Here is a 115,343-nt window from a genome sequence, read left to right as displayed (position 1 = left end):
ATTCGTCAAAATTCGATATTTTACACGGAAATGTGAAGAAAAACTAACATTTTTAAGAAAAAAACGAATATTTTTTATAAATTAACAAGGATATTGCAGTTTTTCGCAGAAATAGTTAAAGTATAAAAAATTCTGTCATCTAAGTGAGGTGAGCATATTGAGTGTAATAAATTGTGAAGAAGTGAAACGAGATGAGTTTCATACAGAAAAGTACTATGAAAGTTATAACATCTTTGGCGCACATGTTGTGACGGAAGATGAGATTCAAGGGGTACGATTTACAGTGTGGGCTCCTCATGCGAAAGCAATGAGTGTTGTTGGAGATTTTAATGAGTGGGATTATGAGCAACATAAGATGCTACAAGTGACAGAAGAAGGCATTTGGTCCTTATTTATACCGCATATTGAAGAAGGAGAAATATATAAATATGCGATTGAAACGTTGGCTGGTGACGTCATTTTAAAGGCAGATCCGTATGCTATATATGCAGAAGTAAGGCCGAATACGGCATCTGTAGTTTTTGATATAAAAGGATATGAATGGAATGATAAAAACTGGACTCGTAAGAAAAAGAAAAAACCGATTTATAAAGAAGCGATGACAGTTTATGAATTACATTTTGGTTCTTGGAAAAAGAAAGAAGATGGAACGCTGTATTCTTACAGGGAAATGGTAGAAGAGCTCATCCCGTATGTGGTGGAACATCAATTTACACATATTGAAATTATGCCGCTTGTTGAGCATCCATATGATCGTTCTTGGGGATATCAAGGAACGGGATATTATGCAGCGACGAGTAGATTTGGTACGCCGCATGATTTAATGTATTTTGTCGACGAATGTCATAAATATGGAATCGGTGTCATTTTAGATTGGGTGCCGGGGCACTTTTGTAAAGATGCTCACGGTTTATATTTGTTTGATGGCACACCGACCTATGAATATAAAGATAAAGATGTACAAGAAAATCCAGTATGGGGAACTGTCAATTTTGATTTAGGGAAGAGAGAGGTACGTAATTTCTTAATTTCAAATGCGTTATTTTGGATGAGATATTTCCATATTGATGGTTTCAGAGTAGATGCAGTTGCGAACATGTTGTACTGGAATAAAGAAGGACAAGAGCAAAGTAATGAGCATGCTGTTTCATTTTTAAGAGAGTTAAATGAAGCAGTGTTTGCAGAGGATGAAGATTTTCTTATGACGGCAGAAGATTCAACAGCTTGGCCACTTGTAACAACTCCAACGTATGAAGGTGGGCTTGGATTCAATTACAAATGGAACATGGGCTGGATGAATGATGTACTGAAATATATGGAGTGTGCGCCTGAATATAGGAAACACATTCATGAGAAAATGACGTTTTCTTTACTATATGCGTACTCTGAAAACTTCATATTACCACTTTCTCATGATGAAGTCGTTCATGGGAAAAAGTCGTTATTAAATAAAATGCCAGGTGATTACTGGGATAAGTTTGCTCAGCTTCGTTTATTATATGGATATTTCTTTACTCACCCAGGAAAGAAGTTACTTTTCATGGGAGGAGAATTCGGACAGTTTGATGAGTGGAAAGACCTTGAAGATTTAGATTGGAATTTACATGATTTTGAAATGCATCGTTATATGCATGATTACTTTAAAGAGCTCATAGCATTGTATAAGCGCTCAAAACCACTTTGGCAGCTTGACCATTCACCTGAAGGCTTTCAGTGGATTGATGCTAATAATAATGAGCAAAGTATTTTCTCGTTTATCCGCCAAGGGGATAAACAAGAAGATGCGTTAGTTGTCGTATGTAATTTTACGAAAGCTACATATGAAAACTATAAAGTAGGTGTACCAGATTTCGAGTATTATAACGAGATTTTAAACAGTGATGCTGAGCAATATGGCGGTTCGGGGCAAGTGAATAAGAAACGTCTTAAGACGATTCTAGAACCGTACCATAATCAAGCAGCACATGTAGAGATTACAATTCCACCATTTGGCGTATCCATATTACGACCAGTGAAGACGAGAAAGGGGAGCAAAAAACAAGATGGCTCAAAAACAAAAGTGCGTAGCAATGTTACTAGCAGGGGGAAAAGGTAGTCGTTTAAGTGCATTAACAAAAAATTTAGCCAAGCCAGCTGTTCCATTTGGTGGTAAATATCGCATTATTGATTTTACGCTAAGTAACTGTGCGAATTCTGGTATTGAAACGGTTGGGATTTTAACACAATATCAACCACTTGAACTTCATAATTATATCGGAATTGGAAATGCGTGGGATTTAGACCGAGTAAACGGTGGAGTCACAGTATTACCTCCTTATGCGGAGTCTTCAGGGGTGAAGTGGTATACAGGTACGGCAAGTGCCATTTATCAAAATTTAAACTATTTAAGTCAGTATGAACCGGAGTATGTTCTTATTTTATCAGGCGACCATATTTATAAAATGGATTACAGTAAGATGCTAGATTACCATATTGAGAAAGAATCGGACGTATCCATTTCTGTTATTGAAGTACCTTGGGATGAAGCGAGTCGCTTTGGCATTATGAATACAAATGAAGAGATGGAGATTGTTGAGTTTGAAGAGAAACCACAATTTCCAAGAAGTAATCTTGCATCAATGGGAATTTATATTTTTAACTGGGCAATTTTGAAAGAGTATTTAGAGATGGATGCAAGAAATCCTGAATCTAGTAATGATTTCGGAAAAGATGTACTTCCACTTTTATTAGATGAAGGGAAGAAGCTAATGGCGTATCCATTTGAAGGATATTGGAAAGATGTTGGAACGGTGAAAAGCTTATGGGAAGCGAATATGGATTTACTTCGCGATGAAACATCACTGAATTTAAACGATCGTAATTGGCGTATTTATTCTGTGAATCCAAATGAGCCACCTCAATATATTGCAGAAAAGGCAAAAGTAGAAGAATCGCTTATTAACGAAGGATGCGTCATTGAAGGGGACGTGAAGCATTCTGTGTTATTCCAAGGGGTGACGGTGGAAGAAGGTAGTATGGTTATTGATTCTGTCGTTATGCCAGGAGCAAAGATTGGTAAAAATGTTGTGATTGAAAGAGCGATCGTTGGTTCGGAAATGGTTATTGAAGATGGAACAATTATTCGTCCAGAAAAAAATGTCGACGATGTAGTACTCATTGCTGAAGGGAAATAGAAAAGGGGGATGAAATGAATGGGAGAAAAAATGTTAGGAATTATTAATGCAACGGGAAGTTTTCCTTCCTTAAAGAAAGTAACAGGGCATCGTTCATTAGCGGCGTTACCGTTTGGGGGCCGTTACCGACTCATTGATTTCATGCTTTCAAATATGGTGAATTCTAATATTCATAGTGTAGCGGTTTTTACAAGTCATAAAAATCGCTCACTAATGGACCATGTTGGTTCAGGAAAACAGTGGGATTTAGATAGAAAACGAGACGGACTATTTTTATTCCCGCCAAATTGCCAATGTGACCAAGATGAGTTTGGGTCTTTTGCACACTTTAGAAGACATATTGATTATTTTCTAAGAAGCAGAGAAGAGTACGTTGTTATTACGAATAGCCATCTCGTAACAGCATTAAATTTCCAGGCGGTGTTAGAGCGACATATACATACGGCAGCTGATATTACGGAAGTTTGCCATGAAGGGGTTTCGCTTCAAACATACGTGTTAAAGAAACAATTATTGTTAGATTTATTTGAGACATATAAAGATGTGGAGCAATACAGTTTATTTGATGTAGTGAGAGAAAAGCGCGGAAAATCACTGCATATTGCTACGTATGAGCATACAGGATATGTAGCTATTATTGATTCGATTGAAAGTTACTATAAACATAGCTTAGAAATTTTGCAGCCTGCTATTTGGAAGCAATTATTTAAGAAAGAAGCGCCGATCTTTACGAAAGTAAAAGATGAGCCGCCAACTCGTTATCTAAAGGGTGCAGTCGTGAAAAATACAATGATTGCAAATGGCAGTATTATTGAAGGGGAAGTCGAAAACAGTGTTGTTTCCCGTTCGGTTAAAATTGGAAAAGGTTCAATTATTCGTAACAGTATTATTATGCAAAAGAGCCAAATTGGAGATAACTGTATAATAGACGGTGTTATTATTGATAAAGACGTGAAAATTGGCGACGGTGTCGTATTAAAAGGAAACATCGATGAGCCATATGTTGTAGAAAAAGGAAGCGTACAAAACAGTACGATTAATAGTTATTCCTAAAGAATCAGTGGGGGCTTTTTCTCCCACTGATTAAAGTTTTAATTTAAATGAAAACTCGAAGGGAGGAAGCTGCAAGAGGAGTATAAAAACTTTTCGCGCAGTGGGACAACAAGTGAATATTTTATTTGCAGTATCAGAATGTGTACCGTTTGTGAAATCGGGAGGATTAGCTGATGTAGCGGGTGCGCTCCCAAAAGAGCTGAAAAAATTAGGAGTGGACGTTCGTATTATACTTCCGAATTATAGTCTCATTCCGCAAAAGTTAAGAGATGGATGTACGTTACATAAAGTAATTAACGTCCCGCTTGGGTGGAGAAATCAATATTGCGGAATTTTAAAAGGTGAGCAAGACGGAATTACGTATTACTTAATAGATAATGAATATTATTTTAAGAGAGATTCTCTGTATGGTCATTATGATGACGGGGAGCGTTTTTCTTATTTCTCAAAAGCAGTGTTAGAGTGTATTCCGCATCTTGATTTTGAAGTGGATGTTCTTCATAGCCACGATTGGCATACGGCTATGGTTAATTTCTTACTTCGTGAAAAGTATCAAGATAACCCGTTATATGAGCGTATTAAAACGGTATATACGATTCACAACTTGCAGTTCCAAGGAGTATTTCCTTCTGAAGTGATGTACGACTTGTTAGAGCTTGGTGATGAATATTTTCATAGTGAGCAGCTAGAGTTTTATGGAAACATAAACTTTATGAAAGGCGGTATTATCGCTTCGGATCAAATTACAGCGGTGAGCCCGACGTATAAAGAAGAAATTCAATATGAATTTTTCGGTGAGAAGTTAGATGGATTACTGAGAAAATATAATGATAAGCTTAGTGGCATTGTAAATGGTATTGATACGAGCGTATATAATCCAGAAACGGATTCATATATTAAGGCTCAGTATGATGCAGAGTCATTATATGAAAAGAGTGAAAATAAACGCGCTTTGCAGCGTTATTTTGGTTTGCCAGAAAAAGAGGATACACCAATTATTTCAATGGTAACGAGATTAACGAAGCAAAAAGGTCTTGATTTAGTACGCACTGTATTCCGCGAAATAATGGAAGAAGATGTACAATGTATTATTTTAGGTTCAGGTGATTCGGAATATGAGCAATTCTTTGAGTGGATGGCATATGAGTATCCGGAGAAGGTAAAAGTTTATATCGGATTTAATGAAGAATTAGCGCACCAAGTGTATGCGGGAAGCGATTTATTTTTAATGCCATCGCTGTTTGAACCGTGTGGACTTGGACAACTTATCGCATTGGCGTACGGTACGATTCCAATTGTAAGAGAAACAGGTGGATTAAACGATACGGTACATTCTTATGATGAAGAAACGGGCGAAGGAAATGGTTTCAGTTTCACGAACTTTAATGCACATGACATGCTGCATACGGTTCACCGTGCAATTGAATTTTATCACGATAAACCAGTGTGGGAGCAGCTTGTAAAACAAGCGATGACTGAAGATTATAGCTGGAGGCAATCGGCTCTTGCTTATAAGGAATTGTATAAAAGTCTCATGGAATAACATGTAGGTGGTGAAAAAATGTTTACTCATGTTGAAAGTTTTAAATCAACTTTTCTAGAAAAGTTAGAGACGATGTATGGGAAAAGTTTCAAAGATTCTACAAATCGTGATCAATATAATACGCTCGGCCATATGGTACGTGAGTATATGAATAGTCAATGGATTGCAACGAACGAGAGTTATCGATCAGGAGAGCAAAAGCAAATGTATTACTTGTCTATTGAGTTTTTGCTTGGACGTTTGCTTGGAAGTAACATCTTGAATTTAGGTATTAGAGATGTATGCGAGCAGGGGTTATCTGAACTAGGGATTTCGTTACAAGAGTTAGAAGAAGTGGAAGCAGATGCAGGCCTTGGTAACGGTGGACTTGGACGCTTAGCAGCCTGTTTTCTTGATTCACTTGCATCTTTAAACTTACCAGGACACGGCTGTGGAATTCGTTATAAACATGGTTTGTTTGATCAGAAAGTTGTTGATGGTTATCAAGTTGAATTTCCAGAACAGTGGCTTCTTCATGAAAACGTATGGGAAGTAAGAAGACATGATCAAGCTGTAGAAGTAAGTTATTTTGGCAGTGTTGAACCGCTAGAAATTGACGGGCGTTTAGAGTTTAGGCATACAAATGCAGAAGTCATTATGGCGGTGCCATATGATGTGCCGGTAGTAGGCTATGAGACGAGTACTGTAAATACACTTAGACTTTGGAATGCTGAACCAGTTCCTTTCCCGCAAAACTGCAAAGATATTTTGAAATATAAGCGCGAAACAGAGGCTGTATCGGAGTTTTTATATCCAGATGATACGCATGATGAGGGAAAAATACTTCGTTTAAAACAACAGTATTTCCTCGTATCAGCAAGTTTGCAAAATATCGTTCGAATGCATAGAGAAAGATATGGTGACCTTCGTCAACTACATGAAAAAATTGCGATTCACATTAACGATACACATCCGGTTTTAGCAATTCCAGAACTGATGCGTATTTTACTAGACGAAGAAAAGTTAACATGGGAAGAAGCTTGGCACATAACGACGCAGACGATTTCTTATACGAATCATACGACGTTATCAGAAGCGCTCGAAAAGTGGCCAATTCACATTTTTAAACCATTATTACCGAGAATTTATATGATTATTGAAGAGATTAATGAACGTTTCTGTCATGAACTTTGGGAACGTTATCCTTATGAATGGCATCGCATTGAAGACATGGCAATTATTGCGCATGATCTTGTGAAAATGGCTCATTTAGCAATTGTCGGTAGCCATAGCGTAAACGGTGTAGCAAAAATTCATACGGAAATATTAAAGCAGCGGGAAATGCGATTGTTTTATGAATTTTATCCAGATAAGTTTAATAATAAGACGAATGGAATTGCTCATAGGCGCTGGCTTATGAAAGCAAATCCACAGTTAACAAATCTCATTTCAGAGGCGATTGGACCAGAGTGGAAGAAAGAACCGATTAAGCTTCAATCGTTGCAAACAGTTCAATATGATGCTAGTTTCCAAGAGAAGTTTGCAGAGGTAAAACAAGAGCGTAAAGAGATTTTAGCGGAGCGCATTCATAATACAATGGGGATTACGATTGATCCAAATTCTATTTTTGATGTGCAAGTGAAAAGATTACATGCTTACAAACGACAATTATTAAATGTTCTTCATATTTTATATTTGTATAACCGTTTGAAAGAGGATGCTAGTTTTACATTTTATCCGCGTACTTTTATTTTTGGAGCGAAAGCATCACCTGGTTATTATTACGCGAAAAAAATTATTAAATTAATAAATGAACTCGCAAGAAAAGTAAATAATGATCCGTATGTTAGTCAATATATGAAAGTTATCTTTCTAGAAAACTATCGAGTTTCTTTAGCTGAAGATATATTCCCGGCGGCGGATGTAAGTGAGCAAATTTCAACGGCGAGTAAAGAAGCATCGGGAACAGGCAATATGAAATTTATGATGAATGGTGCGATTACACTTGGAACGCTAGACGGAGCTAACGTTGAAATAAAAGACCGGGTCGGTGATGATAACTGTTTCATTTTCGGTTTAACAGCAGAAGAGGTTCTTCATTACCATCAAAATGGTGGATATCGTGCAAGTGACTATTATCACCACAATAGGCACATTAAAAAAATAGTAGATCAATTAACAAATGGTTTCTTTGCACAATCGGGTGCTGAATTTGAAGCGATCTATGATTCTCTCGTTATTCAAAATGATGAATATTTCGTTCTGCGAGATTTTGGTCCATATGCTGAAAGACAAGAAGCTGTTGGTAGAGCTTATGAGAACCGAACAAAGTGGCTAGAAATGTCGATTTTAAATATTGCACAGTCTGGTCATTTTGCGAGTGATCGAACGATTTTGCAGTACAGCAATGAAATTTGGGGTATTGGTAATGCAGTTAAACAGTTTTAAAGAGGTTGCTACGTTGGGGGATATATTATCTATTTACTAATAAAAATTGATATTAATAAATAAAACGAGCTTACTTTTTTTAAGCTCGTTTTATTTATTTTGCTTAAGAAAGAAATGGAATAGTGGTATATATTATACCTGCCCCATCATACTCTCCTGTCGCAAAGTATGAAAATGTAAAGAAACCTGTGACCGTAAAAATTACAATAAGAAAAAGTGTGAAGATAAATTTTAACATGTAAGGTCCCCTCATCCAAAAATAACTTCATAGAGTATTATAGTATATGAATATTTTATTTCCAATTGTTTACTGGTTAAAAATGAGAAGTCAGACATGTTTTGTATGTTGTAATGGAATGATTATTTGTAATGGATTTTGTGTTTTTTGTAAATGTCATATTGTGATGGACGTGTGCATACTCCCAATCATGATCATTAAAATTTATGTTTCGGGGAGGGAGAAGTGGAACGACATCGAACAAGTTGACGAAACGAAAGCTACTAGCTACTTGTAGTTTATAATAATTTCGAAAAGCGATATCTCCTACTTTTGGGGAAGCGAATGAATAAAGTCCATACTGTGCGAAGGCAGTATTTATACGTGCATCTAATATGTGTAATGTGGCAAGCGCGCCACCTAGACTATGCCCAGTAGCTAGCAGTTTTTTATGTGCTGGCAATGATACGAGCATATCCATAATAGAATCACGGCAAGACTCATAAATAGAGAGAAAGCCGTTATGGACATTTCCACCATTTAAAGCATAAGGATAAGGTTTTTGATTGACGAGAGAGTCAATAATCCAATCTGGGTCTGTTTGAGTGCCCCTAAAGGCAACGATAATTGTATCCTCAGATTCTAATATAAATCCGAACCATTCTGTTGTTTGAATGGCCTTTCCTTGAAACCCTTGTACATATTGAAAACCATCTGGTATTTCGAAAATACCATTTTGTTTATATTGTTCATACGTTAACTCACAACAAGAAGCTAACAGTATGGCAGTGTCTTTATCAAAGGATAAAGGAGTACGCATTAAGGAAGCCCTCCTTAAGAAAAGGTATAGTTTAATATATGCAGTGAGGAACTTGATTCATTCTTTTGGAAAAAAGCTTGAACCTACAGTTACGTGAGGGAGTATGATTTTTGTAAACATATTGTTAGGAGGAGTGTAAGATGAGCAAAAAGGAAGGCTGTTCAATTGGTGAGTTTTCAAAGAGAACAGGCACATCAATACGGACACTACAATATTACGATGAAATTGGACTACTTAAACCTGAAAAGAACGTTAGCTCTGGTCACCGTGTGTACAAAGGAAAAGATATATTAGAGCTACAGAAAATAGTCAGTCTTAAAGTATTAGGATATAGTTTAGAAGAAATACGCGTCATGCTTACAATTCCAAGTTTGAATGTAAGTTTAAAAGAAACGTTGGAACAACAAAGAAAAGCCTTTGAAGAAAAGAAAAAACACATTGAAGTTTCGATAAAGGCGCTTGAACGAACAAGGGTATGTCTTGAGGAAGAAGAAGAGTTGGATAGTGACATATTAATGAGTCTAATTAACAGCATTCAAAAAGAAAACGAACAAAGTTTATGGCTTGAAGGATATGTATCAAAAGAATTGGCTAATGGATTATATAATAAGCCGGAAGAAGAAGGCATAGCACTTGATAAAGAGTTTGTGCGTTTAGCAAAAGAAGTGAAAAGGTTATTTGGAAGAGAAATTGAGGATTCAGAAGTGCAAAAATTGGTTGATGAACATATGAAGGCGACTCTTAAGTATGTTGGTGAAGAGACAATGTATTCTTTAGGTAAATTAGAGAATGTAGAAGAACAATATAATAATATGATGCCATCTCCTTACACGGAAGAAGAAGAGGCATGGCTTAATGACGCGATGGAGTATTATATGATTCGAAATGGTATGTATAGCCCTCCGCAGTAAAAATAAAATGCCATATTCATAAACTTTAGAGAAATGCCTCCAATGTTTTTTGCATTGGAGGCATTTTTTACTCTTTTCCATCTAAAAGGCGAACAAGGCCACCTAATATACTACTTTCACCAGTACTTTATAATGCTGGGCTTGTAAGAGGTTTGAAAAAATAGCCTGTATATATTTGAAAGATGAATAAATCACCTATTTTCTTGTGTTTGTTCGTACTATATACAGAAAATTTCGGGAAACAAAACATATTATTTATCTGTTTATTTTTGCTTCTTTTTCAAATACTCCGCACGCAATTGTTCAAGTTGCTGCTTTTTATCAAATTTGGCAGGCTTCTGTTTTTCATGAAACTTTGCCACAGCTACCTGACTTTTGGAATCTAATTGATATTTTCCCACTTTGTTCACCTACTTTTCTTGTCTTGAAAGAGAATCTATTCAACAAATATAATATACCTTATTTTACTGAAGTAAACCTTATTACTTTATTTCATCTGCTTTTTCTCGTTTGTAGACGTAAATTAAAACACCCTTTCACTGCATTACTGCAAGCAAGGGTGTTTTAATTGTAGTATTATATTAGTCGATGGCCATGCCAACATAAGGGCCCTTTTTACTCTTTCCCATCCAATAAACGACCAAGTCCACCTAATACACTACCTTCACCAGTACTTTGCGCTGCTGGGCTTGTAAGGCGTGCTGCTAATCGGCTAAGTGTTAAGGACTGAATCCAAACTGTTCCAGGACCTTCTAATGTTGCGAAGAATAAACCCTCACCGCCAAATAGAGCTGTTTTTACTTTTCCAACGAATTCGATATCATAGTTAATATCCTTTGTCATGGCAACGAGACAACCTGTATCAATGCGAAGTTTCTCACCAGGTTTTAATTCACGTTTATATACAGTTCCGCCTGCGTGCATGAAAGCGAGGCCGTCACCTTCAAGTTTCTGCATGATGAAACCTTCACCACCGAAGAAACCAGTTCCTATTTTTTTTGTAAATTCAATTCCAATAGAAACACCTTTTGCGGCACAAAGAAAGGCATCTTTTTGACAAACGATTTTCCCTTGGTATTCTGTTAAATCTACAGGAATAATTTTACCAGGATAAGGAGCAGCAAATGAGACGTGGCGTTTGCCGTGCCCTGTATTTGTAAATACAGTCATAAACATGCTTTCACCTGTAACGAGACGTTTACCTGCTCCCATTAATTTTCCGAATAGACCGTTAGATGGGCCAGAACCATCACCGAAGATTGTCTCCATTTCGATGTAGTCTTCCATCATCATCATTGCGCCCGCTTCTGCGACAACGCTTTCCTTTGGGTCTAATTCAATTTCAACAAATTGCATATCATCGCCATATAACTTATATTCGATTTCATGTGCTTGCATTTTTTCACCTCATAAATATGTAGTAATTATATTGTACAGAAGTTAAAAGAATTAGAACACTATAGTTTTGTTAATTTTCGAATAAAAGTAGAATGAAAATTTAAGGTTATACTAGGATTATAAAAAATGATGGAATGAAAGTGTTCTCATTTGACGTTTTCGACATAGCATGATATAGTGAAAACACTATTGAGCTACATAATGTGGTACGGAAATAAAGCACGTTGTATTAAAGGCTGTAAGCTTGTTATACATTCATGTCCTTTATATCCACCTTTTCATGTGGATTCATAGTTTCATTTTTATTTAGGAGGTACATGACATGCAAACAGGTAAAGTTAAATGGTTTAACGGCGAAAAAGGTTTTGGCTTCATCGAAGTTGAAGGCGGAGAAGACGTATTCGTACATTTCTCAGCTATCCAAGGCGACGGCTTCAAAACTTTAGAAGAAGGTCAAGAAGTTTCTTTCGAAATCGTTGAAGGAAACCGCGGACCACAAGCAGCTAACGTTACAAAAAACTAATTAGCTAGCGATAAAAAGCATTCCGATTTTCGGAATGCTTTTTTTTATTCTTTGGAACTAGATTCATTTGAAGATAATTCGCCCTTAAAGGTACGCTCTTCAAAGTCATCAAGCATTTGTTCATATTCTTCATGTTCCTCTGTAGCGAAAACTTGTGGGTTTTTCCCATATATATCCGTACCGATGAAGTTTTCGAAATCCTCCACGTAGCCTACGTTTTCTTCACTATTTACGTACATGCCATTATAGTTTTTTGAATCTTGTCTTTCTAAATCGGACGGCGTTTCAGACGTTCCGTAATTTGCGACATCTTGCCATGCATCCTCCGCATCGTACTCAACAGAGTCGTCTTCATCGTGCTTGTGGAAAGAAGGGGATAATACTTCCTCTTCAACTGGACGCGTCTCCATATTTAATTTATTTGTCGCGTGTTGAACACATGTTGTCGCGGTTGGCATTGCTTCTAATCTTTCAAACGGGATTTCCTCACCAGATACTTCACAAATGCCGTACGTACCCGCTTCAATTTTTTGCAGAGCATGTTTTGTATCATCTAGTTGTTTATGCCAAAATTCGATGAGTCCGAAATCTTTTTCTCGTTCGTATAATTCTGTAGCCATATCACCTGGATGGTTGTCATAGCTAGACAGTTCTCCTACTGAATCGCGTTCAGAAGCACGATCTGTATTTTCATGAGTTTGTATCGTTTGCTCTAGTTCTTGTTTTTGTTTTTCTAAAATGGATTTAAATTGACCTATTTGTTGTGGAGTTAACATAGTCGTCCACCTTCCTACAATTCAGTTTCTTTACATAGTATGAGCGTTGAGAGTAGGAATTATGAGGTGAATTTCAGATATGAAAAAGGAGCCGCATAAGCAGCTCCTTCTTACCCCGCTATTTGCCGGGCAGTAAAACTCCCACCTACAAATTCGGCTGGAGCAAAGAAGCTAGGTGAGAGATCAACTGCCCGTAAACGCCCGATTGGTGAGGGCTGATAATCAGTGGAAATGAACAAACCCTCCATTGATTAAAGTTTCACTTTATAGGAAATATCCAAGTAATAATCCGATTCCCATTAGGAAACCGAAGATTGTATTTGTTTTTGCTGTTGCAATCATCGCAGGTACCATTTCCATTGGAATGCTTTTGCCGATAAAGCCTTTCGTCGCTTTAAATGCTTTCGGTGCACTTAAAAATACGATAAGCATCCATGGTGATACGATGCCCACGATAATTAAAGCAATTGTCCAAATGTAGGAAACGATGAACATTGAAGCAAGTACACCGACAGCTCTTTCACGTCCAACGAGAATTGCTAACGTTTTACGACCGTTTTCTTTATCGCCATCCAAGTCACGAATATTATTAGCTAGTAAAATGGCACCAATTAAAATGGAGCTTGGAATAGATAGTAAAATGACTTCTGATGTTACAGTGCCAGTTTGAATAAAGAATGAAATCCCAATAATAATGACACCCATAAATAATCCGGCTGTCAACTCTCCAAATGGTGTATATGCAATTGGAAGTGGGCCACCTGTATAAAGGTAAGCAACGGCCATACAAACAAGACCGATTGCAGCAAGCCACCAGCTAGAATTCATACAAATATAAACACCTAATAGTATTGCGATGCCGAAAAATCCAAATGCTAAGTTAAGCACTGTTTTTGGCTGAATGCCATCGCGAACGATAGCGCCGCCGATACCAACTGAACCTTCGTGATCAAGTCCTCTTTTATAATCAAAGTATTCATTAAACATGTTTGTTGCTGCTTGAATGAGAAGACAAGCAAGAAGCATCATAAGGAAAAGAGGAAGATGTATTTGATTTATACCTCCGACCTGCATCGAATATGCTGTTCCGATGAAAACAGGTACGAAAGCGGCTGTTAATGTATGGGGACGTAGTAAACTCCACCAGATGCGCCAGCCTGTTTGCTTACTTGGCTTTGGCGCCGTAGGAGAGGAATTCGTTTTGACGTTCATTTCCATGTTGAATCCTCCTTTGGTCACATATTGTACACAACTAAGTGTAGAAAAAGCATCATTTAGTGTCAACGTTTATTTTCTAGGAAGAGAAGGTGAATTTCTCAGAAATGCTAAACGTTGACAGGCCTTTCGTTTGAGGTGTATCTTAAAATCAAGCGTAATTATGACTATTTTTCGCCCATAGGGGGGAGACAATTGTGATTCAAACGAAACAAATAGGCTTGCAAGAAGCTCTTAGTGCAGCCATTAAGCGTGCAACTGATGAAAAAATATTGGTTAGCTTCGTAAAACAAATAGACTGGATGGATCCGCTTCTGTTTTATGCAGCAGGAAAAAGGATTGCATTCGAAAATAGATGTTATTTTGCAGACCCGGCTCAGCATGTAATATTTGCTGGAATCGGCTCTGTTTTCACTATAGCAACTGCTTCTCACAAACGCTTTCAAACTGCTCGTGACGAGTGGGATAAAGTAAAAGAGAAAGCATTTGTACAAAGAGAAAAATACGAATTTGGAACAGGTCCTCTTTTATTTGGTGGATTTTCATTTGACCAAGAAAAAGAGAAAACGGACTTATGGAAAGAATTTGATGATACGACATTTTCACTACCAGCATTTTTATTAACTGTAAAAAATGAAAAAGCATGGTTAACGATGAATACATTTGTCTCAGCAACAGATTGTGCAGAGACTCTTTCTAACGAAATGATTTCTTTAGAAGAGAAAATTTTTGGGGAGAGTAAATGTGCATTAGAAGGATCGAAATTAACAGTTACTTCTAAAGTAGAAGTGGATCCGAAAGGCTGGATGGAGGCCATTGAGAAAGTACAAGATGAAATGAAGCTGGGGAACGTGCAGAAGGTTGTATTAGCGAGGGAGTTAAAAGTAGAGATGGATCATCATATTGATTCTGCTCTTGTCTTAGAAGCACTTCGCATTGGGCAACCGGATTGTTACGTATTTTCTTTTGATTATAAAGGAGCATGCTTCTTAGGAGCGACGCCAGAGAGGTTAATTCGCAAAGAAGATGAGAAGTTTACTTCGATGTGTCTTGCTGGTTCAACTGGTCATGGTCAATCTATAGAAGAAAGTAAGCGAAATAGTAATGCGCTTCTTCATGATGAAAAGAATTTAGCTGAACACGGTTATGTTGTGAATATGATTAGGTCGGTATTAAATGAGCACTGCGAATCCGTTAATATTCCGGAAAGTCCGGGCTTATTAACAACGAAAAACTTAATTCATTTATATACGCCTGTAGAGGCAAAAGGCGATGCGAGTCTTTTAACAATGGTAGAAGAATTACATCCAACACCAGCTCTTGGCGGGACACCTCGTTTGGAAGCGATGAAACTGATTCGTGATGTTGAATTGTTAGACAGAGGATTATATGGCGCACCGATTGGCTGGATAGATGATGAAGGAAATGGTGAGTTTGCGGTTGCACTCCGCTGCGGGTTATTAAATGGCGAGAAAGCATCCTTATTTGCCGGTTGCGGGATTGTAATTGATTCTGTACCGCAACTTGAATATGAAGAAACAAGTTTGAAGTTTAGACCGATGCTTGGTGCTTTGGAGGAATTAATGAAATGAACAATCATATAGAAGCATTATCATATTATTTAGGCGCGTTCGTGGATGAACTGACGCGTCTAAATGTATGTGATGTTGTCATTAGTCCAGGCTCACGGTCAACGCCGATAGCTCTACTAATGGAACAACACGAAGGAATGAACACATATTTACATGTAGATGAAAGATCTGCAGGATTTTTTGCGCTCGGTATCGCAAAAGCGAAAAAACGTCCTGTTGCATTATTGTGTACATCAGGAACGGCAGCAGCTAATTACTATCCAGCTGTATGTGAAGCTTTTCATTCACGAGTGCCGCTTATCGTCTTAACGGCAGATAGACCGCATGAATTAAGAGATGTCGGTGCACCACAAGCGATGAATCAATTCAATTTATACGGTACATTTGTGAAGCAATTTACAGAGATGGCTCTTCCAGAAGCGAGTGAAGCGATGTATCATTACGCTCGCATGACAACGCAGCGTATGATAGCGAATGCTTGTTTAGCGCCGCAAGGACCTGTTCATCTTAATTTTCCAGTACGCGAACCGCTTATCCCGGATTTCTCATTAGAAGGTTTATGGGATAAAGGACGCGGGGAATATACAGGAGTAGTTCAGCAAGGGAACGTGACGATGCCGAGTGAATATGTAGATTCGCTTGTAGGGCGCCTTTCACATATGGAGAAGGGGCTTATTATTTGTGGAGACGATAGTCATTCAGAACTCGCAGCATTTGCGGCAGAATTAGCTAAAAAAACTGGATATCCAATATTGGCAGATCCGCTTTCTAATATTCGTAGCGGACATCACGATAAAACGATGGTAATCGACTGTTATGATACATTTTTACGAAATGAACTGTTAAAAGAAACGTGGAAGCCAGAAGTTATGATTCGCTTTGGTGGTATGCCTGTTTCCAAATCATTAACGCAGTTCATAAAAAAACAAACGAAAGCAGTTCATATCGTTGTTGATGAATCTGGACAATGGAGAGATCCAGCTCTCGTTGCGACAGAAGTTGTCCAAGCAAATGATATTGTATTTTGCAGTGCATTAATAGAAAAAATGCCAGTTATGAAAAAGAATGATTGGTTCGGAATGTGGCAACATATAAACGAAAAAACGAAGGAAACGCTTCGTGAAATGGAAACATATGATACTGCATTTGAAGGGAAAGTTATTACGGATATTGTCCGCGTACTACCAGACGGGGCAACATTCTTTGCGAGTAATAGTATGCCAATTCGTGATACGGATTCATTCTTCTTCACATTGGATAAAAATATTCAAGTTATGGCAAACCGCGGTGTGAATGGGATTGATGGCATCATTTCGACAGCTTTAGGAGCGAGCATTATTTGCGATCCGCTCGTATTAGTGATCGGTGATTTATCCTTTTATCACGACTTAAATGGACTGTTAGCCGCGAAATTACATGAATTAAATATAACAATTGTCGTTGTAAATAATGACGGTGGCGGTATTTTCTCATTCTTACCACAGTATGAGAAAAAGGAACATTTCGAATCATTATTTGGAACACCAATTGGTCTTGATTATGAACACGTTGTTAAAATGTACGGTGGTTCATTTAGCCGTGTAAATGGTTGGGAAAGCTTCCGAGAAGAGGTACAAAAAGGAACGACTACAGAAGGTTTACACGTTGTGGAAATTTGTACGAACCGTGATGAAAACTTAATATTGCACCGGACATTATGGGCAAAAACGATGGACGTGATTACTACATCTTTACAAGGTGAATCGAAATGAACGTAACGCTGCAAGGTGTATCGTATGAATATGAAGTAGTCGGAAGTGGGGAACCACTTCTACTTCTTCATGGTTTTACGGGAAGCATGGAAACGTGGCGTTCTTTTATCCCTTCATGGAGCGAGCAGTTTCAAGTTATTGTAGTAGATCTTGTTGGGCATGGAAAAACAGAAAGTCCCGAAGATGTGAATCATTATGATATTCGAAATGCGGCATTGCAAATGAAAGAACTACTAGATTACCTTCATATTGAAAAAGCGCACGTACTTGGCTATTCAATGGGTGGTAGACTGGCGATCACGATGGCGTGTCTATATCCAGAATATGTACATTCCCTTTTGTTAGAAAATTGTACAGCTGGGCTCAAAAGTGAAGATGAGAGAGAAGAACGTTGTGAAAAAGATGAGCGACTTGCCGATAAAATTGAGCGAGAAGGCATCGGAAATTTTGTATCGATGTGGGAAAATATTCCGCTATTTGAAACGCAAAAAAGTTTAGCACAAAACGTACAAGAAGCAGTGCGAAAAGAACGACTTGCTAACAATATAAAAGGACTTGCAAATAGCTTGCGTGGCATGGGAACAGGGGCTCAGCCTTCATGGTGGGACGAGCTGCAAAACTTAAAAATGCCTGTTCTTTTAATGAACGGGGAGCATGATGAAAAGTTCTTTCGCATATTAAAAAAAATCGAAAAATGCGTCTCTGACGCGAAATTTGTCAAAATTGATGGTGCTGGCCATGCAATTCATGTGGAACAACCGGAAAAGTTTGATACAATAGTAAAGGGATTTCTAAAAACTATGCAGTGATGCTTTTTTATCTAAGAAGGAAGCTACACTTATAGAGGAGATCAGAAATATACAAGGAGGTAGTTGTAATGGCTATTGAATGGGTAAAAGAAGGCAATTACGAAGATATTATTTATTCAACATACAATGGTATCGCAAAGATTTCGATTAACCGCCCTGAAGTACATAACGCATTCCGTCCTAAAACGGTAATGGAGTTAATCGATGCATTTGCACACGCTCGTGATGATGCAAATGTTGGCGTTATCATTTTAACAGGTGAAGGTGGACGTGCATTCTGTTCTGGCGGCGACCAAAAAGTTCGCGGTCATGGTGGATATGTAGGTGACGACCAAATCCCTCGTTTAAATGTACTAGACTTACAACGTCTAATTCGCGCAATTCCTAAACCAGTTATCGCAATGGTAGCAGGTTATGCAATCGGTGGTGGACACGTACTTCATATCGTATGTGACTTAACAATCGCTGCAGACAACGCTGTATTCGGACAAACAGGTCCTAAAGTAGGAAGCTTTGACGGTGGATACGGAGCTGGTTACCTAGCTCGTATGGTAGGCCACAAGAAAGCTCGCGAAATTTGGTACCTATGCCGTCAATATAGTGCACAAGAAGCGCTTGATATGGGCTTAGTAAACACAGTAGTACCATTAGAAGAACTTGAAGCAGAAACAGTACAATGGGCACAAGAAATCTTAGCAAACAGCCCAATGGCACTTCGTTTCCTAAAAGCTGCATTCAACGCAGACACAGACGGTCTAGCTGGTATTCAACAACTAGCTGGAGATGCAACATTATTGTATTACACAACTGACGAAGCAAAAGAAGGTCGCGACGCGTTCAAAGAAAAACGCAGTCCGGACTTCGGTCAATTCCCTCGTTTCCCGTGATCAAAAGCGAAAGCGGCTCGCTTAGAATGTGAGGGGGATGGAGCTTCTGACGTAGAGGCGCTTTTTGCCTCGTAGGAAGAAGTGAAGCCACCGAACATTCTAGCTACTATAGCTGGATGTTTTAAAAGCGGAGCCGACTGTTTAGCCTCGTAGGCTAAGGTTCTTTCGCACAGAAAGTGTACTTTACTTTCTCGTGCGGAAGGTTCTTAGACGGAAGGGGCTAGGAGGCGCAGCTAGATGAGATCAAACCGGAAACAAAACAACTAAGAGACTTGATGTCATATCAAGTCTCTTTCTTTCATGAAAGGAGAATGTATGATGGAGACGATGCCAAATTGGTTAAAGCAACGTGCATTTTTAACACCAGATCGCACTGCAATTGAAATAGAGGAAGAGAAAGTTACTTTCGTGCAGCTGCATGAAAAAGTAGTATCTGTTTGTGAACACCTCACGTATGTAGGAGTGAAGCGTGGGCAAAAGGTGGCTGTTCTGATGAAAAATGGTATGGAGATGATTACAGTTATTCACGCCCTATCTTATGTAGGGGCAGTAGCTGTACTTTTAAATACGCGTCTTTCAAGAGAAGAGCTACTTTGGCAAATGGAGGATGCTGAGGTTGTATGTTTAGTAACGGATCAAGATTTTGAAGCTAAAGATGTTCCTGTATATCCATTCGCCGAAGTGATGAATGGACCGAAGGCGGAAGCCTCTATACAAGAAGAATTCACTTTAGAAGAAGCGATGACAATTATTTATACGTCTGGGACGACTGGGAAACCGAAAGGCGTTATTTTAACGTACGGTAATCACTGGGCAAGCGCGGTAGGCTCTTCGCTTAATTTAGGGCTTCGTGATGATGATTGTTGGTTAGCCTGTATGCCGATGTTCCACGTTGGCGGGTTATCTCTTTTAATGAAAAATATTATGTACGGAATGCGCATTTTACTCGTTCCGAAATATGATGCTGACTTTATTCATAAAGCACTTCAAACGAGAGGCGTAACAATTATTTCTGTCGTTTCTAAAATGTTAACTGACTTATTAGAGAGACTTGGAGAAGAGACATATCCATCTTCTTTACGATGTATGTTACTTGGCGGAGGACCAGCGCCGAAACCGTTACTCGAAACATGTGTAGATAAAGGAATTCCTGTATATCAAACGTACGGTATGACAGAAACGTCGTCGCAAATTTGTACGTTATCCGCGGATTACATGTTAACGAAAGTAGGGTCTGCCGGGAAACCACTATTTCAGTGCCAACTTCGTATTGAAAAAGATGGTGTAGTAGTGCCGCCGTTAGTGGAAGGCGAGATCGTAGTAAAAGGACCGAACGTAACAGGCGGTTATTTTAACCGTGAAGATGCGACGCGCGAAACCATTCAAAATGGATGGCTTCATACTGGTGACCTCGGTTATTTAGACGAAGAAGGATTTTTATACGTATTAGATCGACGCAGTGATTTAATCATTTCTGGCGGAGAGAATATATATCCGGCCCAAATTGAAGAAGTGTTGCTTTCTCATCCGATGGTAGCAGAAGCAGGTGTCGTCGGTATGACTGACGATAAATGGGGACAAGTACCAGCTGCTTTTGTTGTAAAAAATGGGGAGGTAACAGAAGAAGAAATTATTCATTTTTGCGAGGAGAAATTAGCGAAATATAAAGTGCCGAAAAAAGCGTGTTTCTTAGAGGAATTACCACGAAATGCTTCGAAAAAATTGTTAAGACGAGAGCTAAGACAATTAGTGGAGGAGATGTAGTGGAAATAAAAAAAGCGACACTGTATATAACGGAAATGCCACTCGTAATCCCGTTTGCTGCGAGCTACGGGACTTACGAAAAGCGTGAGAGTATTGTTATTGAATTAGAGGATACAGACGGGTACATCGGATTTGGGGAAGTCGTTGCATTTTCTGAACCGTGGTATACGGAAGAAACGGTGAAGACAGCACTACATGTACTGCAAGACTTTTTGTTACCTGATTTATTAAAGGCTGAAATTTCTCATCCGAATGAGGTACCGGGTCTATTTCAACATATAAAAAGAAACCGAATGGCAAAAGCCGGAATAGAGGGGGCTATTTGGGATTTATATGCGAAGCGTCAAAAGAAATCGCTAGCGACAGTTCTTGGAGGAGCTAGCCCTGAAATTGAAGTCGGCGTTGTAATTGGGATCAATACGATTCCGGTTATGTTAAAACAAATCGAGAAGTACGCAGAAGAAGGGTACGAGCGTTTTAAAGTGAAAATAAAGCCAGAGCATGATTACGAATTATTGAAAGAGATTCGTAAAGAGTTCCCGCACATCCCGTTAATGGCTGATGCAAATTCAGCGTATACATTAGCGGATACAGAGAAACTGAAACGACTAGATGAATTTCAATTGATGATGATTGAGCAACCGCTAGCAGATTACGATTTTCTCGATCATGCACAGCTGCAGAAGAAGATTGAAACGCCAATTTGTCTAGACGAAAGTATCCATAGTTTAGAAGACGCACGCGTTGCGATTACACTTGGTAGTTGCCGCATCGTTAACATTAAACCAGGGCGAGTGGGCGGATTAACAGAATCGGTTCAAATTCATAATTATTGCATGGAGCATAACATACCAGTTTGGTGCGGTGGTATGGTGGAGATGGGGATTTCACGAGCGCAAAATGTTGCTCTTGCTTCATTACCTAACTTTACGATTCCAGGCGACATATCTGCTTCTAGTAGACATTGGCAGAGGGATATTATTTCACCGGAAGTGACGCTTGAGGGCGGGAAAGTGATGGTGCCGCAAAGCGTTGATGCTGAGTATGAAGTAGATCGCGGAAGGCTGGCGGAAATCACGAAGCAGCGGATTGTGTTTGAACGGTAAATGGAAGTTTCATTAGGATGCCCGCAAGTAGCGAGAGGATTTTGTCGTTCATTGTCGGTAAGTCGATATATTTCAATAATCGCTGATATAATTTTATTTACCAAGGTTACTGTAACGAGTAGCCTTTTCGTATTGTACAAATTGGATAGACTAGTTTACAATCGAGCGTATAAAAATGGAATGAAAAAGGGGGAGTAAAATGAAGCGCATTTCAATTTTAATAGCTGATGATGAGGCGGAAATTGCTGACTTAATTGAGATACATTTAGAAAAAGAAGGGTACCATGTTGTGAAAGCAGCGGATGGGGAAGAGGCGGTTCATATTATTGAAGCGCAGCCAATCGACTTGGTAGTTTTAGATATTATGATGCCGAAAATGGATGGTTATGAGGTGACGCGTCAAATTCGCGCGAAACATCATATGCCAATTATTTTTTTAAGCGCGAAAACTTCGGACTTTGATAAGGTGACAGGTCTTGTACTAGGTGCGGATGATTATATGACGAAGCCTTTCACACCGATAGAATTAGTTGCACGTGTAAATGCACAACTGCGTAGGTTTTTTACGTTAAATCAACCGAAAGTAGCGGAGAGTAAATCTGCTTTAGAAATAGGCGGAGTCGTAATTAATCCTGAGCGCAGGACGGTTGATGTGTATGGTGAGCAAATTGAATTAACGCCGAAAGAGTTCGATATTTTATATTTATTAGCGAGTCATCCGAAGAAAGTATACAATGTGGAAAATATTTTTCAGCACGTATGGGCGGATGATTATTATGAAGGTGGAAATACAGTAATGGTACATATTCGTACTTTGCGGAAGAAACTTGGAGAAGATAAAAGAAAGGATAAATTAATAAAAACAGTGTGGGGAGTAGGTTATACTTTCAATGGCTAATATGATGAAAAGTTTTCGATTTAAAATGATTGCCTTATTTGCGTTAAGTATGGTGCTTGCAGCAACTGTAACTTATATAATTTATAAAGGATTGCAGCTGTATTATAAAACAATGGTTCGCTACGAAGAGCCTTTAGCACAATTTAGGTCAATGGTAAGGGAATTTGGAGACATTAACTTCTTTTTAATTTTCTTTATTCCGTTGTCTATTATCTTTTTCTTCTTTTTGACAAAACCGTATTTAAAATACTTTGATGAAATTTCTAATGGGATTCATCATCTTGCGAACGGTAACTTTACGAATAAAGTTCAAGTTTCATCAAATGATGAGTTTGGAAATATCGCGCGTGAAATAAATGTTGCAAGTGAAAAGTTAAAAGAAGCTGTTGAAAGAGGAGATTTTGCTGAAAGTAGTAAAGATCAGCTTGTTGTAAATTTAGCTCATGATTTAAGAACGCCATTAACATCCGTGTTAGGATATTTAGATTTAATTCTTAAAGATGAAAATTTAACAAAAGAACAAATTAAACATTTCTCCACAATTGCATATACAAAATCGCAAAGACTGGAAAGTTTAATTGATGAGCTATTTGAAATTACACGTATGAATTATGGCATGCTAAAGCTGGATAAAAAGCCGATTGATATAAGTGAGTTACTTATACAGTTAGAGGAGGAATTGTATCCGTTATTAGAAAAACATCATTTAGAAGCTAGATTGAATGTGGACCCTCATTTACCGATGCACGGTGATGGAAAATTGTTAGCTAGAGTATTTGAAAACTTGTTAACAAATGCCGTTCGTTACGGATATGATGGGCAATTTATTGATATGAATGGGTATGTTGATAATAGAGAAGTTGTCGTACAAATTATGAATTATGGAGATAGCATTCCAGAAGAAGATTTACCGTATCTTTTTGATATGTTTTACACAGGTGATAAAGCGAGAACTGAGAACCGTGGCGGGACAGGCCTTGGACTATTCATTGCGAAAAATATTGTCGAGCAGCATAATGGTACGATTTCTGCTGAAAGCAATGTAGTTAGAACGATATTTGAAGTACGATTGCCAAAAGACGAGAATGTAACAATTTAATAAAAATTTAAACTTTACCCCACTTTTTATTTTAATAGTTTTTTCTATTCTATACGTAAGTTACGTTAAGGAGGAACTAGAAATGAAAAAGTGGGTATTTATTTCTTTTTTTATAGCATGCACAGTATGTGTAGGCGTTTATATATCACCTTTATTTCAAAAGGAAATCGATGTTAAAATTGTCGGGAAAGATGAGCTAGTAAAGGCGGCAAACACTGAGAGGAAAGAGATTACGAAGGAACAAATTTATAAGGGTGATTTATTATTAGTTAACAGGGATTATCCAGTAAAAAAAGATAGTATTAGGTCTGATATTATAAATATAAATCATAATAGTGAATTAGTAAGAGGCTATGTAATATTTGATAGAAATCTTCGTTTATCAAAGGATGTTGTGAAAAAGTTTTTGAACGTTGTCGATGCGGCTGGAAAAGAAAGTGTTAACCATTTTTTGATTAGTAGTGGTTATAGAGATTTCCAAGAGCAAAAACAGCTATATGAAAAAATGGGATCTGATTATGCACTTCCAGCAGGATACAGTGAACATAATTTAGGATTATCACTGGACATTGGGTCTACTCAAAAAAAAATGGAGAAAGCGCCTGAAGGAAAATGGATTGAAGAGAACGTATGGAAGCATGGCTTTGTATTACGTTATCCGAAAAATAAAAGTAACATTACTGGAATTCAATATGAGCCATGGCATATCCGTTATGTCGGCCTACCTCATAGCGCAATTATGCAAAAAAAGAATTTTACACTAGAGGAATATTTAGAGTTTTTAAAAGAGGAAAAAGAGGTTTCAACTGAAGTAGAAGGTAAGAAATATACTGTTTCTTATTATAAAGTTTCTGAGAATACGAAAGTGAACGTTCCAGCAAACAAGCAGTATGAAATTTCCGGTAACAATATGGATGGGGTTATTGTGACGGTTCAGGAATAGAGAAAAAGGCTGTGCCATTTGGGACAGCCTTTTCTTATATAAGAAAGGAATTGACGTTTTTTGTCGGTAAATCGATATTCCTTGTCGAATCGTTGATATATTTTGAGTTACGATAGATATAATTAAAAAATCGTTGATATATTGTAAGTTATGATAGATATATTCGAAAAATCGTTGATATAATTTCCTGTACTATCAACATTTTGGAGGAGCATCTTTTTATTTACTTTTAAACATTATAACGTTATATTTACTTCTCCCTTTTTTTGTGTTACGCTAAGCGTGTGAAAGAGATATAAAAAATGAAACTTAAATGTAAGCGTATTCTTATGGCTTCTTATAGAAAAGGGTGGAAATACAATGACAGAACGATTCGTACTACGTAATGTGAAACGTGTGAACGGGGAAGAGATTGACATTGTAATTGAAAATAACAAAATCGCACAGGTGACGAAAGCTGGTGCTGGCGAGGGTGGAAAGGTTCTTGATTACTCTGGTACTTACGTATCGAGTGGTTGGATTGATTTGCACGTTCATGCTTTTCCAGAGTTTGATCCGTATGGCGATGAGGTGGATGAAATTGGCGTTAAGCAAGGGGTAACGACAATTGTTGATGCGGGTAGTTGCGGTGCTGATCGCATTGTAGATTTAGTAAAAAGTAGAGAGCAGGCAAAGACAAATTTATTTGCCTTTTTAAATATTTCTCGCATCGGTTTGAAACGAATTGATGAATTATCCAATATGGAATGGATAGATAAAGAGAAAGCGATAGAAGCAGTAGAAAAGTATAAAGATGTAATCGTTGGGTTAAAGGCGAGAATGAGTAAAAGTGTCGTTTGTGATAGTGGAATTGAACCGCTGCATGTAGCGCGCGCTTTATCTCGAGAAACATCATTACCGATTATGGTACATATCGGTTCAGCGCCTCCTCGCATTGAGGAAGTTGTACCTCTTTTAGAAAAAGATGATGTCATTACACATTATTTAAACGGGAAAGAAAATAATTTATTTGATGAAGAAGGTAAACCACTACCTGTGTTACTAGATGCAGTGAATCGCGGTGTGCATTTAGATGTTGGTCACGGTAACGCTAGTTTTTCTTTTAAAGTAGCAGAAGCAGCGAAGCGTTACGGTATTGCCTTTCGTACAATTAGTACAGATATTTACCGGAAGAACCGTATACACGGTCCAGTTTACAGTATGGCTCACGTTCTTTCGAAATTCCTTTACTTAGGTTATCCGCTAGAAGAAGTGATTGATGCGGTTACGAAAAATGCAGCAGAATGGCTTAAGAAACCAGAGCTTGGCCGCATTCAAGAAGGAGATATTGCAAACTTAACTTTATTTACGGTGAAAGATGAGAAGGTTACGTTAATTGATTCAGAAGGGGATCAGCGCATTGCTGAAAGAAGAATTGATACGAAAGGGGTTGTAATCAATGGGTCATTCATTGAATGCTAAGTACGGATTAAAAAGAGTAATTAATGCGAGCGGTAGAATGAGTATTTTAGGTGTATCCGCTCCTACAGATACAGTTATGGATGCGATGAAGCATGGTGGACAAAATTATGTAGAAATTGCTGATTTAGTAGATAAAGCAGGAGACCATATTGCGAGAATTCTAGATTCAGAGGCAGCAGTTGTTGTAAATTCAGCATCAAGCGGAATTGCGCTTTCTATCGCTGGTATCGTTACGGAAGGAAATCGCCGTAAAAGTGAAAGACTTCATCAAGAAGTAATCGCGAAAAACGAAGTGATTATGTTAAAAGGTCATAACGTTCAATACGGTGCACCTGTCGAAACGATGATTTACTTAGGCGGCGGTAAACTCGTTGAAGTTGGCTATGCAAATGAAGGGAAAGCAGAGCATATTGAAGATGCAATTGGTGAAAATACAGCAGCGATTCTGTATGTGAAATCACATCATGCAGTGCAAAAAAATATGATTTCTGTTGAAGAAGCATGGGAAGTTGCGCAGCGAAATAACGTACCGCTTATCGTGGATGCAGCAGCTGAAGGAGATATTCAAAAATATGTGAAGTATTCAGATCTTGCCATTTATAGCGGTTCAAAGGCGATTGAAGGGCCTACTTCTGGTATTGTTGGCGGGAAACGAAAATACATCGAGTGGCTGAAAGTACAATTACATTGCATCGGAAGAAGTATGAAAGTTGGGAAAGAGACGACTTTCGGTTTACTTCAAGCGCTTGATGAGTACGGAGTAAAAGAAGATAAGAGCGAGCAAGAAAAAGAGCTATTACAAGTACTTATGCCGCTAAAAGAATTAAATGGTGTAAATGTAACGATCGTTCAAGATGAAGCAGGAAGAGCAATCTTTAGAGCTCGTATTCATATTAACGAGAAAGAGTTAAACAAATCAGCAAAAGAAGTTGTGACTGCATTACGCGAAGGGGAAATCGCCATTTATACACGTGATTACGGAGTAAGACAAGGATTCTTTGATATTGATCCACGTCCACTTCAAGGTGATGACATACATGTGATTGAAGAAAAATTGAGAGAAATCGTAGGGGGAAACTAAAATGACAAACATTCAAAAACGTTTTTATAAAGGCCACGTAGCATTAAATGTATTAGCAAACAATATAGAAAATGCAAAAGATATTTTTGAAGCAGCAGAAGGTTATGTAGTAGTGGGAGTGTTATCAAAAGACTACCCAACAGTAGAAGAAGCTGTTACAGCTATGAAAGCATACGGAAAAGAAATTGATGACGCTGTATCAATCGGACTAGGCGCAGGAGATAATCGCCAAGCAGCAGTTGTAGCTGAAATTGCGAAGCATTATCCTGGTAGCCATATTAACCAAGTGTTCCCTTCAGTTGGAGCAACGCGAGCAAATCTCGGCGAAAAGGATAGCTGGATTAATAGTTTAGTATCACCAACAGGAAAAGTAGGTTACGTAAATATTTCTACTGGCCCAATTAGTGCGGCTGGAGAAGAAAAAGCAATCGTTCCAATTAAAACAGCGATCGCACTTGTACGTGATATGGGCGGAAATTCATTGAAATACTTCCCGATGAAAGGGCTAGCTCACGAAGAAGAATATCGCGCAGTTGCGAAAGCTTGTGCAGAAGAAGGATTCGCATTAGAGCCAACAGGTGGAATTGATAAAGAAAACTTTGAAACAATTGTACGTATTGCGCTTGAGGCAAATGTAGAGCAAGTTATCCCGCACGTATACTCTTCTATTATTGATAAAGAAACTGGTAATACGAAAGTAGAAGATGTTCGTGAATTATTAGCAGTCGTGAAAAAGCTAGTTGATCAATATGCGTAAGAAAATTGCAGCGTTCGGCGAAGTAATGATGCGCCTGCAAGTACCTGGATATGAATTGTTGTCGCAAGCTAACACGTTAAATTACTCATTTTCAGGTACAGGTGTGAACGTTGTAGCGGCACTTTCTCACTTAGGGCATGAAGGGCTTCTTATTTCAACTTTACCGGAAAATTCGGTTGGAGATGCAGCTGTATCTTACATTCAAAAGTTAGGGATTCAAACTTCTCTTGTTTCAAGAGGTGGTAAATATGTAGGTATGTATTTTTTAGAAAATGGATTCGGTGCACGTGCAAGCCGCGTTACATATTCGAATCGATTAGAAAGTAGCTTCAATACGGCATGTGAAGAAATGTATCAATTTGAAGAAATCGCAAAGGAAATTGATATCGTTCATTTTTGCGGTATTACACTTGCGATGAATGATACTGTGCGTCATCATATGAAATCTTTAGCGAGAGCAGTTAAAGAAAACGGAGGAACCGTCGTTTTTGATTGTAATTATCGTCCCTCACTTTGGGGAGAAGACGGATATGAACAGGCAAAACCGCATTATGAAGAAATGCTAGGGCTTGCTAATATCGTTATGATGAATGAAAAAGATGCGATGTTCGTTCTTGGGATGAAAACAGAAGAGACGGAGCGTGAGGCGCAGCTGCTGGATCTCATTCCAAAGGTAGCTGAAACGTATCATATTGCTACAATCGCTGGTACTCATCGCTCTATTAACAGTGATAATACACATTCGCTTCGCGGGTTTATATGTAAAGATGGATCGTTCACTTTTGCAAAAACACTTACGTTTTCTGTATATGATAGAATAGGTGCTGGAGATGCTTATACGAGCGGAATTATTCATGGCGAGATAAAAGAGTTCGCACCAGAGAAAGCTGTTTCATTTGCGTCAGCAGCTGGAATGCTAGCACATACAATCGTCGGTGATACGCCAATGTCATCAGAGAAAGATATACTTCGGGCAATGACGGCATCAGTAGGTGATGTAGAAAGGTAGTGGGTGTAACAGTGAACGTAACGAGGAAAAAAGGACCATTATATTTACAAATAAAAAATATTATTCGTGATCGCATATTACATGGTGTATATGCGATTCATACGAATATTCCTTCAGAACCGCAATTAGAGGAAGAGTTCAAAGTTAGCAAGATTACAGTACGAAATGCCATTAAAGAACTCGCTCAAGAAGGATACTTGGAAAAAAAAAGCGGTAAAGGAACGAAAGTAATTCGTAATACTTCGGCGACAAAGTTGTCAAAGGGTAAGAAATTTACAGAAGTGTTAGTGGAAGAAGGATATAAAGTACAGAAGAAATTGCTAAAAGCAGAAGTCGTACATAATGAGGAAGGAACAGTGCCATTTAGATTATTCGGGAAAGAGAGTTTCCGTATCGAACGTTTATATACGTTAAATGATGCACCGTACATTCATTATACGCACTATTTCTCAGCAGGAATGGCAAGTACAGATTTATCGGACTTTGATTTACAATCGCTTTATGATTTAGTTGAAGACCGAGGCATACATTTAGAAAACTTCAGAGATGAATTCGCGGTTGGACTTGCGCCTAATTTCGTTGCAGAAGCGCTAGGTGAAAAAGAGGGAACAGCGTTATTAAAACGTATGCGCTATTCTTATGATGAAGTTGGCGAAGTAATTGAATATAGCGAAGGCTACTACAATACAGAAATGCAGCATTATGTAGTGAATTATGACGTATAAAAAGAGGGGATGTTCCCTCTTTTTTTATAAAGTAAAACTTTAATTAGTGGAGGAGGGCATCACCCACTAATTATTAGCCCACACCAATCGGGATAAAAGTAAGGAGAATGAGAGATGGATATATACTTATTAATCGTCACGTTACTTGCGATCACAATTGTTATTTTAGGGGTATCATGGTGGAAATGGCATGCATTTATTAGTTTAACAGTTGCGAGTTTGTTTTTAGCTATTATGTCTGGACTGAACTTAACGAAAATAGTGGCTGCCTATGAAACTGGTGTTGGTAGTGTACTAGGACATTTAGTTGGTATTTTGGCACTTGGAACTATATTAGGGAAAATGATGTCTGATTCAGGGGCAGGCATGCAAGTTGCAGATTTCTTTATTCGATTTTTCGGCGTAAAAAAATTACCTTGGGCTATGTTATTTGCAGGGTTTGTTATAGGGATTCCTGTCTTTTTTGAAGTAGGGATCGTCATTTTATTACCACTTGTTATTTCCATTCGAAAAACGACGAAGCAAAATATATTATTAATTGCGTTACCTGTTATTGCGGGATTATCTATCGTACATGGGCTAGTACCACCACATCCAGGTGCCATGACAGCAATCGGTATTTATAACGCGAACTTAGGAAAGGTACTTTTATATTCATTACTTATCGCGTTACCAACGGCTATTATAGCAGGGCCAATATTTGCAAAGTGGGTACATAAGAGGGTTATACCGGAAAATGAACCGGAGCTTGTTCGAGTTACGACAGTATCAACTGATTTGCCAAGTCGTAAAGTATCATTCTTTATTATTTTATTACCAGTTGTATTGATGATTTTATCAGTAGTTGCACCATATATTTCATTACCGGAAAAGTTAACTGAATTTTTTGTTTTTATAGGGAGTCCAGTAATCGCTTTACTTATTTCATGTTTCGCAGCATTTTATTTACTTGGAATAAGACAAGGAATTAATAAAAAGATAATTAAAAAATTAACGGATGAAAGTTTATTACCGGTCGGCTCCATTATCTTAATTATTGGTGCAGGCGGTGGATTTAAACAAATATTAATTGAAAGCGGCGTTGGAACGGCTATTGCACAAATGGCAGAACATATTTCGTTATCACCAATTGTATTAGCTTTCATGGTAGCTGGATTAATTCGAATTGCAACAGGTTCAGCGACAGTCGCACTAACGACAGCAGCAGGAATTGTTTCACCGGTTATTCAGCACATGTCTGGTGTGAATTTAGAGCTTCTCGTTATTGCAACCGGTGCAGGTTCATTAATGTTTTCTCACGTAAATGATGCAGGCTTCTGGCTTGTAAAAGAGTATTTAAGATTAACGGTGAAGGAAACATTTAAAACGTGGACGGTGCTGGAAACATTGTTGTCATTTATTGCATTCGGTTTTGCCCTTTTGTTGAATATGTTTCTTTAAAAGATACCTGAATAGGTATCTTTTTTTTGATTAAGCCCAATTGCTAAAACAAGCCCGTTTTTAGGTAAGCCAAGCTTCCTATTCGCCCTGAAAACATAATATAAATGGAATCCCCTCATTTAGAACAAGAGGAACTTGTTATGAATGATACTAAAGGAGGAATAGGGTAATGAGCGAAAAGTGTGAACACAGACATGATGATTGTAACCGCAGAAATGGTTGCGGAGGCGGTTTTGCGCTTCTAATCGTATTGTTTATTTTATTAATTATCATCGGTGCTAGCTGCTTCGGCGGAGGCGGCTCTTGTGGATACGGTGGTTACGGCGGTTATGCTGGCGGCTATGGTGGATATTGCTGCTAATTAAAAACTATTGAAAATGGCCTTGTGCAATACGCACAAGGCCATTTTATTCATATTTTTATATGCTGTGATAATTTATTAATGTACAGAGAACGGATTAAGAAGAAGAAAATGATCTCGATAATCCCGAAAAAGGTGAGTACGATACATGTCTCTTTTAGTAAGGAGAAAGAAAACATGCTTTGTAAAAACTTAACCGCAAATAACGTGTGAACACCAGCAACGATGTAAGGAACAAAAAATAAAATTCCTAATTGAATGGTTGCAGAGCGAAACATTTCTAATTCAGTTAAGCCAAGTTTTGTAATCGTAATATACTTTTGTCTTTCAGTTGTTAAGTCATTATACATACGGAAATATAAGACACTAGCCGCACCGATAAAGAAGATAAAACCAAGAAATGCCCAAATAAAGAATTGAGCAACTGCATTTCCTTTACCGTAAATGAGTTCATCCGTAGCCGTATGTATGAAGAAAGGAACTTGAGCGTTCTCTTCTGTATGCTTTTTGTAGAACTCACGTGCATCACCACTAATAACACGTAACATATTTTTGGTTGGAACTATTGCATTTTCCCAGTTTTCTACGAAGTAGTTATAGATTACGGTTGTCTCAATATGAGGAATCATATTATCAAATACATAATCTTGTACGACAGCTAAATGTGGGAATGCAAAGGATGGTTCGATTCCCTTATTAATAAACCCTTTAATATGAAATTCTTTTTTATTAGACCCGAGTGTAATCGTATTTTGCTTTGCAAATGGATTAGATACGAGATCGAGAAGTTCTGGTGAGTGCCGAGAAATAATATAAACTTCTGTAGAATCGATTGTTATTTCCGGTCTTTTCAATTGTTTAGCAATTGCGTTATAATCACTCATCTTCATAAGCATAATATCTTCTTTGGAAGCTGTATCTTTTAATACTGTAAACTTATATTTTTTGTACTGAAAATTACTAGTTGTAAGCTCCGTTTCAATTGTAGAAATATGCTTTTGTTCAAGGGAATTGTCACCTTCTGATGTATAAGTGAAGGGGACGGGATATCGCTCTAGTACTGATGCCTTCGTATTGTTATTAGCGGCGAATAACCCAATAATAATTGTAAATGCAAGTGCAGATAGCATAGAAACGATAAAGAGTACGTTAATATTACTACGGGTACGAGCAACTAAGTCCGAAATCCATAACATATTTATTTGTTTCAAATAAAACTTTCTACGCTTCTTTAAAATATAGATAAAAAGAAGAAATGTTTGTGAAAAGAATAAATATGTCCCGACTACTACGAGCGGTAAAATAGATAACATAATAAAAAAGACAGATCCATTTTGCACATTTTTTTCCGTTACGTAGCCTCGCGGATAACCAGCGATATAATAGCATAGCCCTAAACAAATTAAAGCAAATAAAGAGATGAGTATAGATGGTCTTTTTTCAGCTGGTATTTTCTTGTTCCCTTTAATAAGGTGGGCTGTTTTTCGAGTACGAATAAACATTGGTGTAAACGTAGAAACGATTAAAAATAAAATGATAAACGTTACGGTTGTCACGATAATCGCTTCTGTTGGCCAATATAAATAGAGACCTTTAGCACTTGTTAATTTCGAAGTGACTAATAAGAAAAAGTTAGAAAATACAAGGCCACCTTGAATGCCGATAAAGATAGACAATATCCCGATTATCATATTTTCAGTAAATAACAGTCTTTTTAATTGTCGCTGTGAGATACCGAGAATTGTGAGTATCCCGAATTGCTGCTTCCGTACATTTAAAAATGTTCCAATTGAATATAAGAGAAAGAAGAACGAGAACATAACAATCACAAGCTGTGCTGTACTAGCTAAGTTCATTAGAGGATCACGTTCTTGAAAGTTTTGTACACTCTGTAACCGCGGGTGATACGCGTATACAGTAAATGAAAAGAAAACCATGATAGAAAAGGCACTACTGACAAAGTAGGCGAAATATGCTTTCGAATTACGCGAGACATTTTTAAATGCGAATTGCCAAAATGTCATCCACGTCTTCCTCCTAATAACGCTAGAACATCTAATATTTCTTGATAAAATTTCTCGCGATATAATCCGCGGTGTAGTTCGTTGTAAAGCTCGCCATCTTTAATGAAAATGACGCGGTTACAATAACTTGCTGCAAACGGATCGTGCGTAACCATTAAAATCGTTGCATCTTCTTCTTTATTTAATTTCGTAAATAGCTCCATTACGTCAATTGCTGCTTTTGAATCTAAGTTCCCTGTTGGTTCATCAGCAAGTAGAAGTGAGGGATGATGGATAACAGCACGTGCTACTGCGGTACGCTGTGCTTGTCCTCCAGAAACTTCAAAAATACGTTTGTCCAAAATATGATCAATTCCAAGCTTTTTTGAAATGTTATCAAGCTTTTCATCCATTTCTTTTAATGGAACATTATCTAATGTTAAAGGTAGTACGATATTTTCACCGATTGTTAGTGTATCTAGTAGATTAAAATTTTGGAAAACAAATCCTAACTCTTGGCGGCGGAAAATGGCTAACTTCTCTCTACGAAATGTGTGCGGTTTTTTTCCATTAATAACGACATCACCAGAAGTAGGGGAATCAATTGTAGAAATAACGTTTAAAAACGTAGATTTACCGCTACCAGATGGCCCCATGATAGCAACAAATTCACCTTTATCTACGTGTAAATTTATATTTTTTAAAGCGGTATGAGGTACTTTTCCCTCATACACTTTTGAGACGTTTTTTATGTGTAATACTTCTTCCATAATAATCACCTTTCTATTCTCTAAAACTTAATGTGTTGTGATAATTTTTGCATATAGAAGGAACGAATTAAAAGGAAAAATAGAATTTCAACCGTTCCAAAAATCATAAGTACGACTGTAATCTCAGCGAAAAACGAGAGATGTAATATTTCTTGTAGCATCTTTGTCGCAAACATCGTATGGATCGATGACATAATGTAAGGCACGAAGAAAAGAATCGCAAGCTGAATTGTCGCTGAACGTTTCATTTCAGTCTCAGTTAAGCCAATTTTCGTAATCGTTATATATTTTTCTTGCTCATTTGTTAAATCTGTATACATTCGGAAGTAAAGAACACTGCCAGCACCGATAAAGAAAATAACCCCTAGGAAAGTACCAATTAAGAAGAACGAAGCGACATTTAGTTTTGTTTTATATAGAGAATCGCTCGCTTCACTTGCATGGAACGGTGGATGCTCTGCTTGAATCGCTGCATTGTCGTTATCGATTTTTGTTATAAACGCTGAACCGATATTATGTGCTTTCTCCCAATCTGTAACCTTGAAGTTATATACACTCATTTGTTTGGAAACGGTGGATAAGGCTTCTACATTTTCATCAGATAGTATGAGTACTTGGTATATTAAGCTGTTTGGGAATGGGTTATAACTTTTATATTCTTTCACTTGTAGTTGTAAATTGTTTTGAGTAAGTGTAAGAGTATTTTTCTTGTCTTTATTGTGAAGTGTTCCAATAACTTGATCATCTAAGTCTTTCATAAGGATATAAGATTCATTCTTATTCACCGTGAGTTTTTCCCAATTTAACGCCTTAGCAAGTACATTATAGTCACTTTGTTTAATTGCGTAATAGAGCTGTGTGTTATCTTCAGCTGAAGATACTTCATATATATCTGTTTTAAATTTTGTATAAGTAAAGTGCTCTTCATTAAATTTCTGCTCTAACCAGTTTAAATGTTCATCAGCTAATGTATTTTCAGTATGTGATAAATAAGTAAACGGGAAAGGGTTTTGTCTAATCGCATCAAACTTTGTAAATTTCCCGAATCCATATAAGAATGTAATCATTGTAAAAGCGAGCGTCGATAGCATCGCCACAATAAAGAGCATATTAATATTCGTACGAATGCGTGATGCTAAATCAGAAATCCAAAGCATATTAATTCGTTTCATATAAAACGTTCTTCGCATTTTTAAAATACGAATAAGTAAAAAACTAATTTGTGAAAAGAAAAAGTATGTTCCAGCTGCAATAAGCGATGGGATGACAAATATACTAGAGATGGCATATAAAAGCCCAATGATGTCACCTAGCGACATAAAATACAGCGGATTTGCGGCTAACGCATATCCACATATTAAACACATCGCACCAAATAGAGAGATGAGAACGGATGCTTTTCTTTCTTTTTGTTTTGTTCCTTCTTTTAAAAGACGTACGGCTTTTCTCGTACGAATGAGCATGGGTGTAAAAGATGATACGAGAATGAAGAGCCCAAGAAAGATGATGATAGTTAAAACGATAGCACTTGTAGGCGGATATAAATATAAACCAGGTACGTGTGTAATTTTGGCGGTAACTAATAAAAAGAACTGTGAAAAGACGACTCCAAGTTGAATGCCAAAAAATATAGAAAGAGCACCAATTAACATATTTTCTATAAATATGAGTCGTTTTAATTGTTTTTGAGATATGCCAAGTACTGTTAAAATCCCGAACTGTTTTTTTCGTACTTTTAAAAACGTACCGATTGAATACAGTAAAAAGAAAAATGAAAAGAACACAATGACAACTTCTGAAATTGTCATTAATATGTTCAGAGAATAATTCACGTCTGTCATATGCAATTTAGGATGAAATAAATAAACTGCAAATGAGAAAAAGATTGCGATGGAGAACGCACTGCTTACAAAATAGGCGAAATAAGCTCTGGCGTTCCGCGTCACGTTTTTAAATGCAAACTGCCAAAATGTCATTCACCTAGCCTCCTAATGGGGTGAAGATGAGAAGAGCATAAGAAATACTCTTTTCATCAAGTTTGTTTTAAATATTTTGTCCACTCGTGTACTGTGATAATTTTTGCATATAAAGTGAACGAATAAATAAGAAAAATACGATTTCAACGAATCCAAAAATAATAAGAACGGCTGAAACTTCTTTGAACAGAGATAAACCAATTACATCTTGTAGCATTTTTGTTGCGAACATTGTATGAATGGATGCCATAATGTACGGAATGAAAAATAAAATACTAAGTTGAATGGTTGCAGATCGTTTCATCTCTGTATCTGTTACACCGATTTTAGAAATCGTTATATATTTCTCTTGTTCGTTCGTCAAATCCGTATACATTCTAAAGTAAAGAACGCTACCAGCTCCAATGAAGAAGATAACTCCTAAAAATGTCCCGATTAAGAAGAATGCGGCACTACCAGATGTTATTTTGTATAACGATCCTGCTGATTCAAAGGATCGAATAAGAGGTCCTTCATACTGGGATTTATTTCGATCTTTTTGCACCTTTTCTATAAAATTATCAGCAATTTCATATGTCTGTTCCCAGTTTTGAATTTTGTAATTGTATGCTGATATATGTTTTACGGTGTTAGGTAAGTTATTTACGATAATATCAGGCAACACTATCGTTTGATATGAAAAGTCAGATGGGATTGCGTTTACATGCTCATAGCCTTTCACTCGTAATTTCGTATTTGTACTAGAGAGTGTAATGTAATCTCTTTTGTAGCTTTGCTCAAATTCGTTGAATATGGTGATATAAGATGTCCCTGTTAGCACATATGCTTCGTTATCATCCATAAATAGTTGTTTCATTCGTAAAGAATCTGCAAGTTTGTTATAGTCACTTTGCTTAATTGCGTATACGTCATTATAAATGGCTATATCTTTATCTTCTTTTAGTGGTGTTTCATATATATCAGCTTCTATTTTTTGATAAGGGAAATGCTCTTTTTGTAATTGTTGCTCAAGCCAATTTAAATGCTCTGTAACAAAAGGGTTCGCATCATAAGAAAAATAAGAAATTGGAAAAGGAGAAGTTCTATTAACTTCTAGCTTAATAAATTTCCCGAATCCATATAGAAACGTAATCATTGTGAAAGCGATCGTAGATAGCATCGCTACAATAAAAAGCATATTAATATTCGTTCGAATACGGCTCGCTAAATCCGAAATCCAAAGCATATTAATCCGTTTCATATAAAACTTCCTTCTTTTCTTTAAAATATAAATCAGTAAGAAACTAATTTGTGAAAAGAAGAAATATGTTCCGATTGTAACAAGCATTGGGATAACGAAAATACTTGAAACCATATATATAACACCGATTTGCGGGCTTACTGATACGAAATATTTAGGATTTCCAGCTAACGCATAACCACCAAATAAACAAATCGCACCAAATAATGAAACAAGTATGGAGGGTTTTCTTTCTTTTTGTTTTCCACCATTTGTTTTTAAAAGGTGTACCGCTTTTTTTGTACGAATAAGCATTGGTGTGAATGCAGATACAATGATAAAAAGACTAAGGAAAACAATGGTTGTTAAAATAAACGCGTTAGTAGGACCGTATAAATATATTCCTGGAACATGCGTAAGTTTGGATGTTACTAATAAGAAAAATTGAGAAAAAACAACTCCAAACTGCATGCCGAAAAAGATAGATAAAATCCCGATTAACATATTCTCCATAAAAACAAGACGATGTAATTGTTTTCTCGATATCCCTAAAATGGTCAAAACACCAAATTGTTTTTTTCTAACTTTTAAAAAAGTACCAATGGAATATAGTAAAAAGAAGAAAGAGAAAAATACAATTACTACTTCTGAAAATATCATTAATCCTGAAATTTCAGAGGTCATGCTAAAATTTTGTAATTTCGGATGAAACAAATAAACAGCAAATGAAAAGAACACAGCAATGGAAAAGGAACTACTTACAAAGTAAGCAAAATAAGCTCTTGAATTACGCGTTACATTTTTAAATGCAAATTGCCAAAATGTCATAGATTATACCTCCGGCTAGAAGATATAGAAGTAGTTGTATTGCAAAAAATGTATGAGATTGAGTTCTCATACATTTTGCTTGCATATGTTACGATCATGCTTCGGTCACCTTCTCCGTATGTTCTGCTTGATTATTTGCAGCGTTGTGGAAGATGATTTTAATCGTCGTTCCTTTACCAACTTCAGAATCTAGTTTGACAGAGTGACCTAAATAATCACAAATTTTACTTACAATATAAAGTCCCATACCAGTAGATTCTCCGAATGCGCGACCGTTTTTCCCAGTGTAAAACGGTTCAAATACTCTTCGAATATCTTCTTGCGGAATACCAACACCTTCATCACGAACTTCTAAAATAATATCTTTTCCGTTTCGATAAGCAGATAAGAAAACTTTCTTTCCGCGTTCACCAGAGTAACGAACAGCATTTGTCATTAATTGATAGATGATAAATTTTAGCCATTTTGCATCAGAAGCAACTTTTAAATCAGAATGGACTTCTAAAACAGGGAAGACACCATTACGAATGAATAGTTCTTTTAATCCGTTAATATTTTTTGTTACCGTATCTTTTAATGAAATCGTCTCGACATGGAAATCTTCATGGAAGTTATTTAACCTAGCCATGTATAAAGCCATATCAAGCCCTTGGTTTAGACGCTCTAATTCTTTTTTAAACTTTGGAATTAAATGCTCGTCTTCCATTTCTAGCACCATAAGCTGCATAACAGAAACAGGTGTCTTCATTTGATGTACCCAATGGTTAATAAATAATTGATGTTCTTGTTGTTTTACTTCATACGATTGTAGTTCTTTTTGGAAGAGGCGGTACTGCGTACGCACGAGTTCATTGACACCGTGAGGCATCGGAGCAGTCGCTCTTTCAATAAACGCATCTTCCATTTTTTCTGGTTGCTCACTTAATCTATGGTACATTCTACGATTGCGAACGTAACGATAAGCGAGGAAACAAATAAATAAGTATAAACTTAAAACAACGAAGTAAAATTTATTGTTTTGAAATCCATCTACTGCATCATAAAGAACGAAGATGATACCGAAGTTTAATACGTACAGTAGGAAAAATGCAAAATGATCACGTAAAAATAGCTTCATGCTTATTCACTCCAAGTTGCGTTAAAGCGATATCCAAGTCCACGTACTGTTTCAATAGAGTTCTCAATACCAAGCTCATTAAACTTTTTACGAAGACGCGTAATGTTTACGTTCAATGTATTTTCCTCAACGAAACTTTCATCATCCCAAAGCGCAGCTAATAAATCTTCACGGCTCGCTGTACGAGGGAATTTTGATAATAACATTTCTGCTAAAATAGCTTCTTTCTTCGTTAAAAGAACTTGTTCAGATCCAAAATGAATTTCTGGACGTTCTGGAAATAGTTTTAACCCTTCTACTTCAACGATACGTTCAGAAATATTTGGTGCATAATCACCGTAAATACGGCGTAATTGTCCTTTGATTTTCGCCATTACAACGTCGTAGTGGAACGGCTTTGTAATGTAATCATCCGCACCGCTTTCAATCGCCATAATTTGTTCCATCTCACCAGCACGCGCTGAAATGAAAATAATTGGACAAGTAGATTCATGACGAATTTGACGGCACCAGTAGAAACCATCGAATTTCGGTAAGTTTACATCAAGTAAAACAAGATGTGGTTTCACAGCGTTAAACGATTCCATAATATCATCGAAATTCTCCGCTACAACAGCCTCATAACCGTACTTCTGAATGTGAGATTGCAGTAATGATGAAATATTTGGATCGTCTTCAACGATTAAAATTTTATACATATGTATATTCCTCCTCAAAAAAAACAATTGTAGCTATAGTGTATCATGTGTTTCAAGTCTTTTCATTATGTTGAAAGATAAGCTAGTAAACAGTATAGGTTAAAAGTTAGAAAAGTAAAAAGTATTATAGGAATAATTCAATATATTTTCCTTTTAAATATATGAATGAATAAAAAGTATTATATTTTTTATGAAATTTGGAACTTTATTTTGCTTACCGTCCAATATATAGTGAGAACATCGTTAAGGAGGGGGCACTACTTGGCAAGTAATGAAGATATACATATTTGGATAGAGCGTTTACTAAAAGGTGACGAGGAGGCTTTTGAATTTATATTTAACTTAACGAGTCAGAGAGTCTATGAAACCGTCTTTGCTATAGTTAAAAATCGGCATGATACAAATGAAATCGTAAATGAAATCTACTTTCAACTTTGGAAATCTATTTCAACATATGATCAATCTAGACCGTTTCTATTTTGGTTGAATGGAATTGTTTACAAACAGATTAGTCAATGGAGAAAACACATATGGAAGAGGCTGCACTTATTTGAAAAACAACAACTAAGTGATGAGACAGTTGTAGAAGTTCCAGAAAAAGTATTATTAAGAAAAGAAACAGAAGAGCTGCTTTCCTTTTTAACCTGCGTAATCTTTAGATTTTATTCAATATAGAGTAATTGGCGTAGGGTACAAAATAAAAAGGGGCGTATAGATGATTGACAATTAACTAAAATCATTTTAACATTTAGATAAATATCTAAATGTCTAATTAATGAGGGGAAGAAAGACATTGAATCAAGCATTCAAAGCATTAGCAGATCCAACAAGGCGAAAAATTTTAGATTTATTAAAAGAAGGCGATCTAACCGCTGGTGAGATCGCTGAACATTTCAATATGACAAAACCAAGTATTTCACACCACTTAAACGCACTTAAAAATGCTGAACTTATTCAAGATGAAAAGAAAGGGCAATTCGTTGTGTACTCTTTAAACACAACGGTCTTTCAAGATTTGTTGACTTGGGTGTTTACATTTACGAATAAGGGGGAAGAGGGGAAATGAAAAAACATCTTTTTGCAATCTTATTAATCGTTATAACTTGTTTAGCTTGGGCGTTTGCTTGGCCGCATTTGCCGGATACAATTGCGACACATTGGAGCGGCGGTAAGGTAGATGGCTATTCGTCTAAATTTTATGGAATGGTTTCTATGGTCGGAATTATGATTGCATTATATATATTTCTAAATGTGATACCAAAGATTGATCCAAGGAAAGCAAATTACGAGAAATTTTCTAAAGCCTTTATGATGATGAATAATGGGGTACTATTGCTACTATTTGTAGGAAATATAGATATTATTACAAGTGGATTAGGATATAACTTATTCATTAATCGGGTGCCTGAATTATTAGTTGGTGTTTTATTTTTAGTAATGGGTAATTATTTACCACAGTGTAAGCCAAACTTTTTTGTCGGGATGCGTAATCCATGGACGTTAAGTAATGAAGAAGTATGGCGGAAAACACATCGGTTTAGCGGAAAAGTATTTGTGGCGTTAGGAGTTATTATGATTATAAGTGTTTTCGCTCCGGCTGATTGGAGAACTTATATAATGCTTGGGATTATAGTAGTTGCTGTCATTATAACGAATTTATATTCTTACGTTTTGTATAAAAAAGAAATACAAATGTGAGTTATATTAGTCAAATTTTATATTTATAGTTTCTATGTGTTAAGGGATTTTAATACTCAGTGGGAATAATGAAAAGCTCACTGAGTAAATTTTTCGTTTTAAGGTCTGAAAATTCAATCGAAAAGGTGATTTGGGGGGATTTACATGTTAGAAATTATAAATTTTAGCAAGACATATAAAGACGGTAAGAAAGCAGTTGATCATTTGAATATTGCTGTTAAAGCAGGGGATATCTTTGGATTTATTGGACATAACGGTGCGGGGAAAAGTACAACAATTAAGTCGTTAGTAGGAGTTATAGATTTTGAAGAGGGTGAAATTTTTATTGATGGACATTCAGTAAAAAAGGATCCGATTGCATGTAAGAGAGTAATGGCGTATATTCCTGATAATCCAGATTTATATGAGCAATTAACAGGAATTCAATATTTGAACTTTGTTGCGGATGTGTTTAAAGTGCCTGCGAGGGATCGGGAAGAACAGATACAGAAGTATGGGGATGCTTTTGAGATTACACCGTACTTAGGGGACTTAATATCTTCTTATTCACACGGTATGAAACAAAAAGTAGCGATTATATCGGCGGTTTTACATAAACCAAAATTATTAGTTTTAGATGAACCTTTCGTTGGTCTTGATCCAAAGGCAGCCGTAGTATTGAAAGGTATTATGAAAGAGCTTTGTGAAAAAGGAAGTGCGATTTTCTTTTCTACGCACGTTTTAGATGTAGCTGAGAAGTTATGTAATAAAGTAGCGATGATTAATAGAGGGAAATTAGCACTTTCAGGAGAAGTAAATTCTTTAATTAAGGAAGGCTCATTGGAAGAGCTCTTTATGAAGGAGCTTGCTAATGAATACTAATAGTTTAGGTCTTTTGAAAATTCGGTTGATAACGCAGCTCGGTTTAAACACCTTTAAATACGAAAAAGATAAGAAAAAGAAGCAGAATAAGATTTTGCTGACAGCATCTATTGCTCTAGTTGGTGTCATGTTAATGTTATATTGCGGAGCTTCGGCATATGGGTTGGTAAAACTAGGAATGAGTGAAATTATTCCCGTCTATGCACTAGTTATTAGCAGTGTATTAACGTTGTTTTTCACTATATTTAAGGCAAATGGAGAAATTTTTGCTTTTAAGGATTACGACTTTTTAATGTCATTGCCGATTCGCGTAAGTACTGTTATTGCAAGTAGATTTTTGTATTTATACCTGCTGAATACAATCTTTTCAATCATAATCATGCTACCAATGGGAGTTGTGTATTGTATACATGAAAATCCATCAGTTTCTTTTTACTTTATGTGGTTCATCAGTATGTTTATCGCATCTTTAATCCCAACAACAATCGCAGCAATCTTTGGAGCTTCGATTACGGCAATCGCTTCTAAATTTAAAAATACGAATAAAATAACTACGATTTTAAGTTTTATAGTAATTATTACATTCGGTTCCTTTATGCTAAAAAACGGAAATGCTCAATATAGCCTTAATGATATGAACGGAATTGGTGCAATTGTTTCGGAGCAATTAACTAAAGTGTATCCATTAGCTAACATGTTTCAAAAAGCAATTGTTAATGCTGATATGGTAGCTTTCATCTTATTTGTGGGGATATCAGTGATTTGGTATTATCTTTTTATAAAAATACTTTCGTTAAAATATAAGCAAATAAACACAGGGATCACCACTTATCATATGCTTTCAAATTATGAGATTAATAGCATGAAAAAAGAGAGTGTATTGGTCGCATTGTATAAAAAAGAGCTGACACGTTTCTTCTCTTCTACAGTGTATGTTATAAATAGTGGAATGGGAGTCGTGATGGCGCTAGCTTTCTCGCTAGCTATAGTTGTAGTAGGACCAAGCCAATTAATAGCGTATCCTGGAATTGAGCCCCTGTTGCAAAAAATTGCCCCATTTGCTATTGCAGCAGCGATTTCGATGACATGTACAACATGTGTGTCATTGTCTTTAGAAGGAAAAAATGTATGGATTATTAAATCATTGCCTATAGCGCCAAAGGTGATTTATGATAGTAAAATTCTTATGAATCTTTCATTGAGTATACCTGCATCACTTATTAGTGCTGTATTACTAATAATCGGGTTAAAGCTAGATGTTTGGAGTTCTCTTTTCATCGTCATAACACCGATAATATATTCATTATTTTCAGCAGTATGGGGGATTTTCATTAATAATCGATTTGGTTATTATGATTGGATATCAGAAACTCAAGTAGTAAAACAAAGTATAGGATCGTTTGTTGGTATGTTTGGCGGCTTAATTGTGGCGGTTATACCTGCCTTGTTAATTGGTACTGCTACTATCTCGAACTACAGAGTATTTACTTTTGCAGTTATTATAGTGCTTACGATTATTACTATTTTCTTGTATAAGAACGAGTCGAGAAGAAGTATAAAATAAAGGAGCTGCTTTTCCTTTAAAAAGGAAGAGTAGCTTCTTTATTTTGGAAAGGTTAGATTCTTATATTACTTTTTTAAAACAGGTACCCATATTTCACTTCTGAAATTCGGAGAGGATACGTCTTTACTTTCATTCCACAATATCTCTGGTCCTTCTGCTAGTTCATAGTTCGAAGAAGGGAACCATTCAGAATAAATACGTCCCCACACATTTTGTAATGCATCAGGAAATGGACCGACAGCTTCAAATATAGCCCATGTTGAAGCTGCGACTTCAAGTTGCGCGAATTGCTCTGGACAATCTTTCGTTGTGGCTACTCCAATATAGTGATCAAGTTCTCCTTTTTCCTCCATTCTCCCTTCAGAAAAATTAGTAGAGGCACTAATAATTCCAGTAGGTTCAATGTTTGAAAGGGACTTTAATGTTTGAATGGAGTCTGGGTTTAAACTTTTCCACATAGAAGCGATTTCTTCATTTACACCATTGAAAACGATTGATACTCGTTTTGTAATACCTATAATTCGAAATGGCTCTTTTTCTTCAATTCGATAATTCATTTCATTTCCTCCTTGAATGGATAACTGGAAGGTCATTGGTGAATAAGCCTTCAAAGAATGGCTACTATTTCGGGCCTCTGAAGGTGTTATACCGTGCAAGTTTTGAAATGCACGAGCGAATGAATCTGGTGAGTTGTAGCCATATTTTATAGCGACATCAATGACTTTTACATTGCTGTTTTTTAGTTCAAAGGCAGCGAGAGTAAGACGTCTACAGCGAATATAATCAGATAGTGATATGCCTGCTAAAAACGAAAACATTCTTTTAAAGTGATACTCAGAACAGAGAGCTAGCCTCGCAACTTCTTTAAAATCAATTTCATTCGTAAGGTTACCTTCAATATAGTGCATTGCATTATTCATATTTTTAAGTGAATCCATATTATGACCTCCTCTGTACATAGAATAACAGGAACGAAATAACCCCATCCGACATTTCGTGCACAACTTTGTAGGTGCATTTTTTACCTTACAAAATTGTAATGTTCCTGTAAGGAGAATGAATGGATGGTATGATATCCCAATGTTATAGTAGCAAAGTACTTTAATTCATTATGTTAACTTTTTGATGTCTTTACTTATGTGCCTTACATAACTGTCATGTTTGTGTAAGAAACATCGATAGTGGCAAGAGTAGAGAGTGTATATAGTTGAAAATAGAGAATAGAAGAAATGAGGGATGTCGAGATGAAAACAGTGTTAGAAGCAAAAAATATCGAAAAAGTGTATGACACGGGTGGTAATAAATTTGCAGCGTTAAAAGGTATTAACTTACAAGTAAAAGAAGGTGAATTCGTTGGAATTATGGGACCTTCTGGTTCTGGTAAGACGACTTTACTAAATGTTCTTTCTACAATTGATAATGCGACGAACGGTGAAATTTTAATTGATGGAAAAGATATTGTGAAGATGAATGATGATAAGTTAGCGTTATTCCGCCGCGATCATTTAGGTTTCATTTTCCAAGATTATAATTTATTAGATACGTTAACAGTGAAAGAGAATATCGCTTTACCACTTGCGTTATCAAAGGTGAAAGCGAGTGAGATTGATCGCCGCGTTCTTGAAATCTCAAAGAAATTCGGTATTGATCATATTTTAAGTCAGTTCCCATATCAAGTGTCGGGTGGACAGAAGCAGCGCTGCGCAGCATCACGTGCAATTGTTACGAATCCAAGTATGATTTTCGGAGACGAGCCAACTGGAGCGCTTGATTCTAAATCTGCAACAGATTTACTTGAAAGTATGAAGTCATTAAATGAATATGATAACTCAACAATTTTAATGGTAACGCATGATGCATTTGCAGCAAGTTATTGTAAACGAGTTATTTTCATTAAAGATGGTGAACTATATAAAGAATTGCACCGCGGTGAATCAACGCGTAAACAGTTCTTCCAAAAAGTCGTGGACGTAATGTCTTCTATTTCTGGAGGTATGGCTGATGACCTTATCTAGCATTGCCCTCCGCAACATACAGCGGAACTTTAAAGACTACTTTGTATATTTCGCATCTATGATTTTTAGTATTGTTATTTATTTTACATTTAAAGCACTGCAATATAATTCACAAATGGAAAAAGCAGCAGAAGCTTCTAAAAAGATTAGTGGTGCATTTCAAGTTTCCAGTGTGATGCTTATCATTTTCGTAGCAGTGTTTATTATATATTCGAACGGATTCTTTACACGTAAACGTAAAAAAGAAGTTGGCTTATATTCGTTATTAGGTATTCGAAAAAGACAAATTGGTAAAATGCTCTTTTATGAAAATATGTTAATGGGATTAATGTCATTAGTAATTGGGATTGCGATCGGTAGTGTCCTTTCGAAATTATTCCTTGAGTTATTAGTAAATATGATGGGATTAAATTTAAACGTTCATTTTGAAGTACCAATGGCAGCAATTATTGATACAGCAATTATTTTCTTTGTGATTATTTTATATACATCACTCCAAGGATATCGTTTAATTTATCGCTTTAAGTTAATTGAACTTTTCCGCGCAGAACGTGAAGGAGAAGCAATGCCAAAAGGATCTGTCATTATGGCGTTAATTTCAGTTTTCTTAATCGGCTCAGGTTATTTCTTAGCGTTAATGTTTATGAAAGCAGTTATGTATGCAAACTTTATGGCAGTCGCACTTTATATATTACTTGCGACAGTATTAGGTACGTATTTACTATTTATGTTCTTTACAGTATTCGTATTGAAACGTGCAAGAAATAATAAATCATCGTTTTATAACGGTATGAATATGGTAACGACGTCACAGTTACTATATCGTATTAAAGGAAATGCAAAGTCACTTGCGACGATTTCTATTTTAAGTGCGGTAACATTAACAGCGGTTGGTACGTCAGTTACGATGTATTACAACACATTTACACAATCAAAAGCAGCTATGCCATACAGTTATTCTTACGAGAAAAAAGATGCAGAGCTTGATAAGAAAGTAAATGCGATTTTTGCAGAAGAGAAGAAAGATCATCCGATCAAAGATCAAGTTGAAATTGAGACAGTTCCTGTAAAAGGGAAGTTTGAAGGAGATAAAGTTGATTTCATTCTTAATATGAATTACACGATTTCAGAGAAATATCAATTTATGTCTCAATCTGAATTTAACAAGCTTGCTAAAAAAATTGATGCGGAAACAGTGAATGTAGCTACTGGCGAAGCATTTATATATGATAGTTCTTATATGGAAGGGTATGAGTTTAGCCCCGAATATAAAGGAAATAAAGCGGTATTCCAAATTGAAAATGAAACGAAGACGTTGAAGATCCAAGGTGCAAATAATAATGCAATTACAAACTTAGGTGAACTAGTTGTTGTCGTTTCAGATGAAATGTATGAACAAGCGAAACAAGCATTTGGAACACGTATTGTAAAAAATATTGATGTAAAAGATGAAAGAAACAGTAAAGTGTTAACGGAAAAATTAGCAAAAGTGATGCCAACTGGTGTATCAGAAATGGCACCACCATTTAGAGACTTCTATACTGGTTTCCATATGGGACTGGAAGCAACTGGACTAATGATGTTCATCGGACTATTCTTAGGTTTAGTCTTCCTATTAGCGACAGGCTCAATCATTTACTTTAAGCAGCTTACAGAAGCAAGTGCTGACCGTGATCGTTACATTGTCCTTCATAAAGTCGGGGTAACGAAACAAGAAATGAAAAAAGCTATTGCAAAACAAGTGAGCTTTATCTTTGCAATTCCACTAGTAATCGGAATTCTGCACAGCTTGTTTGCATTAAAAGGTTTAGGGAACATACTGCCATTTGAAATTATGATTCCGCTTTTAATTAGTATTGGAGTATATAGTGTTATTTATATTGGATATTACTTCATCACAGTTCGTTCTTATTATAAAATCGTGAGTGCGAAGTAATAAAGGGACAGCTATCGTAATAGGGATAGCTGTTTTTTTATTCTTCATAAAATCTTAAGAAACTTCCTCAATTTTTATTAAGAAACGATAGTTATACTTAGAAACAAGTTAAAAACTATTGAACGAATGGGGAGAAGGTTACATGCAACTCATAACATTCTTACATGAATTTATTAAACATCCGAAACATACTGGTGCAATTGCGCCAAGTTCAAAAATATTAGCAAAGAAGATGGTAGATGTAATTGATTTTAATAGAGCGAAATGCATTGTAGAGCTAGGGCCGGGTACAGGAGCTTTTACGAAAGAAATTATGAAGAGAAAGAAGAAGGAGACATTATTTCTTCTTATTGAAATTAATGAAGTATTTTTCAAAGAGTTAAAGAGAAAATTTAAAGATGAGCAGAATGTGATTGTTATACATGGCTCAGCGGAAAATATAAAGAAGTATAGGGAACAATTGAATATAGAATGTATTGATTACATCTTATCAGGATTGCCTTTCACTTCTTTACCAGAAGAGGTTTCAAAGCGCATTTTAAACAGCGTAATGGAAACGATACATGAGAATGGAGAATTTATTACATTTCAATATTCACTTGTGAAAAAAGGATTTATACAGCATTTCTTCCCTGAAATTACACTAGAAAAAGTGTGGTTCAATTTCCCGCCAGCTTACGTCTTTAGCTGTAAAAAAGAGCTAAGGAGAGCATATGCATAATGGAGCTAAATGAATTAATGTCATACATTGAGCAGTATGGTTATTGGGCTTTATTTTTCTGTTTATGGTTAGGTATTATCGGTATGCCGATTCCAGATGAAATGATTGTAATGAGCGGTGGATTAGTATCATCGATGGGTATATTGGATTTGATTCCCGCCTTTTTACTAACGTATTTAGGCGTTGTATCCGGCCTTTCTTTAGGGTATATACTCGGGAAAATTTTTGGCATAAAAATACTTAATAAATTGATGAAAAAGAAAAAGACGAAGTATCTTTTAAAATCGCAAGAGATGATAGCAAAATATGGTCATTATACATTAGTTATAAGTTATTTTATACCTGTTGTGAGGCATATCGTACCGTATTTAGTAGGAATGAATAACATGTCTTTTAAAACGTATGCGATTTATTCATATGTAACAGGATTTGTATGGACGTTAGTTTATTTCTTACTAGGTTCTATATTTGGAAAGCATATAGAAGTAATAGTAACACTTGCGACCGAGTACGGTATATATTTTGGTGGCATTGTTATTGTAGTTTGTAGTATTTCTTATATGTATATGCATAAGAAGAATGCCGTAGTGAGTGAAATAAAGCAACATTCATAGTTTGGTAAATGATGCTGGAGGAGATTTTGTGAGTAAAGGAACGATACTTATCGTGGACGATGAGAAGGAAATTAGAAAACTTATCACTATCTATTTAAAGAATGAAGGTTATGAAGTATTACAAGCTGGAGATGGTGAAGAAGGTTTAGAAATAGTAAAGAAAAGAGACGTGCATCTAATCGTCCTTGATATTATGATGCCGAAAATAGATGGTATTCATATGTGTATGAAAGTGAGAGAAATAGCGGAAATGCCTATTATTATGCTGTCGGCAAAAACGCAAGATATGGATAAGATTTTAGGATTAACAACTGGGGCAGATGATTACGTAGCTAAACCATTTAATCCACTGGAACTCATTGCTCGTATTAAATCACAACTTCGGAGATATATGAAAATGAGTGGGACAAGTGTACAAGATGAAAATGAAATAGAGATTGGAGATATGAAAGTTAATATAGTAACACGGCAGGTCATTATTGCAAATGAAGAGGTGAAATTGACACCGAGAGAGTTTGAGGTATTAGAATTGCTTGTACGAAATCAAGGAATGGTATTAAATGCAGCACAAATTTATGAAAGAGTATGGAAAGAGCAAGCTTTCCAATCTGATAATACTGTGATGGTACATATTCGGAAAATACGTGAAAAGATAGAGGCGATTCCAAGGAAGCCTCGGTACATTAAAACAGTATGGGGAGTTGGCTACAAGATTGAGAAAGATATTTGAACCGATAATATGGATGAATCAAGTTTTAAAAAAAATGACAGGTAAAATAGTGAGTTATTTGGAAAAGAGCATACGGATACAGCTAATGGCTACATTTACTTTTTGTACGTTACTCGGTGTATTAGTAGGATGGTCTTCATCTTCTTTTTTTGAGGATGCGAATAAAATTTCTATCATTGATTATGCATCAGGTATGGAAGCCATTGATGGACAGACACAAAGGCTTGTTGAAAGTATGACCGAGGAAGGTAAGGAAATTAATATACAAGAACTGCTTGATCAATTGAATGAACAAAATCAACTAAAGATTTTAATAATAGACGAGGATGGGAAAGTCGTTTATAAAACAAAGGGAGCGCCGGAAGAACAAATCAATCTTCATGAGACGATGCGTAATGTGATGGATTTTAAAATGGATCAAGTACGATATGTAGAGGCGCAAAATTTAATTCAAGATGGAACTGAACAAAAGCGTAAGGAGTTTACAACTTTTTATCCGGTTAATGTTAATACGAAAAATATGTATATTATTGCAAGTGGTATACCACAAGGAAATGTGAAGTATATAGTGAATGATAGCAGTCCATTTCCATCTTTACTAGGTTTTATCACTTTTATACTATCTTTCTTTTATATAACGAAAAGGAAAATGAATCAGATTGAAGCGATGGCAGAAGGAGTAAGGGAATTTTCGAAAGGTAATTTACAATATAAAATCAAACAGGCAGGTCAAGACGAAATAGGTTTATTAACTTCTAATATTAATCAAATGGCAGAAAAGCTCTTGGCTAATATAGAAAAGGAAAAACAAATAGAGAAGCAAAAAAGTGAATTGATTACAAATGTATCACATGATTTAAGAACACCACTTACTTCTATTATGGGGTATTTACGTTTACTAGGTGATGCGAAATATGAAAATAAAGAACAGCATGATGAGTATATAAAAATTGCCTTTTCAAAATCAGAGCAGTTGAAGATGTTAATAGAAGATTTGTTTGAGTATACAAAACTAACAGATGAAAATATGGCGTTAGATTCGCAAGAAGTGTGTATAAATGAACTACTTGATCAATTAATAGAAGAGCTAGTACCACAAGCGGAGGAGCATAATCTTTTTTTTGTAAAAGAATTTCAGGAAGATCGTATATATGCTGTGGTGGACTCAGAAAAAATGGTGCGTGTGTTTGAAAATCTTTTAATAAATGCAATTAAATACAGTATAGATAAAGCAGAAATTCGGGTTTTACTTCAAAGAGAAGAGCAGCATATCAAAATTTCTATAGCTAATCATAGTGAAGAATTTACAAAAAAAGAATTAGAGAATTTGTTTGAGCGTTTTTATAAAAAAGATCAATCGAGAAGTAGAGCTGTAGAAGGTTCAGGTTTGGGGCTTGCAATTGCAAAAAGCATTGTTGAATTGCACAAAGGAGAAATTCGAGCAAAACATGAAAATGGGGTTATTCAATTTATTATATTATTGCCAATTTAATTAGAAGAGCATTAGGAAATTTGGTTACATTTTAATAAGTAATAGTGCCACAATTGATTTAGAGGAAGTCTTTTAAGTGGAAGTATCTGAGAAGAGGAGAATAGAAAGTTTCATGAAAAAAATAAGCGCGTTTATCGCATTGATTATAGTTGGAGTTACATTACTTATAGTGAAGGGTGGATCTATTGTAGATCAACTCAATCCATTTATTAAAGAAGGTATTTATTATGCTGTTGTTGATAATGATGGTAAATATGGAGCCGAAAACAAAGGTTTTGCTAGATGGGAATATAAATTCAAAGGATATAATGAATCTGGTCAAGAGCAAAAGATTGCGATGACTGCTTCAAAACATTTAAGAATAGGAGCATATTTAAAGATTAGATCTAAAGGAAGTTATGGTATGGAATGGGAAGAAGTGCAAGGTGATGAAATACCAGCTAAAGTGAAAGAAAAAGTAACAATAAAACATATTTAGTTATAGAAATGATAAGTTGAACGATCAAAATTTGAATGCAATGGCAGTATATGATAATTTCTAAATTTTTTATAAAGAAAATAAAGTTTATCTGAACTTTATCTAAACTGCATTTATTCTGTATACAATCACTAGTATCCTATAGTGTGTGGATAAAAATTGATAAGGAGTAGCAGGATAATTATGCAGGTTTCTAAGAAGAAAATATTATTATTTCTTTCAATTATTCTTTTGGCTTTATTGGCGGTGTATGTATGTACAAATAATAAGCATGTCCAAAATATTGTTCATAATATAGAAGACATTTATAAAGTATATAAAGAGAATCAAGCATTGAAAGGGAAAATTGAACATCAAGAATCATTAAAGGGTAAAGTGCAAATGTTAAGTGAGGAGAAAGAAAATCTTACTAAACTTATCAATAAAACGAAAGAATTAAAGGAACAAGGAAAATACAATCTAATTCAAGCTACAGTAGTAAGGCGTGAAGCAGAAGATTGGTATGGAAAAATCTCTCTTGAGAGAGGGGCACAACATGGTGTAAAGGTTGGTATGGCTGCTATTACAGTGAACGGTTTTATTGGAAAGGTAGATAGTGTAGATCAATATACATCTGTTGTGAAATTAATTACGAGTGATGAACGAACGAATCGTTTAGCAATCACCCTTCAAAATAATTCATCCATTTTAGGATTTGTTACAGGGTATGATAAGAAAAAACAGGCCCTTCGAATTGATAATATCCCATCAGATAAAGTGAAAGAAATAAAAATAGGTGATAGCATTATTACCTCTGAATTGAGTCAGAAAATACCACCAGGTCTTGAAGTAGCAGAGGTACTAGAACAAGAACAAGATCAATATGGTCTTACTTATACTATTTATGCAAAACCAAAGGCAAATTTATATGATTTAGAATATGTTATTTTAATACAACCTAAATAATAGTTTTATATAGAGTCCATCAGAGGTGGATTAGAAACGAAGAGAATTAATGTAAAGTAAAGAGTGAGAGGGATAAGGAAAGGTAAAACGGTACTAAATTTAATAACATGTGGGTATATCTTTATATCGTTGTTATCTTATCTTTATCTTGGACAATTATAATGAAGAGGTAAACTGATGATAAGTGCAAAGTTATTAAGTATTACAGAGGGGCTTTTTTTGTCCATTTCTAATGTTAATGATTTATATAACTTTTTAAATAGACTAGAAAACCTATAAAATATCCTTCGAATTTATATTTATAAATATATTATTTAAGTGTGAGAATATTGATGTCATCTTCGTGAGAACAAAGTAAAGGTATATGAATCGGATTATGAAAATAATAATTTTAATATAATGATTTTAAGGTATTGTACATTACAAAAATGTAAGGATAATGTAAGAGGAATCAATATTGCTGTTTGTCGGGAAAAGATAAAATGATAGTTAGTGGCTATGAAAATAGCATGATCGTAGCACTAGCCACATGACAGGAGGCAATATGAAAACTTTAATATTTGAAGAGAACGTTGTACAAAGAGGGGATAGTAAAAAGGTGAATGTAGTATACCACGCTGTAGAGAATCGTGGGTGTAAAGTGTGTTATTAAAACTTTCTATTTCCAGTATGAAAAAAATGATAAAGGATTACATCGTTTTACTAATAGGTCTTGTAATCTCAATTTCTATTTTTTATATGTTTCAAACGCTTGCGTTAAATAAAGAGTTTACAATGAATAACAGTATTATTGGTTCAATTGTATTTGTATTTCAAATAGGCTCTGTTTTGGTAGCGTTTATTACATTCTTTTATATTTTTTATGCAAACTCTTTTCTACTTTCACTCCGGCAGAAAGAGCTTGGTATGTACCTTGTATTAGGGGCGAAAAAGAGTAAAATTAGTCAACTTTTATTTTTTGAGACGTTCATTATGGGAATGATTTCACTAGTGCTAGGTAGTGTATTCGGAGCCATTCTTTCTAATTTCGTTAGCAAATTTCTAACGAAACAATTGGAAATTTCAGCGGAAGGTTATCAAGCATTTTATGGTCCTGCATTCAAAATAACATTTATATTCTTTAGTGTGTTATTTCTACTTACATCCGTTGTGAATGTGATTCGTATAGCACTTAAAACAGAACTAGATTTAATTCGTACAGAGGAGCAAACGGAGCGCATACGAATGAAAGGACCAGCCACAATATTGTTACTTTTATGTAGTTTGCTAGGACTAGGTGTAGGGTATTATTTCGTACTCTTCGTAGGAATAAAGGGCGCTGGAGCCATTATGCTTCCACTATTCACGATTACAATCGGGACATATCTTATATTTATTTCGTTCTTACCTATGATTGTTAACAGGTTAAAGAAAACGCGCTATTTAAATGAGAAGAAATTAAATGCATTTACATTTGCACAATTGCAGTTTCGTGTAAGTAGTTTGGCGAAAATATTAGGCACGGTAACGATGCTAATTGGACTGGGTGTGGGGGCAATGGCTGGTGGCATGTCTTTACAGAAAAACGTAATCCTTACAGCAGAAAGAATGTCAGGTTATGATATTACAATTCATGATCCAGAAGCAGAGGATTATAAAGCTATGGAAAAAATGAAAATTGTAGATAAAAAACAATATAAATATAAAGTTAATAATGAGGCTGTTTACTATTTAAAAGAAGAATTATTGGAGAATCCTCCACTGTTGTTTGGAAAGAAAGAGACAACACATATTACTGAACAACTTCCATCTTCGAGCTATAGGATGTTTAAGGGGGAGGAAGTTGATCCATCTAGTTCTACGTTACCACTGAATTGGGATAAGAGTATGGATAGTGATTTTAGATCGAATATTTCTGTATATGATCGTAAACCTGTCTATATCGTCGATGAAAAACGTTATGAAGCAATTCAAGGGAATGAGCATACATTTTTTATTGCTAAAGTAGATAATATTTTAAGGTATAAAACAGAGTTAAAAGAGATGGATGATCGTCAAATCGAAAAAATAGCCGCTACTATTAATAAGCCTAAGGAAGATGTATATTTACCGACAAACTATAGTGATTATGAATCTATGCTTGCCTTTTCAAAAGGAACTTCCTTTATGGGATTCTTTTTAGGCCTTGCTTTTTTAGCTATGATGGCAAGTTGTTTAATGTTTAAGATCCTTTCTGGAGCTACGAAAGATATAGGGCGTTATGAGATGCTTCGGAAAATTGGGGTACGTAAAGAATTACTTATAAAATCTATGTATAAAGAATTAGGCATTGTATTTCTATTTCCAGCTATATTAGGTCTTATACACGTTTTGGTAGGAATGAATGTATTTACATTTGTTAAATTTTTTGTGAATCCATATGTGAATATTGGACTTCCGATTTGTATATTTTTAATTATTTACGTTGTTTACTATTTGATCACTATTCAATTATATAAGGGGATTGTCCTCCCAAAGAAAAAATAGAATATAGAATTCAAGGGTCTCAAACTTATTATAGTTTGGGACTTTTGAATATTATTAAGGAGAAATCAAGGAATCCCTCTACTATTTTTAAGGAAATACATCTATACATAGAGATTAGTGTAATTAATTACACTAATTGAATTTTTAAGTGAAATATATCGTATCTGCATCTTATATTTATATAGCTTGTTTAGTATATAAATACCCCCAAGCTGGTATTTAAAAAAGTATACAGGGAGAAAATGAAATGAGAAAAAAATTTTACCAATTTGTGCGATGGCACTTTTATCAATAGGATATTCATCGTTAGCTAGCGCATCTACTGGAACAACGTCAAAGGGAGAGGTATCAGCACAAGCATTAGAAAAAAAGGAAGCAGAATTTCATGCTTGGCAAAAAGAGGCGTTAGAGAAGAAGAAAGCAGCAATGCAGGAGCAAAAAAAATCATTAGAACGAGCAGAAGCCGTGATTCAGGATCAACAAAAAGAAGTATTAGGGAAAAAGAAAGCAACGATTCAATCACAACAAAAGAATGATATAGAGAAAAAAGAAGTAGCGAAACAAGAAGTAGCGAAATAATGATGATACCAAGTGTATGTTTTGTGGCATTAGGATCTGTATTTGGATTTATTCGTTGTAAGATTAAAGTATAAAATTTGTATTAGCCTATAAAAAATGGATGAATTAAAAGTGAAACTTGTAAATTTTATTGGATTTCCTTTTATATTAATTTGGTTATTGAGCATATAGGTGAACAGTAATCATTTGGATAGGAAATATGGTTGGAATGAGTTTGAGATATTGAAAAAGCTTTGCGAGGATACGCAAAGCTTTTTGTATAGTTTATTTTCTTTCGATTCACATTGCAAATAAGGAGAAAGAGGATCCTCTATGTTTGAGTTTATAAAGGGTGAAGAGGAAAATTTATTATAACTTTTGTAATAAGCGTTCGCTGCTTTCCATATCTCCTTTACATAAAGGACATTGCGGCTCTTCTTCTAACGAAAAGTTTTTACGCATCCACCCACGGCAGTTTTCTTCTTGGCATTCCCATACAGCAATTGCTTCTGGTTCTTCTACAGGTTTATCATTTTTTCTCCAATACATGTGATCGCTCCCTTAAATTGAAAAGTTTTTCGGAAAAAACAAAAAAGGTTGTTAACGATTTTGTTAACAACCTTTTTATATTAGTTCATTATACTTTATTTTTTGAAAAAATGCGAAGTTTAGTAATTGTTAAAGTATAGCAAAATAAGGATTATAAATCACTGTTGAAAGCTTTGATAATAATTCAATTTGACACGGTGTATGCCCCGTCAACCTTCTCGATATTTTTCTAGCTCTTCTTCATGCTATTGTTTTATTGACTTTGGAATTTCTATATCATCAATTAGGCGTCGCTGCTGTTGTGTCTTCCAGAATATGCTCGTTGTATGGAAGACTTTTTGTTTTGAAAACACTATGAAGTTTAATAAATTTATCCAGCATAAACGGGTAGTAGGGATCCCAGCTCAAAATTTGGTTGGAGCGAAGAAGTTAGGTGGAAATAAAGGTTTTGAATATACAGTTAAAGCTTATGATGAGAAGGGAGAAGAGAAAGAAGTAACAATTGATGGCGTAGATAAATTACAAAAAGGCTCGTACTGGCATGTCATTACAAGAGGGAAGTTTTTACATGATAAAGTAGAAATAGAAGTAGATAAAATTCCTGATGGTGCGAAGGCGAAGTTAGGATTATAAAGATAAAACCGATTCTCAATGTGGGAATCGGTTTTGTTATTTTATGGTAAAATATAGAAAGGGAGTGAGAGATATGCTACTCGTTGTTAGCCTTATATTAATTGGGGTTATGTGCAGTATGAGAATAGTATCCTTACATATGATAGAACGAGAAAAGATAGAAGAGAGAGATGTATATTGTCTAAAACGTAATGCGAAAATTTGAAGAGGAAATTCTGCTCCTTTTTGTTCGAAATGTAATTTAATATTTTAACTATAGGAAATCCGAAATCATTTTGTATGGTTTCGGATTTTTTATGCTGAAAATAGAAGAAATAAAGAGCGGAAAAAAGTTTGAACAAGGGATTGAGTATATGAATATTATTGAAGGATATCCCATTATTATGAAGTATTTCGTAGAGATGGATCGAGAAGTTTTGAGGGTTTTATTACCTGATGAAAGAGGGATTCTTCCTACGAGGCCAGAGTGTGATGAATGTTATAAGACTCAATTGGATGGTATTGAGGAGAGTTGATAAAAAAAGAGCTTGAAACTATTCAAGCTCTTTTTTATGACTATTTATGTCCTAAAATATGCTCAATCTCATGCAAACTTAATTTACTTGCCTTAGCAATCGTTTCAAGTGGTATACCAAGATCATACATATTTTTAATCATTTGAATTTTTCCCTGTTGGACTCCTTCTTTTCGACCTTTTTCAATGCCCTGTTGAATGCCCTGTTGAATGCCCTGTTGAATGCCTTTTTCAATGCCTTTTTCAATGCCTTTTTCAAGCCCTTTTTTTATCCCTTGTTCCATCCCTCTTTTTATTCCTTCTGTCTCTGCGTGGGCGAATTTTGCTGCTTCATCCATTAAAACTTTCTCCCTTGCGTCATAGGCTTGTCGGAAAGAAGAATCTTGACTCATACGTTCCCATTTATTTATCGCTTTTTGTAAAATAGGGTCTTGGTTCATAGCAATATCCTCCAATAGTTTAGTTAAGTGCTCATCCTCATTTGCTGAAAGCAATAAAAGCCAACGAACAAATGGATCTTTCCACGGATTTACTTTTTCTTCATACCATTGTTCAGTTAACTTTGGAATTTCTATAGTGTGGATTTCTATGTCGTCACTTAGGAGTTTTTTTTGTTGTGTATTCCATAATATGCTCGTTGTATGGAAGGCTGGGTGTCCCGAAAACATTACGAAGTTTAGTAAGTTTATGGTGATGGTTTTGTGAAGTGCACTGTAGGGCATCCCTTTTTGTAGTTGAGATGTGTATAGTCTTCCCCAATAATATAAACTGCGTTTAACCATATCGTGATTATTATTGAGTTGTATTTCTACATTGACTTTTGTTCCTGTGTTTAATGTCGCTGAAATGTCTAAAATAGATAACTTATCCTCTTCATATTCCCTGTGTAAATGTGGATTTTCTAGTTGTAGAGAAGCAATGGGCGACTCTAAAGAATCTTGTAACATAGCGTTTAAAAATGCAATTAGAATATCTTCACTACCATTCGTACCAAACAATTGTTTAAATGCAAAATCAATGCGTAAATTAACTAACTGTTGGTTGAACAAAGTTTGTCCTCTCCCTTATATGAAGGTGCTTCTTTCCTTCATTGTACATAAAAAGAACTAGAGTATGCAAACTAGTCATTCTACTATTTTTTAGTAATATTATTAGAAAATGAAAGGTAAGTATGTTTATGGTATACTCTAGTGAAATTGTAAATAAGGATGCTAATACGAACTGGGAAAATTGGGTGGAGTTTGGTTGTGACTGAAAAAGATAGGAGAAAGAATAATAAATGAAAAGAAGAAGAAAATTTGGAGAAAAAGTACAAATGAGTCATTTTACACTTCCTTTATGCTACGGAAGTGAAGCACCATATTATTATTACGAGGTAGCGCCCCATGAAAGAGAGGGACGCTTCCATTTAACATCAGAACTTTGCGTAATGGACGATGAACATTACTTTATTAGAGGTTGTTTAGAGATTCCTATCATTGATTACCACGAAAATTTCATATGGACTGTGTGGGTATCGCTTAGTAAAGAAAGTTATGATGAAGTATTAGAAAAGTGGGATGAGAGAGGCCGAGAAAATAGTGATCCTTATTTTGGGTGGTTATCTGTAGAAATACCAGTTTATCCAGAAACATTAAATTTAAAAACAAATGTACATATAAGAGAAGTTGGAATGGCACCGTATGTTGAATTAGAGCCAACCGACCATCCTTTAGCAATTGAACAAAGAAATGGAATTACTTTAGACAGAGTTAAAGAAATAGAGGAAATTATTCAACGACATAACTAGATTAGAAGAGAAAAAACGAGTGCTAGCACTCGTTTTTTTCTTTACACAACCGCAGGATTATAAATCATCGTAAAGTGTCCTGGTAATAATTCAATGTGACAAGGTGTATGAAGCGAACTTTCTCCATCTGTATCTACTTCTTTTTCTTCCTCTGTTTCGATATGAATGGATTTCGCTTTTACGTGGAAGATGTCATTTTCATTTGAGTCTTCAAATAGTTTCTTTCCGATATAATCTTTAAACGCTTGAATACCTGTTGATTTGACTACGAAAATATCAAGTGTTCCGTCATCACATTTTACGTTCGGAATAAAGGACGGGATACCGCCAAGATATTCACCATTTCCAACCATGACAAGGACAGCTTCGTCTTCATATACTTGTCCGTCATAAGTGATTTTTACCGGGAATGTTTCAGCATTTTTTACAGTTCGAATTGTACTTAAATAGTAACCGATTTTACCAAGCTTTGCTTTTTCTTCTGCATCGATATTGTTTGATACTTCAGATACGAGACCAATCCCCCAGAAGTTTAAGAAATGTTGTCCATTTGCTTTTGCAACGTCAACTGGTTTTATATGTTCTTTTGTAATAAGTTTTGCCGCTTCTGCAATGTTTTGCGGAACACCAAGTGTGCGAGAGAAGTCATTGCAAGTTCCACCTGGAATAATTGCAAGTGTAGGTCTAGTTTCGAGAGGTGCTAAGCCATTTGTGCATTCAAATACTGTTCCATCACCACCAAAGACGATAATTAAATCTACTTTACTAGCAAACTCTTGGCAATATTTTGTTGCATCACCTTGTTTTTTCGTATGAAGGATATGTAGATCAGGAAAAGCTGCGGCAAGAGGTGGTACGATTTTTGTTAAATTTGTATGTAAGTCACCTTGATCAGCTTTCGGATTTACGATGAGGAGTACTTTTTCAAATTTTGTCTTTGTCATTTTTATTCTCTCCCTTTGTCTTTTACGAATCGTGATAGAAAATAAACTTCCATCAGTAATTGATGGAAGCTTATTTTATTATATTATTCCGTTACAACTGAAGCAATAAATGGTAAGTTACGATATTTTTCCGCACAGTCGATACCGTATCCAACGATGAATTCATCTGGAATTTGGAAGCCAACATATTCAGCTGTTAAGTCTACTTTACGGCGTTCTGGCTTATCAAGTAATGTACAGAACTTGAGTGCCTTTGGTTTATGCATAAAGAAGTGGTCTTTTAGGAAATGAAGTGTTAAACCAGAATCGATAATATCTTCTACAACAATTACGTTTTTTCCAGTAATGTTTACGTCAATATCTTTTAGTAGTTTCACTTTTCCTGTTGTTTCTGTTTGATTTCCGTAGCTAGATGCAGAAATAAAGTCAATTGTTACATCATTTTTAATGTGACGAATTAAATCAGCAGCAAATACGAATGAACCTTTTAATACTGCGATAACTACGATTTCTTCTCCTTCAAAGTCACGTTCGATTTGAAGTGCTAATTCTTTCACTTTTGCTTGTAATTGTTCTTCAGAAATTAAAGTGTCTTTTATTTCAATATTCATTGTAATCCTCCTACAGTGTAAAACTTGCGAACATTTCGACTGTAAAGGATAGAATAGAAAAAGTCAAAGGAGATAGTAATTTTTTACAAAGATAAAGACAAAATCATCTGATGATATGATATACTAAGTACATTAAGAAAACGCTTCCAAAAAGGGTGGATATGATGAAGAAGAAACAGTACACAAGTGTAACATTTATAAAAGCATTACTTTTAACAATTGTTCTTGGCCTGTTGGCTTACGTAATTGATGTACCTGCGATTCGTATTTCATTAATTGGAATGACTTTAGTGTTAGGAGCAATTTCGCACGGTATGATGTCGCAGCTAAAAGAAGCTGGACTTGATGATATGAGAAATCATATAGATAAAAAGTAAGAAACCTTCATTATATAGAGTGAAGGTTTTTTGTTTCTTACAAAAATGTAAGGTAGTTGTAAGGCAAATCGATAGTTGCATAATAGCATTTTGGATAAACTATGGGTGTAAGGTAAAAGGCAAGCATATTTTAGGTAAATTAAGTTTTAGGCACTCTATATGTGAAAAAGGAGTAGGAGGGCATGGAGAAACGTTGGACGACCTTTTCTTTTTTAGCGACTAGTAATACCGTAATGCTAGATGGAAAAATGGATTTTTTGCACTTGTTTGATCGTGAAGATGATCATTCTTCTTCTAAATTTACAATGAAATGGAATAAATGGAGCGAAAGTTGTAGGTTTGAAGAAGAGGCCCCTAACGAAGAGCAAAAGATTATTTTGACAAACCCTATTAAAGCGTGGGTTGTTCAACGTCGTAAGTGTAACGTCAAAAATCACTTCAAGAAAACTGAGCCGAGACAATTAGTTATCGCTCCGGCCCGTTCTACTTCCAAATCGCGCGAAAGTAACATGTAAATATTGAGACACACACCCGAAAAAAACATCGTATATATTGCGATGTTTTTTTCTTTTTCTACAATGAAATCTTTAAATGAATTATATTTCATCTGCATCTTATATTTATATCTCTTGCTTATTCTAGTAATACATCCGATGCGAGTTGATGTGAATAAAATATAAGGAGAGAATGAAGATGAAAAAGAGACTATTACCAATTTGTGCAATGGCACTTTTAACAGTAGGATATTCTTCAGTAGCGAGTGCTTCAACAGGAACATTGACAAAGGAAGAAGCAGCGCAAATGCAGCAAGATAAAGCTAAAAAAGAAGAAGCAATTAAGGAACAGCAAAAAAGTGAAATAGAGAAAAAGGAAGCGGCACAAGTACAAGAAAAAAATGATATGGCTAAAGAAGAGGAAGCAATAAAAGCTGAGAAAAAAAGTGAAGAAGAGAAAAAGAGAATAGCGCAAGAACAGTTAAAAAACGATATGGCCAAAAAAGAAGCAGCTATAGAAGCTGGGCAAAAGAATGAAGTAGCTAAAAAAGAAGTAGCCAAGCCAGTTGTACAAGGTGAAAAATTGCCAAACACGGCATCAAATAACGTGGTAATGATGGGATTAAGTGCAGCCCTTGTAGCACTAGGTACATTATTTGGTTTGAATCGTCGCAGTAAGTTTAAAGTGTAAATAAAATATTGTCCTATAAAGAATGGGATAATTTCATATATTAAAAATGGTAGGTTACTCCTACCATTTTTGGCATGGAGGGATGAAACATGAAGTTACTCAATTATATCGGTATCATATTGATGGCTATAGGGCTATTCATGGGATCCTATTACGCTGTGGAATGGTATAAAGGAAAGAGCTCTGCCGGGCAATTAACAGCAGAAGAAATAAAGAGCCTTAAAAATATACAAGATACTCAACTTTCTCATGAAACACCTGTAACCACTCAAGTGCCTTCTTCTCAAACAGAACATAAAGAAGGAGAAAAGGTAGCGATGTTAAACATACCGAAAATAAAGAAGAAGTTTTCTATATATTGGGGAGCGGATGATACGACTCTGAAAAAAGGAGTTGGTATGTTTGTTAGTGATTTAACGACAACTCCATCTGGAGGGGGACATACTGTACTGAGTGGACATCGAGATACTGTATTTACAGATTTAGGAGAGTTGAAAGAAAAGGATACCCTTGTTTTAGAGTATGATAATAAAACGTACACATATGAAATTCAAAAGACATGGATTACTCATGCGGATGATCGTACTGTTATTATAAAAAAAGAAGAACCGATATTAACACTGACAACTTGTTATCCATTTGATTATATAGGGGATGCACCAGATAGATATATTATCGAGGCGAAGTTAACTGGCAGTTATTCAAAATGAAATTATAGTTTCTGAAAGCAGGAGGGGGATATATAAGTTATGTCAAAAAACATTTTAATTGTTGAAGATGAAGATATATTACGTGAAATATTAAAAGATTATTTTTTAAGTGAACAATATGTAGTGTTTGAAGCGAGGGACGGGAAAGAGGCTTTAGTTGTATTTGAAGAAGAAGAAGTTGATTTAGTTATTTTAGATATTATGTTGCCAGAACTCGATGGATGGTCTGTTTGCCGAAGAATTAGGAAGACGTCCGAGGTGCCTATTATTATGCTGACGGCGCGCGTAGATGAAGATGATACGTTACTTGGTTTTGAACTTGGGGCAGATGACTATGTGACGAAGCCGTATAGTCCACCCATTCTATTAGCAAGAGCGAAACGATTATTAGAAAGTAGAAAGGCATCGAAGAAACCTTTAGAGAATGAAGATGATACGTTATCGATTCATGGCATCCAAGTTCATTTTCCGTCACGTACTGTTACTGTTGATGAGGCAGATGTTAGTTTAACGCATACGGAGTTTGAAATATTAGTGTATTTCATGAAAAACCAAGGAATTGTACTAACAAGGGAACAATTAATTTCAAGAATTTGGGGATATGAATTTGCTGGTGATGATCGAACGGTTAATAGTCATATTCGTAATTTAAGAAATAAATTAGGAGAGAAGGCAAAGTACATTACAACTGTAGTACGAACAGGTTATAAATTTGAGGGAAATGTATGAAGAAAGGAATTGTACTAAAATTATTTACTCTTACAACAGCATTATGTATGTTGATTTTAGCGACGATATTTATTGGACAAACGATATTTTTTAAACAATATTATGCGAATCGAAAAGTGGAAGATATTAAAGTGAATTTAAATTCCTTTGAGAAGAATTATCTAAACTACACAGGAAATGCAGAAGGAATTCAGAAACTTGAGCAAGACTTTTTTAGGGAAAATAATACGTGGATTACGACACTAGATCAGAATGGGAATTTAAAACATGTGGATGATTTTTATTTTGAGGTAACGATAGATCGTAGGCAACAAAAGAGCTTTGGACAACAACTATTCAAGATACCCTTATACAATCTCGTCAATATAGAGGAGATTGATAATAAATCATTAGAGCAGTTTTTAGGACAAGAGATTTATTTTTCTGGAGTGAGAAAAGAAGATAGTTTTATTCCATTCTCTTTTTCTTTATCTAAGCAGAATTTAAGTGGATCTAATAAACCGTTAGAAAAAGCATTTCAGGAGAAAATAAAATTAGATGAGGAGAAAAAGAGAGCGGCTGGGGAGCAACTTGCTAAGGAAAAGAAACCAGCCGTACAGGAAGAAGCTGCTCAGGAATTAGGCGTTTACATAGGAGGACGTGTTACAAAAGTACAGTTACCAGATGTAAACGGTCCTGTGAATCCAATTTATAAAAATAGCATATTTTTAGATAATATTAAGGGTTTTCAAACCGATTTATTATTAAAAGAAAGCAATAAAATACGATATACAACACAAACAATAGATTATGAAAAGAATGATATAAAATATAAATTATTAATTAAGCCAATAAAAGAAAAAGACGGATCAGTAGCATATATATATGCAATGGCTTCTTTACAGCCTGTAGATGAAGCTGTACAAATGGTGCAAGATTATTACATATACATCATTGCATTTGTAGTCGTTCTTATTTTTTTAGCTTCGTTTTATTATTCAAAGCAAATTGCCAAACCGTTATTAAAAATAAATGATACGACGAAGAAAATAGCGCATTTAGATTTTACAGAAAAAATACCGATTACTTCAAAAGATGAAATTGGTGATTTATCGAAAAATATTAATATACTTTCTAACAAATTAAATTCTCATATCGGACAGCTTGAACAAGATATTGAAAAGGAAAGAAAGTTAGAAAATACACGGAAAGAATTCATTTCTGGTGTTTCGCATGAATTGAAAACACCGCTGAGTATTATGAAAAGTTGTATTTCCATTTTAAAAGACGGGGTAGCTGAGCATAAAAAAGAGTATTATTTTCAGGCGATGGAGAGAGAAGTAGACAAAATGGATACTTTAATTTTGGATATGCTTGAGTTAGCTAAATTTGAATCTGGTACATATAAAATGAAAAAGTCTTCGTTTTATATTGATACAGTAATTGAAGATATATGTGAACATCTATCTGTGGAAATAGAGAAAAAAGAACTTCATGTTCATAAAAATATACGTTCATTTGAAGTGATTGCAAATCAAGGCCGAATTGAACAAGTCATTGTGAACTTCATTACGAATGCAATACGTTATACACCAAATAAAGAGGATATTATTATTTCGACAATAGATGATAAAGATCGTATAAAAGTGTGCATTGAAAATAAAGGTACTCACATTGAAGAAGAACAATTAGATAAAATTTGGGATCGCTTTTATCGCGTGGATGCAGCTCGGCAGCGTTCACAAGGTGGGACGGGACTTGGGCTTGCTATTTCTAAAAATATTTTAGAATTACACGATGCTGAATATGGAGTAAAGAATACAGGAGACGGTGTATTATTTTACTTTTACTTACCGAAAAAAGCGTAGATAATGCATGCTACGCTTTTTTTAATTTATTTTCATACTATCTTTACCTAATCTTTATTTTTAAACGATATAATCTGGTTAGAAAACGAGGTTATGTAAGGAGTCGATGAACCGTGCATAGCAATTGGCTAAGTATAATGGTATTTATTTTCTTTTGTGCATTTATTGTATTTTTAATTGATATTACGATATGAAAAAAGAGCGCTCATTAAGCGCCCTTTTTTTGTGTATTCATTTGATAAGCACTGATGCTTTTGAATAAACGTGGTGAAGTGATAAATAAAAATATAAGTAAAACGGTACATAGAATATAGGAACCAATCATTGTACTACCGTTAAATATTAAAGAATATAGAGCTGCTGATTGTCCTTTTGGTGCATATTGTCCCCAGAAAATGATACCAGCGATAAAGTGACAGAAGTAACGAGCTAGACTACCGATAAAAGTAGCGACGATAATATATCCAATTACTTTCTTCCCTTGGTTTGGTTTTGATGAAGGTTTGTCTTTACGGCTACCTAAGTTTGATTGTTCTTCGTTATTTTCATTGGATGTTAAAAGCGCCTTTTGAATTGGACGATAGAATAAACCAGCAAACCCAATGAATGCGAAAGCAACAAAGTATTCAATTAATACTTGAATTGGTGTTACGATAATGGCATCGCCTACGACAATTTGTAATAATCCCCAAATTAAGCCTCCTAAGAAAGCCATTTTGAAACCCCAGCGATAAGCGATAATAAAAATAGGAATCATAGCAAATGAAATGGAACCGCCTGTAGCTGATATTTTTATTGAAAGTGGTAAAATGTCGATGACCATGGCGAAGGCTGCAAGAATAGCAGATTCAATCATCGCTTGTAAATTGGTGTTACGCATGTTGTCTCCCCCTAAATCCAAGTTGTACAAAAAAGAATAGATATCATAGGAGGATACGAAATACGTAAATGAAAAGAGGTATGTATTTCGGACGTTTGCACAATCCCTGCGTTAGCATTAACTAACAGGTTCGAAGGGTCGGAACGAAGTGTTCCCTCTCAGCGGCATGGCTCCCCCAGTGATAACGAGATTCTTTATTTGTTATTGTTTATTGTAAGCGAAATGGATGAGAATGGCAAACGAATCTGTTATGACAATTATTGAAATAGAATTGTAGCGAAATGTTAATAAATATGAAGCAAAAGGGTATAGTACAAGAGAAATAGAGTGTGCTATAATTCTTCTGAAAATAATTATCATTCTCTTCGGAGGGGGAAGGTTATGAGCTTAGTAGATATTAAAATCGGTGAGAAAGTGCTAGTGAAAAGTGTTCAGTCTTTAGATTATTTACTAAAGAGAAGATTGGCTGCTTTCGGTCTTTCTGAAGGAAGCGAACTTCGTATGAAGCAAAAGGCGATGTTCAAAGGTCCTTGTACATTGGAGTGTCGTGGACAGTTAATTAGTATTCGTCATTGTGACGCGAAAATGATAAAGGTGGAATTAGCGTGAATAAGGTTGCTTTGCTAGGGAATCCAAATACAGGAAAGACATCATTATTTAATGCACTTACTGGTTCTTATGAATACGTAGGAAACTGGAGCGGTGTAACAGTAGAAAAAAAGGTTGGTAAATTAAAAGATAGACAAGGAACATTAATTGATTTACCAGGTGTTTATGATTTAAATCCAGTTTCACGTGATGAAGGTGTTGTAACAAACTTTCTATTAACAGAAGAATTTCAGCATATGTTAAATATTGTGGATTCTTCGCAGTTTGAACGAAATATGCATTTAACGTTGCAGTTGCTCGAATTTGGCAAGCCAGTTTCAATTGGTCTAAATATGGTTGATGTGGCGAAGCAAAGAGGAATTGTGATCGATGTAAAACGTTTATCCGAATTATTAGGCGTAACAGTCGTTCCTGTCGTTGCAAGAAGTGGAAAAGGTTGTGAAGAACTACTTGCGACCCTTAAAGAAAATGACAAAAACGAGAAAAAACCATTCATTATTTCATATGGTGTACAAATGGATGAAGGAATTGAAGAGGTAACTTCTCTTTTAGAGAAAGCGAATTACGAGCATCCGAGATGGTTAGCACTTCAATTTTTAAGCAATAACGAAGTAGTAGAAAAAGAAATAAAAGCATTACCAATTTATAAGGAACTGGTAGCCATTCGATCTCGCCTAGAGGGAAAACTTGATTGTACGTTGGAAGAGCACATTTACAAAACTCGTGAAGCGTATATTGAAAAGTTAAAAACAAATGTTATGAAGCATGAGAAAGAAGGGAAAATTCCTTTTTCGGAAAAAATTGATAGACTAATTACGCATAAAATTTTAGGACTTCCAATCTTTTTAGCAGTTATGTTTTTTATTTTTCAGGTTACGTTTACGTGGATTGGGACACCTTTATCGGATATGTTAGATGAGTTTTTTGGTGGCCAGCTTACGGATTGGGTGACGGTTGGACTTACAAGTATTGGAGCTTCTCATTTTATTCAAGCGCTCGTTACAGAAGGTATTATTGCCGGTGTTGGTGCTGTATTAGTATTCGTACCACAAATCTTTGCACTATTCTTTTTCATTTCATTATTAGAAGACTCAGGATATATGGCGCGAATTGCAGTTGTTATGGATCGAATTATGGAGTTCTTCGGTTTAAACGGAAAAGCGTTTATTCCGATGATTATCGGTTTTGGATGTAACGTTCCAGGTATTATGGCAGCGAGAACGATTGAACAAGAAAAAGAACGTTTACTTACAGTTCTTGTAACACCATTTATGTCTTGTTCGGCACGTTTGCCTGTATACGCATTATTTGCGGGCGTATTCTTCCCTCATAGTCAGGCAACTGTTGTATTTTCTTTATATGTTGCAGGTATTGTTCTTGCATTACTAGTTACAAAAATTATGTCTCTTACAATTTTAAAAGCGGAAAAGTCTATTTTCGTAATTGAACTACCTCCTTACCGCGTGCCACAAGCGAAAACGTTATGGCTAAGCACGTGGGAGAAAGGGAAAGGATTTGTTCGTAAAGCAGGTACATTCATCTTTGGTGGTTCTGTTGTCATTTGGTTATTAAACTATGCAGGTCCATCAGGATTTGGTGTTGATATGGGAGACAGTTACTTAGCGATGATTGGTGGGTTTATCGCACCGTTATTTGCACCGCTCGGCTTCGGAACGTGGCAAGCTGCAGCATCCCTTTTAACAGGATTTTTAGCAAAAGAAGTTGTCGTTTCTACAATGGCAATTATTTATGCAGTTAAAGAAGATGTGCTTGGAAACGTAATGGGAGCACATTATACAGCATTATCAGCTTATGCATTTATGTTCTTTATTTTATTATATGTTCCATGTTTAGCGACGGTGGCTGTTATTAAACGTGAAACAGGATCAGCGAAATGGACGATTTTCTCAGTCGTTTATCCACTCGTTGTTGCTTATGTATTAACGCTTATTATATACCAAGTTGGATCTTTACTAGGATTCTAAAAGGAGATGTATAATGATGGTCAATATTATAATTGGAGCTATCATTTTTGGTTATGCAGCATACACGTTAGTTAATTTTGTAAAGAGAAGTAAAAAAGGAAAATGCGCAGCATGTTCTTTAAATAAGTCATGTCAGTCGAAAACTTGTAATCCGGATATGGAACAAATTGCTCATAATAAATAGAAAAAAGCTTTGCGAATTGCAAAGCTTTTTTGTTTTACTTTTTAATTTTTACAAGTTGAGAAGCTTCGACGCCTTTGTAACCAGGGAACTCTTTACTTGGGTCTTTATCAAATTTTAATACACCTACAGATTTTTCATCACCTTTTACACTGTTGAAAGTTGCGTCATCGACAATCGCATACATATCTGTATATGCACGGCCACTTCCGATAATTGTGTTGCCTTCATATTTTAATTTTGCCCCATCAAGTGTAGCATTTTCTACTTTTTCTTTTGCAAATAATAAACCTTGTTCTGTTGTTACAGCTGGTAATTTATCAAGTGGTTTCGTGTTGTCTTTTTCATCAACTTTGCTAAGTAACTCTTTTTTCACTAGTTCTTCACCAGTTTTCTTATCCATTACAAGAACTTTTTTACCATCTAATGTTGTCATTTTCATTTTATAGAAGTCTTTTTCTTTCACTTCTTTTTTGTTTTTATCTGTAATTTGCTGAACTTGTTCTTCTGAGCCGTACAGTACAAAACCGTTCGCTTTCTCTCCTAATAAAGAACAACCTGATAATGCACCAAATGAAATTGCTGCTGCTAATCCGATTCCTACTAATTTTTTCATGATGATTTCTCCTTTTATATGTTTTATAGTAAATACAATTTTTGTATTATTGCTTACATGTGAAGAAGCTTGTTTGTTGCTTCTGGTATTAGTGTATAAGAAATATCAGAATGCAACTATCGAGTTAGCTTACAGTAACATTACACTTATGTAATTTAGTGAAATCGCACAAAAGTAAGTTAATTTCAAAGAGGGATAATGAGAATATATTATAAATACAATATTGTATATAGAATGTCATATTATAATGGATGTATTTTGGAAATAACATGTAAGGACATATTAGTTTTGTTATAATAAACAAATAGGCTGTAAAATGAATATTCTTTACTGTAAAGGGAGATTTTTCAGTTTTCCAAGTAGTGAATTTGAAATATGAGGTTTATCATAGGAGGAATTTAGATGTCTGTATTTAAACGATTAAGAGATTTAACAATGTCAAATGTGTATTCATTAATTGAAAAAGCGGAAGATCCAGTTAAGATGACTGATCAATATTTACGCGATATGCAAGCCGATGTACAAGAAGCTGAGAAAAGTGTAGCAGCTCAAATTGCACTTGAGAAGAAATTCAAAATATTATTTGAAGAGCAAGAAGCACTTGTGAAAAAACGTGAAGAGCAAGCTCATATGGCTGTTCAAGCTAATAACTTAGATCTTGCGCGCCGTGCATTAGAAGAAAAACAAAATGCAGAGCAAAAAATGAATGAATATAAAGCAAGCTACGAGCAAAATAAAGCTGCTGCTGATAACCTGCGCCTTAAGCTAGAAGAAATGCGCAAGCAATTAACAGAGCTGAAAAATAAACGTGAAACACTTGTAGCACGTGTAAATGCAGCGAAAGCACAGAAAAATATTAATCAGGCAATGTCTGGATTTGATTCAAATTCAGCAAAAGCTGGTTTAAGCCGTATGGAAGAGAAAGCTCTTCAATTAGAGGCTGAAGCGGAAGCAAGCGGTGAAGTTTATAAGAAAGAAAAGTCATTAGATGATGAATTCGCAAGCTTAAACAAAAATTCTGCTGTTGACGATGAATTGGCTCGTATTATGAAGCAGTATGAGAAATAATATAGAATAAAGACAAATGAACCGACATGTCTAAACAAATTCATGTCGGTTTTCTATTATATTTTTGAGGAGGTTTTGCAATGACATGGATGAATGTAGTTGCCATGCTTGTATGGACTGGAGCGAGTGCAGTACTTTTATTTGCAATTATGTGGGTTGATTCAATTTTTACAAAATACAATGATTTAAAAGAAATCAAAAATGGAAATACAGCTGTAACAACTCGTTTTATTATGAAATTATTTGCACAAGGGTACATTTTATCTCAATCAATCACGAAAGCAAATGACTTATGGCAGGCGCTTCTTGCTTCAGCAGTTTCTTTCGTTATTTTATTAGTTGTAGAAATGTTTATCGAATTTGTGTTAAAGAAAATGTCTGGCTTAGATTTAGAAGAAGGTACGAAAGAAGGTAGCGTTGCACATGCGATGTTAGCTGGATCATTACATATTGTTGGTGCACTAATTTTAGGTGCTTGTTTATAAAGAGAAAAGGAGGGGTAGATCATGAGTTTATTTAAACGAATTAAAAATATAATGAAAAGCCCAGAGCCACCGAAGCCGGAAAAGAGTCTTTTAACGTTAGCTCCTGGCGATATGATTGAAGTTTCATTAGTTATGTACGAATTGACTGGGAAAACGAGTATGCATTCTCGTAAAGAAATTGTTTTAACACTGCAAGATGGAAAAGATATTCGTTATTTAAAAATTGAAGATCGTGAAAATACGTATTACAAATTATATACTCCAATTGATGGTCGCTTAGATTCAATTGATGAAATTCCGACGACAATTGAAATGGATGATACTGAGTACCATATGGAAGAACAATATAACGGACGTGTTGTTGTGATGGGGAAAACACCATTCTCAGCTTCAGAGGAACAGTACGTATGGGAATTCCAATCAGATAATCGAAAATTATTGCGTATTGAATGGCAAAATGGTCGCACAATGATGTATGAGGGAGAAGCAATCATTCCTGCTGATGTACAAATTATAAGAGCAACGTAAGGGGGCGTAATCATGTCAAACCGATTGTTCACCATGATTAAATCGTTTGTGATCCCTATACTTGCTATCGTTATATTACTTGTTGTTGCTGGTTATGCCTTATCAGGTTGTCAAGGCGGGCAGACAAAGTCGATTCAAGACCGTTATCCACTTGAGTCTGTCGCCAAGGAAGGTAAACAAGAATCTTACGTGTATAGGGCCGCCAATCGGTCAGTTCCTGAAGTAGCGAAGGAACTCATTAACGAAAGAGAACCGAAGCAAGCATCTAAAGAAGACGAAAATCAAATGTTCCTCGTTTATTCTGACAAGATTTATAACTTGCAAAAGGATAAAGAGAAACCATCGGATACGTTAATTGAAATAAGTAATAAAGAATTTGTCCGTCAAAATTATCAACCGTCCTTCTTGCAAGGATATATTATGGGTAGCATATTAAACGATATATTTGGTTCACGAAAATCATCATACGGTGATTATCGAGGATATAACGACAGACAAAATCATAAACCAGTCATTCCAGAGAGACCACCTACGAAAGAAGAAAAGAAAACCCCACCTCCAATTACGAAGGAAGGGAAAGGGTCTATTATTAAGCGAGGCGATAATGTAGATTCGAAACCATCAGTAGGTGATAAGGGAAGTATTACTGAAAAAGGAAGTAATACGACGCCCCCACCCTCTACTGGAAGCAAGGGTAAAATTACAAAAACACCAGGCGGTTCAAGCGGATCAGATGTGAAGCCGAAATCATCTATTAAAACTCCGCCAAGGAATACATCTCCCCCGAAAACGAGGGTCGGTGGTTCAGGAAAGATTACGAAGAGAAGATAGTGTAGAGACCGAAAAGTGTAAATTACTTTTTGGTCTTTTTTTGTTATGGGAATTAATTCCTTATAACTGGTACAATTGAAGTATAAGGAGGGGATAGTATGACTACGTATAAAAGATTTAGTGTAATTATGTTCCTTGTATTATTCCTCAGCTTGTTTATTAGCACGACAATGAAATTTCATTTTGTAGTAGGTATTCTATGGATACTGTGTACATGCACTTTATTTTTGTATATCCCGCTGCGTTTTCAACATGAAGTGACGGCTTTTCAAAAGTATGTAGCGTGGATTAAACGTGGGAGTCGGTGGGGCGAGTAAAAATATATCTACGTACTGAAAAAAACTGACAACTATAGCAATTTAATAATAAGAAGAGGGTGTGCCAAATTGTTGGCCCACCCTCTTTTTCATAATGATTAATGAATATCACGTTTCTTGAAATTACCGCCTTTTACTTCTGCTACGTCATAAACTGTAATAAAGGCGTGTGGATCGATTTCATTAATAAGTTCTTTCATTTTACTTTCTTCTAAACGGTTAATTACACAAGAAATTTCTTTGAATTTCTCTCTTGAATAACCACCGTATACTTCGTTATATGTTGCACTTCGGCCTAAACGATCGCGAATTGTTTCTACCATTAATTCAGGCTCTTTTGTGATAATTTTAAATGCTTTTGAACCACTTAAACCAACTTCAACGATATGAATCACTTTCGAAGCGATAAAGTAAGCAATTGCCGAAAGGATAGCTCCTTGAAGGCCGAATACCGTTGATACGAAAATAAATACGAACATGTTTAAGAATAAAATAAGGTCACTCGTTCCAAATGGTAACTTACGAGAAAGCAATACAGCTAGCATATCGATTCCATCTAATGCCCCACCGTTACGTAATGCTAGTCCCATACCAAAACCGATAATAATACCACCAACAACTGTAACTAATAATGTATCGCCTTCGATAATAGCTGGTATTCCGTGCATGACAACGGTACCTATTGCTAATGAAGCGATTCCAATAATAGAATAAATTGCAAAGCTTTTACCGATTTGCTTATATCCTAACCAAACGAAAGGAATGTTAATAACTGCGATTAGAGCTCCTAATGGCAATCCAAATAATCTTGAACTAACGATACTTAAACCAGTCACACCACCGTCTGATACGTTATTTGGAATTAATACTGCTTCTAATCCGTACGCTGTGATAAATGCCCCAATAATAATCATCAAAGCTTTCGAAGCAATTTTTAGCTTATTGGGCTTGTTTTTGATAATTTTCTCCATATAATTTCCTCGTTTCAAACTAGTTTCTTGTTTGTTACATAATTCACACCTAAATTTTATTTTAACATTTAATTTGAAAAAATTCTCCTTTAATGGATGTATGCAGGGAATATTATGACCATATTATTATTTTAAATACAACTGTAGAAGATTAGAGAGTGGTCATAATTTTAATATGAAAAATTAGAATGAATAGTATGGATATATACATTTGGGGCACTAACCTTAGGGAGGGGGTTATGTGGGATACTGTACGAAATGTGGAAATGAAACGAACGAGGGCAACAAGTTTTGCGGGCAGTGCGGGGAGAGTCTTAGCTATAAAACGGTAGGGGGAAGTTTTCCGAATAGCAGTTCTAATAGTAGTATAGAAATTTTTTCTTTAGTCGGTTTCATCACTGGATTAATATCTTGGTTTATAAACTTATGGGGGCTTATTGGTAGTGTAGCTATCGTATTTTCTATATTGGGTTTAAACAAAAAAGTGACGGGTACGAGTAAAACATTTGCTATTGTTGGAGTGATTTCTGGAATAATTAATGTGTTGTATGCTGTTACGTTATTTATTTAAATTTGATGAACAAAAAGGTATAAAAAAGTCCCCTGTGCATAAAGCATTCAGAGGAATTTTTATTTGATAGCTATTAAGAAACAATAAAACTAATTACTGTTAGGAATAAAGCGAAGCCTAAAATAGTTCCACATATTTTCATATGGCGCTTACGTCCCATAACAACAATTGCAACATATTCACGAATCATTGCGTTAGGCCAGTAATAAAATGCAGTTTTTGATCCGATTCCTTGGCTATTAAGGCCAGCTTGTCTTGCATATATACCAGCGCGGAAAAGATGGAAATTATTCGTTGTAAAAATACTTCTATACTTACCTTCTGTTTTTAAAGAATCCATAATTTCTTTAGAGAACAACATATTTTGATATGTGTTTACAGAGCGATTTTCTTGCACTGTATGTTCAAGAGGAATTCCTTTTTCAACAGCATAATTTTGCATCGCTTCCGCTTCTGGAAGGCCTTCATCTGGACCTTGACCACCAGAGAAAATAATTGTTGGTGGTGTATTCACAGCTGCTTGTTTCCAATAAAAGTCGATAGCTTTATTAATACGACTTGCAAGTAAAGGTGGTACTTTATCATTAATTAAGCCGCTACCGAGAACGATGATGAAATCTTGATTACGTCTTGGTCTGTTGAATTGATATAAAAAATATGCGCTTAAGAAGTTAGATAAATGCACAAAGAAATACATAGTTATAAGAGAGATAGCAGCAAAGATAAATTGAAAATGCTCTGAGAATAAACTTGCTGGATTTATGATAGGGAGCATTATAAAGAATAAAATCCCTAAAGCAGCAATTAAAGTTAAAGAGTTTGTGAAGCGTCTTCCTTCACGTTGCATTAAAATTTTTGCATTAAGAAAGAGTCCGAACATTAAAGCGACTATAGCAAAAGGAATCATTACAAGTAGTGCTAACATGGGGATGATAACGATAAAATGTAAATCGTTATTACCAGACTCAAATGAGGCTATAGCGCAAAATAATAGAAATGAACAGATAAAGGCATTAAATAAAAAGCCGTTTATTATTTTCCGCGGATCTTTTAAATACGAGATAAGAAAAATAATAAACAATATAAGAGGAATAATTCCAAAATACAGCATAAATATAGTACACCTCAACTTGTATAAGAATTTGACATACCTTTTATATTACATGATTATATAAGTAAAAATGAAAGAAAAAGGATTTTGAATTTTCTCAATAAAATATATGGATACATATGTTACAATATATTCAAAGCGATATATTAAAAGTAAAATGGTTGAAGAGGCACTCAGTAGAGTGCTTTTTCTTTTTGTATGTAATTGTGCATATTATATTTTTTTTCAAATGAAGAGGATTACAATATAAGTTGTAGACAGACTTTATAAAGCAGAATTTAATACAAACATTTCCCTCTACTTTTTGTATCTAACAATCGTATAACAATAAATAATTCTGTTTTATAGTGTCTGTTTTTGAAAGGTGGCTTCTTTGAAGGCACTTTTTTTTATTAGTATAGATAGTTTTCACTGTTAGCATAGTGTAAACTATCTATACTAAACATTAGCAATCTTCCGTATAAATATTATCAATTTACTATATATTCCAGTGGTGTTAACCTACATATGAAAGGCTTTCTTTTTCAAAATATTACCCCTAATAAAATTTTGAAGAAGTCAACTGTCTCCAAACTTGTCTTTATGCTTAAGGAAAAAGCACTCAATTTGAGTGCTTTTTCTTATTAAAACATGCTATTTTTCTAGGCGATTTTCATAAAATAAAAGTAAAGAAATGAAAGTGGGTGACAAAATGCCAGCAGTTGTGGAAGGTGTTATTATTGAAAACTGCAATGGAACAATTAATGTAGGTGATAAATATAACGTACAGCCGATTGAAAAGACGAAAGCTTACAATGGATCGGGATCATCAAATACAGGAATGAAAGTACAAACGTTTAGCGGAATTAGTACAGCTGATGTATGGGATAATGATGTGAATGATCAGGGGATACAGTTTACTTTATAGCACAATATGTAAAATTGCATAAAATGATGAAGTTGCCCTATGATACAATCTAGCTGTGAGCTGTTAATGATTCTTCTGTATTATAGTTGTTAGATTAGAAATATAACATCTTATTAAAAATCATACGTATAAAAAAGACACTTCAACCGAAGTGTCTTTTTTTATTTTAGTGATACCCTTTAGCAGAGTCTTTATGAATTTTATTTTTAAAGATACTGTAGCTCCAAAGCTGATATCCAATAACGATTGGTACCATGACCATTGCAACGAAGAACATAATCTTTAAGTTTAATTGACTACCAGCTGCGTTGTATAACGTTGTACTGTATGCATCGTTAATACGAGATGGTAACATTCTTGGGAACATACCTGCAAAGCCAGTTGTCATAAACATTGCGATTGTTAGGCAAACGAATGTGAATGCAAGGCCAATTTTATGTTTGTACACCATAATAAGTGCGAGTACACTCATTAACATTGCAAGTACTGGAAGAATGAATAGTACCGGATATTCCGTAAAGTTTTGGAACAAGTTTGTCCGATTAGCAGTTGCTACATAGAAGATAGCTAAAATAATAGCTGCTGCCATTGAAAACGGTCTCGCGATTTTATAAGCACGGTCGGATACTTCACCAGTCGTTTTAATCATGACCCAAAGGGCACCGGATACGACAAATATAGCAGTGAAGAACAATCCTCCTAAAATACCGTAATGGTTTAATAAGCTAAGTAAATTTCCTTCATAACCATTTTTTCCGATTTGTAGTCCGTAATAAAGATTAGCGAACGTAACACCGAATAGGAAAGCAATTAAAAAACTCCCAATTGCAAATGCCCATTTACAAGTTTTTTGCCAAATCGGTGAATCATCTTTATGCATGAATTCCAGCCCAGCGGCACGAGCAAATAGTGCAAGTAATATTAAGAATAACGGTGTATAGAGATAACTAAACATATTTGCATATGTGACTGGGAAGGCAGCAAATGTTGCGCCACCAGCTGTAATTAACCATACTTCATTACCGCCCCAGAATGGACCAATTGCTTCTTGTAATTGATTTCGTTCTTGTCGATCTTTCGTAACGAAAGGGAAAATCATTCCGTTACCAAGTGCATACCCATCAAGAATGAAGTAAACTGTCCAAATCACGCCCCATAAACCAAACCAGATGATTGCAAGCATATCATGAGACATGAGCCACACCTCCCTCAGTAGCAGGTTCTTCTAATGCTGCAGGTCCTTTTTTCGCGAACTTCAGCATTAAGTATACGTCTGCAATTAAAAGTAAAGTGTAGAACAAAATTAAACTAATTAATGAGAACCAAATTTGTGGAACTGATATAGGCGATACAGATTCTGCTGTACGCATTAGTTTATATACTGTCCATGGTTGACGACCTACTTCAGCGACAATCCATCCTGCGTTAATCGCGATATAAGGAAGTAAGACAGACCATATTGTAATTTTTAAATAACGTTTTGAGTTTTCTAGTTTTCCTTTTCGGTTTAAATAGAAGCCGTACCAAGTTAATGCCATAAAGAACATACCAAGTGCAACCATTAAGCGGAAGCTATAATACACGAGGTTAACATTTGGACGTTCATCTTTCGGAATATCTTTTAAACCAACAATTTCGCCATCAAATGAGTTTGTATAGAAGAAGCTTCCAAGTTTTGGAATCGTAAGGAATTCAAAGTTCTTCTCATTTTTTACATCAGGAATTTGAACAATTGAGAAGCCTTGTCCTTTTCCAGTTTCCCAAACTGCTTCCATCGCAGCTCCTTTTGCTGGTTGATATTTAGCTGCTGATACACCAGATTGATGTCCCATAAACGGTGTAATTGTTGCGGCGAATAAACCTAGCATTAAACCAAACTTAAATGATTTTTTGAAGAATTCCACTTCGTTTTTACGTAATAAGTGATAGGCACTAATTGCCATAACGAAGAAAGCACCTACGATATAACAACCAATGACAGTATGGAAGAACATATTCCAAGCATATGGATTTGTAACGAGTGCCCAGAAGTCATTTAATTCAGCGCGGCCGTTACGTACTACGTAGCCAACAGGGTTTTGCATAAAGCCGTTTGCTGTAATAATCCAAAGTGCGGAAATATTTGTTCCAAGTGCAACCATCCACATACAGAAGGCACGGAACTTTGGTGAAATTTTGTCTTTACCGAATAACCATATTCCCATGAAAGTAGATTCTAAGAAGAAGGCAACAAGTGCTTCAATTGCGAGAGGTGATCCGAAAATATCTCCCATATATTTGGAGTACTCAGACCAGTTTGTTCCAAATTGGAATTCCATCGTAATCCCGGTTATAATCCCCATTACGAAGTTAATTGTAAATAATTTACCCCAGAAATTTGCCATTTTACGGTATGTTGGATTCAATGTGCGGGCGTATTGAGTTTCCATACATGCTACTAAAATGACAAGTCCGATTGTCAAAGGTACAAATAAAAAGTGATAAAAAATAGTAATTGCAAATTGAAAACGACTCAGTAACAGAACGTCGGACATAATGAATATTCACTCCTTTTTTACATTATCTACAATCAGTTTATAGTGAAAATACGTTTGAAATAGAGGGGACTTGTTACAAAGGTGTGTGTATATTTTGAAAGAATTATGTCGATTATCTGAAAATATCCTATTTTTACTATAAAGCGATATCCTTTTTGAGTTTTTCATATTTTGGTACACTATATAAGTAATGTAAATGAGAGAAAAGAGGGTTTTTTACTATGAAGTCATTAGAAGAGATTTTACAATACAATGAAAAATTTGTTGAAGAGAAAAGATACGAAGAGTATGAAACGGGAAAATTCCCGAATAAAAAAATGGTAATTATCTCTTGTATGGATACTCGTCTTGTTGAATTATTACCAAAAGCAATGAATATGCGTAACGGTGATGTGAAAATTATTAAAGTAGCAGGAGCTGTTATCTCACATCCATTCGGAAGTATTATGCGTAGTATTTTAGTTGCTGTATATGAACTTGGTGCTGATGAAGTTTGTGTAGTTGGTCACCACGATTGCGGTATGGCAAAAATTCAGGCAAGCAGTACAATTGAGAAGATGAAAGAGCGCGGTATAACAAATGAGAAATTAGATACACTCCGTTATTCTGGAATCGATTTAGAAAGATTCTTACAAGGGTTCTCTAGTGTAGAAGAAAGTGTAGAACATAGTGTATCAATACTTCGCAACCATCCATTACTTCCAGAAGAAGTACCTGTTCACGGTCTTGTTATAGATCCTGATACAGGAAAATTAGATTTAGTTGTGAATGGTTACGACAATTAAGAATTTACTTTGTCATCCTTTTTATCTGGGACAGGATCAAATCCTCCCGGGTGGAAAGGGTGACATTTTAATATACGCTTACAAGTAAGCCAAAAACCTTTGAGTGCACCATGTTTTTGAAACGCCTCTAATCCGTAATGAGAACAAGTTGGATAAAAGCGGCATGTTGGTGGTGTCATCGGAGAAATGAACTTTTGATAAAAGCGTATAATCCCAATAAAAATCTGTTTCATAATGGTCTCCTTTTCAGCATACTCTTAAAGTATTATAGCACGACTGTACATAATACTTTACTAATGTGAATTTCCGTTATATCATATTGGATATAACGGAATTAAATTAAAAGCGGGAGAGATGTTGTATGCCATCAGTAGAAAGCTTTGAATTAGATCATACGATTGTAAAGGCACCTTATGTAAGACATTGCGGAGTTCACAATGTAGGTAGTGACGGTATTGTAAATAAATTTGATATTCGTTTCTGCCAACCGAATAAACAAGCAATGAAACCAGATGTTATTCATACGTTAGAGCATTTATTAGCATTTAATTTACGTAAATATATTGATCGTTATCCGCATTTTGATATTATCGATATTTCACCGATGGGCTGCCAAACAGGATATTATCTTGTAGTGAGCGGAACACCGACAGTTCGAGAAATCATTGATTTATTAGAACTAACATTAAAAGATGCGGTTCAAATTACAGAAATTCCGGCTGCAAATGAAACGCAATGTGGTCAAGCGAAGCTTCATGACTTAGAAGGAGCACAACGCTTAATGAACTTCTGGCTAAGCCAAGATAAAGATGAACTTGAGAAAGTGTTTGGATAAAGAAAAACTGCCTGTTAAAGGGCAGTTTTTTATTTGTAAAAGAGAAAAGTACAGGTTTTATAGAAAAACGATGAGTTTCACTTATGAGCATTTTTAAGAAATGAAAGGCAGTAGGTGAATATATTAATGAGAGCTCCTGTTTGAAAAACAGGAGTTTTTTGTGTGAATGGAGTATTGACTTTAACGTATACGTCAAAGTTTATAGTGAAGATAAATAAGGCGTGAGGAGGAAACGATGGATAAGTATAGCATTGGTGAAATTTCAAAAGAAACGAATGTAACGACGAGAACACTTAGATATTATGAGGAAATTGGATTATTAAAACCGTCGTACGTTGCTGAGTCAGGATATCGTTACTATTCAAAAGATGATGTAATTACATTGCAACAAATAACAACGTTTAAAAAGCTTGGTTTTAAGCTTTCGGAAATAAAAAAAGTGTTAAAAGAGGAAAAGGGGAATTCAGAAGAAAGATGGAAAAGTGCAATTCAAAATGAAATTCAAACAATACAAGCGGAAGTAAAAAGATTAAAGGACTTAGAAAAACTATTATATACAGCATTTCATTCCATTGAATTAACAGGAGAGCTTAAAACAGAAGATTTAATGTTATTCATAAAATCAGTACAGGGAATTGAGCAGAGAGAAAATTTCCGACAAAAATATTTTACGGAGGAAGAACAGAAGGTTATAGAGGATTTACCAACACTTGAAGAAAACGATGAAAGAACAAAAGAATGGTTACAAGTATTAAGAGAAATTCGTCAGCGTATAAATGAACCAGTAGATTCACCGGAAATTCAAATGTTAGCGGAAAGGGTAGTGGCTTTTTCAATGCACGTATTTCATGAAGATGAACAATTAATAAATAAGTATTGGGATTTAATTAAACCTGAAGAGGGAGAGATTGCAAGAGTATACGGACTTGATTTAGAAACGATGAATTATATAGAAAAGATGATAGATTGTTATTTAAAAAAGGAGGAGGGTAAATGACTGGCGCGGGAAAAGAGAAGCTATATGGAATTAAGCATGCGCGGATGGAGAGGCAATATTTTTATAAGCATCTGGGGATTTTCATTTTTGCACAGATTCTATTTATTTTTATAGTAGGGCTTGTACCAGCTCAAGAGTTGCCAAGCGGTTCCTATTTCCTTCATATGAAAGAGTGGATTTTAAATAAACAAATTGGATTTTATAAAAATGAAACGATTAATACGATTACAAGTGTCTGGACATCAGTGCTTATTATTCATTTTATATGGGCGATGTCTTACATTCTTTTTCCGAAAAAGAAGCGTAATTCTTCGAAACAAGAAACAAGAGAAGAGATAAAAGAAGAAGTGAAAAAGAAAAAGGAGATTAGCATAAATAGGGCGTGGATGTATTTAGTATTTGGGGGCTTAATTGAAATATATTGGGCGACAGGATTAAAAACAAATTCAATGAGTATTTTGACACTCATTGCAATTTTAGTGAGCTTTCAACTACTAATTGAAGCAACTAAAAAAATTCCAATTGGTACGGCATATGCAGTATTTACTGGAATTGGTACAGTTGGAACGATATTGGTAGATATTTTATATTTCAAAGAACCATTTTCGCTCATCAAAATTTTCCTCGTTTGCTTATTGGCACTATTTATTATCGGATTGAAATTTAGTGGGAATAAGGAAGAGGTGAAATAAAGTGGCATGGATCTATTTAATTATAGCTGGGCTCTTTGAAATTGTCGGTGTAATTGGGATAAAGAAAGTAGCAAAAAATAATAGTTGGACGAATAATATTATTTTAATAGGTGGTTTTATTATTAGTTTTCAATTTTTAACGATGGCGCTTCAAGAAATTCAGTTATCGATCGCATATGCAGTTTGGACTGGAATCGGAACGCTCGGGGCAGCAGTTGTCGGTATTTTATTTTTTCAAGAACCTAAAAACGCTTTTCGAATTATTTGTATTGTTGGGATTATGGGGACGATTATTGGATTGAAAGTAGTGAGTTAAAGAAGAGCACACAAGCTCTTCTTTTTTATGGAAGTATGTCAGAAATCCCAACGAAGAAAGTGATTATCCCAACTATAAAACAAAAGATAGCTTTCGATTTTTGCTTTTGTTGTATTTCAGCAACTCCCGAAAGAATAAATGTGATGCTTAAAAGGATAAATACATAAGAGAAAAGAATAGAAATTCGTGTAAAAAGACTAAAAAAAGCAAGAATAAAAGCAATAGCAGATAGTAAGATTCGAAGGTTTGTTAGCATAGTATCCTCCAATTTATTAACTGTTTAAAAAATCCAAATTAGTGAGAGGTAATGGTCAGTAGGTGATTGGAAATTACATGTTATCTTTAGTGAAAGTAGTTCGATATTACAATGAAGAGCATAAGACTAGAAACGAAAAAATGCGAGATACCCATTGATTTTCTTCCGGATTTCAGTTCATTAATTCCTAGAAGAATAAAGAAACAACTGAGAGCAAATTGCATGTATGGGAGAAGTGTGAAGTTGTCGGTAGCAAGAGAATAAGTGCAAAGAGAGAGTGTGAGAAGCATGAAAAAATAGCGTAATCCAGTTAGCATTGTATACCTCCTTTAAAGGGACTATTTATCGAAATATTTCTGAGAAGCCAAGAAATAAAGCACCAGCTCCTGCTAACAGAGCAAGTATACTACCACCTTTTTGCTGCTTTAAGATTTCCTCTATACTAATAACGAAAGCCATCATCCCTAAAAAGATGAACATATAAGGCATAATTTCTCTATTACTAGTAAAGAAACTATAGATTGCTATACATAAAGCAATAAGTGATAAAGTAATCCGTACTCCTTTTAGCATGCATGTACCTCCTTTTATTTTATATAGCTAATGATGAGAACAATCCAAATGAAAGCACCGGAAATAATACAAATAAGCCCAGTTGCTGCCTCCTTTTTCTTTATTTGTTCAAATGCGATGAGAAACATTAAAGCCCCTAATAGAAATTGTGAAAGAGGTAGAAAATTATTTTGACCTGTATATAATCCAATTGCCGACATAACGAACACAGTGAGTGCGATTGTGATGCGGAGTATACGAAGCATATTAGGAATTCTCCTTATTCTTTTTTGTATAAGGATTATCTTCTAGTTTATCGACGTAATGTTTATAAGCATAGCCTTTATTAATTGTCATGATGGAGAGTACGAGGATGATTAGGACGATGATAATACCGATAATTAATATTTTGAACATAAAACCCCTCCTTTTCTTTATTTTACATAATTTTGTAATTGATGAAAACAATAGAAAATAAAAGGATGAAAGAAGGGTGTTACATGGAAACGAAAAAAACATATTATATATCAATAGGAAATGGTCAAATTTCACAAGTGAAGACGGCGGATACGTATAATTTTGAAATTTATGCAAATGATGAGGAAATTACGGAATTAAGAGAGCACTTCGATCAAGCATATGTAGAAGATTTAGGTTCATTTGTACGCTCCCACGTTCCATTTGTTGAGTATCATCACGATTCAAATAATGACCGATATGATGAACAACTACAAAAAGCATATAAAATGATTTACGATTTAGGAAATCATGAGACGAAAGAATTAGTCGCGCAAATGGGAATAATCAATGGATTGTAATTGGATAATATTATGCAGAAAAGCGAGAATATGCTACAATTTGTGGTAGGAAAAACTTGTAACCATCAATAGGGGAGTAATGGCATGTACAAATTTAAAGATTATTACCACAACACTGTACAATTATCGTTTGAACGTTATCCATTTTCTCCTGAGCCAAAGCATGTTTGGGTTGTATGCCGGTACGGGGATCAATGGTTATTAACACATCATTTACGTCGTGGTCTTGAATTTCCAGGTGGTAAAGTAGAACTAGGGGAAACACCGGAAGAAGCGGCAGTTCGAGAGGTTCATGAAGAAACTGGCGGCATAGTTTCTGATTTAACTTACTTAGGACAATATAAAGTATCTGGAAAAGACAAAATAATCATTAAAAACATTTATTTTGCAACAATTAGTGCGGTAGAAGAACATACGCATTACGAAGAAACGAAAGGGTCTGTTTTATTAAAAGACATTCCTGACAACATTAAAACGAACAGAAAATTTAGCTTTATAATGCGCGATGACGTATTAGCGCGTACGATGAAACATATAGAAGAAATCGGCTGTTTTACGAAGTAAAGTAGCCGGTTTCTTTTTTTGTATGTAATAATAAATGTAAATATATCTTTATGTTATTTTTGGGTATATTATACAATTTTGCGAAGATATACTTACATTTTAGGAGGGGGAAGATGGATAAAAGAAAAGAAACGACTGTTACTGTTTCGATGGTTAAATTAAACTTTTCTTTATTTTTTATAATAATTGCTTTGTCGTTTGGAATAGGTTATTTGCATATATTTCTTTCAGGTGGGGTCCAAGTTGAAGTTACATTATTAACGATGTTTCTGTTTATTATTGCAATGATTGTTCTCGTCTGTATTCATGAAGCGATACATTTAATAGGATTTCGCTATATCGGAGGTATTCCGTGGAGTGAACTAAAATGGGGCGTTAATTGGAAATTAGGTGTTGCATATGCTCATTCTAAACAGGCGGTTACAGTAAAGCAAATGAAGAAAGTGTTAATGCTTCCGTTTTTACCAACTGGAATTTTGCCAATTGTATTGGGATTAGCTATGAATCTGGAGCCACTCTCATTTTTAGGAATTCTACTAACAGCAGGTTGTATCGGTGACATTGCCTTATATCAAAAAGTTTCAAAGTTTCCAGATGATGCGCTAGTAAAAGATCATCCGAGTAAACCACAGTTTACAGTATATGAATAAAGAAAGAGGAGGCGTTTTTGAGCAACGGCCTCCTCTTATTATGGTCACTTTTTGTTGGTAAATCGCTGATATAATTTATTTGCTATTATTGTATTTTTATCTCTACCTCTAAAAATGAAAGAACCTCTAATAAATCATCTACGATACGTGAATGCTTAAAATCACCCCAAAATGAATCTTTTTTCCAAACACCAAGAATCCCTACTTGTTCAGAACCAAGCACATCGTTTTCTGGATGATCTCCAACATAAAGACATTCTTCTGCCTTAACATCTAGTCTTTGCAAAGCACGTTCGAAAATTTCAGGGTGAGGTTTTTTAATTCCTTCAGTTTCTGAAACGAGAATGGTGTTTGTATACGTATGTATATGTAGTGCTCGAAGGTTGCTCATCTGAAATTCAGTAAAACCATTTGTGATAATACCAATTTTAATGTTTCGCTGTTTTAACTGTTGAAGTAGTTCATGCGTGTTTTTGAAAGAAATACAATGATGTTGGAAGTTTGTAATATAGTCGTGTAGCAGTTGCTCTTGCGTTAAAGTAGTAATGTTGTATTCGGAAAGGAGAGTAGCATACACTTTACCCTTCCACGTATAGCCATTATTATCAAGTTCAAGAAATCGAGAACAATACTCGGATTTTTCTATGCCCATCAAATGTGAGGCGAAGCGATTATATTGGTCACAAATAAATTGTTCTAAAGATTGGCGCCGATCTAATAGTGTGCCATCTAAGTCGAATAAGATTGCACGAATCATGGGAAACCTCCTTGCAGTTTTTATAATTAATTATCGCATAATCACAAAAAAATGATTATGATATTTTGTAGAATGGAATAATGGGGGATTGTATGAAGAAACTGTATGGCAAGTTAATGTGTTGTATGATAGCAAGCAGTTTAGTTGCAGGATGCGATAGTGCTATTGAGGTTACGAAAGAAAAAGAAATTTGTAAAACAGAAGAAGAGTGCACGCAAATAGGAGATAAAACATTACAAAAAGTATATAAAAAGATAGAGGGACTTTCAGAACTTGAAAAAGTAGAGGATTATGACATAGAAGAGTATGAAAGTATGAATATGAAAGAGGCGGAACAGAAAAAAGAAGAGGATGACAATTATTTCTTTTTAGCTTCTTATTATATCGATGATGATGAAATTGTAGATCCTTATTTTGAGAAATTGGATCGTAAGAGATTGAATAAAGCTTTTGCAGATGACGAAGTAGCAAAAGATGATTTGTTAAGCCAGCGGCAAGATAGAGAGTATCATGAAACTTTATGGGACATGTATCGCACTCTCATTCCAGTGAAATATCGTGAGAATATAACAGGGTTTGATCTAATAACGGATGGTTATGATGGCGTTGTTGCTCATGTCATGCCAAGTATGGATGACCCGAGAGATTGGTTGCTTAGTTTAGACGTGCTCGATTCTGGGGTGAATATAGATGAAGTGATGAAAACATTAATTCATGAAACGGCTCACGTATTAACGATTGGGCATAAACAAGTACCAGTGGATAGGAAATATTTAGAGGCGTTTGATGAAGAGAAAGACATTTCATCATATCGAAATAAATGTAAAACGGTGTTCTTGAAAAATGGATGTGCGAGAAAAACTTCGTATATTAACCAATTTTATAATGAATTTTGGAAACCAATTGAACAAGAGTGGACAGAAAAGCAAGTAGAAGAAAGTGAAGAGGCACAAATTAAATTTTATAAAGAAAAGCATGATGAGTTTGTATCGCTGTATGGAACAACAAATGTAACGGAAGATATCGCAGATACATTTACAGCGTTCATTTTACAAGATTCAAAAAAAGTGAAAGAAGGAACAGAGTTAAAATATAAGAAAATTGCTTTCTTCCATCAGTTCCCTGAGCTTGTAAAAATGAGAGCGGAAGTGCTGTCAGGATTATATGATGTTTCGAAAACGATAGAACAACAAAGTGGAGACTAATGCGTTCGATATAGTTTCGTTAAAGTAAAGCGTGAAGAATTTTTAATTCTTTACGTTTTTTCATGTTGATAAAATTGAAAATTCTGTATTTTTATCGAAAAGAAGAAGGAACTGGCGGTATAAAATAGAATTAGTATAAAAATGTCACAATTTAGACACAATTATAATGCGCGTGTTGTAGGGACTATAAGTTTACTCTCGAGGAGGTAATGAAACGTATGAAAACGATTCTTGCTGTTGCTGGTCTCATTTGGGTAATGTCTCACGGTTTTCCGATTTTTGAAGGGGAGCAAATTCGTAGTGCTTTGAATGAAAAGTTTAATGATTATCATGTGATAGATCGAAAAGATAATGTCGTTACAGTACGTGTGAAAGACTGTTTTCATACAGTTACGGTTGCGGATGGAAACATTACAAATGAAACGAAAATGTGTGATAAAAGGTAAAAGAAAGAAGCTGACTATAGCGCACTGTTTTGAGTCAGCTTCTTTTTCTTTTTCCAATTAGAATTTTTTCAAATGCCTCGACAAATACATACATAAGAGTTGCAAGAACACATGTGAGTAGTACGCTAAGTAAGACGAGTGTGAAGTTAAAGACTTGGAATCCGTAGCTAATTAAGTAGCCAAGTCCTTGTTTGGAAACGAGAAGTTCTCCGAAAATAACACCGACCCAGGATAAACCAACGTTTACTTTTAACGTTGAGATAATTGCTGGAAAGGATGCAGGGAGAACGACTTGCTTATAACATTGCCATTTATTTGCGCCAAATGTGTCCATCACTTTTATATAGTTAGAATCGACTTCTTGAAACGCACTGTAAATAACGAGAATGGTAATGATGATGGAAATGATTACTCCCATTGCGATAGAAGATGAAATGTTTGGACCGAAAATAACGATGATGATTGGACCGAGTGCAACTTTTGGCATTGCATTTAGGACGACGAGATAAGGATCAAGTACGCGGGCTAGAAGTGGCATCCACCAAAGAAACGTTGCAATAATAGCACCAAGTACTGTTCCGAGAATGAAGCCTAATCCCGTTTCCAGCAATGTCGTCCATATGTGGACCCAAAGTGAACCGTCGATCCATTTCGTTAAGAAGAGATCCCAAATACTTGAAGGAGAGCTAAAGAGTAAAGGATCAATCCATTCTCTTTTGCTAGATATTTCCCATAGTGCAAAGAAAAGAATAAGTAGTAAAAGTTGTAGAGAGCGAGCAATCCAAGCACGCCTACGTTCTTTCTTTCGAAACTGTTCATGTAGTTGTTTTATATTATCCAAGTCGTTCCAGCTCCTTCCATATATCTTGAAAGAGGGCTGGGAAATCGTAGTGATGGCGTGCTTCTAACGGTGATAAAGAACGGATACTTTCCGGGACGATAAAGGTTTTTGCGATTTTTCCAGGATTCGCTTGCAGTAAATAAATACGATCACTCATCGCGATCGCTTCTTCAATATCGTGAGTAACAAGTAGTGATGTTTTCTTATATTTATTTAGCAAGTTGAAAACGAGTTCTTCTAGTTTTAATTTCGTTTGATAATCGAGTGCGGAGAATGGTTCATCTAGTAATAAAATTTTTGGATCAGTCGCTAATGTTCGAACGAGAGCGGCACGTTGACGCATACCGCCGGATAGTTCACGAGGATATTGTCCTTCTACCCCATGTAGACCGACTTGTTTTAAAAGATTTAAAGTATGTTCTTTCATCTGTTCATCATAAATCTTTCGAATATGAAGTCCAAGCATAATATTTTCTTCAATCGTTTTCCAAGGGAATAAGTAATCTTGTTGCAACATATATCCCATAGATGAAGTTTTCGTTGTAATCGGTTCACCATCTAAAAAGACGATACCGTCAATTGGATCAAGTAGCCCAGCAATGATTGAGAGGAGTGTTGTTTTACCACAACCACTTGGACCGAGTATAGAAATAAATTCGCCTTCTTCCACTTGTAAGCTCATATCTTCGAGAATAAGTTTGGCATTCTCTTTTGCAAAAAAGCAGTGAGAAACGTTACGTATTTGTAAAAAACTCATACACTTCGCCTCTATTTCTTAATAACGCTTTCGGCAATTTTTGTATTGACGAGCGCTTCATGTGGAACTTCTTTTTGTAATTCGCCAGCGTCTTTCATAATAGTTTGGAGCTGTTTCCATTCTTCCGCATCTAGTAGTGGATTTGTCGCATAAGAATGCTGTTTTTTATACCGTTCAATTACTTGTATTGTTATGTCTTTTGAAGTGTCTTTAAATAGCGGAGAAACAGCATCAGCAATCTCTTCTGGGCTATGTGTATCAACCCATTGCTGTGCTTTATAGAGCGCACGTGTGAACTTTTCAGCAGCAGCTTTATCTTTCTTTAAGAAACTTTCTTTTGCCATGAACGTTGTATAAGGAACAGTACCAGATTCATTTCCGAATGAAGCGACGATATAACCTTTACCTTCTTTCTCAAGTATACTTGCAGTCGGTTCAAAGAGCTGCACAAACTCTCCAGTACCAGATGCAAAGGCATTTGCAATATTAGCAAACTCAATATTTTGAATTAAGTTTGTATCTTTATGAGGATCAATGCCATTTTTCTTTAAAACGTATTCCCCAACCATTTGCGGCATGCCGCCTTTACGCTGTCCTAAAAATGTAACACCTTTTACGTCATTCCAATTAAAAGAGTCTAGTTTTTTACGTGAAACTAAAAATGTCCCATCTGTTTGTGTAAGCTGTGCAAAGTTAATGATAGGGTCTTTCGCTCCTTGTTGATGAACGTAAATAGAAGTTTCAGAACCGACGAGAGCAATATCAATTCCGCCAGATAATAGGGCGGTCATCGTTTTATCGCCACCGGCTGTTGTTTGTAGGTCAATATCTAGTCCTTCATCTTTAAAAAATCCTTTTTCAATCCCGACATATAACGGGGCGTAGAAGAGAGAATGGGTAACTTCGCCGACACGAATGTTTTGAGTTTGTTCTTTCGTACCTTCTTTTTTATTACTACAAGCAGCAAAAGTAAAAACAGCTAGTAACATGATGCAAAAAATCGCGATTAATTTTTTCACTATATAACACCTCCTAGAAGTCACTCTACAAGCATGATATGTAGGTAAGTGCCTATATGTGAGTGTAGATAGCAGGAATTTTTTGGATGGTAAAGAAGTACAAATATAAGGGGTGATAAAATGGAGTACGAATACGACATGGAATCGATTGCTTATAAGAGGAAGAATGAAGACGTATGGGATGTGTATTTTAATTTTGGAGTATACGGTATTCAGAAAGACGATGTAGAGTTAGGGAGGTTTATGGACGAATATGCTGGTCATTACGTTTTTTCTGTACATGCTCGCGATCTTAGCTGGGAATTTGGAAGTGCCCAGTTTGAAGAGTGGGTTTTGAAAAATCGGATAGTAGAAAAAACGCTACAAAAATAGGAGGAATTTTGTGATTGGATTTCTCATCTTATTATTTATTTTTGTGGCCGGATTTTTTATCATGCAAATGCTTATTTACCGATTTGCCAAGAAAAACATTCATAAATATATGAAAATAAAATGGTTTCATATGTGGCTACATATGAATATGAAAAAAGGTTCGAGATTAGATTTTTTTGATTTTGTAGTTATAGTACTCGTATGTATCGTATGGAAAATATGGCTGCTTCCTTTTATATAATACACATGCTAATCATTTTCTCTTTTATCATAAAATAACGAAAAGAACCTGTCTTGTGGCAGGTTCTTTTCGTTATAGTAATAGTTGTTAAAAACTTGTATTTATACGTAAAGTAGCACTTGTAAAAATGATTTTGGAATATGAATTTTTTCATGTATTCATATCATAAATCTTGTCTTTCTAAGTATAAGTTTTATTTTAATATAATAAAATGAATATATAAGACGAATTTTGACAAAAGAATATATATACTTTTGTTATGCTATGAAAGTTATTAATTTGTAATATATATAGGATGATTTTTTCATGTAAAAAAAAGTATTATTTTCTGTACTTATGGGCTTATATGTAATTGCTTTAAGTGCTTGTAAAAGGTGAGGAAGAAAAAGTAAAAGCAACAACAGATGAGCAAAAAATAGAAGAAGATAAAAAAGTGGCAGAGGAAGAAAAACGTAAGCAAGAAGAACAGCAAAAAGCAGAGGAAGAAAAGCGTAAGCAAGAAGAGCGACGAAAACAAGAGCAACAGAAAGCTCAGCAACAACCTGTACAACAAGAGAGAACACAAAAGCAAGAAAATACAAAACAAACAACGGGCGGGAAACCAACACGATCACAAATTTCAGTTGGTTCACATGTAGTTATCCAATTAGATAATGATTATAGTAAAACAGTGAGTGGTGTTGTGAAAGATATTTTGATAAATACAGAAACACATACATATGGAATTAAAGTGCGATTACAGAATGGACAAATGGGCCGTGTGCAAAGTGTTGGGTAATAAGAAAGAGGTCGGCCACAGATGGCCGACCTCTTTCTTATTATGCTTGGTTAGTGCGGAAGAATGGAAGCTTCTGCGCAATGTGAATTAATCCGTATGCAAGAATTAAGCACATAAGAGGATTAATGAAAAATCCGTAGCGGTTAATTGCTAAGAATAAGTTTGAGAAGATAATGTAAATAATAGAACTTGCTACTAGCATCATAACGCGTTTATGTTTAAATGAATTTAGCATGAGGCAGAAGCTGCTCAAGAATGTACCAATGATAAACACTCTATGACATAGTTGCATAAAATTATGAATACGGTATTGGTCTACAGCAGGAGCTGTTTTGAATAACTCAATTGTTTTACCGACAGTGAACCAAGAGAACCAATAAGTGAAGTCCGTCTTAAATCCATTCTTGATTAATTCCTTTGCGTATGCACCTTTGTCATCTAAGCCTTTAGCTCTCATTTCATTTACTATATTTTCATAGCCAATTTTATTGAATGGATCTGCACCGGCAATCAGTGGATCTGCACCTTGGGTTGAGAATAAAATAAATTGGTTGAGCGCTAAATAGTTACGAACAACCCATGCGCCAATAATCAAGAACGGTCCGATAAACCATAACAATCCGATTCGAATGGAGTCTTTAAATCCATATGTAAATAACACAACAAGAACAGGAATGAGCATCATTGGAGCTGGATTTGGACGGAACATAAGTAAAATTGAAACGACAATTCCAAACCATATATGGAATTTCGTTTTATTGTATTTCCATGCGAGAACAAATACATATACACATAATGCCAATAAGAATATGGATGGAACTTCTGTTAGCAATGTACGGAAGTATGTATAGTTACTTGGATAAATAGCATATAAAATACTTGCAACAATTCCATAAATGTTTTTTTCGAACAATTCTTTTCCTATTAAGAATACCAATAGCACTGTGCAAAGGTTCATGATCATGTTAATAACAGTTGCTACGTAATAGTAAGGAATTGATGTAATATCAGAAATAATCATAGCGCCAGCTAATAGTAATGGCTGACCTGGTGTGATATATGCATTTTTCCCTGGAACTTCACTAGGTTCTAAATACACATAACCAAATACACCATGTTTTAATAGTTGTTCAGCTGTTAACGAATAGTTAAAGGCATCATTTGCACCATATGTTACTTTGACTAACTCTCCATCTAATCCTGGCTGTTTTACTAAACAAAAAACGTGCAACAGGAAAGAAAGCGCCAAAATTGCATATACCGCTTTAGGCAAACTCTTAAACTTAGTAAGCAAAAATGAGCAACTCCTTTTTTATTAATTCTTTCGTATTTTTATGTGAAATCTTTAATAGTATTAAGGATTTCCAAAACATAGTTATTATATCATAAAGTAGAATATCAAAATTAAGTTTTTCAAGAATGAGTAATTTGTATGTCACAATTTAACTGTTGATTAAGGGAATATTAAGACAATACATTTATAATAGAAGCAAGTATACAGACGAAATATGTAATATATGTTATTTTAATAGAAATAGTTCTTTCGATGCGGGGGAAATTAAGACATAGAAACGAGGGAATGAATTGAAGTATGGTTCTACACTTTTTCATCTTCCGAAAAGAAGTATATTAATTTCTAGCATTATAAGTAGTATGGTGACTTTATTAGTAATAACTATGCTGTTTATGATTTTAAAGGTTTTTAATTTAGACATGATGAAAGATCATTTAAATCAAAAGCTTATTTTAAGTGTTATGATGATTTTCATATGGGGCATAACATTTTATATTACGCATTTCAATAAAAAAGAGATGTCTATACCTAGGGTATCCCTGCGAGTGCATTTTATATTATTTTTGCTAGCTCATGCAGTAGCATTATTTTATATTGTAATGCAAGTTAATATGAGTTTCATAGAGACAATGAATTGGATTTACATTTATAATATGCAGTTTATATTAAGTTTTGTAGTAATTTATGCAATATATATTCTTGTATATAATTTAATAGGTAAGGTTTTTCTAAGTATGGTTTTATCTAGCTGTACGTTAGTCATTTTAGGTATTGTGAATTATTTGAAGCTTATTTTCAGAGGGGATCCGTTATATCCTTCTGATTTCACACAAATTACGCATATGCAATCTGTTATACCGATGGTGATGGACTATTTTAGCTGGAGTTATATTTTAATCATTATCGTAAGTATCGTGGCTTGTATTGTAGCAGGGATATATATGAGAAGGTATATTCAAAATGTAAAGATTCATCTAGGAATAAGAGCCTTATTAGTAGTAGGATCTATTTTTGTTCTATATGCGTACGGTAATTTTGCGAATACATTTATGAATAAAGTATTTCAAAAATCAGGTGTAGATTTTGTTTTGTGGAATCAAAATGAGAACTATGCTTCAAATGGTTTTGTACTGGGGTTTATTAGCAATTTAGATACAACAGTTATGGAAAAACCAAAAAATTATTCTAAAGAAAATATGCTTCAAATAGCAAACGATATAAAAAAACAATATAGTGGAAATATAGGGAACGAAAAGAAAAAAGAGAAACCGAATATTATTTTTGTAATGAGTGAATCGTTTTGGGATCCGACGAAAGTAACCAACCTTTCTTTTAGTGAAGATCCTGTACCAAATTTACATCATTATATAGAAAACTTTCCTGGTGGACAAACTATTTCTCCTACATTTGGGGGAAATACGGCGAACGTTGAATTTGAGGCATTAACGAGTTATTCAATGAGTTTGTTAAAGCCAGGTTCTATACCATATCAGCAGGTTATTACAAATAAGAAAGAAATTCCATCAATCCCGACGGCTTTGAAAAAAGAAGGCTATTACACAAGTGCAATTCATTCATTTGGACGCACATTCTTTAAACGTGATGATGTATATAAGGTGTTAGGATTTGATAAGTTTAATGCAGAGGACACGATGGAAAATGTGGATATTGATGGAGATTATATTAGTGATTTAGCGATGAGTGAAGAGATAATTGCTGAGTTAGAGAAACAAAAACAACCTACATTTATTCATGCAGTTACGATGCAAAATCATTTTCCATTTACAGAGGGCCGATTTGGTGAAAATCTAATAGAAATTAGCGGGCTAGAAAATGAAGAATCAAAGGGAGAATTAGAGACGTATACAGAAGGGTTAAGACGTTCAGATGAGGCTCTTCAATATTTAATAGAGCAACTAGATAATTTAGATAGACCTACATTATTAGTATTCTTTGGAGATCACCTTCCATCATTAGGAACAAATAAATCTTTTTATAAAGAAAATGGGTATATAACGAATGAAAAAACACCGAGTGAACGTTTAGCAATGGCGCAAACGCCGCTATTAATGTATGCAAACTTTGATATGCCAAATGATAATTTAGGTTTAGTAAGCCCAATTCATTTTTCTAATCTTATTTTTGATTATGCAGGGTTAAATAAATCCTCATTTTATCAATTTTTATCGGGACTTTACAAGGAAATACCAGTGCTTAGAGATGAATTAAAAGTTGATAAAAATGGGGAAGTAATCAATGATTTAACAAAGAAACAAAAAGAAATGTTAGAGCAATATAAAATGCTTCAATATGATTTACTCGTTGGAAATCAATATAGCAAAGAAATCCTCTTTTAATAAAAGAAACAAAAAGAACTTGTATAACGATACAAGTTCTTTTTTCATAGTATTTAACGGGGTAACCAGACAAGCTGGGTTTAGGGAGTATTACTTGTACATTTAGTATATATGAAAATGTAATCGTTTTATTTGTATATTTGTGAGAAATGTGTGAATTTTATGTTTTGTAAAAAATCGATTATGTTAACTTTCAATCTTGTATTGCAGTTGTTATGCATGTAAAAATTTTATCAGTTCTTTATTTAATTCATCCGCTTGATCGATTGGTGAACCATGGCCACTATTTGTAAGAGCATGTAACTGAGAATTTTTAATTCGTTGTTGCGTAAGCTCAGCACTTTTGTAAGGAATTAGTTGGTCGTGAACGCCGTGGAAGATTTTTGTTGGGACGTTAATTTTATTTAAATCTTTCGTTACATCTTCATTTGCAGCTGCTTGTAAAATTTTGATAAGGGCATAAGAAGCGGACTGCATACCGAGATAAGAAAACCATTCAAGGGTTGCAGCTCCTAAGTTTCTATTGAAAAAGGATAAAGATACATCATTTAAAAATTTTGGTAAATTAGCATACATTTGATTAATGAGAGCATCTGCTTGTTCTTTCGGTACACCGTAAGGGGACTCTTGATTTTTAACGAAAGAGGGGGAGACAGCGTCAATTAATGCGAGCTTAGAAATGCGGCGCCCATTATAGCGAGACATATAGCGAATAGAAAGAGCACCACCAACTGAGAAACCGACTAATGTAGCGTTCTCTACTTCGAGTGCTTCTAGAACAATTGCGATATCATCGGCTAATCGATCATACGTGTAACCAGTCCATGGCTTATCAGATTGCCCATTCCCTCGTATATCCATGGCGATACAGCGAAAGCCATGCTCTGGTAAAACATTGAGTTGATATTGATACATTTGATGATTTAAAGGCCATCCGTGAACGAAGAAAACAGTCTTACTACCTGGACCAGGATTAACGTCTTGCACAAAAATATGCACATCTTTCTCGACAGTAACAAACATAAATGTCCCCCTATTTTATGAATATGCTCTATCCCAAAAGCGTTGTTTTGTCATAGCTTTAATAAATTCATTTGCTAGTCGCGTAGGGTCTTGTTCTATTAAAACACCAGGCTTTCCTTCTATATTTAAAGATTGAATAATAGAAGAGCCGTTTTGGAAGGAGCCAATCGGCTTAAAGTGATTATATGATTCTACGACAAAGGAACTTGCTTTGTTAAGAAAATGATCATCCATCTTTCCGCCGATAAGAAGTAATCCATCATAAAGGAGTGGTGAGCCTGTTAAGAAAGTATCATTTACTTCCCAATGTCCATTTGACGTCCCCTGCACTATGCCTAATCGTTCGGAAACGATCACTGGTTGAAGACCTACTTGTTTGAACTGATTTATTATATATTGTGCGCTTGGCCCATCATATCCATTTGCAACAATGACACCTACTCGTAATGTATTAGGACTAAAGGTCGTATTTGCCATACTGAGTGCTGGAGATGATTTTGTAACGTTGGATTCTTGCACATTTGGGACTTTTGCTCCGAGAGCTTCTGCAACTAAAGTAGCCAATTCTGTACTAATATGTCCAATCATATCAACGACTTGTTGGCGGACAGATTTACTTTTGACTTTTCCTAATTCAAAGGAGAAAGCTTGTATAATATGGATTTTTTCGACGTGACTCATACTATTCCAAAATAAACGAGCTTGAGAGAAGTGGTCTTTGAAGCTAGCAGCAGTTTCCCTTGTTTTATGACCAGATACAGTAGAAGGATATGTAACGAACCCCCCCTTTGTCCCAGGTACAGTATAAGGAGAATTATTTGCTAAGGAATTGTTATGGTAGGCAACGTTTCCTTTGTCGATTATATATTTAGATGCACCATCTCTTTGATTGTTATGAAATGGGCATATTGGACGGTTAATCGGTAGTTCTTGATAATTTGTACCAACGCGTGCTAATTGTGTGTCTGTATAAGAAAAGAGTCTACCTTGTAAGAGAGGGTCATTGGTAAAGTCAATACCACGAATGATACTTCCAGGGTGTAGTGCCACTTGTTCAGTTTCAGCGAATACATTATCTACATTGCGATTTAAGGTCATTTTCCCAATGATTTTAACGGGAAAATCTTCTTCAGGCCAAATTTTCGTTGCATCTAATATATCGAAGCCGTATTTAAATTCGTCCTCTTCTTCTAAAATTTGAATGCCAAGTTCGTACTCAGGATAGTTTCCAGCATTAATATTTTCCCACAAATCACGGCGATGGTAATCTGGATCAGCACCACCTAGTTTTTGTGCTTCATCCCAAATTAACGAATGAACGCCGAGCTTTGGCTTCCAGTGGAATTTCACGAATCGTGACTTTCCATTTTTATTAACGAAACGAAATGTATGAACGCCAAATCCTTGCATCATTCGAAAGCTTCTTGGAATTGTACGATCGGACATAATCCACATCATCATTGCAGCTGATTCTTGATTATTGGCGATGAAGTCCCAAAAAGTATCATGTGCTGTTTGTCCCTGTGGAATTTCATTATGCGGCTCTGGTTTAAGGGCGTGAATAAGATCAGGGAATTTAATGCCATCTTGAATAAAGAAAATGGGAATATTGTTTCCTACTAAATCAAAATTTCCTTCTTCTGTATAAAATTTAACGGCGAATCCTCTTACATCTCGATTCGTTTCATTTGCTCCTTTTGATCCAGCTACTTCAGAGAAACGAATGAAAAGCGGTGTTTTTTTTGAAGGGTCTTGTAGAAAATGGGCCATTGTTAGCTCTTCTAAAGATTCATATAACTCAAAAATGCCATGTGCTCCGTATCCTCGTGCGTGAACGACTCGTTCTGGAATTCGTTCACGGTCAAAGTGAGAAAGTTTTTCTCGCATAAGGAAATCTTCTAGAAGGGTAGGGCCACGATCTCCAGCTGTTAAAGAGTTTTCATCATTTGAAATTTTAACACCTGTATTTGTTGTCATCTCCTTTCCTTCATTTTCACGCGTGAAAGATTGGAGTTGTTCTATCTTTTTATTTTTTTTGCCGTCCATAAAAACACCTCCCATAATATACGTATTATTGTTTATGGTTTTTATGCTTGTATATAGCATGAAGATGTTGCATCGTTGGGATGATTTTCCTCAAATTTGCGATTTATCTTTGTTTGTCTATGAAAATCATTTATTATAATAAATGGTATTCTTCGAGATATTATTTTGAAGGGGTGTTGAAGTGAAAGAAAGTTTTCTATCATATAAAGAAGAAGAAAGGAATGCAAAAATCCTTTTATGGGTGTTATATGTTATTGTTATTGTATATCAAATTTTCTATGCAATTGTATTAGACAATAAATCAATAATGGATAAGGGATACAACATAGTATGGCAAGTTATTTGCGGAGTAGCAATACTGTGCGTGAATATATATTTAATGAAAAAAGAGAAGGCAAACCTTGTTAAATATGCATGGATATTTGCATACATAGGGATAGAAATCGCTAATATATTTTCGTATATTTTTTATAATAAGGCGGCGTTTGATGCGACAAATATAATAGAAATTATTCTCATTTTCTTTGTACCCATATTTTTAAATAAAAAATTTTATGTAATCTTACTTTCTTCTATTGTAGGAAAATATTTAATTTATTTATTTGTATTAGAGGAAATAAAAGCATTTATGTTCCTTATTATGTGTACACTTATGTTAATAGCTGCATATATCATTTTAAACCGATTTTTACAATATCTTTCAGCTGTAAAGGAAAGTATTGCGATTGCTAGTGAATCACAAAAATTAGCAGTAATCGGAAAAATGGCAGCGACGGTTGGACATGAAATTAAAAATCCACTCGCTTCATTAAAAGGATTTACGCAATTACAAAGAGAGAAGCATGAAGAGGATCCTGTTTATAAACGTATGATCTTTGAAATAGAAAATATGAATAATATGATAAGTGAGTTGATGGAAGTTGCTACATGCAAGCCTTCTATTTATAAGAAACATGATCTAGGTAAAATTGTATTACAAGCAACAACAACTCTTCGCGAAAAAATGAATGAATTAAATGTGCAGCTTATTTCTAATGTGGGAGAACAAACAATAGAAGTTGAATGTGATGAACGAAGAATAAGAGGAGTCTTTCTATATACGATAAAAAATGCTTTAGAAGCAATGGAGCAAGGTGGCATATTACATTTACGGTTAGAAAATAAAGGGAAAGAGTATGTGATGATCAGCTTAATTGATAATGGTCATGGTATTAAGCAAGAAAACTTAGCCCGTGTTACAGAGGCCTTTTATACAACGAAACAAGATAAAATTGGTCTGGGTCTTACAGTAGCGAATCGAATTGTCGCCGAGCACCTTGGTGAGTTACATATTTCAAGTGAAAGAAATACTGGAACGAGAATAGACATTATTCTGCCAAGGAAGTGTGGAAATACTGAAATTCAAGTGGAAGAAAAGCTAGGAGTTACCATATGAATAAAGGCTATATATTTAAAAATGAAGAAATAAAGGCGTTGAAAGTATTTTTAAGTTTATTTTTTATTATATTTTTTGTGTATGATCTTGCCTATGAATTTATCGTACCTTTGATCGCGGGAGAGCAAGAAGGCGTAGGAAAGTTTGAAGATGGTTTAGGTTTATGGCTTTACTTTTTGATGGTAGTATTGTTTTGCATTGGAATATACTTTATGAAATGGAAGAATGTTTTTGCGGTAAAGTATATTATTCTAATTGGCTATAATGTATTAGATTGTATCCACAACATTATGATTTATTATGGTAGCGATGCGGAATTTGACGGTGGAAATATAGTAGAAGTATTTTTTATTTTGTTTGCACCAATCTTTGTGAATAAAAGATATTTCTGGTTAGTTCCAGCGATACTTGTCGGGAAGTACGCTTTTACAGGAATCATTATTCAATCTTCTCTCGTTTTAATCCCAATGGCATTATATAGTGTATTTACTATTATATGTTGGATTATATTTTTGAGGGTTCAGTCTTACGTTCGTACGCTTGAGATGATGGACAAAGAAATAAAACAAACAGAAAAACTAGCAGCTGTTGGAAAGATGGCAACGGTTATTGGTTATAAGATTAGAAGACCTTTAGCAAACTTAAAAAAACTTGTGAATAAACAAGCAGACAAGCATCCAGAGGATAAAATTTATAGTGATATTATGAAACAAGAAGTAGATCGGATTCATATAATTGCTACAGAACTTAGTGGATTTGAGAAATCTAAATCACTAGAATCAGAAACTCATAACATACAAGAAATTATCTCTTATGTTATTCGAGTTATGGAAAAGCCTGCTTTAAAACAAGGAGTCCACATACAAGGTATTTACAGTAAAGACTTACCATCAATTACATGTGATGAAAAACGATTAAAACAGGTCTTTTTTAATTTAATTAAAAATGCAATTGAAGCAATGTCAGTTGGCGGAACAATTACGATTAAAGTTACTGTAAAAGAAGGAATCATCGTTCAAGTGAAAGATGAGGGATGCGGCATTCCGAAAGATAAAATTCCAAAGTTAAACGAAGCCTTTTATACAACGAAAGAAACAGGAACTGGTCTAGGTTTAGTAGTTACAGAAAAAATTATTAAAGACCACAACGGTAAAATGAGTTTTGAAAGTGAAGTTGGGGTTGGAACGACGGTTGAGGTTATGTTACCACTGCATTAACTACAAAAAACATCACTTATTTGGAAGTGATGTTTTTTTATTTTATCCCGCTATTTGCCGGGCAGCCCGATTGGTGAGGGCTGATTAAAGTTTCACTTTATCTATAAAGAATGTATGATGTGTTTTTAATATCAAAATGTTTTTTGAAAGTTTTCATTATGGATTTTCCGGGGGGAATTTAGACTATAAAAATTAATTATTTTTTTCTAAAAAAACTATTTTCTTTTTTGGGTTTTAATGGTATATTCAAAACACGATAAATAAATTCCTATATTTGGCACACTATTCGAAAGGATAGGTCGCAAAGCTAAGAGTCTAAAGTAATGAAAATTACTATGATAGTCTGGTTGCAGTTTGGATTTTCACACATAGTTGTATGTATGAAAATCGAAGAGGCAACTGGACTTTTTGTTTTCTCAAAAAAAAATAAATGGGCACACTGTTCGAAAGAATAGGTCGCAAAGCTAAGAGTCTAAGGTAATGAAAATTACTATGATAGTCTGGTTGCAGTTTGGATTTTCACACATAGTTGTGTGTATGAAAATCGAAGAGGCAACTGGACTTTTTGTTTTCTCAAAAAAATAAATAGGCACACTGTTCGAAAGGATAGGTCGCAAAGCTAAGAGTCTAAGGTAATGAAAATTACTATGATAGTCTGGTTGCAGTTTGGATTTTCACACATGTTGTGATATATGAAAATCGAAAAGGCAACCAGGCTTTTTATTTTTTCAGAATACACATTATGATTGTAAATTTAGTCGATTAATACATTTAATATTCGGAATATTCGGTGCATGAAAAGCGAGGGAGGGAAGTACATTGCAAAATCAAATAGGGAAATTTGGACGTATACTTCTCGCTGGAGGAATATTATTTACACAAGTTGGTGTGCTAGACTACTCTGCAACGAAAGTTTATGCGGTTACAAATGACGAGCAAGGACGTTTTATCGTTCATATGGATAAACAAGAAATAAAAGTTGATGAAAATGTAGTATTAAAGATTACAAATACAAATAAACAAGATGCTAATATCGAGCTGAAATTATCTAATGAGCAGCTCTTTAATGAAGAAGAAACGAAAAAAATGAATGAAAATAATAAAGCGATTCAAAACATTTCAGTAACAGAAGATCACATTGTAAAAATTGAAAAGAATGAACAAAGTAATTCTATCGGTGACGTATATGTAGTCATTCAAATGAAAAAAGCTGGAGAGTACAAATTTGAACCGATAGTGAAGTTTGAAGGGAATGAAAAGAAAATTGAATCTCCTTCTCTACATGTTGTAGAGAAAAAAGAGGCTTTAAATGTAGCTATTTCTGATGAAAATCCAAAGGCTTCAGAGGAAGTTGTGAAAAAAGAAAAAAATGAAAAAGTAAAAGTATCGGAAGAAAATAAAAAACAAGAAATAAAGCCTACTAATGCTGAAGTTCCAAAAGAAACGAATACTTTAGAGAAAGAAAAGGTTAATGAAGAACTCGTATCAAAGGAAAATGAATTAAAAGAGAGCAATAAGGTAAACGAAAATAATCAGGAATTACCTGCTATTCAAGCTGAGAAGGTATTAAAGAGCCAATCTCTACTAGCTGCTAGTCCTGTTACAAGTATTCTTAGATATCCAAATGTAAAGGTAATAAATAATAGAACAGGTGAAGGGCCTTCTATCCCGGGTAAATATGCTTTTAGATTTGTTTGGAGCCCACAAGTAACATATGAGGTAAAGGGTAGTAGCAATGACAGAACTGGTCAAAGTCAATATACATTTAGAAATTCAAATAGAGAACAGTATGTATTAGTAAAAAAAGCTGGTGAATATCAAGGGAAATGGATTGATGTCCGTATTAATATTCACTCTATGACAGCTTCATCTGTAGATGTTAAAACACCAATAACTAAAGGTGATGCAAAAAACTTTTTACAATTATATGGGAACGGAAGGTCAGGACAAACTTATAATGCTTCCTTTGAATTTTATGAACACGGAACAAGTAAAAAAGTACCATTAACGGCAATGTGGAATTTCAAAAGGATAAATAGTTATAAAAATGTAACGTTACGTAATGATGGTAGTCATTTAACGAATTTATACGTGTATGATACGAGTTCAATTAGGTATCAAGACAAAGGGAATAATAAAATAGAGTTTTCTGGAACAGCAGGCCCAGTAGCTACTCCAGAAGCAGATATGACAATTACATTTGATAATTTAACAGAATTACCGCTAGAAGTTAGATTAAATGCTTCAGGTGTTAATGTATCATACGACCAATTAGCGATTGCACAAATTGAAATTCCAGCTCCAAGTGTAATAGGAGATATCGTGGAAGATAATTCCCGTCAACTTTCTTATAAGGTATATCAAAATATGCCTGCTCAATCGAAAGATATTCACTATGCGAAATCTTTTGTATTAGAAAGTGAAGTGAATAAGGATTTTACTGTGAATGATGTTTCCATTCAAGATGTGGAAAGTGGAGATGATGTAAGTAGCTTCTTTGATATTAGCAGGAAAAACAATAAGGTCACTGCGGTTGCGAAAGCAAATGCGCTAAAAACAGAAGAATTCAACGGGAAAATTTACGAGATGACAATTACAGGTTCTCCTGTAAAAGGTGCTGATGTAATGAAATATTATAAAGATGGTTATCTTGAAATACCGGTGTCAGCTAAAAACTATTTAGATGACGATAAGAATGGGCAAGATAGTAATCGAGATGGAATCGCAAAAATAAGGTATAAAGGTATTCCGACTGGGAAACCAGTCCCACAAAAAGTAGTGCAAGGAACAGATTTAACAAAAATGGATATTTCTAAATTTGTGACAGATTTATCTGTAGATACGAATTTGGATGTAGATAAACCAATATCAGTAATGAAGTTAATCAATATTCCGGATACAAAAACAATAGGGAATCATACTGTAACGGTTGTAATTGAAACGAAGCAAGGTGTACAAGCGGAGATTCAAGTACCGGTTACTGTCGTTGATGGGACTTTAAAGTTAGTAGACGTACCAAAAGAAATTACCTTTGGAGATGTAACAATTCCATCGAAAACAACGACATACACACCGAAGGCGATTTCAAATTCTTTAAAGGTAACCGATAATCGTGTTAAAAAGCAAAAATGGAGTGTATATGTAAAGGAAATTACACCATTAACTTCAGCGCAAAATGACACATTGAAGGGAGCGTTGATTTACAAACGAAATGGAAAGGATACACCTTTAAGTAATTCTAGTATAGAAGCATTCTCGTATACTTCTAAAAACGACGAGGAGGTTTCATTAAATTGGAAGGAAAACGAGGGAATTCATTTACAAGTAAAACCAGGGCCGAATGTCAAAGCAAATACAAAATATGCTGGACAGCTAGAATGGACATTAACCGATGCTCCTCTCTAAAAATATATAAAATATATAAATTTTAGAAAGGAGAGAGTAATGAAAAAAATAGTTGGTATTATCGTTTCCACAGTTATATGTGTGCCGTTTCTTATGGCAAATGTAGTAACGGCTACAAGTACGAATTCAAAAGCGGGTATTACATTTTCGAATAGCTATACACCAAATACATCAACTGATCCGACAAAGATAAATACAAAAAAAGAGACAGTTGATAAAAATAAAAATGGAGATAAATATTTACCGAAAACAGGAGGCCAGACACGGGACTTCAAACAATATATAGGATTGTTTTCGATTGTTTTATCTCTATATGTATTCAAAAGAATTAGGGGAAAGCAAGTGTATTCAAAATAAAAAATAGATGAAAACAGAGAAAAGGGGAAGGTACATATGAAACTAGCAAAATTAGCATTAATCGGTGCAGTATCATTAACATCAGTTGCAGCAGTAGGAACTTCAGCATTTGCGGAAGAGAAAGCAAATATGAAATCAAAAACCGATGTAACGTTTATTGAAGATACAAGCACAACAGATCCAAACAATCCAGAAAATCCAAATGAAAAAGTTACACCAGAGAACCCTGATGACCATGAAAAAGGAACAAAAGGTCCATTAAGTATTAACTACGTTTCTAACTTACACTTCGGCGAGCAAGTTATCTCTGGTAATGATCAAACGTACTTTGCAAAATTGGATAAAGTGAAACAAGGGAGCAAAACAGTTGAAGTACCTAACTTCGTATCTGTAACAGATAACCGTGGTACAAATGCAGGATGGAAATTGAAAGTAAAGCAAAATGCACAATTTAAAAGTGGTAATAGTGAGTTAACAAATGCAGCTTTAAGCTTAAGTAACCCAGCTGTAAATTCTGTAACTGATGCACAATATGCACCTACAACATTTAAAAATAAAGTAACGCTAGCTCCAGGTGGAGATGCGGTGGAAATTACTACTGCCGCAAAGAATAAAGGTATGGGTGATTGGACGACTGCATTTGGTAAAGGAACAGAACAAGGTAAACAGAGTGTGAGCTTATTCGTACCAGGTACGACGGCGAAAGAAAAAGGTGCGAAATATTCAGCTGAGTTAACTTGAACTTTAGAAGATACACCAAACTAAGCTTATACAAGATTGAAAATTAAGAATGACTGAATTTTAAAAAATGATTATAAAGGGGTATAAAACTATGAAACTAGCAAAAATAGCATTAATTGGAGCGGTAACATTATCATCAGTATCAGTAGGGACGTCTGCATTTGCAGCTGAGAAAGATGGCGGGAAATTAGACTCAAAAGCATTCATTAAATTCGAGAAAAATACAGATAAAATTGATGTTGTTAATCCAGAGAATCCAGATGAAACTGTAGATCCAGTTGATCCAGATAAAAAAGGTACAGATGGTCCACTAAGTATTGATTATGTATCTAACTTCAACTTTAAAACACAAAAAGCATCAGGGAATAACGAAATCTACTTTGCAGAATTAGATAAAGTAAAGAAAAAAGTAGACGGTTCTGTAATTGACGTGCCGAACTACGTTCAAGTAACAGATAATCGTGGTACAAATGCTGGATGGCATTTAACAGTAAAACAAAATGGTCAATTCAAAACTGCAGATGATAAAGCGTTGGATGGTGCAGCATTAACATTAAAAAATTCAGCTTTGAAATCAAACGCAGGTAGCGACGCACCAACAGCAGAACAATCTATCACATTAAATCCAAGTGGTGCAGCATCTGATTTAATCGATGCAAAAGAAAACCAAGGTATGGGTACATGGGTAAATACGTTTGGTAAAGATGCAACAGAAGCGAAACAAAGCGTAGAGTTATCTGTACCAGGTAAAACGAAAAAAGAACAAACACAATACACAACTTCACTAACTTGGGAACTAACAGACGCTCCTATGTAAGTAAGAGGAATTTTAAGATAAAAGAGGAAAATGAGAAGAGATAAGGGAATGGCTTTAACCTTATCTCTTTCTTGTCTATAAAATGGATATGAAGGGGACTACATAAGAGATGGTAAAAAAACTATTTACTAGCTTACTATTAATTACATTCTTCATGGTAAACGCTTTTTCAGTATATGCGGCTGAAATGAAATTCGCTGTGACAGCAGTTATACCAGAAAATCAAATTGATAAAAATCAAACGTATTTTGATTTGAAAATGCAACCTGGACAAAAGCAAACAATTCAAGTCCAAATGAAAAATGATACGAATAAAGAAGTTGTGGTAGAATCGTTTGCTAATACAGCAATTACGAATAGCAATGGTATTACAGATTATAGTACAGTAGAACCAAAAACGGATTCTACTTTGAAATATCCGTTTTCTAAAATTGCTAAAATGCCAAAAGAAACGAAAGTCCCAGCTAACAGCATAGTGACAGTTGATATAAACTTGGAAATGCCAAGTGAGTCGTTTGATGGTGTTATTTTAGGTGGTTTATACTTTAAAGAAAAAGAAGATGAGAATGCAAAGAAAAAAGATGAAGGTGTGCAAATTGAAAATAAATATGCATACGCAATTGGCGTTGTTTTAAAAGAGACGGATGCTGAAGTAAAACCAGACATGAAATTAAACGAAGTAAAGCCAACACAAATTAACGGGCGTAACGTTGTTACTGCAAATTTACAAAACGTAAAGCCAGCAATGTTAAAAAATTTAAGTGTTGATGCAAAGGTATATAAAGAAAAAGGTACAGACGTTTTATTTGAAGCGAAAAAAGAAAATTTAAGAATGGCGCCAAACTCAAACTTTGATTACGCTATTAGCTGGGAAAACAAAGCGTTTGATCCAGGAATGTACCGAGTAGAAGTGAAAGCCACTGATGGCGATCAAAAGTGGGAATGGACGAAGAAATTTACAATTGAAGGAAAGACAGCCGATAAGTTAAATGATACAGCGGTAGAAGCGAAAAAAGACTACACGCTATATTACATTATCGGTGGAGTACTACTGGTAATTATATTATTAGTTCTTGTGTTCTTCTTAGGTAGACGTTCTAAAAAAGAGGACGATAACGAAAAATAATATATTGATAGTGTAAAAAGAAAATAATGGATGTTTTACTATGAAAAATATATAATGGCTTTGTCTGTTATTTGTTGTAGTTCATTTATATTTCTATTTGTTGACCCGAATCTCGGGTCTTTTTTTATGGAATGAATTGCTATATATTAGTAATGAGAAAAACAGAGTATACAGCACTTGCAGTAATTCCAGGGGTAATATAAAGGGATATAGCATCTCCTCTGACAATTGGGTTTCCAGTTGTAATACTAGTCCAAGTTACAGTAGCGGGACCTACTGCTGGAGTAGGATTAAATACTTGAATTTGTCCTGCTCCGCTATCCGTTGGTTTAATAGAAAATACCATAGTTCCGGTAATTTTGTCAGTAGTAGTTAAGGTAATAGTAGATAGGATGTAGCTAGAAGTAGGGGATGTGAGGTTTGTTGGGACATTTCTGCAAATATTAATCGTATAAACAGCAGCAGGTAAATTATTTATATTTATAGACGCAGAAAAGCCAACTATACTACCGGCTCCAGCAGTGACATATGGGATAACATTGGAGTCAATTCCAGGAGAACCCGCTATACGTTGAAAACCAGCATTTGTTCCCTGAAAAACAATACTTTTTGCTGAAGCACTACCGGCAGATCCCATGGGTCCGGTGTTCCCCGTAGGTCCGGTACTACCGGTAGGTCCACTTTCTACTAATATGATATAATCCGGAGATACATTTGGAAATCCTTGAGGTGCATCCTTTTTTACAACATAGCCACTGCCCGTATAAGTGACAACTTGTCCTTTTTTATAGTTGGGGGCCGCTGCTAGACTGAAGGTGGTAGTACTTTGGAAACCAGCTCCGGAAGGTCCAGCACTACCAGTAGGTCCGGTAGCCCCAGTAGGCCCGGAAGGTCCAGTACTTCCGGTAGCCCCGGTGCTACCAGTGGGCCCAGTGTTTCCGTTAGAACCACCACTATTGCGTCTGCCATCGCAACTAAAACAATTACGTTGATACATGTACGTTCTCCTTTCTATATTTTGAAAATCTAGTTTTAAAAATAGAACTACTATATGTATATTACGGATTCTATATTTTTGTGTGGCTGATCGTATTTTGTGTCTAGATTTCAAAAATAGCGGTAGGAGAATTAAGTAGTGTTAGAGCCACCATTTCTCCTGAGGAAGCAAAATAACATCCACATCAAAATTCTCTTTAAACCAATCATACATCAATGTCTCTTTCACTAAATATTCAGAGGCAGAGTGTGACACCCCAATTAGAGACATATTTGTTTCTTTTACATAATCCATAATGAGCGAGTATTTATGTCGCCCGTAATCATTGTCGATATGGCAATGGATTTCTCCTGTAATATATGCTTCGGCACCTTTTTTTTCTGCTTCCTTCATTAAAGATACAACATCGCCACATCCAGCGATAATTGCGATTTTTTTGATGGAATCATGTCGTTTACCTTCGAAGTCTGTGTAAGGGATCTGGAAGAGTTGTTTTAGATGTTTTTGGAGTGCTTCTGTTGATGTTTCATCTATTTCACAAATAAGGCCAACTGGTTCTTGTTCTGGACCTCCATATGCAAAGTCGTCCACTACAGTAGCGTTTAATGCTTTTGCAATTGAAATACTCGTTCCATGCGTTTGATGAAAATCCATTGGTACGTGACATGTATATATAGAAAGTTGTTTTTCTTTTATTCCTTGCAAATATTTTTCAGGAATTGGTATGAAACCGCGGCCTGATCTTCCAATTGGATCACCGCACTCCATTACAAGGGGATGGTGCATAAAGAGTAAATCACCGGGTGTGGATTGTGAAATGAATGTTTCAAGAACGTCATCTGTAGGGAATACAGCTAAAAATACTTTGTTTACATTTTCAGATCCGTGCATCATAAGGCCGTTAAATAAATCTACAAAATTTGCTTCGAAAAATTGTTGCCAAGGAAATTTGATAGGATCATATACGGCTGGGATAAATCGACTAAAGGCACTATCTTTTCCGTATTTTTCAATTTGAAATAAGTGATCGAGTGATTGCTCTATTTTTTTTAAGGCTGGCATGTTTAATAATCCTCCTTAAGATGATTCTTGCTTTATGAGTTGTTTGTATTCTTCGTAGCGAAATAAGAAGCGATAGGAAACAAATAAAGCCTAGAATCCAGCCGATAGAAGGAGAATAGGGAAGTACATGCTGTAATAGCATTTCGCTAGAAATGAAGAAACTACCAAATAGACTTAATAAAATAGGATATCGTTGTAGTTTGAACACGGATAGCAAACCTCCTTTCTCCTGTATGAACTACTCATAAAAGCTCGATTGCTGAAACTTTATCACATACATTGTATATTAGTCTTAATTTTCTGTATATAAATTTTAAGAAAAATGGTGATACAATATATGAATGATAAGAGAAGAGAGGATGAAGATTAACATATGTACGTTACTGTAACAGAAGCAGCATATAAAAAGATTATGGATACGATTCCAAGTGAAGCGAAATATATAAAGTTATTTTACGATAATGAGGGTTGCGGTTGTGTCATGAGCGGAATCATCGATTTAGTAGCTGTAGCAGAGAAAGATGAGCGCGATGTGGATATTGAATCAAGCACAATGAATTTTATCGCTGATCGTACAAAGCTTGTATTTATGGACGATAAGTTAACGGTTGATTGGCATGAAGGTGGAGGAACTTTTCAGTTGAAGAGCCCAAGCCAGTTTTATAATCCAAATATGAAATTACACGTTCGAGTATAGTAAAGGAAAGGTGATTCCAAAATGTATTTTGGAATCACCTTTTTTTATTTTATAAGTCGATATATTTGGGAAGTCGCCGATATAAATGGAGTTGCGCCAATATAATTTCATTTACCAAAACGTTTCACATAATGAAATGTACACATGATTGAATTTTCTGTATAATTTTCTTTGCGGAGGGGATACGCATGAGAAGATGGGGAATTGAGTTATTAATTTTAAGTGTTGTTATTATTTGGGGGATTAACTATACAATTGCGAAGTATGGACTTTTAGAATTTACAACAATTGAGTTTACCGCACTTCGTATGATGGCGGCGGCACCGCTCCTGTTACTTCTTACTTTTTTTATTGAAAAGTCGGTTTATATGGAGCGAAAGGATATACCTAGATTAATCATCGTTAGCGTTGTAGGTATTGTACTGTATCAAACGTTATTTATGGAAACTGTCAAATATACATCCGCTACAAATGCCTCTTTACTCATTTCTATTTCACCTATTTTTACAACTGTATTTGCGATTTTTCTGAAACAAGAAAAGTTTTCTTCTCGAAAGCTCATAGGTTCTATCATTGCCTTTAGTGGTGCAGCATTAGTTTTAGTAGCAGGACATTCACTTGCTAGTTCTTTTTATGGCAATGGAATTGGACTTATTACATCAATATGCTGGGGGCTTTATCCTGTTTTAGCAGGACCATTAATTAAAAAATATTCAGCACTACGTGTTACCGCATGGTCAGCCTTAGTTGGCGCGATTCCGCTTTTATTGTTAAGTGGACCATATGTATTTATAATGCCATTTCACATTACACACGGAATGACACTATTCGCCTTACTATATTCCATTTTCTTTGTAACAGTATTCGGCTTAGTCATGTGGTATGTTGGTGTTCAAAAAATTGGGGCGTCACATACGATGGTATATATGTATATAACGCCGCTTGTAGCTGTTTTATTTGCAGCTGTCTGGGCAAATGAATATGTATCGTTTCAACAAATCATCGGTGGAATTATCATTTTTGTCGGTTTATGGTTTGTGAAATCGGAGAAAGTAAAAGTTCATTCTATTGCAGGGGAACCTATATCAAAATAGGAAAACAGATCACCTATGATCTGCTTTCCTATTTTTTTATTTTTGGTAAGAAGATGAGAAATAAGATAGCAGTAATAAGTGGAATTAAGTTTAAAAATGGAATACGGAAGAGTGTAATAAGAATAATACCTGGAAGAAGAACACCGAGGACAGCGTAAAAAATGCTATGGTTTTTCGTGTACCAATACAATGAAAGTCCGATAAGTGCAGGGATAATGAGGTGAATGAGAGCCATTAAAAAATAAATCATTAGACGCCCCCTTTATTTTTGTGCTTATTACATCATATCCGTATGTTCATAGATTGATATCATTTTTTTCATAAATGGACGAAAAAAGTTTGGGAAACCGTCACAAAATATGAGAATATGATGTTCGAAATCTTGTATAATATTATTTCCTAAAAACATTTAAACAACATAAACATACGGTTTATGTTGTTTTTAATTTGAGTGAAATGGATGTAAGGAATATGAATTTGAAAGAAATTTTTTGTTGAATAGATAAGAACGAATGAAGAGAGGTACAGCATGATTAGTATGTCACTAAGATCATTTAAAATCCAATCGTATTATATACTAGGTATTTTGTTACTAGGTTGGATGTTAACACCGTTTTCAGCACACTTTTTAGGCGCTGGAATTGGGCTTATTGTAAGTATGTATTGCGTTTGGCTTTTAGGGAGAAGAATTGAGAAGCTTGGAGATAGTATTGTAAAGAAGACGAAAGCACCGACACTCGGTATGTTTAACCGTTTTGCAGCTGCCATTTTGGGTGCTATTATTATGTACGAAATTGAGCACCACATGGTTATGTGGGCATTTGCAGTAGGGATTATGGGTGGTTATTTCTTAATCGTTGTGAATTTAGGATACTATAGCATGAAAGATGAGAAAGAATTAACGAAGAGCTAAAAAAGATAAAAAGATAAAAAGATAAAAAGATAAAAAGATAAAAAGATAAAAAGATAAAAAGATAAAAAACCTCTTTTGGATGGAATAGAGGATCCAGCGAGGGATAGAAGCGGTCAGAGCCTCTTTTAGCCTCATGCGATGTGAAACCAGAGAGATGTAATGAGTAGGGATATAATTTATATGTTCGAAACCGTGATTTGTCCCTGTGGAAATAGGTTTACTCTGGGATAAGTGATTCAGTGATGGATAGTACAACAGGAAGCGAAACTTTGCCTGAAATGCAGGTTTCTGCTTCTAATAAGTTAACATGAAATCACGTATTAGTAGGACTTTTATGTTCTTTAAAAAATTTGGATATAATACAACAAATTATTCCGATAATTAGAATAATATATTTTATCGTTTCACTTGTATGCTCAAATAAATTAACGTTAAGCATTACAAGTCCCCAAAAAATTTGGATCGCTCCGTAAATGAATAAAATTTTTCCTGCACGAGAAAAATTTTTCATAGGCTTCACCCTTTCCTGTATATGTAAATTGTATCATAAAAAACTAAAAATGAATGAGTATAAAATGAATTTTCTGTAATTTATTGAACTAAGTCACAGATGAAGAGATTAACGTTTCACTTTATATAAGATATAAAAAGAAGCTTACGTAAAAACGTAAGCTTCTTTTTTATGTAAGTGTGTGTAACCGTTAAGCCGCATTGGGTTTTGTCGGTGAGTACGCGAAACTTTACGGTTACACGACACTTATTCATATGAGTAAAGGGTTATTCCAACAGAAAGTGTTAATTTAAGCGATTGGGCCGCCTAAGTTAATAATATCTTCAGAAACGCTTTCGAACTTTTTGAAGTTCTCTTTGAATTCATTTGCAAGCTCGATTGCTTTTGCTTTGTAAGCAGCTTTATCAGCCCAAGTTTGTTCAGGCATTAACACTTCGTCAGGTACACCTGGTACGTGAAGTGGAACTTCAAGACCGAAGATGTCATGTTTAGCTGTTTCAGTTTTTGCAAGTTCACCGCTTAATGCTGCTTGAATCATTGCACGAGTATAACCTAAGTTCATACGTTTACCAACGCCGTATTCGCCGCCAGTCCAGCCAGTGTTTACTAGGAATACTTTCGCATCGTGTTTCTCGATTTTTTCACCAAGCATTTCAGCGTAGCGAGATGCATCAAGTGGTAAGAATGGTGAACCGAAGCAAGTTGAGAATGTAGCTTGCGGAGATGTAACACCGCGCTCTGTTCCTGCTAGTTTACTAGTGTAACCACTTAAGAAATGATACATAGCTTGCTCTTTTGATAACTTACTGATTGGAGGCAATACGCCAGATGCATCAGCAGTTAAGAAAATAATAGTATTTGGGTGTCCAGCAACACTTGGCAGTACGATATTGTCGATCGCATGCATAGGGTATGCAGCACGAGTATTTTCTGTTAAAGTAGTATCGTTGTAGTCTGCGATACGCGTTTGGTTATTAATGATAACGTTTTCTAAAACAGATCCGAATTTGATTGCATCGAAAATTTGTGGTTCTTTCTCGTGAGAAAGGTTTACACATTTTGCATAGCAACCGCCTTCAATATTGAATACACCGTTATCAGACCAACCGTGCTCATCATCACCGATTAATTTACGGTTTGGATCAGCAGATAAGGTTGTTTTACCTGTTCCAGATAAACCGAAGAATAGTGCTACGTCACCTTCTTCACCTACGTTTGCAGAGCAATGCATAGAAAGAATATCTTGTTCAGGTAGTAAGAAGTTCATAATAGAGAAGATTGATTTTTTCATTTCTCCAGCGTATTCTGTACCACCAATTAGTACAATACGTTTTTCGAATGAAACCATAATGAATGCTTCAGAGTTTGTACCGTCAACAGCTGGATCAGCTTTGAAATTCGGTGCAGAAACAATTGTG

The 115,343-nt window shown here is 35.2% G+C and carries 119 protein-coding genes, 3 pseudogenes and 4 riboswitches (1 of these 126 cut by a window edge); of the genes and pseudogenes, 81 read left to right on the top strand and 41 right to left on the bottom strand.

Annotated elements, in window-relative coordinates; all coding sequences use genetic code 11:
* Positions 1–157: 157 nt before the first annotated feature.
* The 5 genes from glgB (at position 158) to glgP (ending at position 8,196) form a co-directional block, all read left to right on the top strand.
* The gene (gene glgB / locus NZ044_RS24055) at positions 158–2,095 is read left to right on the top strand and encodes a 1,4-alpha-glucan branching protein GlgB (protein ID WP_000111401.1); all 1,938 of its coding nucleotides are present in this window, start codon (positions 158–160) and stop codon (positions 2,093–2,095) included.
* A complete protein-coding gene (gene glgC, locus NZ044_RS24050; RefSeq protein ID WP_000057602.1) occupies positions 2,043–3,173 on the top strand; it encodes a glucose-1-phosphate adenylyltransferase in 1,131 nt (376 codons plus the stop codon). The genes glgB and glgC overlap by 53 nt, the downstream gene beginning before the upstream one ends.
* Before the next feature lie 18 nt (positions 3,174–3,191).
* Positions 3,192–4,226 (top strand): glucose-1-phosphate adenylyltransferase subunit GlgD, encoded by a 1,035-nt coding sequence (gene glgD, locus NZ044_RS24045; RefSeq protein ID WP_000504159.1) that lies wholly within the window; start codon positions 3,192–3,194, stop codon positions 4,224–4,226.
* A 112-nt stretch (positions 4,227–4,338) separates the two neighbouring features.
* Positions 4,339–5,769 (top strand): glycogen synthase GlgA, encoded by a 1,431-nt coding sequence (gene glgA, locus NZ044_RS24040; RefSeq protein WP_002081949.1) that lies wholly within the window; start codon positions 4,339–4,341, stop codon positions 5,767–5,769.
* An 18-nt stretch (positions 5,770–5,787) separates the two neighbouring features.
* A complete protein-coding gene (gene glgP / locus NZ044_RS24035; protein WP_098506003.1) occupies positions 5,788–8,196 on the top strand; it encodes a glycogen phosphorylase in 2,409 nt (802 codons plus the stop codon).
* A 103-nt stretch (positions 8,197–8,299) separates the two neighbouring features.
* On the opposite strand, the gene NZ044_RS24030 is transcribed toward glgP, so the two are convergent.
* Positions 8,300–8,434: a hypothetical protein gene (locus tag NZ044_RS24030; RefSeq protein ID WP_000911076.1), complete on the bottom strand. Its 135-nt coding sequence runs from the start codon at positions 8,432–8,434 to the stop codon at positions 8,300–8,302.
* 76 nt (positions 8,435–8,510) lie between these two features.
* Complete coding sequence (locus tag NZ044_RS24025) at positions 8,511–9,233, bottom strand: lipase family protein (RefSeq protein ID WP_001260110.1); 723 nt, start codon at positions 9,231–9,233, stop codon at positions 8,511–8,513.
* A 140-nt stretch (positions 9,234–9,373) separates the two neighbouring features.
* Here NZ044_RS24025 and NZ044_RS24020 point away from each other — a divergent pair, with 140 nt between their 5' ends.
* Positions 9,374–10,144, top strand: coding sequence for a MerR family transcriptional regulator (locus NZ044_RS24020; protein ID WP_098506006.1), 771 nt, complete (start codon positions 9,374–9,376; stop codon positions 10,142–10,144).
* 67 nt (positions 10,145–10,211) lie between these two features.
* Here the strand turns inward: NZ044_RS24020 and NZ044_RS30890 are convergent.
* The 3 genes and pseudogenes from NZ044_RS30890 to NZ044_RS24010 form a co-directional block, all read right to left on the bottom strand.
* Positions 10,212–10,292 (bottom strand): annotated as a pseudogene (locus NZ044_RS30890) (TIGR00266 family protein); the annotation flags it as partial.
* Positions 10,293–10,407: 115 nt separating this feature from the next.
* Positions 10,408–10,545, bottom strand: coding sequence for a hypothetical protein (locus NZ044_RS24015; protein WP_000521641.1), 138 nt, complete (start codon positions 10,543–10,545; stop codon positions 10,408–10,410).
* Between the two features lie 214 nt (positions 10,546–10,759).
* Positions 10,760–11,542 (bottom strand): TIGR00266 family protein, encoded by a 783-nt coding sequence (locus NZ044_RS24010; protein WP_001147844.1) that lies wholly within the window; start codon positions 11,540–11,542, stop codon positions 10,760–10,762.
* Positions 11,543–11,864: 322 nt separating this feature from the next.
* Between NZ044_RS24010 and cspD the strand changes: the two genes are divergently transcribed.
* Complete coding sequence (gene cspD / locus NZ044_RS24005; RefSeq protein WP_001193052.1) at positions 11,865–12,065, top strand: cold-shock protein CspD; 201 nt, start codon at positions 11,865–11,867, stop codon at positions 12,063–12,065.
* 44 nt (positions 12,066–12,109) lie between these two features.
* On the opposite strand, the gene NZ044_RS24000 is transcribed toward cspD, so the two are convergent.
* Together NZ044_RS24000 and NZ044_RS23995 are read right to left on the bottom strand one after the other, a co-directional pair.
* Positions 12,110–12,841 (bottom strand): yteA family sporulation protein, encoded by a 732-nt coding sequence (locus NZ044_RS24000; protein WP_098506009.1) that lies wholly within the window; start codon positions 12,839–12,841, stop codon positions 12,110–12,112.
* A gap of 264 nt (positions 12,842–13,105) precedes the next feature.
* A complete protein-coding gene (locus tag NZ044_RS23995) occupies positions 13,106–14,059 on the bottom strand; it encodes a 1,4-dihydroxy-2-naphthoate polyprenyltransferase (RefSeq protein ID WP_000425770.1) in 954 nt (317 codons plus the stop codon).
* A 194-nt stretch (positions 14,060–14,253) separates the two neighbouring features.
* Between NZ044_RS23995 and NZ044_RS23990 the strand changes: the two genes are divergently transcribed.
* The 16 genes from NZ044_RS23990 (at position 14,254) to NZ044_RS23915 (ending at position 31,739) form a co-directional block, all read left to right on the top strand.
* Positions 14,254–15,648 carry an isochorismate synthase gene (locus NZ044_RS23990; RefSeq protein WP_098506012.1) on the top strand — a complete coding sequence of 465 codons (1,395 nt, stop codon included), beginning with the start codon at positions 14,254–14,256 and terminating at the stop codon, positions 15,646–15,648.
* A complete protein-coding gene (menD, locus tag NZ044_RS23985) occupies positions 15,645–17,399 on the top strand; it encodes a 2-succinyl-5-enolpyruvyl-6-hydroxy-3-cyclohexene-1-carboxylic-acid synthase (protein WP_340950014.1) in 1,755 nt (584 codons plus the stop codon). The genes NZ044_RS23990 and menD overlap by 4 nt, the downstream gene beginning before the upstream one ends.
* Positions 17,396–18,208: a 2-succinyl-6-hydroxy-2,4-cyclohexadiene-1-carboxylate synthase gene (menH, locus tag NZ044_RS23980; protein WP_098506015.1), complete on the top strand. Its 813-nt coding sequence runs from the start codon at positions 17,396–17,398 to the stop codon at positions 18,206–18,208. The genes menD and menH overlap by 4 nt, the downstream gene beginning before the upstream one ends.
* A 68-nt stretch (positions 18,209–18,276) precedes the next feature.
* Positions 18,277–19,095 (top strand): 1,4-dihydroxy-2-naphthoyl-CoA synthase, encoded by an 819-nt coding sequence (gene menB / locus NZ044_RS23975; protein ID WP_000963879.1) that lies wholly within the window; start codon positions 18,277–18,279, stop codon positions 19,093–19,095.
* A 318-nt stretch (positions 19,096–19,413) separates the two neighbouring features.
* A complete protein-coding gene (locus tag NZ044_RS23970) occupies positions 19,414–20,859 on the top strand; it encodes an o-succinylbenzoate--CoA ligase (RefSeq protein ID WP_000449560.1) in 1,446 nt (481 codons plus the stop codon).
* On the top strand, positions 20,859–21,965 hold the full coding sequence (menC, locus tag NZ044_RS23965; RefSeq protein WP_000403313.1) for an o-succinylbenzoate synthase: 1,107 nt from the start codon (positions 20,859–20,861) through the stop codon (positions 21,963–21,965). Before NZ044_RS23970 ends, menC begins: the two co-directional genes overlap by 1 nt.
* A 199-nt stretch (positions 21,966–22,164) precedes the next feature.
* Positions 22,165–22,863: a response regulator transcription factor gene (locus NZ044_RS23960; protein WP_000822507.1), complete on the top strand. Its 699-nt coding sequence runs from the start codon at positions 22,165–22,167 to the stop codon at positions 22,861–22,863.
* The gene (locus NZ044_RS23955) at positions 22,856–23,962 is read left to right on the top strand and encodes a sensor histidine kinase (protein ID WP_000002601.1); all 1,107 of its coding nucleotides are present in this window, start codon (positions 22,856–22,858) and stop codon (positions 23,960–23,962) included. Before NZ044_RS23960 ends, NZ044_RS23955 begins: the two co-directional genes overlap by 8 nt.
* 82 nt (positions 23,963–24,044) lie before the next feature.
* A complete protein-coding gene (locus NZ044_RS23950) occupies positions 24,045–24,905 on the top strand; it encodes a D-Ala-D-Ala carboxypeptidase VanY (protein WP_000759400.1) in 861 nt (286 codons plus the stop codon).
* A gap of 360 nt (positions 24,906–25,265) precedes the next feature.
* The gene (locus tag NZ044_RS23945) at positions 25,266–26,366 is read left to right on the top strand and encodes an amidohydrolase/deacetylase family metallohydrolase (RefSeq protein ID WP_118961719.1); all 1,101 of its coding nucleotides are present in this window, start codon (positions 25,266–25,268) and stop codon (positions 26,364–26,366) included.
* Positions 26,344–27,447 (top strand): DgaE family pyridoxal phosphate-dependent ammonia lyase, encoded by a 1,104-nt coding sequence (locus NZ044_RS23940; RefSeq protein ID WP_000510111.1) that lies wholly within the window; start codon positions 26,344–26,346, stop codon positions 27,445–27,447. Before NZ044_RS23945 ends, NZ044_RS23940 begins: the two co-directional genes overlap by 23 nt.
* 1 nt (position 27,448) lies before the next feature.
* Positions 27,449–28,204 (top strand): 2-dehydro-3-deoxy-phosphogluconate aldolase, encoded by a 756-nt coding sequence (gene dagF / locus NZ044_RS23935; RefSeq protein ID WP_000181897.1) that lies wholly within the window; start codon positions 27,449–27,451, stop codon positions 28,202–28,204.
* Positions 28,197–29,213 carry a sugar kinase gene (locus tag NZ044_RS23930; RefSeq protein WP_001227514.1) on the top strand — a complete coding sequence of 339 codons (1,017 nt, stop codon included), beginning with the start codon at positions 28,197–28,199 and terminating at the stop codon, positions 29,211–29,213. The genes dagF and NZ044_RS23930 overlap by 8 nt, the downstream gene beginning before the upstream one ends.
* Positions 29,213–29,938 carry a GntR family transcriptional regulator gene (locus NZ044_RS23925; protein ID WP_000539288.1) on the top strand — a complete coding sequence of 242 codons (726 nt, stop codon included), beginning with the start codon at positions 29,213–29,215 and terminating at the stop codon, positions 29,936–29,938. The genes NZ044_RS23930 and NZ044_RS23925 overlap by 1 nt, the downstream gene beginning before the upstream one ends.
* A gap of 114 nt (positions 29,939–30,052) precedes the next feature.
* Positions 30,053–31,378 carry a gluconate permease GntP gene (gene gntP / locus NZ044_RS23920; RefSeq protein ID WP_340950011.1) on the top strand — a complete coding sequence of 442 codons (1,326 nt, stop codon included), beginning with the start codon at positions 30,053–30,055 and terminating at the stop codon, positions 31,376–31,378.
* Positions 31,379–31,547: 169 nt separating this feature from the next.
* Entirely contained in the window at positions 31,548–31,739 is a 192-nt protein-coding gene (locus NZ044_RS23915) for a YjcZ family sporulation protein (protein ID WP_001290406.1), read from the top strand.
* Positions 31,740–31,789: 50 nt separating this feature from the next.
* Here the strand turns inward: NZ044_RS23915 and NZ044_RS23910 are convergent, their stop codons facing one another.
* From NZ044_RS23910 to NZ044_RS23885, 6 genes are all read right to left on the bottom strand, one after another.
* Positions 31,790–33,763, bottom strand: coding sequence for an FtsX-like permease family protein (locus NZ044_RS23910; RefSeq protein WP_000144936.1), 1,974 nt, complete (start codon positions 33,761–33,763; stop codon positions 31,790–31,792).
* Positions 33,760–34,512 carry an ABC transporter ATP-binding protein gene (locus tag NZ044_RS23905; protein WP_000393250.1) on the bottom strand — a complete coding sequence of 251 codons (753 nt, stop codon included), beginning with the start codon at positions 34,510–34,512 and terminating at the stop codon, positions 33,760–33,762. The genes NZ044_RS23910 and NZ044_RS23905 overlap by 4 nt, the downstream gene beginning before the upstream one ends.
* A 20-nt stretch (positions 34,513–34,532) precedes the next feature.
* On the bottom strand, positions 34,533–36,488 hold the full coding sequence (locus NZ044_RS23900; RefSeq protein WP_000145001.1) for an FtsX-like permease family protein: 1,956 nt from the start codon (positions 36,486–36,488) through the stop codon (positions 34,533–34,535).
* Between the two features lie 67 nt (positions 36,489–36,555).
* Positions 36,556–38,535, bottom strand: a complete 1,980-nt coding sequence (locus NZ044_RS23895; protein WP_000145077.1) for an ABC transporter permease — start codon at positions 38,533–38,535, stop codon at positions 36,556–36,558.
* A gap of 94 nt (positions 38,536–38,629) precedes the next feature.
* Positions 38,630–39,652, bottom strand: a complete 1,023-nt coding sequence (locus NZ044_RS23890) for a sensor histidine kinase (protein ID WP_000765341.1) — start codon at positions 39,650–39,652, stop codon at positions 38,630–38,632.
* Between the two features lie 2 nt (positions 39,653–39,654).
* The gene (locus NZ044_RS23885) at positions 39,655–40,350 is read right to left on the bottom strand and encodes a response regulator transcription factor (RefSeq protein WP_000276738.1); all 696 of its coding nucleotides are present in this window, start codon (positions 40,348–40,350) and stop codon (positions 39,655–39,657) included.
* A 261-nt stretch (positions 40,351–40,611) separates the two neighbouring features.
* Between NZ044_RS23885 and NZ044_RS23880 the strand changes: the two genes are divergently transcribed.
* From NZ044_RS23880 to NZ044_RS23860, 5 genes are all read left to right on the top strand, one after another.
* Positions 40,612–41,025 (top strand): sigma factor, encoded by a 414-nt coding sequence (locus NZ044_RS23880; RefSeq protein WP_098506020.1) that lies wholly within the window; start codon positions 40,612–40,614, stop codon positions 41,023–41,025.
* A 118-nt stretch (positions 41,026–41,143) separates the two neighbouring features.
* Positions 41,144–41,416, top strand: coding sequence for an autorepressor SdpR family transcription factor (locus tag NZ044_RS23875; protein ID WP_001070526.1), 273 nt, complete (start codon positions 41,144–41,146; stop codon positions 41,414–41,416).
* The gene (locus NZ044_RS23870) at positions 41,413–42,048 is read left to right on the top strand and encodes an SdpI family protein (RefSeq protein WP_000716351.1); all 636 of its coding nucleotides are present in this window, start codon (positions 41,413–41,415) and stop codon (positions 42,046–42,048) included. Before NZ044_RS23875 ends, NZ044_RS23870 begins: the two co-directional genes overlap by 4 nt.
* A 144-nt stretch (positions 42,049–42,192) precedes the next feature.
* Positions 42,193–42,909 (top strand): ABC transporter ATP-binding protein, encoded by a 717-nt coding sequence (locus NZ044_RS23865; RefSeq protein WP_000889752.1) that lies wholly within the window; start codon positions 42,193–42,195, stop codon positions 42,907–42,909.
* Complete coding sequence (locus NZ044_RS23860) at positions 42,899–44,473, top strand: hypothetical protein (protein WP_001095680.1); 1,575 nt, start codon at positions 42,899–42,901, stop codon at positions 44,471–44,473. Before NZ044_RS23865 ends, NZ044_RS23860 begins: the two co-directional genes overlap by 11 nt.
* A gap of 65 nt (positions 44,474–44,538) precedes the next feature.
* On the opposite strand, the gene NZ044_RS23855 is transcribed toward NZ044_RS23860, so the two are convergent.
* Complete coding sequence (locus NZ044_RS23855; RefSeq protein WP_000377725.1) at positions 44,539–45,411, bottom strand: AraC family transcriptional regulator; 873 nt, start codon at positions 45,409–45,411, stop codon at positions 44,539–44,541.
* Positions 45,412–45,717: 306 nt separating this feature from the next.
* Here NZ044_RS23855 and NZ044_RS23850 point away from each other — a divergent pair, with 306 nt between their 5' ends.
* The 10 genes from NZ044_RS23850 to NZ044_RS23805 all read left to right on the top strand — a co-directional run bounded on the left by NZ044_RS23850 (position 45,718) and on the right by NZ044_RS23805 (position 56,488).
* Complete coding sequence (locus tag NZ044_RS23850) at positions 45,718–46,488, top strand: ABC transporter ATP-binding protein (protein ID WP_000859656.1); 771 nt, start codon at positions 45,718–45,720, stop codon at positions 46,486–46,488.
* The gene (locus NZ044_RS23845) at positions 46,475–48,424 is read left to right on the top strand and encodes an ABC transporter permease (RefSeq protein WP_000176146.1); all 1,950 of its coding nucleotides are present in this window, start codon (positions 46,475–46,477) and stop codon (positions 48,422–48,424) included. The genes NZ044_RS23850 and NZ044_RS23845 overlap by 14 nt, the downstream gene beginning before the upstream one ends.
* A gap of 142 nt (positions 48,425–48,566) precedes the next feature.
* Positions 48,567–49,145, top strand: a complete 579-nt coding sequence (locus NZ044_RS23840; RefSeq protein ID WP_001176071.1) for a class I SAM-dependent methyltransferase — start codon at positions 48,567–48,569, stop codon at positions 49,143–49,145.
* On the top strand, positions 49,145–49,759 hold the full coding sequence (locus NZ044_RS23835; RefSeq protein ID WP_000422376.1) for a DedA family protein: 615 nt from the start codon (positions 49,145–49,147) through the stop codon (positions 49,757–49,759). Before NZ044_RS23840 ends, NZ044_RS23835 begins: the two co-directional genes overlap by 1 nt.
* Before the next feature lie 28 nt (positions 49,760–49,787).
* Positions 49,788–50,489 (top strand): response regulator transcription factor, encoded by a 702-nt coding sequence (locus NZ044_RS23830; protein WP_000033682.1) that lies wholly within the window; start codon positions 49,788–49,790, stop codon positions 50,487–50,489.
* Positions 50,473–51,981, top strand: coding sequence for a sensor histidine kinase (locus NZ044_RS23825; RefSeq protein WP_001225802.1), 1,509 nt, complete (start codon positions 50,473–50,475; stop codon positions 51,979–51,981). The genes NZ044_RS23830 and NZ044_RS23825 overlap by 17 nt, the downstream gene beginning before the upstream one ends.
* A gap of 112 nt (positions 51,982–52,093) precedes the next feature.
* A complete protein-coding gene (locus NZ044_RS23820; protein ID WP_000723891.1) occupies positions 52,094–52,459 on the top strand; it encodes a YxeA family protein in 366 nt (121 codons plus the stop codon).
* 183 nt (positions 52,460–52,642) lie between these two features.
* Complete coding sequence (mreC, locus tag NZ044_RS23815; protein ID WP_001198147.1) at positions 52,643–53,404, top strand: rod shape-determining protein MreC; 762 nt, start codon at positions 52,643–52,645, stop codon at positions 53,402–53,404.
* 669 nt (positions 53,405–54,073) lie between these two features.
* On the top strand, positions 54,074–55,909 hold the full coding sequence (locus NZ044_RS23810) for an FtsX-like permease family protein (protein WP_002162459.1): 1,836 nt from the start codon (positions 54,074–54,076) through the stop codon (positions 55,907–55,909).
* A gap of 276 nt (positions 55,910–56,185) precedes the next feature.
* Positions 56,186–56,488, top strand: a complete 303-nt coding sequence (locus tag NZ044_RS23805; RefSeq protein WP_170951617.1) for a cell surface protein — start codon at positions 56,186–56,188, stop codon at positions 56,486–56,488.
* A gap of 348 nt (positions 56,489–56,836) precedes the next feature.
* Here NZ044_RS23805 and NZ044_RS23800 read toward each other — a convergent pair whose 3' ends face one another.
* On the bottom strand, positions 56,837–57,016 hold the full coding sequence (locus NZ044_RS23800; RefSeq protein ID WP_000289928.1) for a cold-inducible protein YdjO-related protein: 180 nt from the start codon (positions 57,014–57,016) through the stop codon (positions 56,837–56,839).
* A 423-nt stretch (positions 57,017–57,439) separates the two neighbouring features.
* Here NZ044_RS23800 and NZ044_RS23795 point away from each other — a divergent pair.
* Both NZ044_RS23795 and NZ044_RS23790 read left to right on the top strand, forming a co-directional pair.
* Positions 57,440–57,649: pseudogene (locus NZ044_RS23795) on the top strand (DUF1093 domain-containing protein); the annotation flags it as partial.
* 296 nt (positions 57,650–57,945) lie between these two features.
* Entirely contained in the window at positions 57,946–58,164 is a 219-nt protein-coding gene (locus NZ044_RS23790; protein ID WP_002081958.1) for a hypothetical protein, read from the top strand.
* Positions 58,165–58,204: 40 nt separating this feature from the next.
* Here NZ044_RS23790 and NZ044_RS23785 read toward each other — a convergent pair whose 3' ends face one another.
* A complete protein-coding gene (locus NZ044_RS23785; RefSeq protein ID WP_340950009.1) occupies positions 58,205–59,212 on the bottom strand; it encodes an Rpn family recombination-promoting nuclease/putative transposase in 1,008 nt (335 codons plus the stop codon).
* Positions 59,213–59,442: 230 nt separating this feature from the next.
* Here NZ044_RS23785 and NZ044_RS23780 point away from each other — a divergent pair, with 230 nt between their 5' ends.
* Positions 59,443–59,952 (top strand): DUF2199 domain-containing protein, encoded by a 510-nt coding sequence (locus NZ044_RS23780; RefSeq protein ID WP_118961720.1) that lies wholly within the window; start codon positions 59,443–59,445, stop codon positions 59,950–59,952.
* A gap of 41 nt (positions 59,953–59,993) precedes the next feature.
* On the opposite strand, the gene NZ044_RS23775 is transcribed toward NZ044_RS23780, so the two are convergent.
* Positions 59,994–60,896, bottom strand: coding sequence for a diacylglycerol/lipid kinase family protein (locus tag NZ044_RS23775; RefSeq protein WP_098506028.1), 903 nt, complete (start codon positions 60,894–60,896; stop codon positions 59,994–59,996).
* Between the two features lie 83 nt (positions 60,897–60,979).
* On the bottom strand, positions 60,980–61,507 hold the full coding sequence (hpt, locus tag NZ044_RS23770; protein WP_001019295.1) for a hypoxanthine phosphoribosyltransferase: 528 nt from the start codon (positions 61,505–61,507) through the stop codon (positions 60,980–60,982).
* A 161-nt stretch (positions 61,508–61,668) separates the two neighbouring features.
* On the opposite strand from hpt, the gene NZ044_RS23765 reads away from it, so the two are divergent.
* The 6 genes from NZ044_RS23765 (at position 61,669) to NZ044_RS23740 (ending at position 66,355) form a co-directional block, all read left to right on the top strand.
* Positions 61,669–61,884 carry a hypothetical protein gene (locus tag NZ044_RS23765; protein ID WP_002081963.1) on the top strand — a complete coding sequence of 72 codons (216 nt, stop codon included), beginning with the start codon at positions 61,669–61,671 and terminating at the stop codon, positions 61,882–61,884.
* A gap of 182 nt (positions 61,885–62,066) precedes the next feature.
* A complete protein-coding gene (locus tag NZ044_RS23760; RefSeq protein ID WP_000415613.1) occupies positions 62,067–62,399 on the top strand; it encodes a hypothetical protein in 333 nt (110 codons plus the stop codon).
* 178 nt (positions 62,400–62,577) lie between these two features.
* Positions 62,578–63,069: an LPXTG cell wall anchor domain-containing protein gene (locus tag NZ044_RS23755; protein WP_000746712.1), complete on the top strand. Its 492-nt coding sequence runs from the start codon at positions 62,578–62,580 to the stop codon at positions 63,067–63,069.
* Positions 63,070–63,158: 89 nt separating this feature from the next.
* Positions 63,159–63,779, top strand: a complete 621-nt coding sequence (locus NZ044_RS23750; protein WP_000771574.1) for a class D sortase — start codon at positions 63,159–63,161, stop codon at positions 63,777–63,779.
* 39 nt (positions 63,780–63,818) lie between these two features.
* Positions 63,819–64,508 carry a response regulator transcription factor gene (locus NZ044_RS23745; protein ID WP_000041850.1) on the top strand — a complete coding sequence of 230 codons (690 nt, stop codon included), beginning with the start codon at positions 63,819–63,821 and terminating at the stop codon, positions 64,506–64,508.
* The gene (locus NZ044_RS23740) at positions 64,505–66,355 is read left to right on the top strand and encodes a sensor histidine kinase (RefSeq protein WP_000715418.1); all 1,851 of its coding nucleotides are present in this window, start codon (positions 64,505–64,507) and stop codon (positions 66,353–66,355) included. Before NZ044_RS23745 ends, NZ044_RS23740 begins: the two co-directional genes overlap by 4 nt.
* 208 nt (positions 66,356–66,563) lie before the next feature.
* Here NZ044_RS23740 and thiT read toward each other — a convergent pair whose 3' ends face one another.
* Positions 66,564–67,235, bottom strand: coding sequence for an energy-coupled thiamine transporter ThiT (gene thiT / locus NZ044_RS23735; protein ID WP_044783222.1), 672 nt, complete (start codon positions 67,233–67,235; stop codon positions 66,564–66,566).
* Between the two features lie 85 nt (positions 67,236–67,320).
* Positions 67,321–67,422, bottom strand: a riboswitch (TPP riboswitch).
* Between the two features lie 194 nt (positions 67,423–67,616).
* Between thiT and NZ044_RS23730 the strand changes: the two genes are divergently transcribed.
* Genes NZ044_RS23730 through NZ044_RS23720 form a run of 3 tightly spaced genes read left to right on the top strand, consistent with a single transcriptional unit; the run spans position 67,617 to position 70,013 of the window.
* Positions 67,617–67,844 (top strand): FeoA family protein, encoded by a 228-nt coding sequence (locus tag NZ044_RS23730; protein WP_000060521.1) that lies wholly within the window; start codon positions 67,617–67,619, stop codon positions 67,842–67,844.
* Positions 67,841–69,829 (top strand): ferrous iron transport protein B, encoded by a 1,989-nt coding sequence (feoB, locus tag NZ044_RS23725; RefSeq protein WP_340950008.1) that lies wholly within the window; start codon positions 67,841–67,843, stop codon positions 69,827–69,829. Before NZ044_RS23730 ends, feoB begins: the two co-directional genes overlap by 4 nt.
* A 13-nt stretch (positions 69,830–69,842) precedes the next feature.
* Positions 69,843–70,013, top strand: a complete 171-nt coding sequence (locus NZ044_RS23720) for a FeoB-associated Cys-rich membrane protein (RefSeq protein ID WP_000989591.1) — start codon at positions 69,843–69,845, stop codon at positions 70,011–70,013.
* Between the two features lie 34 nt (positions 70,014–70,047).
* Here NZ044_RS23720 and NZ044_RS23715 read toward each other — a convergent pair whose 3' ends face one another.
* Positions 70,048–70,626, bottom strand: coding sequence for a lipoprotein BA_5634 family protein (locus NZ044_RS23715; RefSeq protein WP_098506031.1), 579 nt, complete (start codon positions 70,624–70,626; stop codon positions 70,048–70,050).
* A 402-nt stretch (positions 70,627–71,028) separates the two neighbouring features.
* Between NZ044_RS23715 and NZ044_RS23710 the strand changes: the two genes are divergently transcribed.
* From NZ044_RS23710 to NZ044_RS23690, 5 genes are all read left to right on the top strand, one after another.
* A complete protein-coding gene (locus NZ044_RS23710; protein ID WP_000110281.1) occupies positions 71,029–71,694 on the top strand; it encodes a PspA/IM30 family protein in 666 nt (221 codons plus the stop codon).
* Positions 71,695–71,774: 80 nt separating this feature from the next.
* Positions 71,775–72,179: a DUF350 domain-containing protein gene (locus NZ044_RS23705; protein ID WP_000220087.1), complete on the top strand. Its 405-nt coding sequence runs from the start codon at positions 71,775–71,777 to the stop codon at positions 72,177–72,179.
* Between the two features lie 21 nt (positions 72,180–72,200).
* Positions 72,201–72,707: a DUF4178 domain-containing protein gene (locus NZ044_RS23700; protein ID WP_000051750.1), complete on the top strand. Its 507-nt coding sequence runs from the start codon at positions 72,201–72,203 to the stop codon at positions 72,705–72,707.
* Between the two features lie 12 nt (positions 72,708–72,719).
* The gene (locus NZ044_RS23695; protein ID WP_000071190.1) at positions 72,720–73,538 is read left to right on the top strand and encodes a DUF4247 domain-containing protein; all 819 of its coding nucleotides are present in this window, start codon (positions 72,720–72,722) and stop codon (positions 73,536–73,538) included.
* Between the two features lie 98 nt (positions 73,539–73,636).
* A complete protein-coding gene (locus NZ044_RS23690; protein WP_000214757.1) occupies positions 73,637–73,855 on the top strand; it encodes a hypothetical protein in 219 nt (72 codons plus the stop codon).
* Between the two features lie 98 nt (positions 73,856–73,953).
* Here NZ044_RS23690 and NZ044_RS23685 read toward each other — a convergent pair whose 3' ends face one another.
* The gene (locus tag NZ044_RS23685) at positions 73,954–74,826 is read right to left on the bottom strand and encodes a YitT family protein (protein WP_000411240.1); all 873 of its coding nucleotides are present in this window, start codon (positions 74,824–74,826) and stop codon (positions 73,954–73,956) included.
* Between the two features lie 241 nt (positions 74,827–75,067).
* On the opposite strand from NZ044_RS23685, the gene NZ044_RS23680 reads away from it, so the two are divergent.
* Positions 75,068–75,397, top strand: coding sequence for a zinc ribbon domain-containing protein (locus NZ044_RS23680; RefSeq protein ID WP_000540175.1), 330 nt, complete (start codon positions 75,068–75,070; stop codon positions 75,395–75,397).
* 73 nt (positions 75,398–75,470) lie between these two features.
* Here NZ044_RS23680 and NZ044_RS23675 read toward each other — a convergent pair whose 3' ends face one another.
* Positions 75,471–76,505 (bottom strand): YdcF family protein, encoded by a 1,035-nt coding sequence (locus tag NZ044_RS23675; RefSeq protein WP_340950057.1) that lies wholly within the window; start codon positions 76,503–76,505, stop codon positions 75,471–75,473.
* Between the two features lie 676 nt (positions 76,506–77,181).
* Between NZ044_RS23675 and NZ044_RS23670 the strand changes: the two genes are divergently transcribed.
* On the top strand, positions 77,182–77,415 hold the full coding sequence (locus NZ044_RS23670; RefSeq protein ID WP_002005871.1) for a spore germination protein: 234 nt from the start codon (positions 77,182–77,184) through the stop codon (positions 77,413–77,415).
* Positions 77,416–77,581: 166 nt separating this feature from the next.
* Here the strand turns inward: NZ044_RS23670 and cydB are convergent, their stop codons facing one another.
* Both cydB and cydA read right to left on the bottom strand, forming a co-directional pair.
* Positions 77,582–78,610 (bottom strand): cytochrome d ubiquinol oxidase subunit II, encoded by a 1,029-nt coding sequence (gene cydB, locus NZ044_RS23665; protein WP_098506034.1) that lies wholly within the window; start codon positions 78,608–78,610, stop codon positions 77,582–77,584.
* Positions 78,600–79,949 carry a cytochrome ubiquinol oxidase subunit I gene (cydA, locus tag NZ044_RS23660; RefSeq protein ID WP_001286166.1) on the bottom strand — a complete coding sequence of 450 codons (1,350 nt, stop codon included), beginning with the start codon at positions 79,947–79,949 and terminating at the stop codon, positions 78,600–78,602. The genes cydB and cydA overlap by 11 nt, the downstream gene beginning before the upstream one ends.
* A 224-nt stretch (positions 79,950–80,173) precedes the next feature.
* Between cydA and NZ044_RS23655 the strand changes: the two genes are divergently transcribed.
* The gene (locus NZ044_RS23655; protein WP_000838173.1) at positions 80,174–80,737 is read left to right on the top strand and encodes a beta-class carbonic anhydrase; all 564 of its coding nucleotides are present in this window, start codon (positions 80,174–80,176) and stop codon (positions 80,735–80,737) included.
* Here NZ044_RS23655 and yidD read toward each other — a convergent pair.
* Positions 80,734–80,970, bottom strand: a complete 237-nt coding sequence (yidD, locus tag NZ044_RS23650; protein WP_000809334.1) for a membrane protein insertion efficiency factor YidD — start codon at positions 80,968–80,970, stop codon at positions 80,734–80,736. The two genes, NZ044_RS23655 and yidD, sit on opposite strands and share 4 nt — an antisense overlap.
* A 128-nt stretch (positions 80,971–81,098) precedes the next feature.
* Between yidD and luxS the strand changes: the two genes are divergently transcribed.
* From luxS to NZ044_RS23630, 4 genes are all read left to right on the top strand, one after another.
* On the top strand, positions 81,099–81,572 hold the full coding sequence (gene luxS, locus NZ044_RS23645; RefSeq protein WP_001141371.1) for an S-ribosylhomocysteine lyase LuxS: 474 nt from the start codon (positions 81,099–81,101) through the stop codon (positions 81,570–81,572).
* 235 nt (positions 81,573–81,807) lie between these two features.
* Positions 81,808–82,569, top strand: coding sequence for a MerR family transcriptional regulator (locus tag NZ044_RS23640; protein ID WP_000362242.1), 762 nt, complete (start codon positions 81,808–81,810; stop codon positions 82,567–82,569).
* A complete protein-coding gene (locus NZ044_RS23635; RefSeq protein ID WP_000145220.1) occupies positions 82,566–83,261 on the top strand; it encodes a DMT family transporter in 696 nt (231 codons plus the stop codon). Before NZ044_RS23640 ends, NZ044_RS23635 begins: the two co-directional genes overlap by 4 nt.
* A 1-nt stretch (position 83,262) precedes the next feature.
* Positions 83,263–83,577, top strand: a complete 315-nt coding sequence (locus NZ044_RS23630; RefSeq protein WP_000312334.1) for a DMT family transporter — start codon at positions 83,263–83,265, stop codon at positions 83,575–83,577.
* A gap of 25 nt (positions 83,578–83,602) precedes the next feature.
* Here NZ044_RS23630 and NZ044_RS23625 read toward each other — a convergent pair whose 3' ends face one another.
* The 4 genes from NZ044_RS23625 to ytzI all read right to left on the bottom strand — a co-directional run bounded on the left by NZ044_RS23625 (position 83,603) and on the right by ytzI (position 84,802).
* The gene (locus NZ044_RS23625) at positions 83,603–83,833 is read right to left on the bottom strand and encodes a DUF3953 domain-containing protein (protein WP_000957185.1); all 231 of its coding nucleotides are present in this window, start codon (positions 83,831–83,833) and stop codon (positions 83,603–83,605) included.
* A gap of 342 nt (positions 83,834–84,175) precedes the next feature.
* Positions 84,176–84,406 carry a DUF3953 domain-containing protein gene (locus tag NZ044_RS23620; RefSeq protein ID WP_000912056.1) on the bottom strand — a complete coding sequence of 77 codons (231 nt, stop codon included), beginning with the start codon at positions 84,404–84,406 and terminating at the stop codon, positions 84,176–84,178.
* Between the two features lie 14 nt (positions 84,407–84,420).
* Positions 84,421–84,651, bottom strand: a complete 231-nt coding sequence (locus NZ044_RS23615) for a DUF3953 domain-containing protein (protein WP_000944462.1) — start codon at positions 84,649–84,651, stop codon at positions 84,421–84,423.
* Position 84,652: 1 nt separating this feature from the next.
* On the bottom strand, positions 84,653–84,802 hold the full coding sequence (gene ytzI, locus NZ044_RS23610) for a YtzI protein (RefSeq protein WP_000472793.1): 150 nt from the start codon (positions 84,800–84,802) through the stop codon (positions 84,653–84,655).
* An 83-nt stretch (positions 84,803–84,885) separates the two neighbouring features.
* Here ytzI and NZ044_RS23605 point away from each other — a divergent pair, with 83 nt between their 5' ends.
* The 3 genes from NZ044_RS23605 (at position 84,886) to NZ044_RS23595 (ending at position 86,417) form a co-directional block, all read left to right on the top strand.
* Positions 84,886–85,203, top strand: a complete 318-nt coding sequence (locus tag NZ044_RS23605; protein ID WP_000448411.1) for a hypothetical protein — start codon at positions 84,886–84,888, stop codon at positions 85,201–85,203.
* A gap of 84 nt (positions 85,204–85,287) precedes the next feature.
* Positions 85,288–85,767, top strand: coding sequence for an antimutator 8-oxo-(dGTP/GTP)ase (gene mutTA / locus NZ044_RS23600; RefSeq protein ID WP_000276385.1), 480 nt, complete (start codon positions 85,288–85,290; stop codon positions 85,765–85,767).
* 113 nt (positions 85,768–85,880) lie between these two features.
* Positions 85,881–86,417, top strand: coding sequence for a DUF3267 domain-containing protein (locus NZ044_RS23595; protein WP_000361285.1), 537 nt, complete (start codon positions 85,881–85,883; stop codon positions 86,415–86,417).
* A gap of 85 nt (positions 86,418–86,502) precedes the next feature.
* Here NZ044_RS23595 and NZ044_RS23590 read toward each other — a convergent pair whose 3' ends face one another.
* Positions 86,503–87,174, bottom strand: coding sequence for an HAD family hydrolase (locus tag NZ044_RS23590; protein WP_000617247.1), 672 nt, complete (start codon positions 87,172–87,174; stop codon positions 86,503–86,505).
* Between the two features lie 92 nt (positions 87,175–87,266).
* Here NZ044_RS23590 and NZ044_RS23585 point away from each other — a divergent pair, with 92 nt between their 5' ends.
* Positions 87,267–88,379 (top strand): hypothetical protein, encoded by a 1,113-nt coding sequence (locus NZ044_RS23585; protein ID WP_000737816.1) that lies wholly within the window; start codon positions 87,267–87,269, stop codon positions 88,377–88,379.
* A 218-nt stretch (positions 88,380–88,597) separates the two neighbouring features.
* Positions 88,598–88,825 carry a hypothetical protein gene (locus NZ044_RS23580; RefSeq protein WP_000849112.1) on the top strand — a complete coding sequence of 76 codons (228 nt, stop codon included), beginning with the start codon at positions 88,598–88,600 and terminating at the stop codon, positions 88,823–88,825.
* A 34-nt stretch (positions 88,826–88,859) separates the two neighbouring features.
* Here the strand turns inward: NZ044_RS23580 and NZ044_RS23575 are convergent, their stop codons facing one another.
* The 3 genes from NZ044_RS23575 to NZ044_RS23565 are packed head-to-tail and all read right to left on the bottom strand — an operon-like array spanning position 88,860 to position 91,442.
* Positions 88,860–89,666, bottom strand: coding sequence for an ABC transporter permease (locus NZ044_RS23575; RefSeq protein ID WP_118961722.1), 807 nt, complete (start codon positions 89,664–89,666; stop codon positions 88,860–88,862).
* Positions 89,659–90,423, bottom strand: a complete 765-nt coding sequence (locus NZ044_RS23570) for an ABC transporter ATP-binding protein (protein ID WP_000009025.1) — start codon at positions 90,421–90,423, stop codon at positions 89,659–89,661. The genes NZ044_RS23575 and NZ044_RS23570 overlap by 8 nt, the downstream gene beginning before the upstream one ends.
* A gap of 11 nt (positions 90,424–90,434) precedes the next feature.
* Entirely contained in the window at positions 90,435–91,442 is a 1,008-nt protein-coding gene (locus NZ044_RS23565) for an ABC transporter substrate-binding protein (RefSeq protein WP_000733138.1), read from the bottom strand.
* Positions 91,443–91,562: 120 nt separating this feature from the next.
* On the opposite strand from NZ044_RS23565, the gene NZ044_RS23560 reads away from it, so the two are divergent.
* The 3 genes and pseudogenes from NZ044_RS23560 (at position 91,563) to NZ044_RS23550 (ending at position 92,833) form a co-directional block, all read left to right on the top strand.
* A complete protein-coding gene (locus NZ044_RS23560) occupies positions 91,563–91,814 on the top strand; it encodes a DUF3986 family protein (RefSeq protein WP_340950007.1) in 252 nt (83 codons plus the stop codon).
* Positions 91,815–91,824: 10 nt separating this feature from the next.
* Positions 91,825–92,055, top strand: coding sequence for a hypothetical protein (locus NZ044_RS23555; protein WP_118961723.1), 231 nt, complete (start codon positions 91,825–91,827; stop codon positions 92,053–92,055).
* Between the two features lie 336 nt (positions 92,056–92,391).
* Positions 92,392–92,833 (top strand): annotated as a pseudogene (locus tag NZ044_RS23550) (DUF2196 domain-containing protein).
* Positions 92,834–92,873: 40 nt separating this feature from the next.
* Here the strand turns inward: NZ044_RS23550 and NZ044_RS23545 are convergent.
* Positions 92,874–94,127 carry a glycosyltransferase family 39 protein gene (locus NZ044_RS23545; RefSeq protein ID WP_000956215.1) on the bottom strand — a complete coding sequence of 418 codons (1,254 nt, stop codon included), beginning with the start codon at positions 94,125–94,127 and terminating at the stop codon, positions 92,874–92,876.
* Between the two features lie 290 nt (positions 94,128–94,417).
* Here NZ044_RS23545 and NZ044_RS23540 point away from each other — a divergent pair, with 290 nt between their 5' ends.
* The gene (locus NZ044_RS23540; protein WP_000873640.1) at positions 94,418–96,484 is read left to right on the top strand and encodes an LTA synthase family protein; all 2,067 of its coding nucleotides are present in this window, start codon (positions 94,418–94,420) and stop codon (positions 96,482–96,484) included.
* A 213-nt stretch (positions 96,485–96,697) separates the two neighbouring features.
* Here NZ044_RS23540 and NZ044_RS23535 read toward each other — a convergent pair whose 3' ends face one another.
* Both NZ044_RS23535 and NZ044_RS23530 read right to left on the bottom strand, forming a co-directional pair.
* Positions 96,698–97,507, bottom strand: a complete 810-nt coding sequence (locus NZ044_RS23535) for an alpha/beta fold hydrolase (protein ID WP_000498274.1) — start codon at positions 97,505–97,507, stop codon at positions 96,698–96,700.
* A gap of 15 nt (positions 97,508–97,522) precedes the next feature.
* Positions 97,523–99,553, bottom strand: a complete 2,031-nt coding sequence (locus tag NZ044_RS23530) for a catalase (RefSeq protein ID WP_000348754.1) — start codon at positions 99,551–99,553, stop codon at positions 97,523–97,525.
* Between the two features lie 181 nt (positions 99,554–99,734).
* Between NZ044_RS23530 and NZ044_RS23525 the strand changes: the two genes are divergently transcribed.
* The 7 genes from NZ044_RS23525 to NZ044_RS23495 all read left to right on the top strand — a co-directional run bounded on the left by NZ044_RS23525 (position 99,735) and on the right by NZ044_RS23495 (position 108,651).
* Positions 99,735–100,988: an ATP-binding protein gene (locus tag NZ044_RS23525; protein ID WP_000664882.1), complete on the top strand. Its 1,254-nt coding sequence runs from the start codon at positions 99,735–99,737 to the stop codon at positions 100,986–100,988.
* Entirely contained in the window at positions 100,985–102,205 is a 1,221-nt protein-coding gene (locus NZ044_RS23520) for an ATP-binding protein (RefSeq protein WP_001032631.1), read from the top strand. The genes NZ044_RS23525 and NZ044_RS23520 overlap by 4 nt, the downstream gene beginning before the upstream one ends.
* Before the next feature lie 266 nt (positions 102,206–102,471).
* Positions 102,472–102,560, top strand: a riboswitch (cyclic di-GMP riboswitch).
* Positions 102,561–102,628: 68 nt separating this feature from the next.
* A riboswitch (cyclic di-GMP riboswitch) is annotated at positions 102,629–102,717 on the top strand.
* Positions 102,718–102,783: 66 nt separating this feature from the next.
* Positions 102,784–102,872, top strand: a riboswitch (cyclic di-GMP riboswitch).
* A gap of 152 nt (positions 102,873–103,024) precedes the next feature.
* Positions 103,025–105,610, top strand: a complete 2,586-nt coding sequence (locus NZ044_RS23515) for a WxL domain-containing protein (RefSeq protein ID WP_340950006.1) — start codon at positions 103,025–103,027, stop codon at positions 105,608–105,610.
* Between the two features lie 39 nt (positions 105,611–105,649).
* A complete protein-coding gene (locus NZ044_RS23510; protein WP_000724871.1) occupies positions 105,650–105,967 on the top strand; it encodes a hypothetical protein in 318 nt (105 codons plus the stop codon).
* Positions 105,968–106,003: 36 nt separating this feature from the next.
* Positions 106,004–106,708 (top strand): WxL domain-containing protein, encoded by a 705-nt coding sequence (locus NZ044_RS23505; RefSeq protein WP_098506040.1) that lies wholly within the window; start codon positions 106,004–106,006, stop codon positions 106,706–106,708.
* 91 nt (positions 106,709–106,799) lie between these two features.
* Positions 106,800–107,525: a WxL domain-containing protein gene (locus NZ044_RS23500; protein ID WP_000761506.1), complete on the top strand. Its 726-nt coding sequence runs from the start codon at positions 106,800–106,802 to the stop codon at positions 107,523–107,525.
* A gap of 109 nt (positions 107,526–107,634) precedes the next feature.
* On the top strand, positions 107,635–108,651 hold the full coding sequence (locus tag NZ044_RS23495; protein WP_000239426.1) for a DUF916 and DUF3324 domain-containing protein: 1,017 nt from the start codon (positions 107,635–107,637) through the stop codon (positions 108,649–108,651).
* A gap of 139 nt (positions 108,652–108,790) precedes the next feature.
* On the opposite strand, the gene NZ044_RS23490 is transcribed toward NZ044_RS23495, so the two are convergent.
* Together NZ044_RS23490 and NZ044_RS23485 are read right to left on the bottom strand one after the other, a co-directional pair.
* On the bottom strand, positions 108,791–109,648 hold the full coding sequence (locus NZ044_RS23490; RefSeq protein WP_098506043.1) for a collagen-like protein: 858 nt from the start codon (positions 109,646–109,648) through the stop codon (positions 108,791–108,793).
* A 141-nt stretch (positions 109,649–109,789) separates the two neighbouring features.
* Positions 109,790–110,710 (bottom strand): Nif3-like dinuclear metal center hexameric protein, encoded by a 921-nt coding sequence (locus NZ044_RS23485; protein WP_001111119.1) that lies wholly within the window; start codon positions 110,708–110,710, stop codon positions 109,790–109,792.
* 373 nt (positions 110,711–111,083) lie between these two features.
* Here NZ044_RS23485 and NZ044_RS23480 point away from each other — a divergent pair, with 373 nt between their 5' ends.
* Both NZ044_RS23480 and NZ044_RS23475 read left to right on the top strand, forming a co-directional pair.
* Positions 111,084–111,407: an iron-sulfur cluster biosynthesis family protein gene (locus NZ044_RS23480; RefSeq protein WP_000289570.1), complete on the top strand. Its 324-nt coding sequence runs from the start codon at positions 111,084–111,086 to the stop codon at positions 111,405–111,407.
* A gap of 188 nt (positions 111,408–111,595) precedes the next feature.
* Positions 111,596–112,501, top strand: coding sequence for a DMT family transporter (locus NZ044_RS23475; RefSeq protein WP_001255422.1), 906 nt, complete (start codon positions 111,596–111,598; stop codon positions 112,499–112,501).
* Positions 112,502–112,529: 28 nt separating this feature from the next.
* Here NZ044_RS23475 and NZ044_RS23470 read toward each other — a convergent pair whose 3' ends face one another.
* Entirely contained in the window at positions 112,530–112,751 is a 222-nt protein-coding gene (locus tag NZ044_RS23470) for a hypothetical protein (RefSeq protein ID WP_000639042.1), read from the bottom strand.
* 279 nt (positions 112,752–113,030) lie between these two features.
* On the opposite strand from NZ044_RS23470, the gene NZ044_RS23465 reads away from it, so the two are divergent.
* The gene (locus tag NZ044_RS23465) at positions 113,031–113,414 is read left to right on the top strand and encodes an ATP synthase subunit I (RefSeq protein WP_000624926.1); all 384 of its coding nucleotides are present in this window, start codon (positions 113,031–113,033) and stop codon (positions 113,412–113,414) included.
* A 313-nt stretch (positions 113,415–113,727) separates the two neighbouring features.
* Here NZ044_RS23465 and NZ044_RS23460 read toward each other — a convergent pair whose 3' ends face one another.
* Together NZ044_RS23460 and pckA are read right to left on the bottom strand one after the other, a co-directional pair.
* The gene (locus NZ044_RS23460; RefSeq protein WP_000788101.1) at positions 113,728–113,925 is read right to left on the bottom strand and encodes a hypothetical protein; all 198 of its coding nucleotides are present in this window, start codon (positions 113,923–113,925) and stop codon (positions 113,728–113,730) included.
* A gap of 289 nt (positions 113,926–114,214) precedes the next feature.
* Positions 114,215–115,343: the 3' portion of a phosphoenolpyruvate carboxykinase (ATP) gene (pckA, locus tag NZ044_RS23455; protein ID WP_000108813.1), read on the bottom strand. It continues 458 nt past the right edge of the window; only the last 1,129 of its 1,587 coding nucleotides appear in the window; the start codon falls outside the window, past its right edge — the gene reads right to left on this strand; the stop codon is at positions 114,215–114,217.

Origin of the sequence: Bacillus sp. FSL K6-1338 (assembly GCF_038006965.1) — a bacterium.
Taxonomy (GTDB): Bacteria; Bacillota; Bacilli; order Bacillales; family Bacillaceae_G; genus Bacillus_A; species Bacillus_A thuringiensis_S.
The sequence above is the reverse complement of the archived record's forward strand: the minus strand, read 5'-3'. Positions and strand labels throughout refer to the sequence as shown.

Coding starts and splice junctions, on each gene's coding strand:
- hpt (WP_001019295.1), bottom strand. CDS start 61,507: ATGAATATTGAAATAAAAGACACTTTAATTTCTGAAGAACAATTACAA.
- NZ044_RS23500 (WP_000761506.1), top strand. CDS start 106,800: ATGAAACTAGCAAAAATAGCATTAATTGGAGCGGTAACATTATCATCA.
- NZ044_RS23475 (WP_001255422.1), top strand. CDS start 111,596: ATGAGAAGATGGGGAATTGAGTTATTAATTTTAAGTGTTGTTATTATT.
- NZ044_RS23790 (WP_002081958.1), top strand. CDS start 57,946: ATGCTGAAAATAGAAGAAATAAAGAGCGGAAAAAAGTTTGAACAAGGG.
- NZ044_RS23715 (WP_098506031.1), bottom strand. CDS start 70,626: ATGAAAAAATTAGTAGGAATCGGATTAGCAGCAGCAATTTCATTTGGT.
- glgD (WP_000504159.1), top strand. CDS start 3,192: ATGGGAGAAAAAATGTTAGGAATTATTAATGCAACGGGAAGTTTTCCT.
- NZ044_RS23865 (WP_000889752.1), top strand. CDS start 42,193: ATGTTAGAAATTATAAATTTTAGCAAGACATATAAAGACGGTAAGAAA.
- NZ044_RS23730 (WP_000060521.1), top strand. CDS start 67,617: ATGAGCTTAGTAGATATTAAAATCGGTGAGAAAGTGCTAGTGAAAAGT.
- NZ044_RS23560 (WP_340950007.1), top strand. CDS start 91,563: ATGGAGTACGAATACGACATGGAATCGATTGCTTATAAGAGGAAGAAT.
- NZ044_RS23750 (WP_000771574.1), top strand. CDS start 63,159: ATGAAGTTACTCAATTATATCGGTATCATATTGATGGCTATAGGGCTA.
- NZ044_RS23810 (WP_002162459.1), top strand. CDS start 54,074: ATGAAAAAAATGATAAAGGATTACATCGTTTTACTAATAGGTCTTGTA.
- mutTA (WP_000276385.1), top strand. CDS start 85,288: ATGTACAAATTTAAAGATTATTACCACAACACTGTACAATTATCGTTT.
- NZ044_RS23710 (WP_000110281.1), top strand. CDS start 71,029: ATGTCTGTATTTAAACGATTAAGAGATTTAACAATGTCAAATGTGTAT.
- NZ044_RS23460 (WP_000788101.1), bottom strand. CDS start 113,925: ATGAAAAATTTTTCTCGTGCAGGAAAAATTTTATTCATTTACGGAGCG.
- glgC (WP_000057602.1), top strand. CDS start 2,043: ATGGCTCAAAAACAAAAGTGCGTAGCAATGTTACTAGCAGGGGGAAAA.
- NZ044_RS23640 (WP_000362242.1), top strand. CDS start 81,808: ATGGATAAGTATAGCATTGGTGAAATTTCAAAAGAAACGAATGTAACG.
- luxS (WP_001141371.1), top strand. CDS start 81,099: ATGCCATCAGTAGAAAGCTTTGAATTAGATCATACGATTGTAAAGGCA.
- NZ044_RS23615 (WP_000944462.1), bottom strand. CDS start 84,651: ATGCTTCGTATACTCCGCATCACAATCGCACTCACTGTGTTCGTTATG.
- NZ044_RS23655 (WP_000838173.1), top strand. CDS start 80,174: ATGAAGTCATTAGAAGAGATTTTACAATACAATGAAAAATTTGTTGAA.
- NZ044_RS23930 (WP_001227514.1), top strand. CDS start 28,197: ATGCGTAAGAAAATTGCAGCGTTCGGCGAAGTAATGATGCGCCTGCAA.
- NZ044_RS23635 (WP_000145220.1), top strand. CDS start 82,566: ATGACTGGCGCGGGAAAAGAGAAGCTATATGGAATTAAGCATGCGCGG.
- NZ044_RS23910 (WP_000144936.1), bottom strand. CDS start 33,763: ATGACATTTTGGCAATTCGCATTTAAAAATGTCTCGCGTAATTCGAAA.
- NZ044_RS23620 (WP_000912056.1), bottom strand. CDS start 84,406: ATGCTAAAAGGAGTACGGATTACTTTATCACTTATTGCTTTATGTATA.
- NZ044_RS23755 (WP_000746712.1), top strand. CDS start 62,578: ATGAAAAAGAGACTATTACCAATTTGTGCAATGGCACTTTTAACAGTA.
- cspD (WP_001193052.1), top strand. CDS start 11,865: ATGCAAACAGGTAAAGTTAAATGGTTTAACGGCGAAAAAGGTTTTGGC.
- NZ044_RS23720 (WP_000989591.1), top strand. CDS start 69,843: ATGATGGTCAATATTATAATTGGAGCTATCATTTTTGGTTATGCAGCA.
- NZ044_RS23695 (WP_000071190.1), top strand. CDS start 72,720: ATGTCAAACCGATTGTTCACCATGATTAAATCGTTTGTGATCCCTATA.
- cydB (WP_098506034.1), bottom strand. CDS start 78,610: ATGTCTCATGATATGCTTGCAATCATCTGGTTTGGTTTATGGGGCGTG.
- NZ044_RS23480 (WP_000289570.1), top strand. CDS start 111,084: ATGTACGTTACTGTAACAGAAGCAGCATATAAAAAGATTATGGATACG.
- NZ044_RS23685 (WP_000411240.1), bottom strand. CDS start 74,826: ATGGAGAAAATTATCAAAAACAAGCCCAATAAGCTAAAAATTGCTTCG.
- NZ044_RS23520 (WP_001032631.1), top strand. CDS start 100,985: ATGAATAAAGGCTATATATTTAAAAATGAAGAAATAAAGGCGTTGAAA.
- NZ044_RS23605 (WP_000448411.1), top strand. CDS start 84,886: ATGGAAACGAAAAAAACATATTATATATCAATAGGAAATGGTCAAATT.
- NZ044_RS24010 (WP_001147844.1), bottom strand. CDS start 11,542: ATGCAAGCACATGAAATCGAATATAAGTTATATGGCGATGATATGCAA.
- gntP (WP_340950011.1), top strand. CDS start 30,053: ATGGATATATACTTATTAATCGTCACGTTACTTGCGATCACAATTGTT.
- NZ044_RS23760 (WP_000415613.1), top strand. CDS start 62,067: ATGGAGAAACGTTGGACGACCTTTTCTTTTTTAGCGACTAGTAATACC.
- menH (WP_098506015.1), top strand. CDS start 17,396: ATGAACGTAACGCTGCAAGGTGTATCGTATGAATATGAAGTAGTCGGA.
- NZ044_RS23580 (WP_000849112.1), top strand. CDS start 88,598: ATGAAAACGATTCTTGCTGTTGCTGGTCTCATTTGGGTAATGTCTCAC.
- NZ044_RS23670 (WP_002005871.1), top strand. CDS start 77,182: ATGAAAGTGGGTGACAAAATGCCAGCAGTTGTGGAAGGTGTTATTATT.
- dagF (WP_000181897.1), top strand. CDS start 27,449: ATGACAAACATTCAAAAACGTTTTTATAAAGGCCACGTAGCATTAAAT.
- NZ044_RS23950 (WP_000759400.1), top strand. CDS start 24,045: ATGAAAAAGTGGGTATTTATTTCTTTTTTTATAGCATGCACAGTATGT.
- NZ044_RS23870 (WP_000716351.1), top strand. CDS start 41,413: ATGAAAAAACATCTTTTTGCAATCTTATTAATCGTTATAACTTGTTTA.
- yidD (WP_000809334.1), bottom strand. CDS start 80,970: ATGAAACAGATTTTTATTGGGATTATACGCTTTTATCAAAAGTTCATT.
- NZ044_RS23970 (WP_000449560.1), top strand. CDS start 19,414: ATGGAGACGATGCCAAATTGGTTAAAGCAACGTGCATTTTTAACACCA.
- NZ044_RS23945 (WP_118961719.1), top strand. CDS start 25,266: ATGACAGAACGATTCGTACTACGTAATGTGAAACGTGTGAACGGGGAA.
- ytzI (WP_000472793.1), bottom strand. CDS start 84,802: ATGTTCAAAATATTAATTATCGGTATTATCATCGTCCTAATCATCCTC.
- NZ044_RS23835 (WP_000422376.1), top strand. CDS start 49,145: ATGGAGCTAAATGAATTAATGTCATACATTGAGCAGTATGGTTATTGG.
- NZ044_RS23740 (WP_000715418.1), top strand. CDS start 64,505: ATGAAGAAAGGAATTGTACTAAAATTATTTACTCTTACAACAGCATTA.
- NZ044_RS23860 (WP_001095680.1), top strand. CDS start 42,899: ATGAATACTAATAGTTTAGGTCTTTTGAAAATTCGGTTGATAACGCAG.
- cydA (WP_001286166.1), bottom strand. CDS start 79,949: ATGTCCGACGTTCTGTTACTGAGTCGTTTTCAATTTGCAATTACTATT.
- NZ044_RS23850 (WP_000859656.1), top strand. CDS start 45,718: ATGAAAACAGTGTTAGAAGCAAAAAATATCGAAAAAGTGTATGACACG.
- NZ044_RS23490 (WP_098506043.1), bottom strand. CDS start 109,648: ATGTATCAACGTAATTGTTTTAGTTGCGATGGCAGACGCAATAGTGGT.
- NZ044_RS23625 (WP_000957185.1), bottom strand. CDS start 83,833: ATGCTAACAAACCTTCGAATCTTACTATCTGCTATTGCTTTTATTCTT.
- NZ044_RS23745 (WP_000041850.1), top strand. CDS start 63,819: ATGTCAAAAAACATTTTAATTGTTGAAGATGAAGATATATTACGTGAA.
- NZ044_RS23595 (WP_000361285.1), top strand. CDS start 85,881: ATGGATAAAAGAAAAGAAACGACTGTTACTGTTTCGATGGTTAAATTA.
- NZ044_RS23800 (WP_000289928.1), bottom strand. CDS start 57,016: ATGTATTGGAGAAAAAATGATAAACCTGTAGAAGAACCAGAAGCAATT.
- NZ044_RS24030 (WP_000911076.1), bottom strand. CDS start 8,434: ATGTTAAAATTTATCTTCACACTTTTTCTTATTGTAATTTTTACGGTC.
- NZ044_RS24000 (WP_098506009.1), bottom strand. CDS start 12,841: ATGTTAACTCCACAACAAATAGGTCAATTTAAATCCATTTTAGAAAAA.
- NZ044_RS23535 (WP_000498274.1), bottom strand. CDS start 97,507: ATGTTTGTTACTGTCGAGAAAGATGTGCATATTTTTGTGCAAGACGTT.
- NZ044_RS23845 (WP_000176146.1), top strand. CDS start 46,475: ATGACCTTATCTAGCATTGCCCTCCGCAACATACAGCGGAACTTTAAA.
- NZ044_RS23530 (WP_000348754.1), bottom strand. CDS start 99,553: ATGGACGGCAAAAAAAATAAAAAGATAGAACAACTCCAATCTTTCACG.
- NZ044_RS23570 (WP_000009025.1), bottom strand. CDS start 90,423: ATGAGTTTTTTACAAATACGTAACGTTTCTCACTGCTTTTTTGCAAAA.
- NZ044_RS23895 (WP_000145077.1), bottom strand. CDS start 38,535: ATGACATTTTGGCAATTTGCATTTAAAAATGTAACGCGTAATTCAAGA.
- NZ044_RS23780 (WP_118961720.1), top strand. CDS start 59,443: ATGAAAAGAAGAAGAAAATTTGGAGAAAAAGTACAAATGAGTCATTTT.
- NZ044_RS23995 (WP_000425770.1), bottom strand. CDS start 14,059: ATGGAAATGAACGTCAAAACGAATTCCTCTCCTACGGCGCCAAAGCCA.
- NZ044_RS23470 (WP_000639042.1), bottom strand. CDS start 112,751: ATGATTTATTTTTTAATGGCTCTCATTCACCTCATTATCCCTGCACTT.
- NZ044_RS23900 (WP_000145001.1), bottom strand. CDS start 36,488: ATGACATTTTGGCAGTTTGCATTTAAAAACGTGACGCGGAACGCCAGA.
- NZ044_RS23590 (WP_000617247.1), bottom strand. CDS start 87,174: ATGATTCGTGCAATCTTATTCGACTTAGATGGCACACTATTAGATCGG.
- NZ044_RS23485 (WP_001111119.1), bottom strand. CDS start 110,710: ATGCCAGCCTTAAAAAAAATAGAGCAATCACTCGATCACTTATTTCAA.
- menB (WP_000963879.1), top strand. CDS start 18,277: ATGGCTATTGAATGGGTAAAAGAAGGCAATTACGAAGATATTATTTAT.
- NZ044_RS23505 (WP_098506040.1), top strand. CDS start 106,004: ATGAAACTAGCAAAATTAGCATTAATCGGTGCAGTATCATTAACATCA.
- NZ044_RS23855 (WP_000377725.1), bottom strand. CDS start 45,411: ATGGATTCACTTAAAAATATGAATAATGCAATGCACTATATTGAAGGT.
- NZ044_RS23805 (WP_170951617.1), top strand. CDS start 56,186: ATGGCACTTTTATCAATAGGATATTCATCGTTAGCTAGCGCATCTACT.
- NZ044_RS23915 (WP_001290406.1), top strand. CDS start 31,548: ATGAGCGAAAAGTGTGAACACAGACATGATGATTGTAACCGCAGAAAT.
- NZ044_RS23960 (WP_000822507.1), top strand. CDS start 22,165: ATGAAGCGCATTTCAATTTTAATAGCTGATGATGAGGCGGAAATTGCT.
- NZ044_RS23495 (WP_000239426.1), top strand. CDS start 107,635: ATGGTAAAAAAACTATTTACTAGCTTACTATTAATTACATTCTTCATG.
- thiT (WP_044783222.1), bottom strand. CDS start 67,235: ATGCGTAACACCAATTTACAAGCGATGATTGAATCTGCTATTCTTGCA.
- NZ044_RS23885 (WP_000276738.1), bottom strand. CDS start 40,350: ATGTATAAAATTTTAATCGTTGAAGACGATCCAAATATTTCATCATTA.
- NZ044_RS23775 (WP_098506028.1), bottom strand. CDS start 60,896: ATGACAAAGACAAAATTTGAAAAAGTACTCCTCATCGTAAATCCGAAA.
- NZ044_RS23820 (WP_000723891.1), top strand. CDS start 52,094: ATGAAAAAAATAAGCGCGTTTATCGCATTGATTATAGTTGGAGTTACA.
- NZ044_RS23765 (WP_002081963.1), top strand. CDS start 61,669: ATGATGAAGAAGAAACAGTACACAAGTGTAACATTTATAAAAGCATTA.
- NZ044_RS23890 (WP_000765341.1), bottom strand. CDS start 39,652: ATGAAGCTATTTTTACGTGATCATTTTGCATTTTTCCTACTGTACGTA.
- NZ044_RS23955 (WP_000002601.1), top strand. CDS start 22,856: ATGGCTAATATGATGAAAAGTTTTCGATTTAAAATGATTGCCTTATTT.
- NZ044_RS23840 (WP_001176071.1), top strand. CDS start 48,567: ATGCAACTCATAACATTCTTACATGAATTTATTAAACATCCGAAACAT.
- NZ044_RS23705 (WP_000220087.1), top strand. CDS start 71,775: ATGACATGGATGAATGTAGTTGCCATGCTTGTATGGACTGGAGCGAGT.
- NZ044_RS23940 (WP_000510111.1), top strand. CDS start 26,344: ATGGGTCATTCATTGAATGCTAAGTACGGATTAAAAAGAGTAATTAAT.
- glgP (WP_098506003.1), top strand. CDS start 5,788: ATGTTTACTCATGTTGAAAGTTTTAAATCAACTTTTCTAGAAAAGTTA.
- NZ044_RS24020 (WP_098506006.1), top strand. CDS start 9,374: ATGAGCAAAAAGGAAGGCTGTTCAATTGGTGAGTTTTCAAAGAGAACA.
- NZ044_RS23465 (WP_000624926.1), top strand. CDS start 113,031: ATGATTAGTATGTCACTAAGATCATTTAAAATCCAATCGTATTATATA.
- NZ044_RS23510 (WP_000724871.1), top strand. CDS start 105,650: ATGAAAAAAATAGTTGGTATTATCGTTTCCACAGTTATATGTGTGCCG.
- NZ044_RS23905 (WP_000393250.1), bottom strand. CDS start 34,512: ATGGAAGAAGTATTACACATAAAAAACGTCTCAAAAGTGTATGAGGGA.
- NZ044_RS23690 (WP_000214757.1), top strand. CDS start 73,637: ATGACTACGTATAAAAGATTTAGTGTAATTATGTTCCTTGTATTATTC.
- menD (WP_340950014.1), top strand. CDS start 15,645: ATGAACAATCATATAGAAGCATTATCATATTATTTAGGCGCGTTCGTG.
- NZ044_RS24025 (WP_001260110.1), bottom strand. CDS start 9,233: ATGCGTACTCCTTTATCCTTTGATAAAGACACTGCCATACTGTTAGCT.
- NZ044_RS23585 (WP_000737816.1), top strand. CDS start 87,267: ATGAAGAAACTGTATGGCAAGTTAATGTGTTGTATGATAGCAAGCAGT.
- mreC (WP_001198147.1), top strand. CDS start 52,643: ATGCAGGTTTCTAAGAAGAAAATATTATTATTTCTTTCAATTATTCTT.
- NZ044_RS23700 (WP_000051750.1), top strand. CDS start 72,201: ATGAGTTTATTTAAACGAATTAAAAATATAATGAAAAGCCCAGAGCCA.